Below are 109462 nucleotides of genomic sequence, written 5' to 3' on the forward strand. Positions count from 1 at the left end.
CGATCGCTGCGGTGACAGCCCTCTAGCCCCATGACATTTTTACGTCAACAGGGTGTGCATAGAAAATTTGAAAAAATTCCAGACGGTCGGCCGATCTATCGGGTTGAGTGATTGCCGATCGGGTCGCATGATCCATCCCATGAACCACCGTCCCTCCGGCCTGGGCGATCCCGATCAGGCGAACCATGCCTGGGCGCGATTCCGGGACTTGCTGGCCTGGATGACGATGGCCGGGATGTTGTGCGCGGCGGTGGTGATCGCGGTCATGGCGCATATCCAGGGGCCGTTGCATCTCGTGACGATGTTCGCGGTGATCGGCGGCGTCGGAGGGTCGGTGATACTGGCGGGAGCGCTGATGGGGCTGGCGTTCCTGAGTTCCGGGTCCGGCCATGACGAGGATGTCGAACGGATCGACTGATCGCGGATGCGACAAGCTGGTGAAACAACAAGGGGCCGGTACCCTTGCGGCACCGACCCCCTGTTCCTTCAATCAGCCACCATGTCGCTTAGCTGGCGGCGACGTCGTCCGTGACGGCGGCACGGACCCGGCGCCGACGTGGCTTGGGTGCGTCCTCCTCGGCCGGGGCATCGCCGGCCGAGATGTTCAGCGACGGTGGCAGACGATCCGCGTCGACGCCATTGTCGCCGGACGCAGCCTCGACCACCGGAGCCGGCTCCCGCCGGGGCCGACCGCGACGACGCGGGGCCAGCGGCGCATCGGCATCGAGGATCGCCTCCGCCCGCTGCTCCAGATTCTCCCCCGCCGCAATCGGTTCGGCGCGATGCTGGCCGGCGACTTCGGGCTGTGACTGGAAAGCCGCCTGCGGCTGATAGAGCGTGTCGTTGCGCTCCGCATCCCCTTCGGGGCGATCGGCGAGACGCGTATTGCGGTCGTCGCGATTGTCCTGACGACGGGGACGCTCGCCCCCCTCTCCACGCGGCTCGTTGCGACGCCCCTCGCGCGGGCGATCCTGTCGTTCCGGGCGCTCTTGCCGCTCAGGGCGATCCTGCCGCTCGGCCTGCCGTTCCGGGCGCTCCTGCCGCTCGGGACGCTCCGCCCGTTCGAAACGTTCCTGCCGCTCGGCCGGTCGGTCGCCACGGTCCTGCCGCTGGGCATCGCCCTGCTCGCCGGCACGGATCGGCTCACCCTCGTCGCCATATTCGTCGTCGCCATCGAAATCCTGCGAGGGGCGGCGCTGCTGCGGCTGATCCTCGAACCGGCCGCGCTGGTCGCTCAACACCCGGAAATAATGGTCGGCGAACTGGAGATAATATTCGGTATTTACCCGGTCGCCCTGACGCTGCGAATCCGCCGCGAGGTTCTTGTACTTCTCGTAAAGCTGGTTCGCATTGCCGCGCGCGCGATTGTCGATGCGATTGCCGTTGTCGGAACGACCCTGACCGCCCTGACGCGGGCCGCCACCGTTGTTGCCGCCGCCGCTACCGTTGCGACCGGACGGCGCCCAGCCTGCTGCTGCCGATTATTGATCAAGCCTGTCGTCCCTTGCCAGTAACACTGTTCCAACGGTGCAGCGGGTTGTCCGGGCGCAGCCCCTGCCCGACATAGCGTCGAGCCCGTCGATACCACCACCGGGCAGCACCATCACGATGAGGCCGGCCACCGCACGATCTCGCGGTCGTCGTTGCCGGGCATGAGCCATCCGGCCGATGACGCCTGACGATTGAAGATCATATGCCCCGATCCGCTCATAGCGGCGGAGCACGCTGCCCCACAAGCGAAATATGGGCGCCCCTGCCGCCGGGTCAAGCGGCGATCAACACCCGTGGACGCCCACCGAGATCGCGGCGCAGATCGACCGCGAAACCCTGCGCCCGCAGCAGGTCGCCGACCGCGTCCGCCTGCGTCCAGCCGATCTCGACGATCGCCGCCCCGCCCGGCGCGACGAGGCGGCGCAGTACGGGCGCGAGACGGCGGTAATCCGCCAGCCCGTCCACCCCCGCGAACAGCGCCTCGCCGGGTTCGTACTCCACCACTTCGGGCGACAACGCCTCGTCCAGCCCGATATAGGGCGGGTTGCAGACGACGAGATCGAACGATCCCGTCACCGCCGTGGCCCAGTCGCCCTGCACGAAGGCCGCGCGGGTCCCGAACGGGGCGGCATTGCGTCGCGCCCAGCCAAGCGCGGCCGCCGACCGGTCGACCCCGATTCCCCGCGCGTCCCGCCATTCGTCCAGCAATGCGAACAACAGGGTGCCGGGACCGGTGCCGAGATCGAGGATGGTCGCGGGCGCCGCCGCCGCGAACCGGGCCAGCGCCGCCTCGATCAGCGTCTCGCTGTCCGCGCGCGGCACCAGCGCCCCCGGCCCGACCGCGAGATCGAGCGTCCAGAACCCACGGCTGCCGGTGATATAGGCGATCGGCTCCTGCCCCGCGCGACGGTCGACCAGCGCGGCGAATCCGGCGGGAACCGGTCCGTCATGGCCCAGCAGCAGCGCCGATCGCTCGATCCCCATCGCATGTGCCATCAGCAGTTCGGCATCGAGCCGGGGCGTCGCGGAAAAGGCGAAGCGCGCCGCCGCCGCCCCGATCGCCGCGCGGATGCCGTCTTGTCCAGCCCCTGCGGGGTGGTCAGGCATCGAGCGTGGCGAGACGTTCGGCTTCGTCCTCGGCGATCAGCGCGCCGACCAGATCGCCGAGTTCACCCTGCATGATCTCCGGCAGGCGATGCAGCGTCAGGTTGATGCGATGATCGGTCACCCGCCCCTGCGGGAAATTATAGGTGCGGATACGCTCCGACCGGTCGCCCGAGCCGACCATCGCCTTGCGCGTGCCCGACCGTTCGGAGGCGAGGCGTTCGCGTTCCGCCTCGTACAGGCGGGTGCGCAGCACCTTGAGGGCCTTGGCCTTGTTCTTGTGCTGCGATTTCTCGTCCTGCTGGATCACGACGAGGCCGGTGGGCAGATGCGTGATCCGTACCGCCGAATCGGTGGTGTTGACCGACTGGCCGCCGGGGCCGGACGACCGGTAGACGTCGATGCGCAGGTCGCGCGCCTCGTCGATCTTCACATCGACCTCCTCCGCCTCGGGCAGCACCGCGACGGTGGCGGCGGAGGTATGGATGCGCCCGCCCGCCTCGGTCGCGGGCACCCGCTGTACGCGGTGGACGCCCGATTCGAACTTCATCCGCGCGAACACGCCCTGTCCGGTGACGGAGGCGACGACCTCCTTGAACCCGCCCGCGTCGGAGGCGCTGGCGGAGATCGTCTCGACCCGCCACCCCTGCCCGTCGGCATAACGCTGGTACATGCGGAACAGGTCGCCCGCGAACAACGCCGCCTCGTCCCCGCCGGTGCCGGCGCGAATTTCCAGCATCGCCGCGCGCTCGTCGGCGGCATCGCGCGGCAGCAGCGCAAGCGCGAGACGGCGGTTGGCCGCCTCCAGCGCGGCCTTGTTCTCGTGCAGTTCCTCGGCCGCCATCTGGCGGAGTTCGTCGTCGCCGGTATCCTCGGCCATGTACGCAAGGCTTTCCGCCTCCGCGCGCAGCCGCCGCACCTCGCCCGCCGCCTGCGCCACGGGTTCGAGTTCGGCATATTCCTTCGACACCGCGACGAAGCGGTCGCCGGGCAGATCGCCCCGCGCCATCTGCGCCGCCAGTTCGTCACGCCGCGCCTCGATCTGGGCGATGCGGTCGGGAGAGATGGGGTTCATGCCAGACCGTTTGTAATCGGGTCGATGATCGCCCGCAGTTCATCAGGATGGAATGTCACACGCCGGCCGCGTTCGCCGACATGGGGCAACCCATTCATCCGGGAGAGCGAGATCGTATAGGCAGGATCGGCCTTCAGCGCCTTTTCGTAACGCTTTTTCGGATTGCCCGTGACAAATCCTTCCGCGGAATAGCCGGACCGGCGCAATGCAGCCGTCAGCGCGACGACGGGCAAGTGAAATTCCTCCGCCTCTGCGATGACAGCGATATCCACGGCAACCGGCGAGGTTTTTGGGACCAGCATCGCCAGCCGCTCGACCCCCGCTGCCCAGCCGACCCCCGCCGTTGCCGGTCCGCCGAGCGACTCGATCAACCCGTCATAGCGGCCGCCGGCCAGCACCGTGCCCTGCGATCCCAGCCGGTCGGTGACGAACTCGAACGCGGTGTGCCGGTAATAGTCCAGCCCCCGCACCAGTCGCGGGTTGCGCGTCCACGCCACGCCCGCCGCATCCAGCCCCGCCGTCACCGCATCGAAGAACGCGCGAGCCGCCGGCGTCAGATACGCATCGATATCGGGTGCCGAATCCGCCGCCGGCCGATCGCGCGGGTCCTTCGAATCGAGGATGCGCAGCGGATTCTTCGCCAGCCGGGTCAGGCTGTCCTCGGACAGGTCGGCGCGGTGCGCCTCGAAATGATCGACCAGTGCCTGCCGCCACGCGTCGCGGGTCTCGGCATCGCCCAGCGTGTTGAGCTGGAGCGTCACGCCCTCCACGCCCAGTTCGCGCAGCAACTGGTCGGCCAGGACCAGCAGTTCCACGTCCGCCGCCGGCTCGGGCGCGCCGATCACCTCCGCGTCAATCTGGTGGAACTGGCGATACCGCCCCTTTTGCGGGCGTTCGTAGCGGAAGACGGGGCCGGAGGTCGCCAGTTTCAGCGGCGCATATTGCTGCCACCCCTCGGTCAGGAAGGCGCGCGCCAGCCCGGCGGTGAATTCGGGCCGCAGCGTCAGCGAATCGCCACCGCGATCGGGGAAGGAATACATCTCCTTCGACACCACGTCGGTGGTTTCGCCGATCGAGCGGGCGAACACCTCGGTCGCCTCAAAAATGGGGATATCGACACGCTGGAAACAATACAGCGCGCGTACCCGCTCGAACGTGGCGAGCACGTGGGCGAAGCGGCGCTGTTCGTCGCCGAAGATGTCCTGCGTGCCGCGCACGCGCTTGGGGGTTTCGATCCGGGCCATAAGAGCGCGGGTATCTAGGCGAGCCCGCGCCCCTGCGCTAGGCGTCGTCGCCATGGAACGCACGCCATGGTCGACGCGGGGAACGACATTGCGGGCGACATGGGGCCGGGGCCTTGGCCAGCGGGTGGCGCCGCCGCGCTTCGTGCTGTTCGCCGTGGTGTTCGCCGCCGCGCTGGCGGTCGCGATTCCCTGGGCAGGTCGCGGCCGGGGGATCATGGCGGCGTTCGATCTTGCCGCGCTGGTGTTCCTGATCGCGGTGTCCACGCTGCTGCGCCGCGACGAGGCGGCGGCGATGCGGCAGGCCGCCCGCGACAACGATGCCAACCGCACCGTCCTGCTGGGGTTCACCGGCCTGACGATGGCGGTGATCCTGATCGCGGTGGCAGGCGAACTGAAAGGCCGCAGCGACGGCGCGGCGACCGTGCTGGTAGTGGCGACGCTGGTGCTGACATGGCTGTTTTCCAACACCGTCTATGCGCTGCATTATGCTCATCTCTATTATCTGGACGACGGAGCGGGGCACGATGCCGGCGGGCTCGACTTTCCCGGCACCGACGATACCCCCGATTACTGGGACTTCCTCTATTTCAGCTTCACGCTCGGCATGACGTTCCAGACCTCCGACGTCACCATCCGCGCGGCGGGCATCCGCCGGGTCGTGCTGGGCCACAGCATGGCGGCATTCGTCTTCAATCTGGGCGTGCTGGCCTTCACCATCAACGTGCTGGGCAGCGGCGGCTAGGGCGAGGGGACGGGCGGAGGGGCTGGACGCAGGGCGGCGCGGGTGCCTACACTCGCATCAACTCCTTCCGCATCAAAGGTTCTCCATGCACGCCACGTTCGTCGTCGCCCTGTTCGCGTCCGCCGCGCTGTCCGGCCTCGCCCTTCCCGCCGCCGCGCAGGTGCCCGCCGGCAACAGCGCACCGCAACCGGTGCCCTTCGTCGATACGATCCCCGCCCCGCGCGACACGCCCTATCCGGGCACCATCCTGCTGGATGTCGACGCCACCGATACCGAACGCGGGATCTTTCGCGTGAAGGAGACGATCCCCGTCGCCGCCAGCGGCAAGATGGCGCTGCTCTATCCGAAATGGCTGCCCGGCAAGCACGGACCGCGCGGCGAGATCGAGAAGTTGGCCGGCCTCGTCGTCCGCGCGAACGGCCGGGTGTTGCCATGGACGCGCGATCCGGTCGATGTCTTCGCGTTCCACATCGACGTGCCGTCGGGGGCGAAGACGCTGGACGTGGAATTCCAGTTCATCTCCGCGACCAGGCCCGATCAGGGTCGCGTCGTGATGACGCCGACGATGATCAGCCTGCAGCCCAATGCGGTCAGCCTGTATCCGGCGGGCTATTTCACCCGCCAGATCCCGATCCGCATGACGGTGAAATACCCCACCGGCTGGACCGCGGCGGGGGCGGTGCCGGCGCGGGCGAGCGGCGCGACCTATGCCTATCAGGTGACGGATTACGATACGCTGGTCGATTCGCCGGTGCTGGCGGGCAAGTACGGCAAGACATGGCCCCTGTCGCCGCGCGTCGACCTGAACGTCTTCGCCGACGATCCGAAGGAACTGGCCGCCACGCCCGAACAGATCGACGCGCACAAGCGCCTGGTCGATCAGGCGGTGAAGACCTTCGGCGCGCAGCATTACGACAAATACGAATTCCTGCTGTCGATCACCGACCAGCTGGGCGGCATCGGGCTGGAACATCACCGGTCGTCGGAAAACGGCGTCGGCCCCGGTTATTTCATCGACTGGACCAACAGCGTCACCCGCCGCAACCTGCTGCCCCACGAGTTCACCCATAGCTGGGACGGCAAGTTCCGCCGCGGCGCCGACCTGTGGACCCCCGATTTCCGCACGACGATGCGCGATTCGCTGCTCTGGGTATATGAGGGGCAGACGCAGTTCTGGGGCTATGTGCTGCAGGCGCGTTCCGGCCTCGTCTCCAAGCAGGACACGCTCGACGCCTATGCCGCGACGCTCGCGATCTACGACGCGGCGAAGGGGCGGCAGTGGCGGCCGCTGGTCGACACCACCAACGATCCGGTCATCTCCGCCCGCGCGCCCAAGGGCTGGACCAGCTGGCAACGGTCGGAGGATTACTACAACGAAGGACTGATGGTCTGGATGGAGGTGGACGCGATGCTGCGCCGCCAGTCGCGCGGCACGAAGTCGATCGACGATTTCGCCCGCGCCTTCTTCGGGGTGCGCGACGGCGACTGGGGTGTGCTGACCTATGAATTCGACGACGTGGTCCGCACGCTGAACGGGGTCCAGCCCTATGACTGGGCGACCTTCCTGACCAGGCGCCTGACCGAGACCGGGCAACCCGCGCCGGTGCAGGGTTTCGTGATGAACGGCTATACCCTGGTCTACACGCCGGAGCCGACGAGTTATTTCACCAAGGCCGAGAAGGTGCGGGGCACCGATGTCAGCTATTCGCTGGGCATGGTCGTCAACAAGGACAATGTCGTCACCGCCTCGCTGTGGGATTCGCCCGCGTTCCGGGCATCGATCGATGTCGGCACGCAGATCACCGCGGTCGACGGTGTCGCCTATAGCGGCGACCGGCTGAAGGCGGCGATCGTCGCGGCGCGGGGAACCAAGGAACCGATCCGGCTGACCGTCCGGAATGGAGACCGGTTCCGCGATGTCGCCATCGACTATCACGACGGCCCCCGCTATCCGCGCCTGCAGAAGACCGGTGCGGGCGAGACGGGACTTGATCGCCTGCTGGCGCCACGCTGACATTTGTTAGGTAAAAGGGGAATATCATGCGTATCGATCTGATTCCGGTCGGCAGCAATCCGCCCGATGACCTGAACGTCATCATCGAAGTGCCGACCGGCGGCGAACCCGTGAAGTACGAGTTCGACAAGGCGTCGGGCGCGCTGTTCGTGGATCGCATCCTACACACGCCGATGCGCTATCCGGCGAATTATGGCTTCGTGCCGCACACGCTGTCGCCCGATGGCGATCCGCTCGACGCGCTGGTGATCGCGCGCTCGCCGTTCATCCCCGGCTGCGTCGTACGCGCCCGGCCGATCGCGGTGCTGAACCTGGAAGACGAGGCCGGCGGCGACGAGAAGCTGGTGTGCGTGCCCGTCGATGCGGTGTTCCCCTATTACTCGACCGTCGAGGGGCGCAGCGACGTGCCGGAGATCGTGTTCGAACAGATCGAACACTTCTTCACCCACTATAAGGACCTCGAAAAGAAGAAGTGGGTCCGCGTCGGTACCTGGGGCGACCGCGACGAGGCACGGCGCATCACGCTGGAGGCGATCGAACGCTACGAGGCCGCCAAGCATGACGGCCACGAGCCGATGAACGCCGACGAGGCCGCCGGCCGGGTGTAAGCTCAGCGACGCCGGGCGGTCTTTTTCGCCGCCGCCCGGCGTCCTGCTGCCAGCGCCAGTTCCGCCCAGTGCCGGAACACGTCGTCATCGTCGTAGCAATCGTCCGGTGCCCGGCGATAGTTCATCGTGGCTGTCTTGCCATCGCGTTCGTAGCTGAATCTCACGGCCCCGGCCGCGTCCCATTGCGCATCGCTTGCCGCATCCGCCTTGAACCACAGCAGGTCGTCGTCAACGATCGCATAGGGGATGCCGTCGCAATACAGCGTCACCCCGCCCATCATCCGCCGCGACGATGGCACGCCCAGTGGCGCGATCATGTCGGCGACCCGGTCGACCAGCCCCTGATCCACGCTCATCGGCTCATCCTCACTGGCCGGCCAGCCGCGTCAGCGCATCGCCGCTGACGCGCTGCACCGTCCATTCCTCCTGCCCCACCGCGCCCATCGCGCGGTAGAAGGCGATGGCGCCCTCGTTCCAGTCCAGCACCGACCATTCGAACCGCGCGCAATCGCGTGCCACCGCCAGCGCGGCGAGATGCCGGAGCAGTGCCGCCCCCGCCCCCTGCCCGCGGGCCGCCGGGGTGACGTAGAGATCCTCCAGATACAGGCCGCGCCGTCCTTCCCAGGTCGAAAAATTGTGGAAGAACAGGGCGAAACCCACCGGTTCGCCGGCCATTTCGGCCAGCACCGCCTCCGCCGCGGGCCGGTCGCCGAACAGGGCCGCCGCCAGCATCGCCTCGGTTGCCCGCACGGCCTCCGGCTCCCGCTCGAACACCGCCAGTTCGTGCACGAACCGGAGGATGACGGGCACGTCGGCGGGCATGGCGGGGCGGATCGCGATCATGTCGCGGCACCTACCACCGCGCTCTCGCCGATGTCACGCCGCCGGGCGGCATGGAGGCACGCCGCGACGATGATCGCCGCCCCCGCCAGCGTCCATCCCGACACGCGTTCGCCGAACACCGCCCAACCCAGCACAGCGGCATAGACGAACGAGGTATATTCGCTGGTTGCCAGAAACCCGGTGTCGCCATGCGCATAGGCCCAGGCGAGCAGCAGCAGCGAGGCGGTGGACAGGCAGGCGGCGATCACCAACTGCCCCCATGCCGCCTCCAACGGCATCGTCGCCAGCCACGGCGCGGCAAGCGCCAGCAGCAGCGCGGTGACGCCGGACTGAAAGAAGGTGATCTCACCGGGGCTGGCCGCCTGTGCCTGCACCCGCGCGATCACGAGGTTGATCGCGTACAGCACCGCCGAGGCGAGGATCGCCGCCACGCCCCAGCGATCGCCACCCGTCGCGGCGCCGCGCGACTGGCCGATCACCACCACGATCACCCCGCCGAACGCCGCCAGCGAGGCGAAGGCCACGCGCCGCCCCACCCGCTCACCCAGCGCGACCGCCGCCAGCAGCAGCGCGAGGATCGGCGCGATGTAGGTCAGCGCGATCGCCTGCGCCATCGGCACGCGCGCCAACCCCCAGAAGAACAGCAGCGCCATCAGCGTCGTGACGCCGCCGCGACACAGATGCAACCGGATCGCCCGCGCCGATGGCCGCCCGCTCCGCCCCAGCCGCCACGCCGCCGCCCCCAGCCCGACATTGAACAGCGACCGCCAGAACATCGCGTTGTACACGCCGATCGCCAGCACCAGCGCCTTCATCACCGCATCCATGATGGAGAACAGGCCGATGCCGATGGCGGCGACCCCGAAGGCCAGCGCAGGGGACAGGGAACGCCCGGTCATCGGATCAGGCGAACGTCAATGCCGAGGTCGAGCCGCGCCCAATCCCGATCCGAGGTCAGCACCGGCACACCGTGTCGCTGCCCCAAGGCGAGACATGCGCGATCACCAAGCGACAATCCGAGGTGCCGGGTGGGCTGACGAAGCCGGGCCGTCGCCATCGCATCATCCCTGTCATGCCCGACATGCTCGATCGGTAGCAGTCGCAGGGCACGGACCACATCGTCGGGGTTCATGCCCCGTTCGATCACCTTGGTCAGCACTTCCGTCAGATTGACCGTCGACAGCAGGAACGGTCCCCCATCACCGGCCAGTACATCGCCACCCTCTTCACCAAGGACATAGGCGAGAATGACCGAGGCATCGACGGCGTGCTTCACTCCCCCCAGTCCTGCCGCCGTTCGCGCAGGAACTGGTCGACACTGTAATCCCGCAGGCCTTCCCGCAAACGCAGCAAGGCCGCTTCGGGATCGTCCCGGACCAGTGAAATCCCCTCGGGAGTCCGTTCTAGCGCTACCGAGTCGCCATCCTTGATGCCAAGTTCACGACGCAAATCCGCAGGGATCACGATCTTACCGCCGGCGATCACCTTTGCATGATAGGTCATGTCGAACCCTCCAGGACCCGACTGGTACCATGGGACCTATTCCGCCGCCACCGCCTGCACCGCGCTTGCCGCCTCGATCTCCGCCGCCTTGGCCTCGACCAGCTTCACGATGTGGTTCACCATATCCGCATCCTGCACGTGATGGTCGGTGACGCCCGACAGATAGACCATGTGCTTGCCGTTGCCGCCGCCGGTGATGCCGATATCGGTTTCGCGCGCCTCGCCGGGGCCGTTGACGACGCAGCCCAGCACCGACAGCGACATCGGCGTGCGGATATGCTGCAACCGTTCCTCCAGCGCCTGCACGGTGCGGATCACGTCGAAGCCCTGTCGCGCGCAACTGGGGCACGACACCACGCGGACGCCGCGATTGCGGATGCCCAGCGCCTTCAGGATTTCGAAGCCGACTCGCACTTCCTCTTCGGGTTCGGCGGACAGGGAGACGCGGATCGTGTCGCCGATCCCGTACCACAGCAGCGATCCCATCCCGATCGCGCTCTTCACCGTGCCGCCGACGAAGCCGCCCGCTTCGGTGATGCCCAGATGCAGCGGGCAATCGACCTGTTCGGCCAGTTGCTGATAGGCCGCCACCGCGAGGAACAGGTCCGACGCCTTCACCGCGACCTTGAATTCATGGAAGTCATGGTCCTGCAATAGCTTGATATGGTCGAGCGCCGATTCGACCAGCGCATCGGGGCATGGCTCGCCATATTTTTCCAGCAGATGCTTTTCCAGCGACCCCCCGTTCACGCCGATACGGATCGCGCAGCCATTGGCCTTGGCCGCGTTCACGACCTCCTTCACCCGCGCCGACGAGCCGATATTGCCGGGGTTGATGCGCAGACACGCCGCGCCCGCATCGGCGGCTTCCAGCGCGCGCTTGTAGTGGAAATGGATGTCCGCGACGATCGGCACGCGCGACGCGCGTACGATCTGCTTCAGCGCGGCGGTGCTTTCCACATCGGGGCACGAGACGCGGATGATATCGACCCCGGCCTCCTCGCAGCGGCGGATCTGGTCGATCGTGGCGCGGACATCGTCGGTCGGCGTGTTGGTCATCGTCTGCACGGTGACGGGGGCGTCGCCGCCGACGGGGACGTTGCCGACCATGATCTGGCGGCTCTGACGGCGCACGATATCGCGCCACGGACGAATGGACATGGCTGATCATATAGGCCGGTTCGGTGACAACAGGAAGTCCGTGGCGGTCCGCGTCCGATCTGCTAACCGCACGGCTCACAAAGGACAGTGGAAGCGACACATGACCGATACCGCAGGCTGGACGCTGGTGATCCATGGCGGGTCCGGGATCATCGAGCGCGGCCGGCTGGCTCCGGAGGCGGATGCCGGCGCCCGCGCCGCGCTTCATGCCGCGCTGGATGCCGGGTCGGCGATCCTGTCGGCAGGCGGCGCGGCGATCGATGCGGTGCAGGCCGCGATCGAGGTGCTGGAGGACGATTCGCACTTCAACGCCGGGCGCGGCGCGGCGCTGACCTTCGAGGGCGGCGTGGAACTGGACGCCGCGATCATGGAGGGCACCGGCCGGCGCGCCGGCGCGGTCGCGGGCGTCACGACGGTACGCAACCCGGTGGTGCTGGCGCGCGCGGTGATGGAGCATAGCCCGCACGTCCTGCTCGCCGGGGCAGGCGCGGAACGGTTCGCCGACGAGCGCGAGGTCGCGCGGGCGGACGCGGACTGGTTCGTCCTTCCCGCCCGTCGTCGCCAGCTCGAATCGATGCGCGCGGATGCCGACTGGTTCGATGTCGACATGAAATACGGCACGGTCGGCGCGGTCGCGCGCGATGGCGGCGGGCATGTCGCCGCCGCGACCTCGACCGGCGGCGTCACCGGCAAGCGCTGGGGCCGGATCGGCGATTCGCCGCTCATCGGCGCGGGCACCTATGCCGACGACCGCTCGGTCGCGGTGTCGGCGACCGGATCGGGCGAGTTCTTCATCCGCGAGGCTGCCGGCCACGAGATCGGCGCGCGCGTGCGCCTGCTGGGCGAAACCGTGCAGCAGGCGGCCGATACGGTGATGGCCGGGGTGAAGGCGCTGGGCGGCACCGGCGGTGTCATCGTCGCGGGGGCGGACGGCAGCACGGGATGGAGCATCACCACCCCCGGCATGTACCGGGGCAAGACGAGCGGCGTCGGCAAGCAAGCCGGTGAACGGATCGTATCGATCTACGGAGACGAAGCATGATCGCCCGGATGCTGCGCGCCGCCCTGGCGCTGCTGGCCACGCTGACGCTGGCGTCGCCGGCCGCGGCCTATTGGGAATATGGGCACGAGACGGTCGCGGCGATCGCCTGGGCCAATGTCACGCCCGTCACCCGCACCGCGATCCGCGCGGTGCTGGCCAAGCAGGCGTCGCTGGACACCCCCGAATGCCCGGCACGGACGATCGAGGAGGCAAGCGTCTGGCCCGACTGCGTCAAGCCGCTGAAGGATGCCGCCGGTAAATCCCGCTTCGGCTATGCCTATAGCTGGCACTATCAGAACGTGAACATCTGCCAGCCCTTCACGCTGGAGCCGGCGTGCAAGGACGGGAACTGCGTCTCCACCCAGATCGCCCGCCAGCAGGCGATCCTGAAGAACCGGCGCACGCCTCCGCGCGAACGGGCGATGGCGCTGGCCTTCCTCGTCCATTTCGTCGGCGATCTTCATCAGCCGCTCCATGCCGGCGACAAGGCGGACAAGGGCGGCAACGATGCCAAGGCGGCCTACGGCATCTACGCGCCGGCGCGGCTGAACCTGCATTCGGTATGGGACGGGCTGCTCGCCGAAAGGGCCATCTCCAGCCCGCCGCCGCTGGTGAAGCGCTATCCGCGCGCGGTGCGGGCACGGCTGGCGGCGGGCGACGTGACCGATTGGAGCCGGGAAAGCTGGCAGGACGCCTACAAGGCCTATGCCGCCGGAATGGATGGCGATCCCTGCCGGCCGACCCCGGCGCTAATGACGCTGGACGAGGCGACGATCGCCCGGCTGGTGCCGCTGGCGCGCGACGAGGTGGTAAAGGGTGGCCTGCGTCTCGCCCGCCTGCTCGACGCGGCGCTGGGCGGACGGGGGTGACCGCCGCCGCCGGGGATGCGGAGCAATGAGCCGCTGGTCGTGGATTCTGACCCGGATCGTCCGCAAGGTCTGGTTCCGTGCGGTCGCGATCAGCCTGGCCAGCGTCGCGCTCGCCATCCTCGTCGGCGTCATCGCGCCGTGGCTGCCCTATGAATTCGGGGGCGAGATGGGCCAGGATTCGGTCGGCACGATCCTGCAGATCATGGCCTCCAGCATGCTGGCGGTGACGACCTTCTCGCTCAGTGCGATGGTCAGCGCCTATTCGTCCGCGACGCAGCTCGCCACGCCCCGCGCCACGCAGCTGCTGATGGACGACCCGACCTCGCAGAACGCGCTGTCCACCTTCCTGGGTGCGTTCGTGTTCTCGATCGTGGGGATCATCGGGCTGCAGACCGGCGTATACGGCCATGACGGCCGGATCATCCTGTTCGCCGCCACCGTCCTGATAGTGATTCTGGTGGTGGTGACGCTGCTGCGCTGGATCGCGCACCTGACCACGTTCGGCCGGATGGCGGACGTGATCGACCGCGTGGAGGACGCCGCCGCGAAGGCGATGGCCCGCTTCGCCGCCGATCCGCATCTGGGTGGCCGACCCGCCGTGCCGATCCCGCCGGGCGCGACGCCGGTGACGGGGAACAGGACCGGTTACGTCACGCACGTCGACGTGCCGGCGCTGGGGCGGATCGCGCTGCGGGCCAGCGCGACGATCCATGTCACGGTGCTGCCGGGATCGATGGTCCATCCGGCACGCGACCTGATCCGGATCGAGGGCAAGGTGGACGACGGGACGCGCGACGATCTGCTCGATGCCTTCACGATCGAGCGGCATCGCAGCTTCGATCAGGACCATCGGCTGGGGCTGATCGCGCTGTCGGAGATCGCCAGCCGGGCGCTGGCGCCGGCGACCAACGATCCCGGCACCGCGATCGAGGTGCTGAACGCGCTGTTGCGGGTGCTGCTGCACCTGCCCGCCACCGACCCCGACGCCCGCGACCATGCCGAGCGTCCGCCCGTCCATGTCGCCCGCACGACGATCGACGATCTGCTGACGGACGCGTTCCGCCCGATCCTGCGCGAGGGCGGCGGCCAGACGGAGGTGACGATGCGGCTGACCGGAACGCTGGCGGCGCTCCACGCCGCGCTGCCGGGGGCCCGCCCCTCGATCCGGAGGCTGGCGGATCAATCCGCGGCGCGGGCGCGGCGGACGATGGAGGATGCCGACGATCTCGCCGCCTTCGAGGCGAACCATGCCCGCGGCTGGCCGGCCTGAGGCGCCGCGCCCGTCAGAAGGGCCTTTCGCCGATATAATTGCCGGCTTCGCTGTAGCGGCACACCAGCACATCCTCCCGCGCGCCGCGGGCGATCGCACAACCGACCGAGTGAGTGTCGCGCCACATCATCTGCGTATAGTGATCGACATCGGCGACACGCCCGGTGACGCTGTTGTTGGGAAAGGCGCCGGGCTTGAAGTAGCGCCGCTCGCGCACCCAGGCATCGACCATCGATTCGACCGGAAAGGCACCGCGCGTGCCGGCCCACAGGTTCTCGCCCTGCGGCTGCACCATGTTTTCCGGCGCATGGTGGAACCCGCCGGTCACGGCCAGCCGGTTCGCCCAGTGCCGGGCACCGACCGCCAGTTGGGGGTCCCAGCGCAAGGGCGGGATGCCCAGTGCCGCGCGCTCGCGGTTATGGCTCGCGAGCAGGCGGAGCTCGGCGTTGGAGGTAAGGCCGGTGGCCCCCATGATGAACGGCACCAGGGCCAACCCGGCGATCCGCCCCAGCCATGATATTGATCGCCTGCCTGCCACCGCCTGCGCTCCCGCCAGTTCGGGGAACGGCATGGCACCGCACGGGTAAGCGCTGGCTTAAACGGAATGGTTAAGCCGCGGGCATGATCGATACCGGATCGCCCCGCCGGACCGCGGCATAGAGGTGCCGGGCGAATGCTTCCGGCACACCGATACAGCCATGGGTCGCCGCGCCGGCCCGGACCGCACTGGCGTGGATCGCCACGCCGTCGCCCGTCAGCCGCAGCATATAGGGCATCTCGGCGTCGTAGAGCGACGAGCGGTGGTGAACCGCGCGGGCGAGGATCGGGAAGGTGCCGGTCGGCGTCGGCGCGCCGTCGGTGCCGTACAGGATGACGGCGGTGCCGATCTCGTGTTCGCCACGGAACACCGACACGATCTGGTGCGCCAGATCGACCCGGACCCAGACCCTGCCGGGGGGTACGCCATCCTCGTTCCAGCGGAAGTCGCCGAAGCGCATCGTCCCCCGCGTCTCCAGCAGGCTGCGGACCGGACGGGTGCCGCCATCGGGCATGGCGAGGGGGCGCGAGGCGAAGCTGATCCGCGTCCCATCGGCGATGGTCGCCGCAGGACGGGGGCGCGGCATGGTCCGATCGCCCATACCGCTCACCGCCGCCCCCGCCGCGATCGCGGCGACGGCGACGACAGCGACCATCACGCCGCGCATCATCCCGGTCAGGCCGCCCGCTGCCGGCCGACAGGGGCCGGACGACGACGGCGCAGGCCGATACCCGCGGTGAGGAAACCGAAGATCGTCATCAGCCAGGTCGATGGTTCGGGAACGGCGCTGACCGGGGGGACGACCGGTGTCGTACCGCCATCCCCGCCACCGCCGCCGCCTACACCACCGCCACCGCCACCAATCCCGATGCCGGTGACCGGGGTACCCGCGAACCCGACCGCGCCTGGTCCGACCGGTGCCGGACCGTCACCGGCCACGTCGCCGAAAGCGCCCTGCGGAATGGCGAACGGCGTGCCGATCAGCGGATCGACCGCATCGCCCAGCGGCAAGGCATCGGTCGGCCGGGTGCGGGCCTGGCCCAGCACACGCTCGGTCGGTCCGGCCGGGCGCTTCACGCCCGATCGGGCATAGCGTCGCTTGGTCTGGATCAGCTTCGACTGGCTCAGGGCGCCGGGCGCGCGACCGCCGGGCGACCGCGCGGCAAGGATCGATGCCGGGTCGGCGATCGCGGCGGCAATGGCGCTTTCCACCGCGGCGCCATGCCCCAGCAGCAGGATCGTCGGCACCGACAGAAGCGCGACCGCACCGGCCACGCCGAGCCCGCGACGAACATATGACGGCTTTCCCGCCGAACGCCCGTCGTCTCTCGAAGATTTCGACCGCATAAACTTCTCCCTGATCGAAGCCCGCGCCTTCGACAACCGCCTCATCATATCCCGCCGCCCCCGTTCTCCTATCAACAACAAAGGGACCACATCGATCCAAGCGCAGTTAATGGTGTCGCAATCCGAGACAAAAGCGACTTCGGTGAAGATTCATACAGTTGGCGTGTATGTTTGATACATTTACCATAATCGGCAGCATTTGGCGATGGTGGACGCCACGGCCTGCCCAACGCATTCAGATCAGTCCCAATGTCCGCGCCGCCGCCAGCGACATCGCACCGCAGGACAGGACGACGACCGCGATCGCCAGACCGAAGACGAATTTGCGGACGGTCATCTCGTTTTCCCCGCTGGACCGGTCACCGTCGACGCGATCACCGTCACCACCGCCGGATCGACCGGCACGGAAGAATCGCGGTACAGCGCCATATTGGCTGTCCTGTCATCCGTCGCCACCCGTTTCAATACATGATTGACCCCCGGCAGGATCGCCAGCTTGGCGGATGATGCCCCCTCTGCCAGCCGCCGGGCATCGCCGACGCCGACCTGCAGATCGCGGTCGCCCTGCACGATCAGCAACGGCACCTTCAGCGATGCGGCGAGTCGCTGCGGATCATGCGCGAACAGGTCGATCAGATATCCCTGCACGGCGGCGGGAAACAGCATCGGCAGGGGCGGCGGCAGCGTGGCGGGATCGACGCGCCGTCCCGCCTCCAGCGCATCGATCGTCGCGAGCGCGGGGGCGAGGATAGGGGCATTGGCGGGGTTGGCGCGCAATTGCTCGCGCATCACCTGCCCCAGCGGCCGCCCGGCGGCGGCGACCAGCACCACGCCGCAGATACCGCGCGGGTCCTGCGCCGCCTGCAAGGCGACCAGCCCGCCCTCGCTATGCCCCAGCAGCCAGGCGCAACGACGCCCGGTACGGCGGGTCGCCTCCCTCGCCCAGTCGCGCGTGTCGGCGGCATAGGCGGCGATGGTGACGTCGTTCGGATCGGCGGCTGCCTTGCTGCCGAACATCCCGCGCTTGTCGATGCGCAGCGTCGAGACGCCCTGCGCCGCCAGCGCCTCCGCCAGCAGGCGATAGGGCGCGGCAGTGATCCCGAGGGGACTGTTGCCGTCGCGATCGGTGGGGCCGGAACCGGGGATCACCACCACCACCGGCGCGTCGGCCTTCGCGGTGAGCAGTGTGCCGGCGAGCGGACCGTTCGGCCCAGGAATCGTCACCTCTGCCGCCAGCGCCAAAGCCATCAATATCGTCATCGACCTCGCCTCCCCTTATCCATGACGTGCGGTACGGGTGGTAACGATGACGACGGCGATCGTCGCGATGACGATCAGCGCACCGCGCAGCACATCGAGGCGCGCCGGCAACCACGTCAGCAGCATCACCGTCGCCACATAACCCGCCATCAACAGCCATCCCGGCCAGCGCACCGGCCGGAAACTATAGCCGAACGGGCTGCGCACGAACCACGCATCGTCATTCCGCATCGCCATCCTCCTTCGCCGGCCGGCCGCGCTTCACCGCGACGGGCGCATCCAGTTTCACGCCGCGCCGGGCCAGCGCCTCGCGCAGCAGGCATTCGACCTCGGCATTCACGCTGCGCAGGTCGCCCGCCGCCGCGCGTTCGATCGCGGCGTAGAGCGCCGGATCGAGCCGGAGCGGGAACGACTTGCGCGACGGGGCCGGCATTACTGGTACAGCGATCCCGCATTGACCACGGGCTGGGTATCGCGCTCGCCGCACAGCACGACCATCAGGTTCGATACCATCGCCGCGCGCCGTTCGTCGTCCAGTTCGACGACGTTCTTTTCCGACAACAGCGTCAGCGCCAGTTCGACCATGCCGACCGCCCCCTCGACCAGAGTGGTGCGGGCCGCAACCACCGCCTGCGCCTGTTGCCGACGAAGCATCGCGCCGGCGATCTCCTGCGCATAGGCGAGATGCGTGAAGCCGCATTCGTCCACCGTGATGCCCGCCACCGCCAGCCGCGCGATCAGTTCGGTGCGTAGTTCGGCGCCGACGGAATCGTGGTTGCCGCGCAATGTGACCTCCTGATGCTCGTAATCGTCATAGGGGTAGCGCGAGCCGATAGTGCGGACCGCCGCCTCGATCTGGACGTTCACGAACGCCTTGTAGTCATCGACGTCGAACAGCGCCTGCGCGGTGTCCGTCACGCGCCACACCACCTGCGCCGCCATTTCGATCGGGTTGCCGCGCAGGTCGTTGACCTTGATCCGTTCGGAGATGACGTTGTTGGAGCGGACCGAGATCACCCGCCGAATCATCCATGGCAGCACCCAGCGCAACCCGGTGGCGCGGTCGGTGCCGCGATACGCGCCGAACAGCGTGATCGCCGCCGCCTGATTGGGTTGCAGCATATAGAAACCGCACCCGATGAAGATCGCCACCAGCATGCAGGCGATCGGCACGATCGACAGGATCGGCGGCCAGGCATCGCTGGCGAGGCTGTAGATGCCGAACACCCCGAACAGGATCGCCCCCGCCATCAGCGCCAGCATCGCCAGTCCACCGGTCGTCGTGGCCGGACGCTCCCGCGAATGGGTAAGTGACTGCTGCGAATCGGTAAACCCGACCATCATTGCCTCCCTGTTATTGTGATATCACTTATATATCACATTCGAGGGACCGACAAGAGGAGGCCGGATGCAAAACGCCGGCGAGGCGTGGCTCCGCCGGCGTTTCATGTCGTCGCTGTTATCGGATCAGCGGCATTTCACGTTGCCGCGATCCACCGACCGGCCGAGCAGGGCGCCACCACCGGCACCCGCCAGCGTGCCGAGCGTGCCGCCGCCGATCAGGTTGGCAAGGACGCCGCCACCGACCGCACCGATCACCAGACCGGTCGTGCCGTCGTTGCGCTTGCAATAGGCCCGGCCGTCCTTGCCCCGATAGATACGGTCGTTGCGACCCAGGCGGCGCTCGCGGTAATTGCCCTTGCGATAGCTGTTCTGCGGGTTCCAGTCGCCGTCGCGATCCCCCTGCCAGCGATTGTCGCGCGACTCGCGGCGCTGGGCATCGGCAGGAGCGATGGCCACGGGGGTGACCATGGCGGCCATGGCGAAGGCGGCGATCAGCTGTTTCATTGTAAGCTCCTTGCGGGGAACAAACATAACGCCGCTGCCACGTCGTGGTTCATTATCGGCGACGGGCGGCCCCCGCGGAACGGGGCCGCCCGTCTACCGGATCAGTTCAGCACCACCGTCACCGCACGGCGGTTCTGCGCCCAGGCGGCATCGTCGGAACCGGTGGCGGCGGGGCGTTCGCTGCCATAGCTGATCGTGGTGATGCGCGACGCCGCGACGCCGCGGGCGGCGAGATAGTTCTTGGCGGCGTTGGCTCGGCGATCGCCCAGCGCGAGATTGTATTCGCGGGTGCCGCGCTCGTCGCAATGCCCCTCGATCGTGATGCGGACATTGGGGTAACGGGCCAGCCACTGCGCCTGATTGTCGAGGATCGCGCGGGCGGCGGGATCGATGTCGTACTGGTCCAGCCCGAACAGCACCGTGTTCGACGTCACCGACCGCTGGAAATCGGCATTGGAGCCGGGGGTGATCGCGCCGTCGCCTGCACCGGTGACCGGGCCGGTGGCGGCCCCGGTGTCACCGGTGTTCTGGACGGGGGCGGGCGGCAGCACCTCCGGCCGCTTCTTGGCGCAGCCGGCGATGGCGAGCGCGGCGGTGGCGAGGATCAGCGTGGTTCTGGATAGGGCCATGTCATTCTCTCCCATGGAGTCGGATGGATCAGGGGCGAAGGGGTCCCCAGGCGGGGTCGGAGCCGTCGAGCGGGGTCGGGATGCGACGTTCGTTGACGCCGGTCAGGTCGACCATCCACAAGGTCGCCTTGCCCGACGATCCCCGACCCGACCGGTAGAAGGTGATGGCGCGGCCGTTGGGCGACCAGCTCGGCCCCTCGTCCGACCAGTCGTCGGTCAACAGCTTCTCGGCCCCGCCCGAGGGGGACATGGTGCCGATCCGGAAACTGCCGGCCAGCTTGGTGAAGGCGATCAGGTCGCCGCGCGGGCTCCAGACCGGGGTGGCATAACGCCCGCCGCCGAACGAGATGCGGTGCTGGTTCGATCCGTCCGCGTTCATCACATAGATCTGCTGGCCACCCGACCGGTCCGATTCGAACACGATGCGCGATCCGTCGGGCGAATAGCTGCCGCCGGTGTCGATGCCGGGCGATGTCGTCAGCCGCTGCGGCGTCCCCCCTTGCGCCGACACGCGATAGAGGTCGGTGTTGCCGCCCGTCGCCATCGAGAACAGGATGAACCGGCCATCGGGCGAGAAACGCGGCGCGAAGGTGGTGGCGGCGTTCTGCACCACCAGCCGCTGCTTGCCCGACCCGATGTCGTAGACGTAGATCGACGGGATACGCCCGACATAGCTCATATACACGATCGACTGCTGGTTCGGCGCGAAGCGCGGCGTCAGCACGATCGACTGGCCGTTGGTGAGGAAGCGGTGATTTGCCCCGTCCTGATCCATGATCGCCAGCCGCTTGATCCGGTTCGCCTTCGGCCCGGTTTCCGCGACATAGACGACGCGGCTGTCGAAATACGGCCCCTCGCCGGTCAGCCGCGCATAGACGGTGTCGGCGCATTTGTGCGCGGCGCGACGCCAGTCGGCCGGCGGCACGACGAAGCCCTGCCGCGCCAGTTCGCGTTGTGCCGACACGTCGAACAGGTAGCAGCCGACCGTCAGCGTGCCATCGCCATTGGCGCGGATATAGCCCTGCACCAGCGCCTGTGCCTGCGTGCTGCGCCAATGGTCGTAGGCGGGGGCCTGCACCTCCGGGAAGGTGACGGGGCGGAGCTGGCCAGGAGATAGCGGGGTGAACAGCCCGGAATTGCGCAGGTCGGTGGCGATGATATCGGACAACTGGCGGCCGAGCGCATCGGTGGCGCCGGCGGGCGTCTGCACCACCGCCGCGGTCGGCATGACCGGGATCGCGATCGGCGTGGGGGCGGAGATGCCGCCCTCGACATCGACGACGAGGCCGCCGTCACCCTGATCCGCAGGTACCGCAGCGGGTGGCGCAGTCTGTGCCGGCGGCGCGGCCACGGGCGCCTGCGCGACGGCGGACGTGCCGAGCAGCAGGGCGAGCGTAACCGGCAAACGGCGGATGAAGCGATCGATCATGGGCATCCTCAACCGGGCAATTTGTAACGAAGGGTGAAATTGCTCCACCCGTTCTGAACGTCGTACAACTCGTCGGGCAAACCGCGAAGCGGTGAGCAGCCGGTGAAGCTGGCGATGGCGAGATCGTCGACCCGGTCGACATAGCGCTGGTTGCCCTCGTCGACGCCGGTATGGCCGACGACGCGTGGCCGGGCGGCGAGGCTGCCGTCGCGGTTGAGGCGCAGGTTGATCGCGACGCGAATCCGCTCCGCCCCCGGCCCCGGCGTGACCTGACGATTGGCGCAGGGCTGGATCTGGCGGAGGATCGCGGAACCGATATTGGCGGCGGCCTGCGCCCCCATCTTCGCGGCCGGCGCGGCCTCCGCCTTCGCGGGCGAGGGGCGATCGGCCAGCCCCTTCAGGAAATCGTCACCCAGCCGCGATCCGCGCGCGCGCGCGGCAGTGGCGGTCGGGGAGCCGCCATTGCCCTTCGTCGCGGCGGGGGCCGCCGGTTTGGCGGGTGCGGGCTTGCCGGCGGCGGCACGCGCCGGCGCGGTGGATGCCTTGGCCGGTGCGGCACGGGCCGGGGCCGGCTTCGAGGGGGCGGGCTTCGATGGCGCAGGCTTCGCCGGCGCCTCGGCGGCGGGGGTCGGGCGTGGCGGCTGCGGCTTCGGCTTCGCCACCGGCCTGGGAGCCGGGGCAGGTTTGGCGCGCGGCGGCACCGGCTGCGGGGCCGGTTTGGGGGCAGGCTTCGGGGGCGCGGGTTTGGCCACGGGAGCCGGCTTGGGCGCAGGCTGCGGCGCAGGGGCCGGTTCGGGGGCGGGCGCGGGCGCGGGCGGCGCGGGTTCCGGCGGTGGCGCATCCTCGGGCGCGCCCTGCTCGGGGGCGACGGAGGGGGCGGCCTCGGTGGCCGGTGCGGGCGAGGTCTGTTCGATCGCCACGTCCTCGACCAGCGACACCTCGACCGGCGCGGGCGACAGCTTCAACGGATTGGGCGTGGCGAGGAAGCCGACCGAGAGCAGCCCGAACAGCACGGCATGACCCGCCGCCGCGCCGCCCAGCGCGTATTTCTCGCCCCGCTCCATCAGTCTTCGACGCTGACCAGCGCGACGCGGTTCAGCCCGGCGCGGTTGAGTTCGCCCATCACCCGCATCACGCGACCGTAATCGAGCGCGCGGTCGGCGCGCAGATAGATTTGCGGCGGCTGTGCTCCGCCCGCGCCGGCGACGATCGCCTCCAGCCGGCCGGGCAGCGCAGCCTCGGTGATCTCGTCTTCGCCCAGAAACAGCTTGCCCTGCCGGTCGAGCGACAATTGCACCGGCTCGGCATCCTGATCCAGTGCCTTGGCGCGGGCATCGGGCAGGTTCACGGGCACGCCCGCGGTCAACAGCGGCGCGGTGACCATGAAGATGATGAGCAGCACCAGCATCACATCGACCAGCGGCGTGACGTTGATGTCCGCCATCGGCGCGCGCCGGCCGCGGCGGCCGGAGGGGAGGTTCATCGCCATCGCCCGCCCCTCAGCGCTGGCCGTCAAGCTGGCGCGACAGGGTGGTGTGGAACCCGTCGGCGAAGCGGTTGAGCGCGGCCTCCACCTTGTTCACGCCGTGGCTGAGGCGGTTATAGGCGATGACGGCGGGGATCGCCGCGAACAGGCCGATCGCGGTGGCGAACAGCGCCTCCGCGATCCCCGGCGCGACCACCGCCAGCGACGAATTCTGCGCGGAGGCGATGCCGGTGAAGGCGCGCATGATCCCCCATACGGTGCCGAACAGCCCGACGAACGGCGCGACCGAGCCGACCGTGGCGAGGATGTTGAGCCGGTCGGACAGCTTGTCGACCTCCAGCGCGACGGCCGCGCCCATCGAGGTGGCGAGCCGGTCGCGCGTGCCCGACTTGTCGATCGTGCCGCTGGCGGTGGACCGGCGCCATTCCTGCACCCCGGCCGAAAAGACACGGGCCGAGGGCAGGTCGCTGCCCGATTCGACCTTGTGGAACGCGTCGATATCGTCCGCCTTCCAGAAATCGCGCTCGAACCGCGTCGTCTCGCGACGCAGCCGGCGCAGGCGGCCGGAAAAGGCGATGATGATCGCCCAGGTCCAGATGCTGGCGGCCAGCAGCCCGCCCATCACGAACTTCACGACCCAGTCCGCCTGGATGAACAGTGCGACGGGCGACATCGTCGCGGCGTCCAGATTGAAAACCGGATTCATTCAGCCCCCTTGAGCGACCAGCATGGCATAGATGTTCAGCCAGGCCCGCGGTTGCCGTAGCGGCCGGCCGGTGGGCGACACCAGTACCGCGACGACATCCGCTGCCGCCAGCACTCGGTCGGCGCACCTGACTGTCTGATGAATGAGCGTGCGCGCGGCACTGGCCGCCGTCACGCGGCTGACGACCAGCAGCGCATCGTCGAGCCGGGCCGGCGCGCGGTAGCGGATGTGGAGGTCGGCGATGGCATAGGCCCCCTCCCCCGCTTCGTGCACGGCGCGCTGGTCGATCCCGGCAAGGCGCAGCATGTCGGACCGGGCGCGCTCCATGTAGCGGAGATAGTTGGCGTGATAGACCACGCCCGACAGGTCGGTATCCTCGAAATAGACGCGCAGGGGGAAACGATGCTCGACCCCGTCGAAGCGCCCCTCCACCGGCTGGTCCACGCCATTCATATCCGTCGGTTAACCGATGCGGCTGGCCGAAGGAACCCGTTGCGCACGTCGTCGCGATCGGCCTAGCCTGTCCTGCGACGAAGGAGAGAGAAACGATGGGTGACAGACCCGGTGGCGGCGTGACGCCATTCCTGACGATCCGCGGACGGCGCGGGGCGGAGGCGCTGGCCTTTTACGAACGCGCGTTCGGCGCGGTGGTGACGGAGCGCAACGTGGCAGAAGACGGGCAGCGGCTGATGCAGGCGGGCCTGCGGATCAACGGCGGCTGGATCATGCTGTCCGACGAATTCCCCGAATGGCGCGGCCATGACGAACCGGCGCCGCAGGGGGTGATGCTGCACCTGCAGGTCGACGATGCCGATCGCTGGATGGAACGCGCAGCGGCGGCAGGGGCGGTGGTGACCATGCCGGTGGCGGACCAGTTCTGGGGCGATCGTTACGGACAGGTGACCGATCCGTTCGGGCATCGCTGGTCGATCGGATCGCCGATCCGGTAGCAGATCAGGGTTCGGCCGGCCCCATCCGCATCCGGGTGACGGCGGCGACCGCGACGATCGGGGCGCGGGTATGCCGGGCGGCCCAGCCGGCATGGGCGGTCCGCCAGCGGTCATAGTCGGCGAAGAAGGCGACCAGCGGCGCCTCGATCCGGGGCAGCGCGGTGGCGGCGAAGCCGGGCAACGCATCGGGGGCAAGCGTCGCAGCCTCGGCCAGCACCGCCTGCGCCGCCGCACAGAACGCCCCTTGCGCAGGGGGCAGCGCCCAGAAATTGTAGAGCCGCGTCATCGCATCGTCGTGCTGCGCCTGCCAGCCCTGCCCGAACCGCGCCTTGTACCGCATCGTCACCGCGTCGGCGGTGGCGGCCAGTGCCGTCTTGTGTGCGGTCAGCAGCGCGTTGTAGCCGTCGACCAGCGCGCCACGACAACCCAGCGCCGCGACGTTGAGCGCGACGCGCAGATGCCAGGTCGTCTCCTCGCCCGACAGACCGCGATTGGGGGTGAGATAGCCGCCCGCCCCGTCCGGCGCGGGCGGTTCGAAACCGGGGGAGCCGCCCTTGGGCAGGGCCGGTTCCGCATCATCGACCAGCGCGACGGTAACGGCACGGGCCGGTGCGGCGATCGCGGCGGGCGCCGCCAGCATATCTTGCGCCGCGACGGGAGCGGAACAGAGCGACGCGGCGACGGCAGCGACGCGGACGGATATGCGGATCATGACCAACCCCCTGAACAAGCAGGTGGTTTATCGCCGATCCGGCTCTATCCTCCGTTACCGGTCATGGTTGACGGGGCGTTGACGGCGGTCGGTCAGGCGGCGCGGCGATCAAGCGCGTGCGCCGCTTCCGCCATCAGTTCGGCGATGATGTCGGCGGCGGGTTCTTCCTTCGTGACCATGCCGACCGACTGGCCGGCCATGACCGAGCCGTGTTCGACATCGCCGTCGATCACCGCGCGGCGCAGCGCGCCCGCCCAGTAATGCTCGATCTGCAACTGCGCCTCCGCCATCGCCACGCGCCCTTCGTCGAGATGGCCCGCGACTTCGCGCTGCTTGGCGGTGAACAGCTCGCCGCCCGCGTTCTTCAGCGCGCGGACCGGGATGACCGGCAGCCGCGGATCGAGCTGGACCGAGGCGATCGCATCGCGTGCCGAGGCGCGGATGAACGCGCGCTTGAAATTGGCATGGGCGATCGATTCGGTCGCGCAGACGAACCGCGTGCCGAGCTGGACGCCGGCCGCGCCCATATCGAGATAGCCGGCGATCGCCTCCCCCCGGCCGATCCCGCCCGCCACGAACACGGGCAGCTTGTCGGCCAGATCGGGCAGCATCTCCTGCGCCAGCACGCTGGTGGACACCGGACCGATATGGCCGCCCGCCTCCATCCCCTCGATCACCAGCGCGTCGACGCCGGAGCGGACCAGCTTCTTGGCCAGTGCCAGCGTCGGGGCGAAGCAGATCACCTTGGCGCCCCCCGCCTTGATCGCCTCCAGCGAACCCTTGGGCGGCAGGCCGCCCGCCAGCACGACATGACCGACGCCGTGGCGCGCACAGACGTCGATCAGCGCCATCAGGTCGGGATGCATGGTGATCAGGTTCACGCCGAACGGCTTGTCCGTCAGCGCGGTGGTCGCGGCGATTTCGCGGTCGAGCAGTTCGACGGTCATCGCCCCGCAGGCGATCACCCCGAACCCGCCGGCGTTGGAGATGGCCGCGACGAGATGCCGTTCGGACACCCACGACATCGCCCCGGCCATGATCGCCACCTCCGTGCCCAGGAAAGCGGCGCCGCGCGCCATGCGGCGGGCAAGGCGCTGTTCACCGGTCGAGGTGGCGGCGGTGGTCTGCGGAGCTACGAGGGTATCGGTCATCACCCTGCCTAGCGCGGTGGACGGGGGGGCGGCAAGATGGCCCGGCCCCGATGCGAAAGGCCGGATGCGAAACGCCAGATACGAAAGGACCGCCGGTGTCGCCACCGACGGTCCCCGTCACGCTCGTCCTGTCCGGATGGATCAGGCGATGGCGAGCTTCGTCGACCGGCGACGGTAGCGCGCGGTCGCGCCGACCATGCCGAACCCAACGAACAGCATCGCCCAGGTCGCTGGCTCGGGCACGGCGGTGACCGAGAAGTTCGCGGTTTCGAACGCGTCGGCTGCCGGCAGGTTGGCGAACGACACGCTGCTGATCGTCTCGCCTGCTGTGGCGGCGAACTGCACATACTGCGAGAACGCCTGGTTGCCGTCCCGTACCGAGAAGTTCAGGCTGGCGACGTCGAACGCATAGGTTGCAATGTTGGTCGTCAGCGACAGACGGTTATAGGTATCCGGCGACCCCCAGAGGAAGCTGAGATACGTCACCGGATTGGTGAAGTTCAGCGAGGCGGGCTGGCCGGCCAGCGGGCCTGCCGCCAGGAACGTACCACCGGAGATGGTCCCGGCAGGATCGTCGGCGAACGGCTGATCCGACGTATAGACGGTGCCGCCCGACAGGGTCGCGACCGAACCACCGTTCAGGCCAGCGCTGCTGAGCGTAAGGAACGGACCGGTGCCGCCACCCAGACTGCCGACCAAGGCAGCGTCTGCCATCGTTGGCATGGCGCACATCGCGGCACCGAGCAAAGCAAGTTTCATTGAACGCATACTGATCTCCCCGACCCGATCGATAAACCTGTCGCTCGACAGCACGGGTCGTCCGGTAAAATCCCGGTTGAGGAGAAAGTTCATCGCAAAAACGCATACTTATCGCTTTGGTGCCCCGATCCGCCCCTAAATGGCACAGAAAATTAACAATTTTGTTTTTGACACCAGGGGCAACGGCGATTCGCCGGATGAGTACCGGAGCACGATATTCGCATCGGATCGGGCAACCCGGGCACCATATCCCTAGAGAATCCATAGCGGGTGCCGCTAATCCTGCCCGATCGGAACAAGCCCCTTGTCATCGACATGACAAAGTCATCCCGTATCAGAAGGATAAACCTGACACCGCCCCCCCGACGGCGACGGGTGATCCCGGTTTCTTCGATTGTCATGACCTATATATATACGATGGCAATCGTCGCATCTGGCTTATGGTGCGGTATCTATCCCCAAGACGGATTGCAGCGATGAACGTCATGAGACTGGTTACCGCCTGTCTGCTCTTCACCACGGTCGCCATTGCCCAAGAGCCGACGCAGGACGACTTCGCCGCCGTATCCGCGATGTGGGGGGAACTCGATGCGGGCCGCTACCTTGCGGCGGATGCCGCGGTCCACAGCAAGGCATTCGGACCGGACGGCAAACCGAAGCCGGGCTTCGTCTACGATGAATGGGCACAAATACAGGGGCTGCTGACCGGTGAGCCGGCACCGCCCGCGCCAGACGGGGATGCTCCGGCACCGGCTGCGGCGGATCTGGCGGCGCTGGCCGGCGCCACCACCCGCAACGCGATCGACGCGATCGTCGAACGGGCGAAGACGACCCGCCTGGTGATCCTCAACGAGGATCATGGCAGCCCCCGCGACCGCGCCTTCGCGCTGATGGTGGCACGGGCGCTGCGCCCGCTCGGCTATGACGTGCTCGGCATCGAAACGCTCCATAATGCGGCCGACGACGACGAAGCGGCGGCGATGATGGCGGCGCTGACCCGCAACGGCCATGCGGGCCGCAATACCGGGGCCTATCTGCGCGATCCCGTGTTCGCGGATTTCCTGCGGCAGTCGCTGGCGCTGGGCTATCGCCCCGTGGCGTATGAGATAACCGACCATAACCGGACGTCCGATGTCGAGGCCCGGATCGCGCAGCGGGAACAGGCACAGGCGGATCAGGTCGTGCGCCGCGCGCTGGACGCGCACCCCGCCTCCAAAGTGCTGCTCTATGTCGGCTTCCATCACGCCACCGAGCGTCCCCAGGGAGAAAGCAAACGACACTGGCTCGCCACCCGCCTGAAGCGGATGACGGGCATCGATCCGCTCACCATCGATCAGACGACGTTCAACGCCTATGGCGCCGGTGACCTCCCGCTGTACGAACGCATCGCGGATCGTGCCGGAAAGACGCCATCCGTCCTGATGGCAGGCGGCAAGCCATTGGTCGTGGGGCATTATGCCGGGCTGGTCGACCTTCAGGTCGTTCATCCCCGGACGACCCGTATCGCCGGCCGGCCGGACTGGCTCGCCGCCATGGGGCGGACGCCGGCGCCGATCCCGGCCGATCTCCTGCCGACGCAGGGCACCCGTCTGGTACAGGCTTTCATCGCCAGCGAAGGGGACGACACGATCCCGATCGACCAGATACTCGTCACCGCCGGAAAGACGCCGCCGGCACTGATGCTGCCATCGCCGGGGACCGGCGCCGTCCGCTATGCCGTGCAGGACCGGACCGGGCCGTGACCCCCGGTCCGGTCGCCCGTCAGGCCGCGACCTCCGCATCCAGTCCATAGGCGGTGTGGAGAACGCGAACGGCCAGTTCGGTGTAATCCTCCTCGATCAGCACCGACACCTTGATCTCCGACGTGGTGATCGCCTGGATGTTGATGCCGCGTGCGCCCAGCGTCTCGAACATCGTCGCGGCGACGCCGGCATGGCTGCGCATCCCCACCCCGACCACCGAAACCTTGGCGACGCGGGTATCGTGGACCAGCTTCTCGAACCCGATATCGGCGCCGTTCAGCACATCCAGACTGCGCGGCAGGTCCGCGGCCGGCACGGTGAAGGTGACGTCGGTCGAGCCGGCGGAATGCGCGACGTTCTGGACGATCATATCGACGTTGATGCCGGCGGCGGCGAGCGGCGTGAAGATCGAGCCGACCGAACCGGGCCGGTCGGGCACCGAGACCAGCGTGATCTTCGCCTCGTTCTTGTCGTGCGCGATACCGGTGATGAGCTGGCGTTCCACGGTGTCATTCTCCCCAATCTCGTCCTCGCCCACGATCATCGTCCCGGGCAGCGTATCCGCCATCGGCGCGTCGTCGCCGGTAAACGACGACAGCACCTGAACGCGGACCTTTTCCTTCATCGCCAGCCCAACCGAGCGGGTCTGGAGCACCTTGGCCCCGACGCTCGCCAGTTCCAGCATCTCCTCGTAAGTCACCCGGCCCAGCTTGCGGGCGCGCGGCACGATGCGCGGGTCGGTGGTGTAGACGCCGTCGACATCGGTGTAGATGTCGCACCGTTCCGCCTTCATCGCCGCCGCGACCGCGACCGCCGACGTGTCCGACCCGCCACGGCCCAGTGTCGTGACGCGGCCATCGGGGGCGACGCCCTGGAAGCCGGGGATCACCGCGACATGGCCGGCGGCCAGGCTGGCGTCGAGCGCGGCGGTGTCGATCTCGCCGATCCGGGCGCGGCTGTGCGCATCCGAGGTGGCGATCGGCAACTGCCAGCCGAGCCAGGAACGCGCCGGCACCCCGATCGCCTGCAACGCGATCGCCAGCAGGCCGCTGGTGATCTGCTCGCCCGCCGCGACGACCACGTCATATTCGGCCGGATCGTACAGCGGCGACGCCTCGCGGCAGAAACCGACCAGCCGGTCCGTCTCGCCGGCCATCGCCGACACGACGACCGCGACCTGATTGCCGGCCGCCACTTCGCGCTTCACGCGCTGCGCGACGCTGCGGATGCGCTCGATTCCGGCCATCGAGGTGCCGCCGAACTTCATCACGATACGGGCCATGCCGGCGATCGACCTCCTTGGGGAAAAGCGGCGGCCCTGATAGGTAGGGGGCATGACGATAGCAAGCGATGCCGCATCGGCCCCGATCGAAACTTTACCGCTGCCGGGCCACACGCCCGCGCATGATTCGGTCGTAGCGCGGGAGGCGGCGCATTTCGGCCGGCTCGCGGCGGACTGGTGGAACCCCCAGGGGTCGTCGGCGATGCTCCACCGGCTGAACCCGGTACGGCTGGCGTATCTGCGCGAGGCGATCGATACGCACTGGGGCGGGAGTGCGACGGACTTCGCGCCGCTGAAGGGGCGCAGCGCGCTGGATGTCGGGTGCGGCGCAGGGCTGCTGGCGGAACCGCTCGTGCGGCTGGGCGCGACGGTGACCGGGGTCGATGCCGCGCCGGAAAACATCGCGGCCGCCGCCGTCCATGCCACGGCGGGCGGGCTGTCGATCGATTACCGCGCCGGCGGGGTCGAGGCGGTGGCGGGCGAGACGTTCGATCTCGTCACCAGCATGGAGGTGATCGAGCATGTCGCCGATCCGGCCCGGTTCGTGCGCGGGCTGGCGGGCGCGCTGGCGCCGGGCGGGCTGATGGTGCTGTCCACCCCCAACCGCACGCCGCTGTCGCGGCTGGCGATGATTACCCTCGCCGAGGGCGTCGGCGCGATCCCGCGCGGAACGCACGACTGGGACCGGTTCCTGACCCCCGACGAGCTGACGGTGCTGTTGCAGAGCGAGGGGCTGACGGTGCGCGAGGTGCGCGGGCTGGTGTTCACGCCGTCGCGCGGCTTCGCGCTGGGGACGTCGACCGCGCTGGATTATCTGGTGACGGCGACATGGGGGTGAGGGTGCGAGAAGTACAGGGGTTCACGCGGAGACGCGGAGACGCGGAGGTGTTGCGCTCGGGGTAGGAGGATCGTCCGCCTCGGGCGCCATGGAAGGATAGCCATATCGGTTCACGGAAGCGCTGCGCCGGGCACAAACCCTCCGCGTCCCCGCGTCTCCGCGTGAACAATTTTTCCTTATTCTTCCTCGCCGCCCGCCTTTTCCTCGTTCCGCTCCGCGCTGCGCTCCAGCCCGGCCTTCAGCATCGCGGTGAAGGGGTCGGCCAGCGCCAGCCCCATGATGCCGAACAGCGCGCTCGCCATGATCTGCATGCCCAGCGTCAGCGCCGGCGGCAGGTCGACCGTCTTCTTCGCGACGATCGGCAACAGGACATACCCGTCGAAGGTCTGCACGATCAGATAAGTGCCGATCGCCCAGAAACCGACGCTGGTGCCCGCCGAAAATCCCACCGCGATCATCAGCGCACCGCTGATGAAGGCACCGATATTGGGAATGAAGGCGAGCAGCCCGGTCAGGATGCCGAGGATCATCGCCATCGGCACCCCGCCGGCCATCAGCGCCAGCCAGGTCAGCACCCCCTCCGCCACCATGCCGAGCAGGCGGCCGGCCAGCAGGCGGCGCAGCGTGCGCGCCATGCGCGCCAGCACGATCGCGAATTCGGGCCGGTTGGCGCGCGGCACCATCCATTCCAGCCCGCGCTGGTACACGCGCGGGTCCATCGCCACGAACAGCCCGATCACCATCATCATGAACAGGCTGGTCAACGCGCCGAATGCGGTGCCGACCCACGAAGTGATCCGCCCGACCGAGCCCAGCGCCTGCCGCACGATCCCGTTCACGTCCGACGCACCGGGCATCATCCCCTGTGCGCTCAGCCAGCCGGCGGCACGGTTCGCCTGCACCTCCAGCGTCGAACGGAGTTGCGAGAACTGCTCGGCGACCTGCACGCCGGTCAGGTAGAAGGTGCCGAACAGGAACGCGATCGTCAGCAGCACGACGATCAGCAGCCGCCAGCCGCGCCCGATCGGCAGCACCCGACCCAGCAGCCGCACGCCACCGTCGAGCAGCGCGGCGAAGACCAGCCCGGCGAAGATGATGAGCAACGGCTGCACCAGCAGCACGACCAGCGCGACCGCCGCGATGCAGCCGAGCCAGATCGAGGCGCGGCGAAATTCCCGCCGCACGAAATCGTCGTGGATCTCGATCGGGGCGGCCCCCTCGACCGGTGGCGCGGTCGCGGGAGCGCCCCCGGTCACGGCCGGGTTTCCTGCGGGTGGAGCGAGGTGCCAGCCCGGCCCGAGCGGAGCGATCCCCACCAGGTCAGCGGGTTGAGCGAAGCGTCGCCATCGAGGCTGAAGGTGACGAACTCGGCCCGTCCGCCCAGATTCTCATAGGGCACCGGCCCGCCCAGCCCCTGTTCGACGAGCGAATAGCGGCTGTCGGCGGAGCGATCGCGGTTATCGCCCATCAGGAAGACGTGGTTGGCGGGAATGGTGACGGGGCCATAATTGTCGCCGGGGCTCCACCCCAGTTCGATCGTGTCGTAGCGGCGACCGTTCGGCAGCGTCTCGGTCACGGTCGGCAGGCGGCAGACGATTTTCCCCGATCCCAGCGTCTCGCGGGCGCCGGGATAATCGGCTTCCGAACAGGGGGTGTTGGTGTCGACCGGAATCAGCGTGTCGTGGACGGGTCCGCGCCCGACCTGCCTGCCGTTCAGGGTGACGACGCCGTCCTTCACCTGCAACCGGTCGCCGGGCAGGCCGATCACGCGCTTGATGTAATCGGTGCGGGTGCCCGGCGGGGTGACGATCACCACGTCGCCGCGCGTCGGCAGCGAGCCGAGCAGGCGGCCATGGATGAAGGGCAGCTGCGCGCTCCAGCTGTCGACCGGCTGGCGCAGCACCAGCCCGCGCACGATCGCGACCGGATTGGGGATCGTCGGCGAGACGAACGACCAGCCATAGGCGAACTTCGACACCACCAGCCGATCACCGACCTGCAGCCCCGGCAGCATCGATTCCGACGGGATGTAGAACGGCTTGGCGATGAAGCTGTGGAACCCCAGCACGATCAGGATCAGCCGGAAGATACCCTTGACCTCGGCCCACCAGTCGGTGCCCGGCCGGGCCTTCGCGGGCGGCGGGGCCGGGGTGGCGGGCGTGGCCGGAGCGTCCGGGATATTGTTGCCGTCCAACAGCGCGTCCTTCATGTGGCCCATCATATGACGGTGTCCGGTATCGCCTCGATCACCACCAGCGCCTGTGCCCAGGGGTGATCGTCGGTCATGGTCAGGTGTATCCGTGCGGCCATGCCATGCGGGACCATCGCGTCAAGCCTTGCCTTCGCGCCACCGCTCAGGGCTAGGGTCGGCGCGCCGGAGGGCGCGTTGACGACGCCGATGTCCTTCATGAACACGCCATCGCGGAATCCGGTGCCGACCGCCTTGGAGAACGCCTCCTTCGCGGCGAACCGCTTGGCAAGCGTGCCGGCGCGGGTGAAGGGGCGGCGCGCGGCGCGGGCCAGTTCCGTATCGGTGAAGACGCGCTGCTCGAACCGGGCGCCGAACCGGTCGAGCGACGCCTGGATCCGTTCGATATTGCACAGGTCGGAACCGAGGCCGAGGATCATGACCGCGCCCCCGGGTGCCACGATCCACGTTCAGCCACGCGCCGCATCCATCGCCGCCCGCATCCGCCGCACGCTCTCGTCCAGCCCCAGGAACAGCGCCTCGCCGATCAGGAAATGGCCGATGTTGAGTTCGCGCACCTGCGGGATCGCCGCGACGGGGCCGACATTGTCATAGGTCAGGCCGTGGCCGGCATGGACCTCGATCCCGTTCTTCGCGGCCAGCGCGGCGGCATCGGACAGGCGACGCAGTTCCTCGGTGCGCGCCTCTCCGTCCAGTTCGGCCCCGTCCAGTTCGGCATATTGGCCGGTATGGAGTTCGACGACGGGCGCGCGCAGGCGGATCGCCGCCTCGATCTGCCGCGGATCGGGTTCGATGAACAGCGAGACGCGGATGCCCGCCTCCCGCAAGGCATCGACCAGTGGGGCGAGACGATCATATTGGCCGGCGGCATCGATCCCGCCCTCGGTCGTGCGCTCCTCGCGCTTTTCGGGGACGATGCAGGCGGCGTGGGGGCGGTGGCGGAGCGCGATCGCCAGCATCTCGTCGGTCGCCGCCATTTCGAGATTGAGCGGGATCGTCAGTTCGGCGGCAAGGCGGGCGATGTCGTCGTCGGTGATGTGGCGGCGATCCTCGCGCAGGTGCGCGGTGATGCCGTCCGCCCCCGCCGCCGCCGCCATCAGCGCGGCACGGACCGGATCGGGATAGCCCGCCCCCCGCGCGTTGCGGACGGTGGCGACGTGATCGATGTTGACGCCAAGGCGTAGGGGATGGGTCATGCACAGGCTCCTGCCGACAGCAGATCATGGGTCAGGCCGCGCCGGACATCGCCCAGACCGGCGCCCAGACCGGCGTCGCCGCGATTGGTGAACAGCACCATCGACAGGCCGAGATCGGGCGCGATGACGTTGCGCACCGCGAACCGGCCGATCGCGCCGCGTCGCTCGACGAGGCGGACGGGGGCGGCGCAACCCGTTAGCCGCACCGCGAGCGACGACTGGCCGAACCCCGGATCGCCACGCCACATCTCCGCCCGCGCCGTCGCCGACAGCATCGAACCCGTCAGCAACGCACGGTCGAACGTGGCGAGATCGGCGGCGGTGCCTTCGATCCCGCCGGCCGCACCGAACCGCGCCATCGCCTGCCGCTCGCCCGCATCGGGGCCGCCTGCCCAGACGGTATCCGGTCCCCCCGGCACGGCAGGATCGATGAACCGGGCGCCGAGACCGAGCGGTCCGGCGATCCGGCGCTGGAACAGCACCGGCAGCGGCGTAAGCGTAGTCCGCGCCAGCAGCGCGCCCAGCACGATGTAATCGCAATTATTGTAGCGCGGGACGCCCCCCGCCACGCCACGCCCGGCGATGCACCAATCGGCACCACCGGGGCCGGTGGTGTAGGAACCGGGGAAACCGTTCGCGTCCGCCGCCGAATCGTCCGGGTTGCGCAAGCCGGCACGATGCTGGAGCAGTTGCCGGATGGTCGGCGAGGACGCACCGAGGGCGGGCAGATAGCGCCCCGCCGGCACGTCGAGTGACAGCCGCCCCGCCTCCACCTCCTGCATCACCAGCGTCGCCACGACCTGCTTTGTCACCGATGCCCAGGGCCAGACCTGTTCGGCGGTGAAGCCCCCCGGAGCACCTGCCACCGCCGCCCCGGCGCTGCCACCCGCGATCCGGTTCGTCCCCCGATAGAACAGATAGGTGCCGACGAATCCGCTCGCCTCGACCGCCCGTACGAAGCGGTCGCGCGCCGCGGCATCGGCACGGGCGATCGCGGCGGCCTGTCGCTCGCCATCCTGCGCCACACCCTGCGCAGCAGCAGGCGCGGCGACCGACAGGGCCAGCAGGGCGAACAGACGCCTCACCCGGCGGCCCGGCTGCCCGGCTTGATCGCCGGGATCGCCGCGAGTTCGGGCGGCAACGCATCGGCGGCATAGCTCGGCACGTCGAGGCGGATCAGCGGGAAGAACGGCACGCCGAGGTCGGCGGCGCCGTTCGAGCGATCGACCAGCGACGCGGCCGCCACCGTCTCGCCGCCCGCGCGCGATATCGCGGCGATCGCCTCGCGCGAGGAAAGGCCGGTGGTCACCACGTCCTCCATCATCAGCACCCGCTGGCCGGGGTCGAGGCGGAAGCCGCGGCGTAGCTCGAAGGTTCCCTCCGGCCGTTCGAGGAACATCGCCTCCACCCCCAGCGCGCGCGCCATCTCGTGCCCGGCGATCACCCCGCCCATCGCCGGCGCGACGACGGCGGTGATGGTATCGCGCACGTCGGCGGGCAGGCGTGCGGCCAGCGCCTCGCACAGGCGGGCGCCGCGCTTCGGGTCCATCAGCACCCGCGCGCATTGCAGGTAACGGGACGACCGCAGACCCGACGACAGGATGAAATGTCCCTCCAGCAAGGCACCGGCCGCACGGAATTCGGCGAGGACGTCGTCGTCCGACATCGGGGGGACGATCGGGAGGGGCGATGCGGTCATGACGGCTCCGGTTGTCTGGATTGCCGCCCGATACGCGCCCCATCGGCGGGGGGCAATCATGCGCCGGAGAAGCCTGCATCAACGCCCCATGCGGGAAGCCGCTTGAGGGACGGCATCCCGCCGCGTATAGCTTGTCCCCAAACGGAGATGGAACGCCATAACCGAGGGTCCGTCCGGCTCGCGGGCGCCCATAGAACAACGGGGTGACGACGAGAGATGTCCAGCAAGGGGTTGAAACGAATCGCGATGGCGGCAGGGCTCGTGCTGACGAGCCTGGGCCCGGTCGCCGTCCATGCGACGGCACCCGCCGTTGCCCCCGCCCCGCAGGCGGCCGCCGCCCCGGCAGGCGTCTCCAACATCGCGCCGACCACCGCCGATGCGACACCCCCCGCCGCCCCGGCCAGCCCGCTGCTGGCGCGCGACGGCGCCCCCGGCGGCGCGATCCTGCCCGGCATCGGCCAGCCGGTGAATGGCGTCTACGGCCTCCAGCCGCAGGTCACGCGCAACGGCGAATTCGCGCACTGGATGCACGATGTCGTGCTGCTGCCCACGATCACCGCGATCTCGCTGTTTGTGCTGGCGCTGCTCGCCTGGGTGGTCTTCCGCTATCGCCGCGCGGCGAACCCGGTGCCGTCCAAGACCAGCCACAACACCACGATCGAGGTGCTCTGGACGCTGCTCCCCGTGCTGGCGCTGGTGCTGATCGCAGTGCCCTCGATCGGCCTGTTGCAGGCGCAGTTCAAGCCGGCGCCCGCCGGGGCCGTCACGCTGAAGGCGATCGGCAACCAGTGGTACTGGACCTATCAATATCCCGATCATGGCGGGTTCGAGATCACCGCCAACCTGCTGAAGGAAAAGGGCGAGGCCGCCGCTGGCGAACGTACCCGCACCGATGCCGATGGCCCCCGCCTGCTGGCGACGGACAACCGCATCGTGCTGCCGGTGGGCGTGCCGATCCGGCTCATCACCACCTCCAACGACGTGATCCACAGCTGGGCGGTGCCCGCCTTCTGGATCAAGCTGGACGCGATCCCCGGCCGCCTGAACGAGACGAGCTTCACGATCGACAAGCCGGGCGTGTATTTCGGCCAGTGTTCCGAACTGTGCGGCGCGCGCCACGCCTATATGCCGATCGCGGTCGAGGCGGTGACCCCGGCGCAGTTCGCGGCGTGGATCGCGGCCAAGGGCGGCACGATGCCCGCACGCGGCCAGGCCTCCGACAAGGTGATCCCGCAGCCGGGGGCGGAGGGTTCCGCCGCCAAGGTCGCCGAGGGCAACACCGTCGATGCTTCGACCGGCCCGACCGAAAACGTCACCGTCGCCGCGCCGACCGCGCCGCAGGGTGCCACCAACAACCCCGCCACGGGCAACGCTGGACAGTAAGATGACCGACACCGCTCTCCATCCGTCCGCGTTCCAGGCGCACGACCACGGCCATGAGGCGCATCACGATGCGGATCACAAGCCGGGGTTCTTCGCGCGCTGGTTCATGTCCACCAACCACAAGGACATCGGCACGCTGTACCTGATCTTCGCGATCGTCGCGGGGATCATCGGCGGCTCCATCTCGGGCCTGATGCGCGCCGAGCTGGCGCATCCCGGCATCCAGTATCTGGGCGCCTGGGCCTCGCTGCTCCATGGCGGGCCGCAGAGCCTCGACCAGTCGCTCCACCTGTGGAACGTGCTCATCACCGCGCACGGCCTGATCATGGTGTTCTTCATGGTGATGCCGGCGATGGTCGGCGGGTTCGGCAACTGGTTCGTCCCGATCATGATCGGCGCGCCCGACATGGCGTTCCCGCGCATGAACAACGTGTCGTTCTGGCTGCTGATCCCCAGCTTCACGCTGCTGCTCGCCTCGCCCTTCTTCGGCGGCGCGGGTAATGGCTGGACGCTGTACGCCCCGCTGTCGACTTACGGCGAGCCGGGGCCGTCGACCGACATGGCGATCCTGTCGCTGCACCTCGCGGGCGCGTCGTCGATCCTCGGCGCGATCAACTTCATCACCACCATCTTCAACATGCGCGCGCCGGGCATGACGCTGCACAAGATGCCGCTGTTCGTCTGGTCGATGCTGGTCACCGCGTTCCTGCTGCTGCTGGCGCTGCCGGTGCTGGCGGCGGCGATCACGATGCTGCTGACCGACCGCAATTTCGGCACGACGTTCTTCGATCCGGCCGGCGGCGGCGATCCGGTGCTGTATCAGCATCTGTTCTGGTTCTTCGGCCACCCCGAAGTGTACATCATGATCCTGCCGGGCTTCGGCATCGTCAGCCAGATCATCGCGACGTTCAGCCGCAAGCCCGTGTTCGGCTATCTCGGCATGGCCTATGCCATGGTCGCGATCGGCGTGGTCGGGTTCGTGGTGTGGGCGCACCACATGTTCACGACCGGCCTGTCGGTGAACACCAAGATGTACTTCACCGCCGCCACCATGGTGATCGCGGTGCCGACCGGCATCAAGATCTTCTCGTGGATCGCGACGATGTGGGGCGGATCGATGCGCTTCCCGACCCCGATGGTCTGGGCGATCGGCTTCATCTTCATGTTCACGGTCGGCGGCGTCACCGGCGTCGTGCTCGCCAATGGCGGCATCGACGATTACATGCAGGACACCTATTACGTCGTCGCCCACTTCCACTACGTGCTGTCGCTGGGCGCGGTGTTCTCGCTATTCGCGGGCTTCTACTACTGGTTCCCCAAGATGTCGGGAAAGATGTACAACGAGCTGCTCGGCCAGCTGCACTTCTGGGTGTTCTTCATCGGCGTGAACGTGATGTTCTTCCCGATGCACTTCCTGGGCCTGCAGGGGATGCCGCGCCGCTATCCCGACTATCCCGATGCCTATGCGCACTGGAACACGGTGGCGAGCGTCGGCTACATGATCATGGCGGCGGGCATGGCGATCTTCTTCGTCAACCTGATCTGGTCGCTGATCGCGGGCAAGAAGGCGGGCGACAATCCATGGGGCGAAGGCGCCACGACGCTGGAGTGGACCATCTCCTCGCCGCCGCCCTATCACCAGTTCGAGACGCTGCCGGTGATCGACGCGGGCAAGGGTCACTGATCCCGACCGCACCGATCCCTACCGACCGACCAAAGACGCCCCGGACCACAAGTCCGGGGCGTTTTTCGTTGGCGGGATCATGGATCAACGCACCATCCGCCGCCTGATGCGTTCAGGCACGATGGCCGATACCGAATTTTCCACCCGCCCCCGCCTGCTCGTCGCCGAAAGCGAAACTCCCGAAGAACGCGAGGCCCGCCGCGAAAGCGCAGGTCGCAGCGCCGGCGAAAGCTATGCCGCGACGCTGGAGCAACTGATCCCACACTGCACCGTCGACCGGGTGACGCCAGCCGACGACGATCATCCCACGATGGGCGCGGCGGCGATCGCGGATTATGACGGCGTCTTCCTGTCGGGCTCCCCGCTCCACGTCTGGGAGGATACGCCGGAGACGCGGCGGCAACTGGATTTCATGCGCGCGGTCTTCGCCAGCGGCACGCCCAGCTTCGGCTCCTGCGCGGGATTGCAGGTCGCGGTGGCGGCGGCGGGCGGCACGGTGCGGTCGATGCCCGGCCGGCAGGAGGCCGGCCTCGCCCGGCGCATCGTCGCAACCGACGAAGGGCGCGACCATCCGATGGTGCGCGACCGCCCCGCTACCTGGGACGCGCCCGCGATTCACGGCGACGAGGTGGAGACGCTGCCCGCCGACGCGACACTGCTGGCGGGCAATGCGGCGGTATCGGTGCAGGCGGTGGAGATCAGGCACGATGGCGGTGTGTTCTGGGGCGTGCAGTATCACCCCGAACTCGCCCCCGGCGAAATCGGCGCGGCGCTGCGCCGGCAGGTCGACGATCTGGTCGAGGCGGGGCTGGCGCGCGACGGCGACGATGTCGAGGCGCAGGCGGCGCTGTTCGACGCGCTGCACGACCGGCCGGATTGCCCGGCGCTGCGCTGGCGGCTGGGCATCGACCGCGAGGTGGCGGAGGAACCCCGCCGCCGCACCGAACTGATCGCCTTCATCGAGCATCTGGTGATGCCCCGCGTCGCCGCGCGGCGCGAATCGGTGCCGGCATAACCAAGGCTGTCCCTGCCGCGCGGGTACGCGTATAGGCTGGGGTTGACCATGACGACCGCCACTCCCCTGCTGCCCCCCGCCGACTGGCGCGATTTCCTCGCGCTGACCAAGCCGCGCGTGATGACATTGGTGGTGTTCACCGGCCTGTGCGGGATGCTGGCCGCGCCGGTGCATGTCCATCCGGTGATCGGCTTCACCGCGATCCTGTGCATCGCGCTGGGCGCAGGCGCGGCGGGGGCGCTGAACCAGTGGTACGAGGCGGATATCGATGCGGTGATGCGCCGCACCCAGAAACGCCCCCTGCCCGCCGGCCGGATGGACCGGCAGGCTGCGCTGCATTTCGGAGTCGGGCTGTCGGCCTTTTCCGTGCTCCTGATGGGGCTGGCGGTGAACATCGCCGCCGCCGCGATCCTGCTCGTCTCGATCCTGTTCTACGTCCTGATCTATACCGTGTGGCTGAAGCGGCGCACGCCGCAGAACATCGTCATCGGCGGTGCGGCGGGCGCATTCCCGCCATTGATCGGCTGGGCGGCGGCGACGGGGGAGATCGCTTTGCTGCCGTTCCTGCTGTTCATGCTGGTGTTCCTGTGGACCCCGCCGCATTTCTGGGCGCTCGCGCTGTTCGTGAAGACCGATTACGCCAATGCCGGCGTGCCGATGCTGCCGGTGGTGGCGGGCGAGCGAGTGACGCGGGTGCAGATCGGCCTTTACACCATCCCGATGGCGATCGCCGCCGTGCTGCCGTGGCCGCTGGGGTTGGCAGGTGCGATCTACGGCGTGGTGTCCGTCTCGATGACCGCGGGGTTCGCGGCACTGGCGGCGCTGGTCGCGCTTCGGCGGCAGCGCCTCGACGATCCGATGAAGCCGGAAAAGCGGCTGTTCAGCTATTCGATCCTCTATCTCTTCGTGATCTTCGGCGCGCTGGTCGCCGATCGGTGGATACTGGCATGACCCCTGACGAACTTGATCTGATCCGCCGCCGCCAGAAGGCGCGCGCACGCGTGATGGCACTGTTGCTGGGTGGACTGGTGCTGCTGATCTTCGCGATCTCGATCGCCAAGATCCAGTTGGGGATGCACCTGTGACACGCCAGAACCGCACGGCGTTGCTGGCGGTGATCGGCATCTGCTTCATGACCGGCCTCGCCTTCGCCAGCGTGCCGCTCTACCGCCTGTTCTGCCAGGTGACCGGGCTGAATGGCACCACGCAGCGCGGGTTGCAGGCGCCGGGGGCGACCGACCGGGAGGTGCGGGTCGATTTCGACGCCAATGTCAGCCCCAAGCTGCCGTGGAAATTCCGGCCCGAACGGCCATCGGATACGGTGGCGGTCGGCGCGCGCGACATGGCGTTCTTCACCGCGACCAACACGTCGAACCGGCCGATCACCGGCACCGCGACGTTCAACGTCACGCCGGCGCAGGCGGGCAAATATTTCACGAAGATCCAGTGCTTCTGCTTCACCGAGCAGACGCTGCAACCCGGCGAGACCGCGCGGATGCCGGTGATCTTCTATGTCGATCCGAAGATACTCGCCGATCCCGATGCGGCGGACGTGGAAACGATCACGCTGTCCTATACGTTTTACCCGGTGGATTCCGGCAAGACCGCAGGCTAGGATCGTCAAAATATAAGAACAGGGATGCGACGATGGCCGGCGCCAAGAACCACGATTATCATATCCTGCCCCCCAGCCCGTGGCCGCTGGTCGGATCGATGTCCGCCTTCGTGATGGCGGTGGGCGGCGTGATGTACATGCACGAATATGGCGGCGGCGGCTGGATCTTCCTGATCGGCCTCGCCGCAGTGTTGTTCACCATGTATTCGTGGTGGGCGGACGTGGTGCGCGAGGCGCATCGCGGCGACCATACCCCCGTCGTCCAGTTGCACTTCCGCTACGGCATGATCCTGTTCATCGCGTCGGAGGTAATGTTCTTCGTCGGCTGGTTCTGGGCGTTCTTCGACTTCTCGCTGTTCCCCACCGCGATGCAGATTGTCGATGGCCAGGTGGAACGCGCCGCCGAGGGTGCGACCGCGATCGTCGCGAGCTGGCCGCCCAAGGGGCTGGAGGTCATCAACGCCTTCGAGCTGCCGCTGCTCAACACGCTGATCCTGCTGACGTCGGGCACCACGGTCACCTGGGCGCACCACGCACTGATCCACAACCAGCGCGGTGGCGAGAAGACCGGCGCCTGGGGCCTGCTGGGCGTCGGCAACCGTGACAGCGTGCTGAAGGGCCTGTGGCTGACGGTGGTGCTGGGCGCGGTGTTCAGCGCGATCCAGGCGTATGAATACGCGCACGCGCCGTTCCCGTTCAAGGGCATCAACTATGGCGCCGCCTTCTTCATGGCGACCGGCTTCCATGGTTTCCATGTCCTGATCGGCACGATCTTCCTGATCGTCTGCCTGATCCGCGCCTATAAGGGCGACTTCACCCCCCGCCAGCATTTCGGGTTCGAGGCGGCAGCCTGGTACTGGCACTTTGTCGATGTGGTGTGGCTGTTCCTGTTCGTCACCGTCTATGTCTGGGGTGGCTGGGGCGCGCCGGTCCATGGTGGGTGAGCGACACGCCTGATCCCGCCCCGGCGGATGGCGTGACCGCCGCCACGACGACCGGCGCCACCACCATCGCACCGACGCTGGTGCAGGCCGGGCTGCGGGGGCTGTGCCCCCGGTGCGGGCAGCCGACGCTGTTCGCGGGGTGGGCACGCTTCGCCGATCGGTGCGCGGCCTGCGGACTGGATTTCGCCGGGTTCAACGTCGGCGACGGGCCGGCGGCGTTCCTGACCCTGATCCTGGGTGCGATCGTCGTCGGGCTGGCGATCTGGCTGGAACTGGCGGTCGGCCCGCCGCTGTGGGTGCATATGCTGATCTGGATACCGTTCACCGCCGCCGGGGTGATCGGGTCGCTCCGCATCGCCAAGGGGGCGATGATGGCGCTGGAATATCATAACGCCGCGCGCGAAGGGCGGATCGCCCCGCCCGCCCCCAACCTGCCGTGAGGCGACTGCCGTTCCTGCCGACCTTGCTGGTCGGCCTCGCGGTGGCGGCGATGATCGCACTGGGTCTGTGGCAGTTGCTCGACCGGCGACCGCGCAAGCTGGCGTTCCTCGAACAACTGGCGGGCAACCCGTCGCTGCCGCCGGTCGCCTTTCCCCGCATCCCCGACGAGCGGCTGCTGTTTCGCCGCACCATCGCGACGTGCCGGCCGCCGGTGGCGATCCGGCTGGCGGGGGCGGGCGCGGCGGGTTTTCGCGCGATCGCGACCTGTAACGATCCGGGCCTGACCGTACAGCTGGGCACGACGCGCGATCCCAAGGCGCGGGTGACATGGGGCGGTGGCACCGTGGCGGGCTATATCGGCCATGCCCCCGATGGCCGTTCGCTGATCGGTGCCGCGCTGCATCCGCAACCCCCGCGCCCGATGCTGATCGCGACGACGCCGCTGGCCGGACTCAGCGCCAACGCGCCGCCCAACATCGATTCGGTGCCGAACAACCACCTCGCCTACGGGGTGCAGTGGTTCTTCTTCGCGGGCGTGGCGACGGTGATCTACCTGCTGGCGGTGGGGCGACGGCCGAACGGCTGACACACGGGGACGCGACGAGGAAGGTGTTGGGTCGCGCGGAGGCGCGGAGGACGCGGAGGGGTTGCGTGCCGGGTTATTGCAGGGCCGATCATCGGCCGATTCGAATGATCGACGTGCGACGACGGTAGGCGCCACTCTCCGCGTCCTCCGCGCCTCCGCGCGAACCCCCTCTTCTTCGCGTCATCGCGCGGGCATTCGTTCCGTCATGTCACCTCCCGGGTTGCAGCAAGCGACCGGCACCGTTAGCGCACCACCCATGCGTTATGTCAGCACGCGCGGGGCCGCGCCCATTCTCGATTTCCGTGGGGCGACGCTCGCCGGGCTTGCCAGCGACGGCGGGCTGTACGTGCCGGAGACGTGGCCGACGCTGTCGACTGACGAGATCGCCGCGCTGGCGGGCCTGTCCTATGCCGATACCGCGGTGCGGATCATGTTGCCGTTCGTCGGCGACTGCCTGGGCGAGGACGAACTGCGCGGGCTGTGCCACGCCGCCTATGGCCGGTTCAGCCATGTCGCCGTCACCCCGCTGGTGCAGCTCGATCACGACCAGTGGCTGCTGGAACTGTTCCATGGGCCGACGCTGGCGTTCAAGGACGTGGCGCTGCAACTGCTGGGGCTGCTGTTCGAACGCTTCCTGACCGGCACGGACAAGCGGCTGACGATCATCGGCGCGACCAGCGGCGATACCGGATCGGCGGCGATCGACGCGGTGGCGGGGCGCGAGGGCGTCGATATCTTCATGCTCCATCCGGTCGGCCGGGTGTCGGAGGTGCAGCGCCGCCAGATGACGACGGTGCTGGCCCCCAACGTCCACAACATCGCGATCGAGGGCGACTTCGACACCGCACAGGCGCTGGTGAAGACGATGTTCGCGACGCCGGCGCTGGCGGACACCTTCGCGCTGTCGGCGGTCAACTCGATCAACTGGGCGCGGCTGATGGCGCAGGTGGTCTATTATTTCTATGCCGCGGTGCGCCTCGGCGGACCGGGGAAGCCGGTCGCGTTCTCGGTGCCGACGGGGAATTTTGGCGACGTGTTCGCCGGCTATGTCGCATCGCGCATGGGCCTGCCGATCGCGAAGCTGGTGGTGGCGACCAACGTCAACGACATCCTGCACCGTGCGCTGACCAACGGCGATTATTCGCGTGGGGTGGTGGCGCAGACCGCGACCCCCTCGATGGATATCCAGGTATCCTCGAATTTCGAGCGGCTGCTGTTCGATCTGGGCGGGCGCGACGGCAAGGCGCAGGCGGCGCAGATGGCGGGCTTCGACGCGGATGGCGCGATGCGGCTGACCAACGCGCAGCAACAAGGTGCGGCCGGGCTGTTCGGCAGTGAGCGGGTCGATGGCGACGACATGGCGATGGCGATGCGCTGGGCCCATGAGAAGGCGGGCGAGATCGTCGATCCCCACACCGCGATCGGGCTGGCGGCGGCCCGGCGGCAGTCGTTGCCGGATGTGCCGATGGTGACGCTGGCGACCGCGCATCCGGCCAAGTTCGTCGATGCGGTGGAACGCGCGACCGGGGCGCGGCCGGCGCTGCCCGCCCGCGTCGGCGACCTGTTCGAGCGTGAGGAACGCTATGTCACCCTGCCCGCCACGCTGGCGGCGGTGGGCGATTACGTGGCCGCCCATGCCCGGCCGTCGCGGTGACATGACACCGGGGACGCTGATCGGGGAGCCATGGGCGGATTACGGGCTGGTCGATTCGGGCCATGGCCGCAAGCTGGAACGTTATGGCCGGTTCCGCTTCATCCGCCCGGAGCCGCAGGCGATGTGGGCACCCGCGCATGACGACTGGCGCGCGGCGGCGGAATTCGTGCCGGGATCGGACGAGGATGGCGGCGGCCAGTGGCGATACGCCGATCAGGTGCCGCGCGACGGCTGGACGTTGCGCTGGAACGAGGTGGCGTTCAACGCGCAATGCACGCCTTTTCGCCATCTCGGCTTCTTTCCCGACATGGCGCCGGTGTGGGACTGGATGCGCGGGCGGATCGACGGGGTGGCGACGCCCGATTGCATGAACCTGTTCGGTTATACCGGAGTCGGCACGCTGGCGCTGGCGGCGGCGGGCGCGAAGATGGTGCACGTAGACGCCTCCAAGAAATCGGTCGAAGCGGCGAAGGGCAATGCCGCGCTGTCGGGGATGAAGGATGCCCCCGTCCGCTGGATCGTCGACGATGCCGCCAAGTTCGTCGCGCGCGAGGTGCGGCGCGGGCGGCGGTATGACGGCATCCTGCTCGATCCCCCCAAATATGGCCGCGGGCCGGAGGGCGAGGTATGGCGGCTGGAGGAGGACCTGCCCGCGCTGGTCGCCAATTGCCGGCAGTTGCTGGATGCCGACTCGCGGTTCCTGTTCCTGACCGTCTATGCGGTGCGGATGTCGGCGCTGGCGATCGGGGAACTGGTGCGGCAATTGTTCGCCGACCTGCCCGGCACGGTGGAATGCGGCGAACTGGGCGTGCGCGAGGAAGCGCGCGGGCTGGTGCTGCCCACCGCGATCTGGGCGCGGTGGAGCCGCTGAGAGGCGGGCGATGGCGCGGCTGATCCTGTTCAACAAGCCATATGGCGTGCTGACCCAGTTCACCGATCGCGGCAGCGTGTCGCCGCGCCCGACGCTGTCGGATTTCATCGATCTGCCGGGCGTCTATCCGGCGGGGCGGCTCGATCTGGACAGCGAGGGGCTGTTGCTGCTGACCGACGACGGCCGGATGCAGGCGCGGATCGCCGATCCCCGGTTCAAGACGACCAAGACCTATCTGGTGCAGGTGGAGGGCGAGCCGGACGAGGCGCAGCTTGCCGCCCTGCGGCACGGCGTGAAGCTGAAGGACGGCATGACCCTGCCGGCGGAGGCGGAGGCGATCGAGGCGCCCGACCTGTGGCCGCGCGATCCGCCGGTGCGGTTCCGCAAGACGGTGCCCGATCGCTGGCTGCGGCTGACGATCGGCGAGGGGCGCAACCGGCAGGTGCGGCGGATGACGGCGGCGGTCGGGCTGCCGACGCTGCGGCTGGTGCGGTGGCGGATCGGCGACTGGACGCTGGACGATATCGCGCCGGGCAGCTGGCGCGAGGCGGCTATTCCATCGCCGCGCGGGGCGGCTATTCCATCGCCGCGCGGATCGCCGCCCCCGCCACGAACGGCGCGCCCGCGACCAGCACGAGGCTGACCGCCGCGAGCAGCTTCAGCGCGCTGGCCCCGCCCGACAGCGCGCCCGCGCCGAAGATCAGCAGCGGCACCGCGAGCGGCAACATCACCAGCCCCGCCACCGCCCCGGCGCTGCGCAACGAGGCGGTGAGCGCGGCGGTGGCGACCGCCAGCGCGGCGAGGCCGGGGGTGCCGATCGCCAGCCCCGCCTCGACCAGCAGCAATTGCTGCGCCGGGATGCCGAGCAGCCCGGCCGCGATCACCGCCGCCGCCATCAGCGGCGGGGCGAAGGCGATCCAGTGGGCCAGCGCCGCGACCGCCGCGACGGCGGCGAGCGACTGGCCCCGCACCGCCAGCTGATCGTACACCCCCGCTTCCAGATCGGGGGCAACCAGCCGGTCGACCGGCAGCAGCGCGGCGAGCAGCGCCGCCGCCCACACCACGCCGCCGCCGATCCGCGCCAGCAACGGCGCATCGGGGCCGATCGCGAACGGGAACAGCGTCGCCGCCAGCAGGAAGAACACCACCACCAGCGTGGCGCCGCCGCCGGCATAGCCGCGCCGCACGCCGCGCCACAGCAGCACCGCCAACGGACCGGTCATGGTCGCGTCCCAAAGGCGAGCGTCCGCATCGCGGGCAGGCGCAGCGGCAGATGGGTGGCGACGATCGCCATCCCGCCCGCCTCCAGATGGCGTTCGACCAGCACCTCCAGCCGCGCCGAGGCGGCGGCGTCGAGGCCGTTGGTCGGCTCGTCGAGCAGCCACAGGAACGCGCGCCCCGCGATCACCCGCGCGAAGGCGGCACGGCGGCGCTGCCCGGTCGACAGCATCCGCACCGGCACCGTGGCGAGATCGGCGAGCGCGACATCCGCCAGCGCCGCCGCGACGCGCGCATCCGGGTGGGGCAACCCGTCCATCCGCGCCCAGAAACCCAGCGCCTGCGCCAGCGGCCGCTCGCCATCCAGCGCCGCCGCCTCCGCCAGATAACCGAGCGGTGGGCGACCGGGCGGCAGATCGAAGGCGATGGTGCCGGCGGCGGGCGCGAGCAGGCCGGCGCACAGCCGCAGCAGCGTCGATTTGCCGACGCCGTTGGGGCCGGTGATGCGCAGCGCGCCGCCCGGGTGAAGCGAGAAGGACAGGTCGGCAAAGACGATCCGGCCGCCCCGGCGGGCGGCGAGGCCGGCGACCTCGATCCCCCCGACCTGCCCCCCCGCGCTCAATCCGCCACCGAATCTTCCAGTGCGTGCATGTCGGCATCGGACAGGCCGAAGTGATGGCCGATCTCGTGAATCGTGACATGCGCGACCAGATCGTCGAGCCGTACCCCCGTCTCCACCCATTCCTCCAGGATCGCGCGGCGATAGAGGTGGATGCGATCGGGCATCGCCACCGCCTCGCTCCCCGCCTTCTGCCCGACCGGCAGGCCGCTGTAGAGACCGGTCAGGTCGAGCGGATGCTCGATACCGAGCGCGGCGAGCGTTTCGTCGTCGGCGAATTCCTCGACCAGCAGCACGATCGCGCCCAGATGCTGCGCGAAGGCGGGGGGCAGGCGATCGATCGTCGCGCGGGCGATCGATTCGATCGTGGCGGCGTCGGGCGCGGGGCCGAGGGGGTCTTGCCGATCCATCGCCCCAGCCATAGGCGGAGGCGACCGATACGGGCAAGATGGAGGGGCGAATGATCGAGGCGCTGAACGAGACGGAACGGGCCGAGGCGCTCGACGGCCTGCCCGAATGGGATCACGACGAGGCCCGCGACGCGATCGTGCGCCGGATCGTGTTCGCCGATTTCATCGAGGCGTTCGGCTTCATGACGCAGGTCGCGCTGGTCGCGGAACGGATGAACCATCATCCCGAATGGTCGAACGTGTACAACCGGGTCGACATCCTGCTGACCACGCACGATGCCGGTGGCCTGTCGTCGCGCGATATCGAGATGGCGCAGGCGATCGACGCGATCGTGGGCGAGGATTGACGCCCCCGCCGCGACGGAAAGTCACGGTGGAAAGTCACGAAAGTCCCATCCTACAGCCCTTCGTGGGCACACCGGGCGATGGCCGGAATCAGGCTGGGCTGAGCTGGGCCGGGACGGGCATCGACGAAGAGAAAGAGCGGTCGTCGGCCGGGATAACCGGTCGTCGCGGTGTAGCACACCCCCGGCCGGGCGATCGCGGCGGCTCCCGGTTCAGTCCCGGCCGGCGCGATACCCGTCATAGGCGCGGCAATCGTCGGGATGCCTGCGGCATTCCCGTTCCCAGTCCCGCCGCTCCTTGCCCTCGCGCGCCTCCGCCTTGCGCATCTTGCGGCCGTAGTTGCGGTCGGACTCTTCCTGACTGGTCGTCGTCCAGTCGACCGCCTTGCCGGCGACCTGGAACGGCGCCTTCACGATCGAGGCGGCGGTGCTGACACAGCCGCCCATCGTGAGGGCCAGCGGCAGGAGGAACAGGGCACGGCGCATGGCAAACTCCGGTTGACCGGGGGATCATAGCCGCGATCGATGAACATTGCGTGGACATACCGAGTGATAACCACTCGCAACGGGAGCCGGTCGCGACGCATCGCGTTGTGGGATCAGGACTTTACGGGGATGCCGGCATGCAGTGGACGATCAACGGGCGCACCTACGAAGCGGATGTGGACGTGCGCACCTCGCTGCTCGATCTGGCGCGCGAGCATCTGGGGCTGACCGGCTCCAAGAAGGGCTGCGACCATGGCCAGTGCGGCGCCTGCACGATGCTGGTCAACGGCCGCCGCGTGAACAGCTGCCTGAGCCTGGCGGTGATGCACGAGGGCGACGAGATCACCACGATCGAGGGGCTGGGCCAGGTCGGCAACCTCCACCCGATGCAGGACGCGTTCGTACGGCATGACGGCTATCAGTGCGGATACTGCACGCCGGGCCAGATCTGCTCGGCGGTCGGGATGCTGGACGAGGTGGCGAAGGGCTGGCCCAGCCATGTATCGGCCGACCTGACCAGCGCCGACCTGAACGACGACGAGATTTCGGAGCGGATGAGCGGCAATCTGTGCCGCTGCGCCGCCTATCCCAACATCGTCGATGCGATCCGCGAGGTGGCGGGGATCGATAACCGCCAGCCGGTGCTCGGGACCGCGAAGGAGATCGGGGCATGAAGCAGTTCACCTACGAACGCGCCGCCAGCACCGAATCGGCGGTGGCCGAAGGGCGCGGTGCCGGCACCAAGTTCATCGCGGGCGGCACCAACCTGCTCGACCTGATGAAGTTGCAGATCGAGACGCCGGACAAGCTGGTCGACATCACCCGCCTGCCGCTGGGCGAGATCACCGCGCGCGACGAGGGCGGGGTGTCGATCGGGGCGCTGGTGCCCAACAGCGATCTGGCCGCCGACCCCCGCATCATCGCCGATTACGAGGTGTTGAGCCGGGCGCTGCTGGCCGGCGCATCGGGGCAGTTGCGCAACAAGGCGACGACCGGGGGCAACCTGCTCCAGCGGACGCGCTGCTATTATTTCTACGACACCGCGATGCCGTGCAACAAGCGCGAGCCGGGCACCGGCTGCGCGGCGATCGGCGGGGTCAATCGCATCCTCGCGGTACTGGGGACGAGCGAGAAGTGCATCGCGACGCATCCGTCCGACATGGCGGTGGCGATGCGTGCGCTGGACGCGACGGTGGTGACGCAGAAGGCGGACGGCGACCGGCGGCGGATCGCGATCGGCGATTTCTATCGCCTGCCGGGCGAGACGCCGGAGATCGAGACGGTGCTGGAGCCGGGCGAACTCATCACCGCGGTGGAACTGCCCGCCCCGGTGGAGGGTGCGCGGCATCTGTACCGCAAGGTGCGCGACCGGGCGTCCTATGCCTTCGCACTGGTGTCGGTGGCGGGCGTGGTGACGATGGACGGCAACACCGTGAAGACGGCGGCGCTGGCGTTCGGCGGGCTTGGCCCGATGCCGTGGCGCGACCCGGCGGTGGAGGCGGCGATCGTCGGCAAGGCAGCCACGACCGCGAATTTCGAGGCGGCGGCGGATGCGCTGCTGGCCGATGCCAAGGGCTTCGGCACCAACGATTTCAAGATTCCGCTCGCCAGACGCACGCTGATCGCGAGCCTGCGCGAGCTGACGGGAGCATAGAGCGATGTTCGGTTTCGGCGGCAACACCAACTCCCTGACGATGAACGAGCCACGGCCGGTCAGCCTGCTCGACACCGGCGTGCAGGGCGTGATCTCGCGCCCGCTCGACCGGGTGGACGGGCCGGCCAAGGTGTCGGGCGTCGCCACCTATGCGGCGGAATATGCGATCCCCAACCTGGCGCACGGCGTGCTGGTCGGCGCGAAGATCGGCTGCGGCAAGGTGGTGTCGATCGATGTCGAGGCGGCGAAGCGCATCCCTGGCGTGATCGACGTGGTGATCGATTTCGACACCTTCATCCGCAATTCCCAGCAGGGCGGCGAGACGAAGGCGCCGACGCAGGGCGTGAAGGACATCGCCTATTTCGGCCAGATCGTCGCGATCGTGCTGGCCGAGACGTTCGAGGCGGCGCGCGAGGCGGCGCTGAGCATCCCGATCGAATATGAATACAAGGCGGGCACCTATAATTTCGAGGCGCACCGGGACGAGGCGAAGACGCCCCCGCCCAGCATGCTCCAGCCGCATTTCAGCCAGGGCAATCCCGACAAGGAATATGACAAGGCGGCGGTGAAGCTGGACGTGACCTATGTCACCCCCAGCCAGAATTCGGCGGCGATGGAGCCACATGCGTCGATCGCGGTGTGGGAGGACGATGCGCTGACGCTGTACGGCGCCTACCAGATGCCGACTTCCGACGCGTCGCAACTGGCGCAGTCGCTGGGGATGCCGAAGAACAAGGTGCGGATCATCTCGCGCTTCATCGGCGGCGGGTTCGGATCGAAGCTGGGCATCGCGCCCGAAAGCGTCGCGGCGGCGATCGCGGCGAAGCAACTGGGCCGCCCGGTCAAGGCGGTGATGGCGCGCCAGCAGGTGTTCGACGCCACCGTGCGCCGTTCCAACACCGAGCAGCGACTGCGCTTCGGCTGCGACACGGATGGCCGGATCGTATCGTTCGTGCATGATTCGCTGACGTCGAACCTGCCGGACGAAGATTATTTCGAACCGGTGGGGATCGGCAGCCACTCGCTGTACGGCGGCGCGCACCGGCGGATCAACCACGATCAGGTCACGCTGAACCTGACGCTGTCGGGATCGATGCGCGCACCGGGCGAGGCGGTCGGCATGGTCGGGCTGGAATGCGCGATGGACGAACTGGCGGAGACGCTGGGGATGGACCCGATCGAGCTGCGCAAGATCAACGACCCGGCGGTCGACCCCGAAAAGGATGTGCCCTATTCGTCGCGGATGCTGACCCGGTCGCTGGAGGAAGGCGCGAAGCATTTCGGCTGGGACGCGCGTAACACGACCCCCGGCACCCGGCGCGAGGGCGAATGGCTGGTCGGGATGGGCGTGGCGGCGGCGACGCGCAACAACCAGTTGATGCAGTCCGCCGCCAAGGTGGAAATCCATCCGGACGGCAGCGCGACGGTATCGTCGTCGATGACCGATATCGGCACCGGCAGCTACACGATCATGGCGCAGATCGCGTCCGAAATCCTAGGTATCCCGGTCGACCGGATCGTGATGAAGCTGGGCGACACCAACGATGCCCCCGCCGCCGGATCGGGCGGATCATGGGGCGCGGCCTCGGCCGGGTCGGCGGTGTATCTGGCGTGCGAGGCGCTGCGCGACAAGCTGGCCAAGGCGATGGACGTGGAGCCCGACGGGCTGACCCTGAAGGACGGGCAGGCGATCGGCGCCAACCGGCAGACCGCGATCGGCGATCTGGTGGGCGAGGGGATCGAGGCGACCGGCGAGATCAAGCCCGGCAAGCAGGAGAAGCAGTTCACGCAGGCCTCCTACGGCGCGCATTTCGCCGAAGTGGCGGTGAATGCGGTGACGGGCGAGGTGCGGGTGCGGCGGATGCTCGGCATCTTCGCGGCGGGGCGCGTGCTGAACGCCAAGACCGCGCGGTCGCAATGCCTGGGCGGCATGACCTTCGGGATCGGCACCGCGCTGCACGAGGATCTGATCCACGACCAGCGCAACGGCAAGCTGGTGAACCGCGACCTGGCGGAATATCACGTGCCCGCCAATGCCGACGTGCCGCAGCTGGAGGTACATTTCCTGGACGAGCGCGACATCCACGCCAACCCGATCCACGCCAAGGGGATCGGCGAACTCGGCATCTCCGGCGCGGCGCCGGCGGTGGTGAACGCGATCTACAACGCCACCGGCGTGCGGGTGCGCGATCTGCCGCTGACCTGCGATAAGCTGCTGGCCGGGTTGCCGCCGCTTTGATCGGGGTGGCGTAGGCGATGGCCGAGAACGACAGCGTGCTGGCGGCGGCGCGCGACTGGCGGGGCGACCGGCTGGCGCTGGCGACGGTGGTGTCGACCTGGGGATCGGCTCCCCGCCCGCGCGGCAGCCACATGCTGATCCATGCGGACGGGCGGTTCGAAGGATCGGTATCGGGCGGCTGCGTCGAGACCGACATCCTCCAGACCGCCGCCGAGGTAATCGCGGGCGCGCCGTTCCAGGTGAAGAACTACGGCGTCGCCGATGCGGCGGCATGGGAAGTCGGCCTGCCGTGCGGCGGCGAGATCGCGGTGATGGTGCAGCCGGTGTCGGCGGAGGGCTTCGATCCCGAACTGTTCGACCGCATCGTCGAGGCGCGCGAGCGGGGCGACGCGCTGGCGGTGACGACCGATCTGGCGACGGGCCATTCGGACCTGCGCCCGGTCGAGACGGGTCAGGTGTTCGTCAACCGCTACGACCCGCCCCGGCGGTTGCTGATCGTCGGCGCGGTGCAGATCGCGCAGGCGCTGACCGGGCTGGCGCACCAGCTGGGGATCGACACGGTGGTGATCGATCCGCGCGCCCGCTTCCTGACGGCGGAGCGGTTCCCCGGCACCACGCTGGACGATCGCTGGCCGGACGAGGCGATCGAGGCGTACCGGCCGGGGCCATCGACCGCCGTCGTCACGCTGAGCCACGACATCAAGATCGACGACCCCGCGCTGATCGCCGCGCTGGCGAGCGAGGCCGCCTATGTCGGTGCGCTGGGCAGCCGGCGGAGCCACGCGGCGCGGCGGGAGCGGCTGGCCGCCGCCGGGGTCGCCCCGGCAGCGATCGACCGGATCGATGCGCCGGTGGGTATCGATATCGGTGCGATCGGGCCGTCGGAGATCGCGTTGTCGATCGCGGCGGCGGTGATCGGCGCCTTTCATGATCGCCGCTGAGGAGGTCGTCCTCGTCCTGCTGGCGGCGGGTCGGTCGGAACGGTTCGGGGCCGAGGACAAGCTGGCGGCGGACCTGCTCGGTCGGCCGGTCGGTCTCCATATCGTCAGCACGCTGGCGGCCTTGCCGTTCCGCGCGCGGCTGGCGGTGCGCAGCGGATGCCGGCTCGATTTTGCCGCCCATGGCTATACCGACATCCATAACGGACGGCCCGAACGCGGGATGTCGGAATCGGTCGGGCTGGGCGTCGCGGCGGCGACGCGGATCGGCGCCGCGGCGGTCCTGATCGTGCTGGCCGACATGCCGCGGGTGACCGACGCGCATGTCCGGCGCCTACTGGACGCGGGTGGTTCGGCCGATGCGGTGATCGCGTCGAGCGACGGCAGGAAACCCGGACCACCGGCGCTGTTCGGGCGCGACCGGTTCGATGCGCTGCTCGGGCTGACCGGCGATGCCGGCGCGCGCGACCTGATAAGGGCGGGGCGGCATATCCTCGCCGACCCGGCGGAACTGGTCGATATCGACACGCCCGACGATCTGCGCGCCCTGCGCTGAAGGCGAATCGCCCGGGAAAAGGTGGTTCGCGCAGCGGACATGGAAGCCTCGGGCGGACGGATCTGGAACGGAGTGAGGTTAGATCCATCCCGGCCGTCATTGCGAGCGTAGCGAAGCAATCCAGAGTCGGAGCGCGACGCCCTGGATTGCTTCGCTACGCTCGCAATGACGGATGGGTGGGCTTCACGTCATCGACGTTGCGCGCCGCGCCTTCCGCGCGACCTTCCTTCGTCCGCCCCGCCCCTATTCGTGGCGGAGCGCGTCGATCGGGTTGAGCGCGGCGGCGCGGCGGGCGGGGAAATAGCCGAAGACGACGCCGATCACCGCCGAGATGGCGAAGGCGATGAAGTTGATCTGCGGATCGAACGTCCATGGCACCTGCATCAGCGGGGCGAGCAACAGGATCACGAGCTGGGCCAGCGCCAGCCCGATCAGCCCGCCGAGGCACGACAGCGCCACCGCCTCGACCAGGAACTGCATCAGCACCTCGCGCGCGACCGCGCCGATCGCCAGCCGGATGCCGATCTCGCGCGTGCGCTCCGTCACCGACACCAACATGATGTTCATGATGCCGATGCCGCCGACGACCAGGCTGATCCCGGCGACGGCGGCGACGATGCGGGTCAGCAGCGTGGTGGTGCCGGTCAGCGTGTCCGAAATCTGCTTGGTGTCGAAGATGTTGAAATCGTCTTCCTTGCCGCCGGCGATGTTGCGGCGTTCGCGCAGCAGATCGGTGATGCCGGCCTGCACGGTTTGGGTCGAATAGGCCTGATCGACGCCGACCAGCATCAGGCGGATGTCGCGACTGCCGGTGAAGCGGCGCTGCACCGCCTTGATCGGCATGACGACGACATCGTCCTGATCGCCGAACCCGCCCTGCCCGCGCGTGTTGAGCGTGCCGATCACGTCGCAGCTGATGTTGCCCAGCCGCATCCGCGTACCGACCGCCTCACCGCCGCGATACAGGTTCTGGCGGACGGTGTTGCCGATCAGGCAGACCGCCTTGCCCGCCTCCTCCTCCGCCGGGGTCCAGTAGCGGCCGCCGGTCAGCGGCCATGGCTGCACGGTCAGGAAGCCGGAGGTGGTGCCGTTGATCGTGGTCGACCAGTTGGCGCCTTCGTAGATCGCGGTGGCGGTACTGCTGGCCTGCGGGGCGACGGCGGTGACGCCGGCGACCTGATGGGCGATCGCGGTCACGTCCTCCGGCTTGAAATCGGGCGGACGCGGGCCGCCGCCGCCACGCCCGAAGCCCTGCCCGGGGCGGACCTGCAACACGTTGGTGCCGAGCGAGGAGATCTGCTGCTGGACCGCGGCGGTGGTCGCCTTGCCCAGCGTGACCATCGTCACCACCGCACCGACGCCGATGACGATGCCGAGGATGGTCAGGAACGACCGCAGCAGATGCCGCCGAATCGAGCGCAGCGCGAGGACGAGCGTGGTGCCGAACATCAGGCCTCCACCGCCTCGCCCTGCCGGTGGCGGCTCTCGACCCGCTCCACCAGTCCGTCCTTGAAATGCACCACGGTGCGCGCGAACGCCGCCATGTCGGGTTCGTGGGTGACCATCAGCACGGTGATGCCGCTGTCGCGGTTGAGCGCGGTGAGCAACTGCATGATCTCGACCGAGCGTTCCGAATCGAGATTGCCGGTCGGCTCGTCGGCGAGCAACACATCGGGGCTGGTCACGATCGCGCGGGCGATCGCCACGCGCTGCTGCTGGCCGCCGGACAGTTCGGCGGGGGTGTGATCCCACCACCGGTCCAGCCCGACCTTCTCCAGCGCCGCCATGCCGAGATCGCGCCGCGTCTTGCGATCCTCGCCCCGGTAAAGGAGCGGCAGCTCGACATTCTCCAGCGCGGAGGTGCGCGACAACAGGTTGAAGCCCTGGAACACGAAACCGAGATAGCGGCGGCGGAGCAGCGCGCGCTGGTCGCGGTCGAGCGTCTCGATATGATGGCCGCGAAAGGTGAAGGCGCCCGCCGTCGGCATGTCGAGACAGCCGAGGATGTTCATCGTCGTCGACTTGCCCGATCCCGACGGCCCCATCACCGCGACGAAATCGCCGCCCGCGATATCCAGATCGACGCCTTTCAGCGCCTGGAACTGCGTCGCGCCGCTGCCATAGACCTTGGTCACGCCGCGCAGCGAGATGATGGGGTCGGCCGTCGCCGTTCCCTCTGCCGCGGGGGCGGCGGCGCGGGTGGGGTTACCGGGCACCCGCACCCCCCGGACGACGCGGGGCGGCGGCGGTATCGGTGCCGTTCGCCAACTGGCCGGTGATGACCTCCGCCCCCGGTTTCAGCGCGCCGCCGATCACCTCGGTCATGCTGCCGTTGCTGTCGCCGGTGACGATCTGGACCGGCTGCGGCGTGCCGTCCGCGCCCTTGACGTACACCGTCTGCGTCGCGCCGCGGCCGAGCGTGGCGGTGCGTTCAGGCCGATCGCGACGCGGGCGGAAGGTGAGCGAGCCGGCGATGCCGCCCTGCCCGCCAGCACCGGCCGCCGCCGGCTTGAACCGCAGCGCGGCGTTGGGGACGAGCAGCACGCCCTTCCGGTCGGAGGTGACGATATCGGCGGTCGCGGTCATGCCGGGGCGCAACTGGCCGTCGGGATTGGCGACGGTCAGGTCGGCGGCATAGCTGACCACCTGCCCCGTCGTCGCGGTGGTGCTGGTCGAGGTGGAGGCGGTGGCGGCGCTGACCGTCAGGTTCGAGCCGAGATCGACGCGGGTGATCGTGGCCGGGAAGGTGCGCCCGGGAAAGGCATCGACGGTGAAATTCGCCTTCTGCCCCAGCTTCACCGCGCCCACGTCCGCCTCGTCGATCGCGACCTCCAGCTTCATCTTGGTCAGGTCTTCGGCGATGACGAACAGTGTCGGGGTGTTGAACGAGGCGGCGACGGTCTGGCCGGGATCGACCTGTCGGGCCAGCACCACGCCGGAGACGGGGCTGCGGATGATCGCGCGGCTGCGCTGCGTCTGCGACTGCGCCAACTGGGCGGCGGCGGCGGCGACGTTGGCCTGCGCGGTCTTCAGCCCCGCGACCCCGCGCTGCGCATTGGCGCGCCCGGTCTGGAGTTCGGTGGCGGAGGGGACGCGGCCGTTCGACAGGCGGTACACCTCGTTCAGGCGGGCCAGCTGCGCGTTCGCCTCCGCGACGGTGGCCTGCGCCTGCCCGACCTGCGCCTGATTGGCGGCGAGCGTCGCCTGCGCGGCGCGAATCTGGTCGTCGATCTGTTCGGGATCGATCAGCGCCAGCGGCTGCCCCGCCGTGACGCGGTCGTTGACGTCGACAACGACGCGGGTGACGAGGCCCGACAATTGCGAGCCGACCGTCACCTGATTGGTCGGCGCCAGCTTGCCCGTGGCGGAGACGCTGACGGTCAGGTTGCCCTGCCGCACCGCCTGCGTCGAATATTGCACCGCGTCCTTGCCGCCGAAACAGCGGCTGAGCAGCAGCGCCAGCCCGGCCAGCACGAGGACGATCACCACCCATTTGACGTAGCGACGCCAGGCCGGCACCGCCTTCACGCCCAGAAATTCGTCGGTGCTCTGGTCGGCCATCAACGGGTCTCGCTTGCGGGGGTGGTCGTCGTGACGGGAACGGGTCGCGCATTGGTGCCGGCGGGCAGCACGCGCGGCGGCGCCTGCGGCACCGTCGTCGCATCCCAGCCGCCGCCCAGCGCCACGAACAGCGCGACCTGCGCGGCGGCGGCATCGGCGCGCGCCTGGGTCAGGCCGTTGCGCGCGGACAGCAGCGCCGTTTCCTGCTGGTTCAGCGTGGTGAAGTCGGTCAGGCCCGAGCGATACTGGCTGCGGCTGAGGATCGCGCTGTTGTTCGCGGCATCGAGCGCGACGGTGAACTCCCGCGTCCGCGCCTGCGCGGTCGTGAGCGCGACGATCGCGTTCTCGATATCCTCCAGCGCGAGCAGCACGGTGCCCTTGTACGCGGCGAGCGCGGCGTCGGCGGCGGCCTCCTGCGTGCGGACCGCGCTGCGCAGCCGGCCGCCGTTGAAGATCGCCTGCGTCAGCCCGGCGAACAGCCCGCCGGTGATCGCATCGCCGATATTGCCGATCGAGGTGGCGTTGGTGTTGATGTTGCCGGTGATCGCCAGCGCCGGATAGAGCCGCGCCTTCGCCACGCCGATCTGCGCGGTGGCGGCGGCCAGCGCGCGTTCCGCCGAGCGCACGTCGGGCCGGCGGCGCAGGATATCGGCGGGGATGCCGATCCCGACCGTGGCGGGGGCGAGCGGGATCGGCCGCGTCGCCGCCAGTTCTGGCTTGAGCGCGCCGGGCGCCTGCCCGGTCAGCACGCCGAGGCGCGAGACGGCGGCGTTGTACTGTTGTTCCAGCGAGGGGATCGTCGCGGCGGTCTGCGCGCGCTGCGACCGGGCCTGCTCGCTGTCGAGCGACGAGACGAGGCCGGCCTGCACGCGGAAGCCCGCGATATCCAGATTGTCGTCCTGGATCGCCAGCGAGGCGCGGGCATTGGCGAGCTGTGCCTGAAGGCCCCGCGCGATCACATAGTTGCGGGCGACCTCGCTCTGCACCGACAGCAGCACGGCGGCATAGTCGAAGCCCGCCGCCTCATACTGTGCGCGCGTCGCCTCGACGGTGCGGCGCAGTTCGCCGAAGATGCCGACCTGCCAGCTGGCCGACAGCCCGAGCGAGAAACTGTTGGTGCCGCCGCCGCCGGTGTCGACGACGGTGCCGTCGGGCAGGGTGAACGAGCGGCCGCCGCCGCGCAGATTCTCGTTCCGTTGATAACCGGTCGATCCGGACACGGTGGGCAGGAGTTGCGACCGGCTTTGCAGCAGCGATTCGCGCGCCTGCCGCAACCGCGCCACCGACTGCGCCAGATCGGTGTTCGCGCCCGCCGCCTGTTCGACGAGACGGCCGAGCACCGGATCGTCGAACCGGTTCCACCAGCGGGTCAGGTCCGCCGCGTCGGGGGCGGCGGGAACCGAAAAACCGGCGGGCACGCCCAGTTCGGCGGGCGATTGCGGGCGATAGTCCGGGCCGACCGAACAACCGGCGAGCGCGGTGGCGAGAAAGAGGGCACGGGCGCGCTGCATGGCCCCATAGGTGCCGGGCGACCGGGCCAGCGTCCAGCGCTTTTCTGTCGCAGTTTGTCGCGATCCATAGCGGGGAAAGCCGGTTCCCTGCCTACCCCATTGGCAAACCGTCCCATTCCGATCGCCGTCATGCCGGACATATCCCGGCATCCACCGTGCCGCACACCGGATGGCCGGCGGGTCTGCGGAACCGCGGCCCCCGGGACGGGCCCGGGGGGACGACGAGGGACGGGTTCGGGGCCAGGGCCGGCGACCTTCCCCGACCGGGCGGCCCGGCGCTATTCCAGTTCGAGGATGACCTGATCGACCGACAGGCTGTCGCCCGTCCGCGCGCCGATCGTCTTCACGACGCCCGATTTGCCGGCGCGCAGGATGTTCTCCATCTTCATCGCCTCGACCACCGCCAGCGCCTGCCCCGCCTCGACCCGGTCGCCCTCGTCCACGTCGAGCCGGACGAGCAGGCCCGGCATCGGTGCGAGCAGGAAGCGCGACAGGTCCGGCGGCACCTTCTCGATCAGGTGGCGGGCATAGGGGGCGACATGCGCGGGCAGCACCCGGACCTTGTGGACCGCGCCGCGGGTGGCGAGCCGGAACCCGCCGGGCACCGGGGCGATGCGGATCGCCACGCCCTCGCCCCCGTGCCCGACGTCGCTCTCCACCTCCACCAAACGGTCGCCGGGGGTGTATTCGGCGGCGAAATCGAGCGGTTCGCCATCGACGGTGATGCCGTCGACCGAAACGTGGACGTCGTGATCGGCCCCGTCGATCCGCACCGTCCAGTCCGCCGGCGGCGACAGGCGGTGGCCAAGCTGGCCGTCGATCCGCCGCGCGCGATCGGCATGGGCGGTGGCGGCGAAGGCGGCGGTGGCGGCCAATGTGCGGCGCAGCGCCGGGCCGGCGGGCGCGCCGGTGAAGCCGTCGGGATATTCCTCCGCGATGAAGCCTGTCGTGATCGTGCCGGCGCGGAACCGCGGATGCTGCATCAGCGCCGACAGGAAATCGAGATTGGTGCCCGGCCCCTCGATCTCGAACGCGTCGATCGCGCCGATCTGCGCATCGACCGCCGCCTCGCGCGTCGGCGCCCAGGTGACCAGCTTGGCGATCATCGGGTCGTAGAACATCGACACCTCGCCCCCCTCGACGACGCCGTCGTCGACGCGGACGCGCACCGTGGCATCCGCGCCCGCCGCCGGCGGGGTGTAGCGCGCGAGCCGACCGATGCTGGGCAGGAAACCGCGATACGGGTCCTCGGCATAAACGCGGGTCTCGATCGCCCAGCCGTCCAGCCGCACCTCGTCCTGCGTGAAGGCGAGCGGTTCGCCCGCCGCGACGCGGATCATCTGTTCGACCAGATCGAGCCCGGTGATCTCCTCGGTCACGGGATGCTCGACCTGCAACCGCGTGTTCATTTCGAGGAAGTAGAAACCGGTGCCGCTGGTATCCGCGCCCGACACGATCAGTTCGACCGTGCCCGCGCTGAAATAGCCGACCGCGCGGGCGAGGGCGACCGCCTGCTCCCCCATCGCACGGCGCATCGCGGGGGTGACGAAGGGCGACGGCGCCTCCTCCACCACCTTCTGGTGGCGGCGCTGGATCGAACATTCGCGCTCGCCGAGATAGACGATGTTGCCATGTTGGTCGCCGAGCAGCTGGATCTCGATGTGGCGCGGGCTTTCGATGAACTTCTCGATGAAGACGCGGTCGTCGCCGAACGAGGCGAGCCCCTCGCGCTTGGTCGCCTCGAACCCGTCGCGCACATCCTGTTCGGACCAGGCGAGGCGCATCCCCTTGCCGCCGCCACCGGCCGATGCCTTCATCATCACCGGATAGCCGATCTCGCCCGCGATCCGCACCGCATGGTCGGTATCGTCGATCTCGCCGAGGAAACCGGGGACGACGTTGACCCCGGCGGCGCGCGCCAGCTTCTTCGATTCGATCTTGTCGCCCATCGCCGCGATCGCCTCCGGCGGCGGGCCGATGAAGGCGATGCCGGCATCGGCGCAGGCGCGCGCGAAGGATTCACGTTCCGACAGGAAACCGTAGCCGGGATGGATCGCATCCGCGCCGGTCTCCTTCGCGGCGAGCAGGATCAGCTCCGCCTTCAGATAGCTGTCGGCGGCGGGTGCCGGCCCCAGCCGCACGGATTCGTCGGCGAGCAGCACATGCGGGCTGCGCACATCGGCATCCGAATAGACCGCGACCGTCGCGATCCCCATCGCCCGCGCGGTGCGGATGACCCGGCACGCGATCTCGCCGCGATTGGCGATCAGGATTTTCTTGAACAACGACCTCTCCCGGTTCTTATTATGTGCTTCAGGCGACGGCGGGCCTGTCGTTCACCGTGAACTGACGGCCGGTGCGCCGCGCAGCAATCCATCGGTACTCAGGTCCTCGTCGATCTCCGGCCAGTGGATGCCGTATCCACCGCCGGCCTTCTCCCAGACCGCGCGGGCTTCGGGCGTCGCCCGGGCCAGCCGGGGATACCAGGCGAGCGGTGCGGAGATGGTGCGACCATCCATCAGATCGACGATCAGGCTCGCTGCGTCGAACCGCACGTCCAGCACCCGTTCGTCGGTGATCCTAGCCGAAATATTCATGCCATGCCTCCAGAAGCATCGGACGGTGTTCGACGACCATGGCAAGGATGCCATTGATCTCGTGCGCACGGAAGCCGCGGCTCTTCGCGACGTCGACCGGCTCCAGCCAGACCTTTGCCGTCGCCTCGCCGCGATCGATATGGACATGCGGCGGTTCATTGGGTTCGTGACTGTAGAAATACAGGCGGAACGGCCCGATCCGCAGGATGGTGGGCATTACGTCGTTGCCACCCGCATCGGCTCCGCGCCCGTCATCGGCCGGACGCCCAGCTTCGCCAGCAGGGCGGCGTCGGCGCTGTCGCCGGCGTTGCCGGCGGTCAGCAGCTTGTCGCCGGTGAAGATCGAGTTCGCGCCGGCCATGAAGCACAGCGCCTGCGTCGCTTCCGACATGCTCTCGCGCCCGGCGGACAGGCGTACCATGCTGCGCGGCATCGCGATCCGCGCCACCGCCACCGTCCGCACGAATTCGATGTCGTCGATCTTCGCCATCGGCGTGCCCGCCAGCATATCGCCCAGCGGCGTACCCTTCACCGGCACCAGCGCGTTGACCGGCACGCTTTCGGGATGGCGCGGCAGGGTGGCGAGCGCGTGGACGAAGCCGACCCGGTCGCCGCGTGTCTCGCCCATCCCGACGATGCCGCCGCAGCACACCGAAATGCCCGCATCCCGGACATGGCCCAGCGTCTCCAACCGGTCCGCGAAGGTGCGGGTGGTGATGACGTTGCCGTAATTCTCCGGCGAGGTATCGATATTGTGGTTGTAGTAATCGAGCCCGGCCTCGGCCAGCGCGCGGGCCTGCCCGGCCTCCAGCATCCCCAGCGTCATGCAGGTTTCCAACCCCATCGCCTTCACCCCCTCGACCATCGCGACCACTTTCGCCATGTCGCGGTCCTTGGGGTTGCGCCACGCCGCGCCCATGCAGAAACGCTGCGAGCCGGCGGCCTTCGCCTCGGCGGCGCTGGCGAGGACTGCGTCGACCTCCATCAGCTTTTCCGCCTTCAGCCCGCTGTCGGCGGTGGCGGATTGCGAGCAGTAGCCGCAATCCTCCGGACAGCCGCCGGTCTTGATCGACAGCAGCGTGCACAGCTGCACCTCGTCCGCCGCGTGATGCGCACGGTGGACGGTCTGCGCGCGGAACATCAGCTCGGCGAAGGGCAGGTCGAACAATGCGGCGATTTCCGCGCGGGTCCAGTCGGTGCGCGGATCGCCGGCATGGGGAGCGGCGGTGGCGGCGGACGGGCGGGTAAGCGTATCGACGGTCATTCTGCGGCCTCGGTCTGGGGGGGCATGTTATGGCCGAGCAGCCTCAACACCTCTTCGGCCGCCTGCACAAGATTGGTGCCGGGGCCGAAGATCGCCTGCACGCCCGCATCGCGGAGCGCCTGATAGTCCTGGGCGGGGATCACGCCGCCGGCGATCACCTTGATATCCGGGCGTCCGGCGTCGCGCAGATGGCCGATCAGTTCGGGGATCAGCGTCTTGTGCCCCGCCGCCAGCGACGAGGCGCCGACCACGTCGACCTGACGCTCCAGTGCCAGTGCCGCCACTTCCTGCGGGGTCTGGAACAGCGCCCCCGGCACGATCTCGAACCCCAGATCGGCGAACATGCTGCTGACCAGATTGGCGCCGCGATCATGCCCGTCCTGCCCCATCTTGGCGACGAGCATCCGGGGCTTGCGACCCAGCCGGCGCTCGGTGGCGTCGACCCCGTCGGTCAGCCGCGCCCAGCGGGGATCGTCGGCATAGGCGCCACCATAGATGCCGCTGACCGGGGTCGGCTGCGTCCCGTAGCGCCCGAACGACACCTCCATCGCGGCGGAAATCTCGCCGAGCGAGGCGCGCGCGCGCGCCGCCTCGACCGCCAGCGCCAGCAGGTTGCCGGTGCCCGCCGCCCCTTCGCGCAGCGCCGTCAGCGTCGCCTGGCACGCGGCCTCGTCCCGCGTCGCGCGCATCGTCTGCAACCGCGCGACCTGCGCCTCGCGCACCGCGACATTGTCGACATCGAGGATGTCGATCGGGTCCTCGTCCTTCAGCCGGTATTTGTTGACGCCGACGATCACGTCCTCGCCCCGGTCGACGCGGGCCTGCCGCGCGGCGGCGGCTTCCTCGATCATCGCCTTGGGCCAGCCGGCCGCGACCGCCGCCGCCATGCCGCCTTCCGCCTCGACCCGCTCGATGATCGTCCACGCCTGATCGACCAGCGATTGCGTCAACGCCTCGACATAATAGCTGCCGCCGAGCGGATCGACGACCTTCGTCATCCCCGTCTCCTCCTGCAACACGATCTGGGTGTTGCGGGCAATGCGGGCGGAGAAATCGGTCGGCAGCGCGATCGCTTCGTCCAGCGCGTTGGTGTGCAGGCTCTGGGTGCCGCCGCACATCGCGGCCATCGCCTCGACCGTGGTGCGGATGACGTTGTTGTAGGGGTCCTGTTCCTGCAACGACACGCCGCTGGTCTGGCAATGCGTGCGCAGCATCTTCGACCGTTCGTCCTTCGCGCCCAGATCGGTCATCACCCGGTGCCACAGGGTCCGCGCGGCGCGCAGTTTCGCGACCTCCATGAAGAAGTTCATGCCGATCGCGAAGAAGAACGACAGGCGGCCGGCGAACTTGTCGATATCCAACCCGGCATCCACGCCCGCGCGGACGTATTCGCGACCGTCGGCGATGGTGAAGGCCAGTTCCTGCACCTGCGTCGCGCCGGCTTCCTGCATGTGATAGCCGCTGATCGAGATGCTGTTGAACTTGGGCATCTCGGCCGCGGTATAGGCGATGATATCGGAGATGATCCGCATCGAGGGGCCGGGCGGGTAGATATAGGTGTTGCGGACCATGAACTCCTTCAGGATGTCGTTCTGGATGGTCCCGTCGAGCAATTTGCGATCGACGCCCTGTTCCTCCCCCGCGACGATGAAGAAGGCGAGGATCGGGATCACCGCGCCGTTCATCGTCATGCTGACCGACATCTGGTCGAGCGGGATGCCGTCGAACAGGATCTTCATGTCCTCGACCGAATCGATCGCGACCCCCGCCTTGCCGACATCGCCGGTCACGCGCGGATGGTCGCTGTCGTAGCCGCGGTGGGTGGCGAGATCGAACGCGACCGACAGCCCCTTCTGCCCGGCGGCGAGGTTGCGGCGGTAGAAGGCGTTCGATTCCTCGGCGGTGGAGAAGCCGGCATATTGCCGGATCGTCCATGGCCGCCCCGCATACATCGACGCGCGCACGCCGCGCGTGAACGGCGCGAAACCGGGCAGGCCGGGATCGGTCGTGACGTCGGCGGCGGTGTAGAGCGGCTTCACGTCGATGCCCTCGGGCGTCGGCCAGGTCAGGTCGCGGCCCTTCACCTCGCGCGCGGCGGCGGCCTGCCAGTCGGCCAGCGTCGGCTGCGGCGTAGGTTCGGGCTGGGGCGGTGCGGATGGGGCGGCGCCCGCATCCTCGCCGGTGTTGATCTCGATATCGGCCATGTCAGCTACCCCGGAATGCCGGTTGGCGTTTTTCGAGGAACGCACGACCGCCCTCGGCGGCGTCGGCGGTGCCGCGCATCGCCCGCTGGTTGTCCGCCTCCCGCGCCATCGCGGCGGCATAGTCGCCGTCCTGCGCGGCGTGGAGCTGGCGACGGATCGCACCCAGCGCCAGCGTCGGCCCGGCGGCAAGCCGATCGGCCAGCGCGAACGCCGCGTCGTTCAGTTCGGCGTCGGGCACGACCGCGTGAATCATGCCCCAGTCGAGCGCGGTCGCGGCCGGCACCCGCTCGCCGAGCATCATCATCCGCAGGGCGCGCGGCCGGCCGATCAGGCGCGGCAGCATCCACGACGCACCGCCATCGGGGACGAGGCCGATATTGACGAACGCTTGCAGGAAATAGGCGGTGTCGCCCGCCACGCAGAAATCGGCGGCGAGCGCCAACGAACAGCCGATCCCCGCCGCCGGCCCGCGCACCGCACTGACCACCGGCACGGGCAGGTCCGCGATCATCGCCAACGTAGGGTTGTAGCTGTCGGTCAGCGCGCGGTGCGTCGCCGCCCCCGGATCATCGGCCGACAGCGCACCGCCCGCCACGTCCGCCCCCGAGCAGAAGGCACGGCCCGCCCCCTGCACCAGCACGGCGCGCGCGCCGTCCCGTTCGCGCAGGGCCGCCGCGATCTCCTCGAACATCGCCGGCGGGGCGGCGTTCAGCCGATCAGGGCGGTCGAGCGTGATGACCAGCACGTCGCCACGCCGGTCGGTGCGGATGTTCACGGGCGCCATCAATGGTCCTTCGGTTGTTCCATCAGCTCGACCAGCAACCCGCCCATGTCGCGCGGGTGGACGAAGACGATCGGGGTGCCATGCGCGCCAATCCGCGGCTGGCCGAGCACGGTCGCGCCCTTCGCGGTCAGGTCGGCGATCGCGGCATGGATATCAGGCACCTCGAAGCACAGGTGATGCTGCCCGCCCGCCGGATTCCGGCGCAGGAAGCCCGCGATCGGCGAGGCATCGTCCAGCGGCTCGATCAGTTCGATCTGGGTGTTGGGCGCATCGACGAAACACACCCGCACGCCCTGCGCGGGCAGATCGAACGGCACCCCGATCGCGGTCGCGCCGAGCAGGGTGCGGTAGGTTTCGACAGACCGCTCGATCGACGGGGTCGCGACGCCGACATGGTTGAGGCGGCCGAGGGTCATGGCTGCATGGCTCCTTCCGTCGACAAACGCCGCTTCGTCATTGCGAGCGTAGCGAAGCAATCCAGTGTTCCGCGCGGGACCCTGGATTGCTTCGCTGCGCTCGCAATGACGGAAGGATAGTGTGATTCAGTCATGCATGATCTGCTCGTACAAGTCGTGCCATCCGGGATTGATCGCCTCGATCAGCGCCAGCTTTTTCGCACGCGAACCGCTCTTGATCTGCTTTTCGCGCATGATCGCCGCTTCCATCATGTCGGCGGCTTCGAACCAGACCAGCGACTTGCATCCGTACCGTTTGGTGAAACCTTCGACCAAGCCTTCGCGATGCTGCCATGCGCGTTGCGGCAGGTTTGATGTCACGCCGACGTACAACGTCCCATTGCGCCTATTCGTCATGATATAAACCGCCGGCCGCATCGATCATCCCGCCGTCACAACGGGATGTTGTCATGCTTCTTCCACGGGTTCTCCAGCTGCTTGCCGCGCAGCTTGCGCAGGCCCAGCGCGATGCGGCGGCGGGTGGAGTGGGGCTGGATCACCTCGTCGATGAAGCCCTTGGCCGCCGCGACGAAGGGGTTGGCGAAGCGCGCCTCGTATTCCGCCGTCCGCTCGGCGATCTCCTCGGGCGTGCGGCCGCGGAAGATGATCTCGACTGCGCCCTTGGCGCCCATCACCGCGATCTCGGCGGTCGGCCACGCATAGTTCAGGTCGCCGCGCAGATGCTTCGACGCCATCACGTCGTAGGCGCCGCCATACGCCTTGCGGGTGATGACGGTGATCTTGGGCACGGTCGCCTCCGCATAGGCGAACAGCAGCTTCGCGCCGTGCTTGATGATGCCGCTATGCTCCTGCGCCGTCCCCGGCAGGAAGCCCGGCACGTCGACGAAGGTGACGATCGGAATCTCGAACGCGTCGCAGAAGCGCACGAACCGCGCCGCCTTTTTCGACGAATTGATGTCGAGCACACCCGCCAGCACCATCGGCTGGTTGGCGACGAAGCCGACGGTGCGCCCCTCGATCCGGCCGAAGCCGGTGATAATGTTGGCGGCGTGCGCCGGCTGCGTCTCGAAGAAATCGCCCTCGTCGACGACCTTCCGGATCAGCTCGTGCATGTCGTAGGGCTGGTTGGCCGAGGCGGGGATCAGCGTATCCAGCCCCGGTTCCGCCCGGTCCCACGCATCGGCGGTGGGGCGCTCCGGCACCGCCTCCCGGTTCGACAGCGGCAGGAAATCGATGAAGTCGCGCGCCGCCAGCAGCGCCTCGATATCGTTTTCGAACGCGTTGTCGGCGACGCTGGTGCGGGTGGTGTGCGTCACCGCGCCGCCCAGCGCCTCCTGCGTCACCACCTCGTTCGTCACCGTCTTGACCACATCAGGGCCGGTGACGAACATGTAGCTGGAATCCTTCACCATGAAGATGAAGTCGGTCATCGCCGGCGAATAGACCGCCCCGCCCGCGCACGGCCCCATGATGAGCGACAGCTGCGGCACCACGCCGGAGGCCAGCACGTTGCGCTGGAACACCTCCGCATAGCCGCCGAGCGAGGCGACCCCCTCCTGGATGCGGGCGCCGCCCGAATCGTTCAGGCCGATCACCGGCGCGCCGACGCGCAGCGCGGTGTCCATCACCTTGCAGATCTTGGCGGCATGGCGTTCGGACAGCGAGCCGCCGAACACCGTGAAATCCTGGCTGAAAACATAGACGAGCCGGCCGTTGATCGTACCCGATCCGGTGACCACGCCGTCGCCGGGGATCACCTGATCCGCCATGCCGAAATCGACGCAGTTATGCTCGACATACATGTCGATCTCTTCGAACGATCCCTCGTCCAGCAGCACGTCCAGCCGCTCACGCGCGGTCAGCTTGCCCTTGCCATGCTGGGCGGCGATGCGTTTTTCGCCGCCGCCCAGCTTCGCGCCTGCGCGTTTCGCCTCCAACATTGCGATGGTCGACGACAAAGACATCCTCCTGCAAACGCGCCGTCACTTCCTGCCCGCGTCGCCGCTCCCGCGCAAATGTGAATTTGCGAAGTTGCGAATGAACCAGTTGCGAACTAAGCCGGGGCATGGCCCCGCCCCGTCTCTATGCCGGCGAACGGCTGCGCGCGCTGCGCCGGGCGGCCGGGCTGAACCAGCGGGCGATGGCGGCGCGGCTCGGCCTGTCGGTCAGCTACCTGTCGCAGCTGGAGGGGGACGAACGGCCGCTGACCGCCGCCGTGATCGCCGCGCTGGCCCGCCATCACCCGCAGGAACTGGCCGCGATCGCCGACGAGGCACCGGCGCGGCGGGTCGCGGCGCTGGCGGCGGCGCTGGCCGATCCGGCGCTGGCGCCGCTGCCGCCCGAGGCGACCGTGCGGCTGGCGGAGGAGCGCCCCGACATCGCCGACCGGCTGATCGCGCTCCACGCCGCCAAGCGCGATGCCGAGGAACGGCTGGCGGTGGCGGAGGAGACGCTGGTCGCGGGCGGCGACGCGCGCCTGCCCTGGGAGGCGGTGCGCGACTGGTTCCACGCGGCCGGCAACTACATCGATCCCCTCGATCGCGCGGGCGAGGCGCTGGCCACCACCCTGGCGACCGGCGGCGGCGGGCTGGGGGAGGCGGCGCTGGTCGCTACGCTGCACGGCCACGGCATCGCGGTGGTCACCGACGACGATGGCGATGCGCCGCTGGCCCGCGACCGGCCGGGCCTGCTGGTGCTGGCCGGGGCGCTGCCGCCCGAAAGCCGGCGGTTCCAGATCGCGCACCGGCTGGCGACGCTGGCCTTCGCGGATCAGGTCGCGACGATCGTCGCGGGATCGGGGCTGGCCAGCGTGGAGGCGCGGCACCTGCTGGAACTGGGCCTGGCCAATTATGCCGCCGCCGCGCTGCTGATGCCGTATGAACGCTATCGCGGCGAGGCGCGGCGGGTGCGCCACGATATCGACCGGCTGTCGCGGGTGTTCGGCATCAGTTTCGAACAGGCGTGCCACCGCCTGTCGACGCTGCAACGGCCGGGAGCGGCGGGCGTGCCCTTCTATTTCTGCCGCGTCGACATGGCGGGCAACATCACCAAGCGGCACAGCGCGACCCGGCTGCAATTCGCGCGGTTCGGGGGCGCCTGCCCGTTATGGCATGTCCACGAGGCGGTCGCGATCCCGGACCGTATCCTGGTGCAGCAGGCGGAGACGCCGGACGGCGTCCGCTACATCTCGATGGCGAAGGGGCTGGTGAAGCCGTCGGGCCGGTTCACGCGCGCGCCGCGCCGCTTCGCGGTGGTGCTGGGCTGCGAGGCGAGCCACGCCGCCGACTTCGTCTATGCCGATGCGGTCGACCGGCGGGGCGCGGCGACGCCGATCGGCATATCGTGCCGACTGTGTCCGCGCGCGGATTGCGACCAGCGGGCCTTTCCCCCCGCCGATCGTGCGATCGCCGTGGAGCCGGAGACGCGGCGGATCGTTCCCTATCGCGTTGTCTGATCGAGGAATGGCCGATGACCGATGCGATAGACCGGCGCCTGATGCTGATGGGCGGTGCCGTGGCGGGACTGGCACTGGGCGGCAAGGCGGTGGCGCAGCGCCTGCCGCCCCCCAGCGCGGTCGATACCGGCCGGGTCGAGGGCGGCAAGGTGGCCTTTCCCGAATGGCGGGGCGAGGCCGATCCCAAGAGCGCACCGCCGCCCGCGCCGCTGCCCCCGGAACGGCGGGTGGGCTTCGCGGTGGTGGCGCTGGGCCGGCTGACGCTGGAGGAACTGCTGCCCGCCTTTGCGGAATGCAAGAACGCGAAGCTGGTCGCGTTGGTATCGGGATCGCCGGACAAGTTGCGGACGGTGGCGGCGCAATACGGCATCGCGCCGGACCAGTGCTACGATTATGCGGGGTTCGACCGGCTGCGCGACAATCCGGCGGTGCAGGCGGTGTATATCGTGCTGCCCAACGGGATGCACCGCGAGTATGTCGAACGCGCGGCGCGCGCGGGCAAGCATGTGCTGTGCGAGAAGCCGATGGCGAATTCGTCGGCGGAGGCGCGGTCGATGATCGCGGCGTGCGCGAAGGCGAACGTCAAGCTGATGATCGCGTACCGCATCCAGTACGAACCCTATAACCAGCGTGCCCGCCGCTTCGTGCAGGAGGGGACGTTCGGCCGGCTGGTCGGCGCGACGATGACCAACACGCAGACCGTCGCCCCCGACGGCGCGCAGCAGTGGCGGCACAAGAAGGCGCTGGCGGGCGGGGGCACGCTGCCCGATATCGGGCTGTACCTGGTCAACACCGCGCGCTTCCTCACCGGGCAGGAGCCGGTCGAGGTGTTCGCGCGGCAATACAGCCCGCCCGGCGATCCACGCTATGCCGAGGTGGAGGAGACGGTGGCGTTCACGATGCGCTTCCCGTCCGAATTCATGGCGCAGTGCCTGACCAGCTACGGCGCGCGGGACGACAAGGCGCAGGTGCTGAATTTCGCGCGGGCCACCGTGCAGATGCCCTCCGCCTATCGCTATCGCGGGCAGGAGCTGTACGTCGCGCAGAATGTGGGCGGGGCGGACGTGCGCCAGCAGGTCAACATCCCGCCGAAGAACCAGTTCGCCGCCGAGATCGACCATATGGCCGACTGCATCATCGCCGACCGCCGCCCGCGCACACCCGGCGAGGAGGGGTTGCAGGATCATGTCGTGATGGAGGCGATCTACGAAAGCGCCCAGACCGGCCGGCCGGTGGCGCTGAAACGGTATGACGGGATCGACGTGTTCCGGGGACCGATGCCGACGACCTGACGCACCGACCACAGGAGAACGACCATGTTCCTCGATACCCGCGATCCCTGGCCCCCCGCCGAACCATGGCGCCCCGCCCCGCCCGCCCCCCGGCTGACGAAGCGGGGCGAACGGGTGGTGGGCTGGGTGATCGGCTTCAACCTGTTGATGTTGCTGGTCGGCCCGCTCGCCGGATCGTCGGTGATCGATGCGGTGATGGCGATCATGCGCAGCTGACCGGCCGGCCGACCGGGTGAACGGGTGGGCCGGTTTTGTATCGGCGGCGCAACGGATGCGGGAGCGGGCCGTTATCGGGGGCATGGATGCACCCGACCTGATCGCCCCGCCCCTGCCCGATCCCGCCACGACCGCGCTGTTCCTCGATTTCGACGGGACGCTGGTCGAACTCGCCGCCCGGCCCGAGGCGGTGGTGGTGGAGGATGCGCTGCTCGCGCTGATCGACCGGCTGGCGGCGGCGATGCCGGGGCGGGTGGCGATCGTCAGCGGGCGGTCGGTCGCGCAGCTCGACGGCTTCCTCGGCACGCGCGGGCCGCTGCTGGCGATCGCGGCCAGCCACGGCGCGGAACTGCGGACGCCGGCGAACGGCCATAGCCTGCCCGGCCGCTCGCCCGCGCTGGACGCGGCGGCGGCGGAGATGGCGGCGTTCGCGACGCGCAACGACATCGTGTTCGAGACCAAGAGCCTGGGCGCCGCGCTGCATTACCGCGCCCGCCCCGAACTGGAGGCCGAGGCCAGCGCGGCGGCGGCTCAGGTCGCCGCGACGCACGGGCTGACCTTCCAGCCCGGCAAGATGATGGCCGAGGTGCGCCTGCCCGGCGACAAGGGCGCCGGCCTGCGCGCGCTGTTCGCGGACGAGGCGATGGCGGGCGCGACGCCGTGGTTCTTCGGCGACGACGTGACCGACGAGGACGGCTTCGCCGCCGCCGCCGCGCTGGGCGGGGCCGGGGTGCTGATCGGCCCGGCGCGCGTGACGCAGGCCCGTTACCGGCTGGACGGGGTGACCGCGCTGCGCGACTGGCTGGCGGCGCTGCTGGAGCAGGCACGCTGACCCAGGACATGAACCTGTGGCCGATCGGCAATTGCCAGGTATCCGCCCTGATCGACCGCACCGGCCGCTTCGTGTGGGGATGCGTGCCGCGCGTCGACGGCGACCCCGCCTTTTCCGCCCTGCTGGACCGCGAGGATACCGAGACGGGGTTCTGGACGATCGAACTCGACGGCGCGGTGAAGACCGAACAGCATTACCTGCGCAACACCCCGATTCTGGTCACCCGGCACGAGGATGCCGGCGGCAATGCGGTGGAGGTTATCGATTTCTGCCCGCGCTTCGTACGCAACGACCGCGATTACCGCCCGACCGCCTTCGTCCGCATCGTGCGGCCGGTGGCGGGCAGCCCGCGCATCCGCGTGGTGCTGCGCGTCGCGACCGACTGGGGCCACCCGACCAGCATCACCGCCGGGTCCAACCACATCCGCTACCTGATGCGCGACCAGACGTTGCGGCTGACCACCAACGCGGCGATCGACCGGTTGCGCAACGAACAATATTTCCGGCTGGAACGCCCGCTGCACTTCTTCCTCGGCCCTGACGAGAGTTTCGCGGGCAAGCTGGAATATGAGGTCGGCATGATGTTCGACCGGACCCGCGACGAATGGCGCCACTGGGTCCGCGGCCTCGCCATTCCGCTGGAATGGCAGGAGGTGGTGATCCGCGCCGCGATCACGCTGAAGCTGTGCCAGCACGAGGAAACCGGCGCGATCGTCGCGGCGATGACCACCAGCCTGCCCGAACATGCCGGCAGCGAGCGCAACTGGGACTATCGCTACTGCTGGATCCGCGATGCCTATTACACGGTGCAGGCGCTCAACCGGCTGGGCGCGCTCGACGTGCTGGAATCCTATCTCGAATATCTGCGCAACATCGTCGATCAGGAGGGCGGCGACCATATCCGGCCGCTCTACGGCGTCGCGGGCGAGGCGCCGCTGCCCGAACGGTTCGCCGAGCGACTGGCCGGCTATCGCGGCATGGGGCCGGTGCGGGTCGGCAATCAGGCATACGAACAGGTGCAGCACGACGCCTATGGCCAGATCGTCCTGTCCAACGTGCAGGCGTTCCACGACACCCGCCTGTACCGCGTCGCGGGCGAGGACGATTTCCGCGCGCTGGAACGGGTCGGCGAGCTGGCATGGCAGGTGTACGACCAGCCCGATGCCGGACTGTGGGAATTGCGCACCCGCACCGCGGTCCACACCTATTCGGCGGCGATGTGCTGGGCGGCGTGCGACCGGCTGGCGGGCGCGGCGCGTGCGCTCAAACTGGACGACCGCTGCCGCTTCTGGAACGAGCGCGCCACCGCGATGCGCGCGCGGATCGAGGCGGCGGCATGGCGCCCCGACACCGACCGCATGTCCGCGACGTTCGAGGGCGACGATCTCGACGCCAGCCTGATCGAACTGCTCGACCTGCGGTTCTTCGCGCCGGACGATCCCCGGTTCCAGTCGACGCTGGCGGCGGTGGAGCGGGGGTTGCGGCGCGGCAGCTACATGCTGCGCTATGACAGCGAGGATGATTTCGGCCTGCCCGCCACCGCGTTCAACGTCTGCACCTTCTGGCTGATCGAGGCGCTGCACGCGACCGGCCGGCGCGACGATGCCCGCGCGCTGTTCGAGGAAATGGTGGCGCGGCGCACCCCCGCCGGGCTGCTGTCGGAGGATATCGATCCGGCCACCGGCGAACTGTGGGGCAACTATCCGCAGACCTATTCGCTTGTGGGACTGATCAACTGCGCGGTTTTGTTGAGCGAACCCTGGAGTAAAGTACGTTGAGCCGCCTCGTCGTGATATCCAACCGGGTCGCCGTGCCGACCGCCGATGCCGCCGGCAATCAGGGCGGCCTCGCCGTCGCCCTGCTGTCCGCACTGCGCGAGAATGGCGGCATCTGGTTCGGCTGGTCGGGGGAGACCACGCCCGAATTCACCGGCGATATCCAGACGACCGAAGGGGGCGGCGTAACGACCGCCACGATCGACCTCGAAGAACAGGACATCGACGAATATTATAACGGCTATGCCAACCGCACGCTGTGGCCGCTGTTCCATTACCGCATCGACCTGACCGAGTTCGAGCGCGATTTCGAGGGCGGATATCGCCGCGTCAACGAGCGCTTCGCCGATACGGTGATGCCGCTGGTCGAGGATGACGATCTGGTCTGGGTCCACGACTATCACCTGATCCCGCTGGGCCGCGAACTGCGGCGGCGGGGGATGAGAAACCGGCTCGGCTTCTTCCTGCATACGCCGTGGCCGCCGGCGCGGCTGCTCACCTCGCTGCCCAGCCATCACAAGCTGGTCGAATCGATGTTCGCCTATGACGTGGTCGGTTTCCATACCGAGGACTGGCTGGACAGTTTCCGCCGTTACGTCGTCGATATCATGGGCGGCACCATCGACGAGGACGGGTGCGCCACCGTCGGCGACCGCACCGTCCGCACCATCGTCGCGCCGATCGGGATCGACACCGCCGAGTTCGAGGCGGCCGCCGCGTCGCCCGAGGCACGGTTCGCGCACGACCGGATGCACATGTCGTCCACCGGGCGCAGCCTGATCGTGGGGGTCGATCGGCTCGATTATTCGAAGGGCCTGCGCGAACGGTTGCTGGGATACGAACGGTTCCTGGCGAACAACCCGGATCGCCGCGCGCTGGTCTATCTGCTCCAGATCGCGCCGCCCAGCCGCGCCGACGTGGACACCTATCAGGAGATCAGGAGCGATCTCGACGCGCTGTCGGGCCGGATCAACGGCGAATATGCCGATATCGACTGGGTGCCGATCCGCTACGTCAACCGCGGCTATCCCCGCTCCGAACTGGCGGGCATCTACCGCGCCGCGCGCATCGCGCTGGTCACGCCGCTTCGCGACGGCATGAACCTCGTCGCCAAGGAATATGTCGCGGCACAGGACCCGGAGGACCCCGGCGTCCTGATCCTGTCGAGCTTCGCGGGCGCGGCGGCGCAGCTGAAGGAGGCCGTCCTCATCAACCCCTACAGCGCCGAGGACATGGCCGACGCGATCACCGCCGCGCTGGAAATGCCCCGCGCCGAACGCATCCGCCGCTGGCAGGCCATGATCGAGAACGTGCGGGCGGAGGACGTGTTCTGGTGGTGCCGGCTGTTCCTCGACGCGCTGGAGGGGCGTGAGGTGGTGGCGGGCGACCCGGCACAGGTCGTGTAAGAGCCACGAAATCGCCGATCGAGGAAACCCGGCCTTGGTGAAGGCAGATGGTCGTTCGTCCTTCAAATACGGGTGGATGACTTCAGCCGATCCGGTTAGCTGACATGATGCGACGCGACGATGATATCCTGCCGCTCAACCTCCGCGACCATGGCGCGCAACTGTACCGCAGCGCTGCCATCAACGATCTGGCTGGTCTGCTTGCCGTCATCAGCTCTCTGCCTGGTGAACGGGCGGGAGTACGCCTGAATGGTCTTGGCGGATTGGATTCCTTTCTGACGCCAAAAGGGTCGATCGGATCGATTGCGGCGGGCGCCCTCGGTTCTACAAGCCGCCCGGTACGGGCCATCCTGTTCGACAAGACGGCGACGACGAACTGGTCGCTGGCGTGGCATCAGGATCGTACGATCGCCGTGCGGGAAAAGATCGCCGTTGATGGCTTCGGGCCATGGACGGTCAAGGGAGGTATGCTGCATGTCGCCCCTCCCTTCGATCTGCTGAAGCGCATGGTCACGTTGCGGGTACATCTGGATGACGTTCCCGCCACGAACGCGCCCCTCCTGATCGCACCCGGATCGCATCGGGATGGGCGCATTCCGGTGGATGCAATCAACGACACGGTCCGCCAGCGCGGCATTCTCCGCTGTGTCGCGAAGGCCGGCGACATATGGCTTTACGCAACGCCGATCCTCCATGCATCCGAGATCGCAGCCGTTCCGGCCCGTCGACGTGTTCTCCAACTGGATTTCGCGGCGGAAGACCTTCCCGGCGGGCTGGAGTGGCTGGGTATCTGACGCCCCTCTGCGTAGCTGACGGTCACCTCGTTCGCGGCATGTTCACCCATCCGATCAAAAATCCGCGTCGGATGACGCCTCGAACGCGTCGAACACGCGCCATGCCCCTGTCGCCTGGCGAAAGCGGACGATGAAATTGCAGCCCGCGCGTTGCCAGACGACCTGGCGCACCGGCGTGCGGGCATTGCGTTCCGCGCCGCCGGGCAGCTGGCTGGCGACCCCGCCGCTATAGGTGCCGACCCCCTCACCCGCGCGGAACCGGGTGTCGGCATAGGGTTTGCCGTAGGCGGCGAGCAGATCGTCCGCCGCGCGGCCCATCAGATCGGGGTGCCGCTCCATGCGCGCGTTGCGATACTCGTCGTCGCCGCACCGTGTCGCATCCCATGCCGGAACCGGGCGCGGCGCGGCGCGATCAGCGGTTGCCGCCGGCGGGCTGGGCGATGGCGGTTGCGATGGCGGTGTGACCGGACCACCGGCATCGTCGCCCGCCGCATCGCACCCGGTCAGCAGGCCGATGACGAGCAGGGAGAGGGCGAGGCCGTTCATCGCGGCAAGGTCGCAGAGAAACGGACGCCGTCGATCATCTGGTTCATCTCTTCGAGCATGGTCCGGAAGTGGCGGGTGCGCAATTCACGGCCGACATTGATGACGCTGGCCTTGTCGGCATGATGCGGCGAGGTCGGTCTATACTCGTCGCCCCGGCCCAGCACCCCGGTATTGCCCATCGAATGACCGAATTCGTGCGCGACGATGCCGCCGGCATGGCGGGTCTTCTCGAAATCCTCGGTACACAGGAAGATGCGACGAGCATTCCATTCGACGCGAGTCGGATGCCCCATATACCCGTCCGGCACCTTGCGGACCTCCACCGTCCAATGTCCGTCCCGCAGCGCCCATTCGATATCGAAGCTGACGGGAATAAGCCTGCCAGCCAGCGAGCGGGCACCCTCCGCCGTGCCCGTGGCGGTCACGAAGGCCCGGTTGCTCCACACGCCCCAGATCATCCGGTCCGCCGCCGTGTGGAACCGGCGCTTTTCCCGGTACGTCCACGCGGGCTGCCCCGGCGCCGCGATCCAGACATAGTGCCAGCGTTGCCGGAAAAACAACCGCGGCAGGCGGGTATCGAGGGTCAACGTACAGCGATCGGTTTCTCGAACGAAGTTCATCCGCCATGTTCCTCCGAAACCCGTGTCGCAGAGCATGACGATGGCGTGCCGGGATGGCAACCGCATGACGATAGGCCAGGCAGCCCCGATCCGCCGGCCCGGCGGATCGCCTATTCCGCCGCCCCCGGCATCTCCACCCGCCGCCGCGGCATCGCCTCCGGCATCTCCGCCCGCACGAAGGCCAGTACCGCCTCGCGTACCTCGCAGCGCAGGTCGAAGGCGGTGGAGGCGTCCTTAGCGGTCATCAGGCCGCGCACCTCGATCGCATCGGTCTTCACGTCCGTCACCTGACAGTTCCAGAAGCGGCCGTCCCACAGCGCGCTCGCCTGTACCGCCCGGCCCACCGCCTCGCGCAGGCGGGCGATGTCGGTGGCGGGGTCGAGATACCAGAAGACCGAGCCGAGCAGCTGGCTCGTCTCGCGCGTCCAGTTCTGGAAGCTGGCTTCGAGGAACTTGGAGACGGGCACCACCAGCCGCCGCTCGTCCCAGATGCGGATGACGACGAAGGTCAGGCGAATCTCTTCCACCCGACCCCATTCGCCGTCCATGATGACGACATCGTCGAGGCGGATCGGTTCGGTGAAGGCCATCTGAATGCCGGCGATCACGTTCTTGAGCGCGGGCTGCGCCGCCGCACCGACGACGAGGCCGGCCAGACCGGCGGAGGCCATCAGCGTGACGCCGATCGTGCGGATGCCCGGCACGCTCAGCAGCATCAGGCAGATCGTCAGGAACACGATGAAGAAGGTGCCGATCCGCCCCAGGATCGTGGCGCGCGTCCGCTGCCGCCGGGCGGCGAGATTGTCGGCGACGGTGATGTCGGCGCGCAATTCCACGATGCGTTGCAGCGCATGGAGCATCGCGACGGCCAGCCAGCCCATCAGCGCCGGCACCGCGAACCCCTGTATCTGCTGCCAGAGCTCGCGCATTTCCCGGTCCATCGACAGGAACTTCGTCGCGAAGCTGAGGCCGATCGAGATGACGAACCAGCGCGACGGCGTGCGGATTTCCGCCAGCACCGTCTCGCGCGCATCGCGGGTGCGGCGGCGGCCGGTGCGCAGCAGGATGCGCATCGCCAGCGCGTGCGCCAGCACCGCCACCAGCACCGCGACCGCGACGATCGCGATATCCTGCACCCAGACCCATTCGGTCGGCACCCGCCAGTCGCGCACTTTCATCACCGGTCAACCGGGCGCGGACAAGGTTGTTCCGCAGTGCAGCATAAACCCGCCGGCACGTCTGTCTTGCGCGCGGCCCCGTGGCGCTGCTAGCGTCGATAGATAGTATAAGTCGGACGGGGACGGGATGCAGCTGGCCACTATCGATATCGCGGTCGTCGCGATCTATTTCGTCTGCATCTTCGGGCTCGCCCAATATGTCTCGCGCGACAAGGCGGGGGCCGGGCCGAAGAACAGCACCGATTATTTCCTCGCGTCGAAGAACCTGCCCTGGTGGGCAATCGGCGCCTCGCTGATCGCGGCCAACATCTCCGCCGAACAGATCGTCGGCATGTCCGGCTCGGGCTATGCCATCGGCCTGGCCATCGCGTCATACGAATGGATGGCGGCGCTGACGCTGCTGATCGTCGGCAAGTTCTTCCTGCCGATCTTCCTGAAGAACGAGATCTACACGATGCCGCAGTTCCTGGAACGGCGGTACGGCCCGTCAATCCGGACGCTGATGGCACTGTTCTGGCTGGCGCTGTACGTCTTCGTCAACCTGACCTCGATCATCTGGCTGGGTTCGATCGCGGTGACCAAGGTGGCGGGGATCGACCAGAACGTCGCGCTCGTCATCCTCGGCGTCTTCGCGCTGGTCTATCAGCTGAAGGGCGGGCTGAAGGCGGTGGCGCTGACCGACATCGTGCAGGTGACGCTGCTGGTGCTGGGCGGGCTGGTCGTGGCGTATCTGACGCTGGACGAGATCGGCGCGGGCGCGGGCGTGTTCGCCGGCTGGAGCAAGCTGACCGCGGCGGTGCCCGATCATTTCCACATGATCCTGGAACGCGGCGACCCGCATTACATGGACCTGCCGGGCCTGTCGGTGCTGATCGGCGGGATGTGGATCGCCAACCTCAGCTACTGGGGGTTCAATCAGTATATCATCCAGCGCGCGCTGGCCGCCAAGTCGCTGAACGAGGCGCAGAAGGGCGTGCTGTTCGCCGCCTTCCTGAAACTGGTCATGCCGCTGGTCATCGTGCTGCCCGGCATCGCCGCCGTCGTGCTGGCGCCGACGCTGGGCAAGCCGGACGAAGCCTATCCGACGATGATGCGGCTGTTGCCGTCGGGGCTGCTCGGGCTGGTCTTCGCGGCGCTGATCGCGGCGATCGTCGCGTCGACCGCGTCGAAGATCAATTCGATCGCGACGATCTTCACGCTCGACCTGTATGCCAAGCGCAAGAACAACGTCGATCGCGGCGCGGGGCAGGAACAGCATCTGGTGCTGGTCGGCCGCATCGCCGCCAGCGTCGCGATCCTGATCGCGATCCTGACCGCGCGGCCGCTGCTCGGCGCATCGGATCAGGCGTTCCAGTTCATCCAGGAGTTCACCGGCTTCTTCACGCCGGGCATCACCGTGATCTTCCTGCTCGGCCTGTTCTGGAAGCGCGCGAACGAGGCGGGGGCGCTGGCCGCCGCCGCCGGGTCGGTGCTGCTGTCCTGGGGGTTCAAGGTGGCGATGCCGGGGGTGCCGTTCATGGACCGGATGGGCATCGTGTTCCTACTGTCACTGGCGCTGGCCGTCATCGTCTCGCTGGTCGCGAAACGGGCGCGGGCGGGCACCGACACGATCGATACCGTCAACGTCAGCTATCGCACCGGCACCGGCTTCAACGTCGGCGCGATCGCGGTCGTGCTGATCCTGGTGGCCCTGTACGCCACCTGGTGGTGACCGGGTGACTGGCGGGGTGGTGACCGGACCGCCGCCCGGCGGCGCGTTCATCGCGATCGACTGGGGCACGACCAACCGCCGCTGCCATGTGATCGCCGCCGACGGCACGGTGATCGCGGGCGAGCGGGACGGGCGCGGCATCCTGTCGGTGCCGCCCGGCGGGTTCGCGGGCGAGGTGGCGGGCATCCGCGCCCGGCTGGGCGACCTGCCCATGCTGTGCGCGGGGATGGTCGGATCGAACCGCGGCTGGGCGGTCGCCCCCTATGTCCCGTGCCCCGCGACGATCGGGGCGCTAGCGGAGCATCTGATCTGGATCGAGCCGGGGCACACCGCGATCGTCCCCGGCGTCGCCACCGCCGCGGACGTCGCGCCCGACGTGATGCGGGGCGAGGAGGTGCAGTTGCTGGGGGCGGTCGCCGCCGGGCTGGCACCGCCCGACGCGCTGCTCTGCCAGCCGGGCACGCACAGCAAATGGGCGACGATCGCGGGCGGCGCGATCACCGGTTTCGCCACCGCGATGACGGGCGAGCTGTTCGCGCTGCTGCGCGGGCACAGCCTGCTCGCCGACTTCATGACCGGCGCGGTGGCGGATGGCCCCGCCTTTCGCGACGGCCTCGCCCTCGCCGCCACGGCTGCGCCGCTGACCGCGCTGTTCGGCGAGCGGGCGGGCGCGGTGCTCGGTCGCATCCCGGCGGACGATGTGGCGGCGCGGGTCAGCGGGCTGCTGATCGGGCAGGACGTCGCCGAACGCCGGCTGGCCCCCGGCACCCCGGTCCATATCCTCGCCGAACCGGGGCTGGGCGATCTCTATGCCGCCGCCGTCACCCTGGCGGGCGGCGTGCCGGTCGCGGTCGACAGCCATGCCGCCTTCGTCGCCGGCATCACCGCCATCCGGAGCCTTGCCGCATGAACACCCGCATCGAACTGCGCGACGCGCTGACGCGCTGCCCGCTGGTCGCGATCCTGCGCGGCATCACGCCCCCCGAGGTCGAGGCGGTCGGCGAGGCGCTGGTCGAGGCGGGCTTCTCGATGATCGAGGTGCCGCTCAACTCCCCCGATCCGTTCGACAGCATCGCGCGGCTGGTGACGCGGCTGGGCCACCGCGCGCTGGTGGGGGCGGGAACGGTGCTGACCACCGGCAACGTGGCGCGGCTGGCGGCGACGGGGGCGCGGCTGGCGATCTCCCCCAACACCGACCCCGTGGTGATCGCGGCGAGCGCGGCGGCGGGGCTGATCACGCTGCCCGGCTATTTCACCCCGAGCGAGGCGTTCGCCGCGCTGGCCGCCGGCGCGACCGGCCTGAAGCTGTTCCCGGCCGAGGCGGGATCGCCCGCCGTCATCAGGGCGCACCGCGCCGTGCTGCCCCGCGATGTGCCGATCCTGGCGGTGGGCGGGATGACGCCGGATACGATCCCGGCGTGGCGGGATGCGTGTGACGGCTTCGGGCTCGGCTCCGCGCTCTACCGGCCGGGCCAGTCCGCCGGAACGGTGGGCGAGCAGGCACGGCGGTTCGTGGCGGCGCTCGCCTAGAGCGCTGCTGCCGTCGATTCGCGCACGATCAGCGTCAGTGCGACCGGGGCGAGTTCGTCCTGCGGCTTGCCCCCGATCAGCGCGAGCAGCCGGCCGGTCGCCTCCGCCGCCATCGTCTCCAGCGGCCGGCGGATGGTGGTGAGCGCGGGGGTGAGCATCGTCGCCAGATCGCTGTCGTCGAACCCGGCAACCGACAGGTCGCGCGGCACCGCCAGCCCCGCCTCCCCCGCCGCCTTCAGCACCGCGGCGGCCATGATATCGTTGGCGGCGAAGATCGCGGTCGGCCGATCGGGCAGCGCCAGCAGCGCCCGCGCCGCCGCAAGGCCCCCGGCGAACCCGTAATCCCCCTCGTACAGCAAATCGTCCGGCAGGTCCTGTCCGTGCCGGGCGAGCGCGTCGCGAAAGCCGCCCTCGCGTTCGCTGGACGAGCGGAACCGGCGGGGGCCGGTAATCATCGCGATCCGCCGATGGCCCAGCGCGACGAGATGATCCGCCAGCATCGCCGTCGCCCCGCGTTCGTCGCTGACCAGCATCGACCGGTGGCCGGGCACCGCCGCCGCCGCCAGAGCGACCGCCGGCACGCCCAGCGCCGCCAATGCGGCCGCGACATCGGCCAGTTCGGACACCGGCGGCAACAGCAACACCCCGTCCACGCGCGACCGGCGCACGAAATCGCGGACGTTGCCGACCAGATTGGGATCGTCGTAGCGCGCCGGGTGAACGACCAGCTCATACCCCTCCTGCGCGCACAGCCCGGCGATCCCGCGCTGGAGGACGCCGATGACATGGGCGTTGGGATCGTCCTGGATCACCCCGATCAGATAGGACCGGCCGGTCGCCATGCCCCGTGCCCGGCTGCTGGGATGAAAACCGAGTTGCGCGATCACCGCCTTGATCGCGACGCGGGTTTCCTCACCCACCTTGGGCGAATCGTTGAGCACGCGCGATACGGTGCGGATCGACACGCCGGCGGCGGCGGCGACATCGGTGATGGTGGCGGGAGGACGGAACATTCAGGCCAGCCGGCCGATGACGCCGGATGCGTCGCACAGCCCGACCCACGCCTGGGCCAGCGCCGCCCGGAACGTCGGGTCGCCCACCAGTTCGGCCGGGAAGACGCCGCTGTCCTGCACCACCGCATCGGGATCGTGCGCCAGCGCCGTCAGCCTTGCCGCCAGCGGATCGACCAGCGGCGCCATCGGCGGCCGCGGCAGCGCGAGGAAGCGCAGCCATGCGGCGACGGGCACGACCAGCCGGTCGACCGGGCGACCGGCGCGGCGGGCATCGACGATCGTCGCGAGCAGCCGGAACGGCAGTTTCTGCGATCCGTCCCAGGCGATCTGCGCCAGCAGATGCCGGATCGCAGGGTTGCGGAACCGGTCGAGGATCGCACCGATATACGCGCCCGTATCCAGCCCGGCCGTGACGCCGAGGCTAGGCGCGATATCCTGCCGCATCAGCCGTTCGACGAAACCCGCCAGTCGTGTGTCCGCCATCGCGTCGCCGACCGTCTCGTGGCCCAGCAGCAGCCCGAGATAGGCGAGCGAGGAATGCGCGCCGTTGAGCAGGCGCAGCTTCGCCTCCTCGAACCCGGTCACGTCGGCGACGAACTGCGCGCCGGCCAGATCGAAGGGCGGGCGCTCACCGGCGAAATCGTCCTCGATCACCCATTGCGTGAACGCCTCGCGCTGGATCGGCCACGCGTCCTCGATCCCCGCCGCCGCCACCGTCGCACGCAACGCATTGTCGGTCGCCGGGGTGATCGAATCGACCATCGAGCTGGGGAAGCGGACCTCGCCGGCGATCCATGCTGCCAGATCGGGATCGATCGCGGCGGCATAATCGCCGACCGCGCGGGACAGGCGGCGGCCATTGCCCGCCAGATTGTCGCAGGACAGCACCGTCAGCCCGCCGGCGCCGCCCGCGCGCCGCCGCCCGAGGCCATCGACCAGCCGTCCGACGAAACTCGTCGGCCGCGCCGGATCGGTCAGGTCGCGCCGGATTGCGGGATGATCGCGGTCGAGCCCGCCGTCGGCGGTCAGGCAATATCCCTTCTCGGTCACGGTCGCAGTGACGAGGCGGGTGGTGGGCGCGGCGATCCGCGCGGCGAAGGCGTCGCCCTCCGCCCTGGTCAGCAGTTCGACGATCGATCCGATCACCCGCCACTTCGTCTCCGCCCCCAGCAGCGCCAGCGTGTACAGCCCGTCCTGCGGGCGCAGCGCATCGGCGACGTCGGTGGAATTGAGCGCCATCGCGCTGATCGCCCAGCGCGGATCGTGCGCCAGCACCGCATCGGCATAGGCGGCCTGATGCGCGCGGTGGAACGCGCCGGGGCCGACATGGACGATGCCGGGAACCAGCGCGGTGCGATCATAGCCCGGCCGGGCGACATCGGCGGGCAGATCGGCGAGGGTGGCGTTCGATAATCGGGTCACAACGTCACTCCACGCTTCCACAAGGCGATCTCCCGTTCCTCGTTGATCTCGTTACGCGCCGGCTCGCCGGACGCAACCGCGCAGATGCGATCCAGCAGCGCCGCCGCCGTCACGTCCAGCCCGTCCTCCAGCACCGCGCCCGCATCGAAATCGATCCAGCCGGGCTTGCGCGTGGCGAGGCCGTGGTTGGTCGCCAGCTTCATCGTCGGCACCGGGCTGCCCAGCGGGGTGCCGCGGCCGGTGGAGAACAGGGTCAGCGTCGCCCCCGCCGCCGCCAGCGCGGTGGTGGAGACGGCGTCGTTGCCCGGCGCCTCCAGCACGACCAGCCCGGGACGGCGCACCCGCTCGCCGTACCCCAGCACGTCGGTGACGGTCGCGCGGCCGCCCTTCTGCACCGCGCCCAGCGATTTCTCCTCCAGCGTGGTGATCCCGCCCTCGACATTGCCGGGGCTGGGATTCTCCGAGATCGGCTCGCCATGATCGAGGAAGTAGCGTTTGAAATCGTTGACCAGGGTCACGAGGCGGTCGAACGTCGCCTCGTCCCGCGCGCGCGCCATCAACAGGCGTTCGGCGCCGAACATCTCGGGTATCTCGGTCAGGATCGCGGTGCCGCCCGCCGCCGTCACCGCATCGGCGGCGCGGCCGATCAGCGGGTTCGCGGTCAGCCCGCTGAACCCGTCCGACCCGCCGCATTTCAGCCCGAGGCGCAGCGCATCCAGCCCCACCTCGCTGCGGCGATCGGCGCCGGCGATCTCCCCCAGTTCGGCGATGGCGCGCGCGGCATCGCCATATTCGTCGGCGCTCAACTGCGCCCCGACGCTGCGTACCCGGTCGCGCCGCTCGGGCGGCAGGCGCTCCAGCAGGGCGGACAACTGGTTCTCCTCGCACCCCAGCCCCAGCAGCAGCACGCCGCCGGCATTGGGATGACACGCCAGCGCCGCCAGCACGCGCGCGGTGCCGTCGAGATCGTCGCCCAGCTGCGAACAGCCGAAGGGATGCGCGAAGGCCAGCACGTCGTCCACGCCGGACGCCTTCGCCGCCGCCATCGCCACGCGCTGCGCGGTGCGGCCGACGCAGCCGACGGTGGGGATCACCCAGATCTGGTTGCGCGTCCCGACCGACCCGTCGCTGCGGACATAGCCCTGGAAGCCCCTCGTCCGTCCCGCGACCGGCGCGATCACCGGCGCGATCGCCGGCGCGGGATCGTAGCGATAGGGCTCCTCCCCCGACAGCTTCGTCGCCAGATTGTGGCTGTGGACGTGGCGGCCGGCGTCGATCGCCTGCGTCGCGCGGCCGATCGGCCAGCCATAGCGGCGCACGTCGTCGCCGATGGCGATCGGCGCAAGCGCGATCTTGTGGCCGATCGCGATCGGGTCGATGACCGCCAAGGCGCCGCCGTCCACCGTCAGCACCTCCCCCGGCACCAGCGGGCGGAGCGCGACGCCGACCTGATCGGCGGGATCGACCCGTACGATCGGCGGCAGGCCGGGGGCGGCGGACGGGACGGATGGCGGAAACGGGGCGACGGATGACATTGCCTGTTCCTAGCATCCGTGCCATCGCTGGCACAAGCCAACAGGATGTTCATGATGACGCCGCTGCACCTCGATCCGGACCGCCTCTTCCCCGCCGACCCGACTACGCGGGGGATCGCCCGTACACTCTATGCGGCGGTCGCGGCGTTGCCGATCGTCAGCCCGCACGGCCATACCGATCCGGCATGGTTCGCCACCGATGCGCCATGGCAGAACGCGACCGACCTGCTGCTGGCGCCCGACCATTATCTCTACCGGATGCTCTACAGCCAGGGCATCCCGCTGGAAACGCTGGCGGTGCCCGCGCATGGCCGGCCGGCGGCGGCGGACCGGCGCGCGGCGTGGAGTGTCTTCGCGGCGCACCAGCACCTGTTCCGGGGTACGCCGTCGCGGCTGTGGCTGGACCATGTCTTCGCCGAGGTGTTCGGGTTCGACGTCGCGCTCTCCGCCGCCACCGCCGACCTGTATTTCGACCGGATCGGCGAGTTGCTGGCCACCCCCGCCTTTCGCCCGCGCGCGCTCTACGACCGCTTCAACATCGAACTGATCGCCACCACCGAGGGCGCGCACGACACGCTGGCGCATCACGAGGCGATCCGGCAATCGGGCTGGCAGGGCAAGGTGGTCACCGCCTATCGCCCCGATGCGGTGATCGATGCCGATCACGAGGATTTCCGTGCCGCCCTGGCCCGCTTCGCCGAACTGACCGGCGAGGATGTCGGCAGCTGGACCGGCTATCTCGCCGCGCACCGTGCGCGGCGGCAGGCCTTCATCGCGATGGGCGCCACCTCCAGCGACCATGGCCACCCCACCGCCGCGACCGCCGACCTGTCGGCGGCCGAGACGGAGGCGCTGTTCGCCACCGTGATGCACGGCACGCCGACCGCGGCGGAGGCGGAACTGTTCCGCGCGCAGATGCTGACCGAGATGGCGCGGATGAGCCTGGACGACGGGCTGGTCATGCAGATCCATCCCGGTTCGTCGCGCAATCACAATCGCTGGCTGCACACCGCCTATGGCCGCGACAAGGGGGCCGACATCCCGACCCGCACCGATTACGTCGCCGCGCTGAAGCCGCTGCTCGGCCGGTTCGGCAACGAACGCGACCTGTCGATCATCCTCTTCACGCTGGACGAAACCGCCTATGCCCGCGAACTGGCGCCGCTGGCGGGGCATTATCCCTGCCTGAAGCTGGGGCCGGCCTGGTGGTTCCACGATTCGCCGGAGGGGATGCGCCGTTTCCGCGAGATGACGACGGAGACCGCCGGCTTCTACAACACGGTCGGCTTCAACGACGATACCCGCGCGTTCCTGTCGATCCCGGCGCGGCACGACATGGCGCGGCGGGTGGATTGCGGCTTCCTCGCCCGGCTGGTGGCGGAAGGCCGGATGAGCGAGGCGGACGCGCATGAAACCGCGATCGACCTCGCCTACAACCTCGTCCGCCGCGCCTACAAGCTGGACGGCACGCCGCTGCGGGCGAAGGCGGCGTAACGCGGCGGGGGCGGCGGGGTGACCTACCCCGCCGGCGCCACCCGCGCCTCGCGGCCCTGCGCGATCAGGTCGCCGATCGCACCTGCCGGGCTGGCGGACGGCAGCGCGGCCATCGCCCCGGCCATCGCCGCCGGGTCGACCGTGCCCGCCTTCGCGGTAAGCAGCCCGAACGCCGCCGCCGTCGGCAATTTGGCGAACGAGGCGGTATAGCGGTCGCGCAGGCGGGTCAGCGCCGCCTCGCGTTGCAGCATCGCCAGCGCGATCGCATGGCGCAACACCACCGCCTGACCGACCTCGCTCAGCTTGCCGGGGGCCGGCAGGGCCGGCTCGCCGACCTCGACCAGATGCGCCCAGTCGCGCGCCTGCCAGTGGATTTCGGCGGCGATGCCGGCGGCGTCGGGCACGTCCTGCAACGCGGCCAGCGCTTCCGCCCGGCGACCCATGATGTCGAGCGCGGCAGCCTCCACCCGGCGGCGGTCGGCGAACATCGCGGCGGGATAGCTGACATCGTCGGTCGCGCGCAGCATCCGGATCGCGGCATCGGGATACCCGGCCAGGATGCGCAGCGTCGCCACCCGCACCGACAGCGGCCCCTGTTCGATATCGCGCGGCCCCGCGTTCATGCGGTGGTCGAGCAGATCGGCCGCGCGGGTATAGAGGCCCGCCGCCTGCAACCGGTCGATCAGCCCGTCCGCCAGCCGGTTGCCCGCCACCCCGGCGGGGGCGAGATCGCGATAATCCCAGAACAGCCCCGCCGCCTGCGGCAGCGGCAGTTTCGATTCGGGTGCCAGCGCGGCGGCGAGCAGGCCGCGCAACTGTGTCGCGATCGTGCCCGCATCCGCCCCCGCGCCGCCATAGCGGAACAGCGCTGCCCCCGATCGCAGCGCCGCGGGCGTATCGTGCATCCGCAGCGCCAGCGCCAGCGCGACGCGCAACGCCCGCTGCTCCACCGCATCGCCGCGCCAGTTCAGCAACAGCCGGTCGAGCCGCTGTGCCGCCTCCTTGGGTGGCAGGTCGTGCGCGTCCAGCGCCGCCTCGATCGTCGACAGTTCGGCATCGGCGCGCTGTTCGGGATCGCCGCTAATCGCGACGCGGGCCAGCCGCAGCCGGCCCTCCTTCCCCTCGCCCACGCCCAGCATCGCCTTGCCGCGCAGCAGGTTGGCGGCGGGATCGCCGTCCGGCAGCGTCGCCAGCCAATCGAGCGCGGCCTGGTCGCGGTGCAGCGCCACCGCCGCCTCGCCCGCCGCCAGGATGAAGGGGCGGCGCGCACGGCCATGCCGCGCGTTGAGCGCGGGCAGCGCGCACGCCAGTTGTTCCAGCGCCGGGCGCCAGCGTTCGGTCGCGGCCAGCGCGCGCAGCCGCCACAGGCATGATTCGGCATCGCCGACCAGCATCGGATCGGCCAGCATCGCCAGCGCATCGTCGGCATGACCCGCTTGGGCGGCGGCGGCACCGTTCGCGCGCCGCCAGCCCGGCACCATCGCCAGATCGGGATCGTCGCTGCGCATCACCTCCAGCACGCCCATCGCATCGGGACCGCGCCCGGCCGCGATCAGGCTGCCCGCATAGTCCCAGCGTACCGCCTGCCGGCTGCCGGGCGTGGCCGCGGCGATCCGTGCCCAGGCATCCTCCTCCGTCATCGCCACCCAAGCGGCGGGACCGGCGGGCAGCGGCCGTTCCGCCAGCACCGCCGCAAACCCGGCGGTCGGGGGCGCGACCGCCGGGGCATGACCGGCGGCGGGCGCCGCGCCGTGCGAGGGCGATTCGTGCGCGGGGGGATCGTTGGCCAGCGCGGCGGCGGCGAGGCCCCCGATCAGCAGCGTCGCCAGCAGCGGGCGGGCGATCATGGCACCAGCCGCGCGATCGCGACGCCGCCACCGATGCAGCCGATCAGGAACAGCGCGCCGGGCAGCAGCGCCGCCTTCATGCCGCCCTTCGCCTTGCCCGATGGCGTCGCGGGGGTGACGACGACCACGGGTGCCCCCGCCACGGTTGCTTCCGTGACGGTCCGGCCGCCCGAACCCGAGACCAGCCGCACCCGGCCTGGTTTACGATCGTCGCTCATGCCCTACCTTGAATCCTCTGTCTTTTAACCCTCTGCCGAAACCGAATTATAGGATGTGGATGCGATAGATGGTCACGGGTGCCGCCGATGGCGCCCGCCACCCGAAGGATCATGATGCCCGCCAACCGCCTGATGTCGCTGCTCGCCGTACCGATCGCGATCGGTCTGGCGCCCGCGACCGCGCTGGCGAACGGCGGCGGCGGTGGCGCGGCCGGCGGCGTCGACCTGATCCCGATGGCAGCGCTCGACGTGCCGATCGTGGAGGGCAACCGGTCCAGCGCCCGGCTGCGGCTGAAACTGGTGCTGCGCGCGGGCGATCCCGTCGCGGCGGCGAAGATCACCGCGGAGATGCCCGCCCTGCGCGAGGCGGCACTGGCCGGCGCGAGCGAGTTCGCCCGCCTCTACGCCTCGCCGTTCGTCCCGGTCGATGCGGAAAAGCTGGCGCACGACATGACGGCGGTCCTGCATGGCCGCGACAGCACCATCACCGCCGTGCTGCTGGTCAACGTGGTCGCCAGCCCGGCATAAACCCCCGGCGCGGCCGCTGGCCGACCCGATCCGCCACCGCCCGCATCCCATCCGAACCCACATCCGGATCGTAACCGCCCCCTGCGGGATCGCCGGCACGGACTGGCCTTCGCGATCGCAGGCACAAGGGGGCCGCGATGCCGAAGCATCGTGACCGACCAGCCACGCGTCGTCACGGCAAGAGCGGCGCGCCGCGGCAAGGCATCCGTCAGAATATCGCTTTGGCGGGGACCGGAAGCGGGCATCCACAGGCGATGACGATGATTCGGGGCGGTCCGGCCACGCTGTGGCCATGCGATGCATCACACAGGCGGGCTGGCAGCATCCGGCCCCCGCGTCGTCCGGAAACCAAAAAAGCCGGGGCGGATCGCTCCGCCCCGGTATGCCGGATCGTATCGCCTCCGAAGAGGCGGCCGCCCCGTGTTCCTTAACGGAACAGCGAGGTGACGGTCTGCGGCGCCTGGTTGGCGATCGACAGGGCCTGCACGCCAAGCTGCTGCTTGACCTGCAATGCCTGCAGCTTCGCCGACTCCTTGGCCAGATCGGCATCGACGAGGTTGCCGATACCGCCCTCGATCGCGTCCGACAGCTTGCTGGCGAACGCGCTCTGCGCGTCGATCTTGCGCGAGGCCGAACCCAGATCGCTGAGCTTGCCGTTGATGTCCTTGCTCAGCGCATCCAGCGCACCGACCATCTTCGTGGCGGCATCCGCAGTGTCGATCTTCGAGTCCTTGCCCACCACGGTAGCCGTACCGGTCGTCGCCAGATCCATCTCCTGGTTTTCGACCTTCAACGTGTCGGCGGTGTAGCTGCCGCTCGACACGCTGCCCAGCGACTGCAGGGCGGAGACTTCGCCGCCACTGGTCTTGAGCAGGTTGGTGCCGTTGAACTCGGACGAGTTGACGATCGTGGTGATCTGGTCGCGAAGGGCCGTGAAGTCCTTGTTGTACGCATCGCGGCTCGCCTGGTCGACGCCCGAATCCGATGCCTGCTTGGCAAGCGTCTTCATCTGGTTGACGACGTCGGAGATCTGCTCTGCGCCTGCGACCGCAACATCGGTCACGCTCTTCGCCCGGCTGAGCGACGAGGTGACCGCCTTCAGCCCACCCAGATCACCGCGAAGCTTTTCCGCGATGGTGAAGGCAGCCGAATCGTCCTTGGTCGAGCTGACGTTCAGGCCGCTGTTGATGCGGCTCTGGACGGTGGCCAGACCCTTGCTGGTGGAGTTCAGCGCCTGCAGCGCAGCCATCGCACCGGTGTTCGTGTTGACGGACATTGCCATGTGAAATCTTCCTTCTGGAAAGAACGGCTGCTTCTGCGGCCGTGGACCAAAACGGCGGTCCCCCGGCGCGTCGCCTCAAAGGCAACCCGCCCTCCCTTCATGGCGCCATTTCCCTAACAACGGGCAAACACCGGCAGTTTATTGATGATTAACAACAGGTTAACTATTATCGCCTGTCCCGGATCAGGATGATTTCCCATGATCCCAAGCCGATACGCCCGCCGGCGCCGACCGACGCCGCGCATGAAAAAACCGGGGCGGATGATGATCCGCCCCGGTCTGGTCGCTGGAAGGAAGCCGCCCGGCGGGCGGCCCCGGCCCTTAGTTCTGGAACAGCGAGGTGATCGACTGCGGCGCCTGGTTGGCGATCGACAATGCCTGCACGCCCAGCTGCTGCTTGACCTGGAGCGCCTGCAACCGCGCCGATTCCTTGGCGAGATCGGCGTCGACCAGATTGCCGATGCCACCCTCGATCGTGTCGCTCAGCTTGCTGGCGAAGGTGATCTGGCTGTCGATCTTGCGCGATGCCGAGCCGAGGTCGCTCAGCTTGGTGGCCATCTTGGCGGTCATCGTGTCGAGCGTGTCGACCATCTTCAATGCCTTGGCCGTGTCGTCGATCTCAGAATTGGTGCCGAGCACGCCGGTGCCCTTGCCGGTCGATGCCGTCTCGGTTGCGGCAAGGTCGAGACCCTGATTGGTGACGGTCAACGTATCGGGGGCATAGGTGCCGCTGCCGGTCGCGGTGTTGGTCAGCGACTGGAGCGCGCTGACCTCGCCGCCGCTGGTCTTGAGCAGGTTGGTGCCGTTGAATTCCGACGAGTTGACGATCGTCGTGATCTGGTCGCGCAGCGCCTTGAAGTCCTTGTTGTACGCCGCGCGGCTGCTGGCATCAATGCCGCTGTCCGACGCCTGCTTGGCCAGCGTCTTCATCTGGTTGAGCACGTCGGAAATCTGTTCCGCGCCGGCTACAGCCACGTCGGTCACGCTCTTGGCGCGGTTGAGCGACGAGGTCACCGCCTTCAGCCCGCCGAGATCGCCGCGCAGGTTCTGCGCGATGGTGAACGACGCGGAGTCGTCCTTGGTGGAACTGACGTTCAGGCCGCTGTTGATCCGGCTCTGCACGGTGGCCAGCCCCTTGCTGGTCGCGTTCAGTGCCTGCAGCGCGGCCATTGCGCCGGTATTGGTATTCACGGTCATCGCCACGGTGTGTCTTCCTTCTCGCAAACCGGCCGTCCGACGGCGCCGCCGCCCGAGGGGCCTTCCCCACAATCCAGCCCTTGCGGGCTACCCTTCCCTTATAGGCGGCAGAAATTGCCGGGTGGTCGCGATGACCGGAAAAATTAAGAGGACTGGTTAGCGAAACCTTCCGACCAGACGAATTCGCCCCGGAACCCGATAGAAACGGGGTCCGGGGCGGCACGACGCGTCGGGGACAATAGTTAGAACGGGAACAGCGCGTCGTAGATCTGCTGGCCCCAGCGCGCCTGCTGCGCCTGGGTCAACTGGCCACGCCCCCCGTAACTGATCCGCGCCTCCGCGATCTGCGAATGGCGGATGCTGTTGTCGCGGCCGATATCCTGCGGGCGGACGATGCCCGTCACGATCAGTTCGCGCAGTTCGTAATTGACGCGGATCTCCTGCCGGCCGCGGATCACCAGATTGCCGTTGGGCAACACGTTGGTGACGATCGCCGACATCGTCATGTTGATCGTCTCGCTGCGGCTGATCGAGCCGGCACCGTTGAACTGCGAGTTGGAATTGCCCGCGATCAGCCTCGACGGATCGCTGCCCGGCAGCTTCGTCTCCAGCCCGAGCAGCGACGACAGGCCCGCCGATTCCGATCCCCCGCGCGAGCGCGCGGTGGTGTTGCCGACCTCTGCCTTGTCGGCGACGTTGATCCGCACCGTCAGGATGTCGCCGGTGCGCGAGGCGCGCTGGTCGCCCAGGAACGCCCCCGCCCCGGCCCGGAACAGCGAGGCGCCGTGTGGCTGCGGTGCCGCCGTCTCCTGCGGGCGGATGCGGCCGGCGCGACCGAGCGATTCCTCGATCGACGGGGCGTCGGCGATATCGACCTCGCTCATGTTCGGTGCGCGGCCGACCTCCTTCAGGCGGCCGGTGACGCCGCAGCCCGACAGCGCGACGGCGCCGATCAGCACGAGGGAAAGCGATGACTTCACTGGGAATATCTCCGGCATCTGGCGGATGAAAGGCTCATCAGGGCCAAGTTCAGGGGGCGACCGCGATGCGGACCGCGCCCGACCCCTCGACCACGGCGTCGAGCGTGCGGTTGGTGGCGCTGGTGACGACGCGGACGAGATCGCCCATGCCGCCGCTGCCCAGCGCGCGGGCCGAGGTGGCGATGGTCAGCCCGCCACTGCGCAGGTTGACCGTCACCGGCTCGCCACGCCGGACGAGGCGGGGGGTGACGACATCGCCCGCCCGCACCACCGCGCCGGCGGACAGGTTGCGCACCGCCTCCCGCCCCGCCGCGTCGCGGGGGGCGAGCGCGCCGGTGGCGAGGCCGGGGCTGCGCGGCTGCGATTCGAAATCGCCCGCCGCCAGCAATTCGCCGCGCCCGATCGCGCGGACCAGCACGGGGACCGCCGGCGGTGCGGACGGCGTGGCACCGGGCACGGCGGCGGCGAGCGCGAGGAGGATCGACAACATCGCGGTCAGCGCAGCTGGCTGGAGGTGGCGAGCATCTCGTCGGCGGTCTTCACGACGCGGCTGTTCATCTCGTAGGCGCGCTGCGCGGTGATGAGCGCGGTGATCTCGGCGACGGGATTGACGTTCGATGCCTCGACGAAGCCCTGCATCGTCGTGCCGAGGCCGGGATCGCCCGGCGATCCGATCGTCGCCTCGCCCGAGGCCGGGCTGGTCAGGAACATGTTGCCGCCCAGCGCCTCCAGCCCCGCCTCGTTGACGAAGGTGGCGAGCTGGAGCTGCCCTACCGTCTGCATCTCGGTCTGGCCGGCCAGCTTCACCTGCACCTGCCCCGTCTTGGAGATGGCGACATCGACCGCATCGGGGGGCACATTGATGCCGGGCTGGACCGGATAACCGTCCGCCGTCACCAGTTCGCCCTGATCCGACAGCTGGAACGTGCCATCGCGGGTATAACCGGTCTGGCCGTCGGGCATCGTCACCTGGAAATAGCCGCGACCCTGGATCGCCATGTCATAGCGGTTGCCGGTCTGGTTGGGCGCGCCCTGTTCGGTGATGCGATAAACGCCGCCGGTGCGCACGCCCGCGCCGATCTGGATGCCGGTCGGCACCTTCGCCTCGGTGGCGCCGCCGGCCGAGGTGCCGGGCCGCGTCTCCTGCTGGTAGAGCAGGTCCTGGAACGCCGCGCGCTGCCGCTTGAACCCGGTGGTGTTCATGTTGGCGATATTGTTCGAGATGACGTCGACGTTGGTCTGCTGGGCCAGCATCCCGGTGCTGGCGATCGAAAGGGTCCGCATCGCGATAATCCTTAGCTAGAAGAAATGGGGGTCAGCCGAGCTTGCCGAGGCGATCGATCGCGCGGCGGCGGAGGTCGTCGATGTCCTGCGACATCTTCATGCTGGACTGGTAGGCGCGCAGGATCTCGACCATCTGCGTCGTCTCGACGATCGGCTCGACGTTCGATGCCTCGATCCCGCCGGTTTTCAGCTTGGTCTCGGCGGCGGTCAGTTCGCGCCCGCCGGTCGCCGCCATCAGGCCGTCGCCACGCGGCGTCACCATGCGTTCGTCGGCGAACACGGTCACGGTCAGGCGACCGATGGGGCCATCCTTGCCCATCACCGATCCGTCGCCGCCGATCGACAGCGTCGCCAGCTGGTCCGCCGCCACCGCGATCGGGCGACCGCCCTCCCCCAGCAGCCGCTGGCCGCCGGCGGTGATCAGTTCGCCGGCCTCGTTCAGCTTGACGAAGCCGGCGCGGGTGAAGGCGGTGCCGCCGCCCGGCGCCTCGACCGACAGATAGCCGGGGCCGTCGATCATCACGTCCATCGGGTTGCCGGTGGACTGGAACGATCCCGCCGCGGTGTCGTGCATCGCGCCGTAATCGAGCACGAACGACGTCTTGCGCGCGTCCTTGACCGCGGCCTCGGTCTGCTGCTCGACATATTCGCGGAACACCGGGCGTTCGCGCTTGAAGCCCGCCGTGCTCATGTTGGCCATATTGTTCGCCGCCACGTCGAGCCGACGCCTGAGCGCCTGCTCCTGGCTGAGCAGGACGTAGGAGGAGATGTCCATCCGGGCTTTCCGTTTCCTGACTGCGCTTTTCCGTGTCGCTAGGCAAAAACTGCCTGCCGACCATCCTATAATAGGCGGGATAGCGGGCGGCCGGTCGGCCACCCCCCACGTTTCGGAAAGGTTGCCCCCACCCGTGTCCAACGACGCCGAGAAGCCGGAAGCGGAGGGTGCGCCCCCCGCAGCCAAGAACAAGAAGAAGAAGCTGATCGTGATCGGCGCGGCCGCCGCGGCGGTGCTGCTGGGTGGCGGCGGCGGCGCCTATATGATGTTCGGCGGCGAGCCTGCGAAGGCGGAGGCCGGCGCCGGCCATGGCGACAAGGCCGAGGCGGCGGACGACGAAGCCGCCGACGAGGGCGAGGGCGAAGGCGGCGAGGGCGGCCATGGCGGCGGTGAGAAGGAGGCACCGCTCGACGTGCCGCCGCTGCTGGTCAACCTGCGCACCGCCGATGGCGCGCCGCATTTCCTGAAGGTCCATGTGATGCTGGTGCCCGGCGCGAAAACGACGGCGGCGTCGCTGAAGGACAGTCTGCCCGCGCTGCTCGACGCCTATCAGCCCTTCCTGCGCGAATTGCGGCCGGAGGACCTGTCGGGATCCGCCGCCGTCTTCCGCATCAAGGAGGAGCTGCTGATCCGGTCGCGCGCCACGCTGGGTGACGGCAAGGTCAAGGAAATCCTCGTGCAGGACCTGATTCAACAGTGAGCAACGATTTCGACGATTTCGCGCTTCCCGAACCACCGGTGGGGATGATGGGCGACGGCGCGCTGGACCAGGCGGGGATCGACGCGCTGTTCGGCGACGTCGGCGGTCCGTCCCGGGCGCGCAGCGGGCTGAAGGCGGTCATCGAATCCGACGTCATCAGCTACGAACGGCTGCCGATGCTGGAAGTGGTGTACGACCGGATGATCCGGGCATTCGCCACCTCGATGCGCAACCTGACCTCGGACGCGATCGACGTCAGCCTGGAGGAGATCACCTCGATCCGATTCGGCGATTTCGTGAACCGCATCGCGCTGCCGGCGATGATCGGCGTGTTCCGGGTCGAGGAATGGTGCAATTACGGCCTCATCACCGTCGAGCCGAGCCTGATCTATTCGGTGGTCGATGCGCTGCTGGGCGGCCGCAAGAGCGGCGGCAAGCCGATGATCGACGGCCGCGCCTTCACGGGAATCGAGGTCGGGCTGGTCGGGCGGATGCTGGAACTGGTGCTGGCCGATCTGGGTCAGTCGATGGCGCCGATCACCCCGGCGACGATGGCGCTGGAGCGGATCGAGACCAGCCCGCGCTTCGCCTCGATCGCCGGGCCGACCAATATCTGCGCGGTGGCGACGCTGCGCGTCGACATGGAAGGGCGCGGCGGCTGCTTCAGCGTGCTGCTGCCCTATGCCACGATCGAGCCGGTCCGCCGCGTCCTCGGCCAGCGCTTCATGGGTGAGAAGCACGGGCCGGAGAACATCTGGGGCGCGCACATGGCCGCCGAGATCGCGCGCACCGAAGTGGCGGTCGAGGTGGTGCTGGGCGAGACGCGGATGGGTCTGGGCGCGGTGCGCGACTTCGCCGTCGGCCGCACACTGACGCTGGGCAAGCGTCCCGACGATCCCCTGGAAGTGCATGTCGGCGGGGTGCCGCTGGGCCTCGCGCAGATCGGGCAGCGCAACGCAAAGGTGGCCGTCCGATTGACGACCGACATTGCCAAGGGGCCGCTGGCGTGATTGGTCTGCGATCATGCTGAGAAGAATGCCATGCTGAGCTTCGCCACGATCGCCAACCTGGCGACGATCATCCTGTGTGCCGCCGTGCTGATCCAGAGCGTGCGGATGATGCGGTCGCTGAAGGTCGTCCAGCCCAGCGCGCTGGCCGAGATGGTCGCCGCGCTGGATAATTCCACGCGCGAGGCGCAGACGGTGCTCGCCGACCTGCGCCGCACGCTGGCGGAATGTTCCGGCACCGCCCGCGTCCTGACCGAGGGCAAGGCGATCAGCGACGAGCTGACCGTGATGATCGGCATCGCCAACGCCTCCGCCGACCGGATGGCCGACACCGCCGAGGCGGCCAGGCGCCGCCAGATCGACGAACAACACGGCGACCCGTACGGCGCCGGCCGCACCGGCGGCCATGATGGAGACAATTGGTCGTGAGCCGTCCCTCCCTGCTTTTGCTGACCGCCTTCTCGGCGGCGGTCGCCGTCGTCGGCAACACCGTCGGCCTCGCCGCCACCGTCACCGAAGGGGCGGCGGCCGAGGCGCCGACCTCGCGCCTCGGCGCGGCGATCGCCTCCGACATCAGCGAACGCGACAAGGCGGCGGCGCGGCGCAACCGCGCGCTCGACCTGCGCGAACAGGCGGCGCAGGCCGCCGAATCGCGCCTGCGCGCCACGCCCCAGCCGTCCGCCGCCACCCCGGCGGGCGAGGCGCCGGCGGCCGGCCCCGACCAGTATGACGATCTGGCCCGCATCTATCAGGTGATGAAGCCCGCCGCCGCCGCGGTGGTGCTGGAACAGCTCGACCTCGACGTGCAGATGCGCGTCGCCCAGAAGATGCGCGAACGATCGACCGCGATGATCCTGGCCGCGATGACGCCCAAGGGCGCCGCCGCGCTCACCATGGCGATGGCGCGTCGCCGCGCGGCCACGCCCGCACCGTCGCCCGCGCTGGCCGCCGCCACGCCGCCGCGCCGGTAGGGCACGGATCGTCGCCACCGCCCGGCACGATGGCGGGGTGACGGCGGGAAAGACGGGATCGGCACAGGCCGCCGCCGCATCGCACGGAGAACGTCACGGCAACGATCGACACAGGGGGAAGGACGATGATCCGGTTCAGGGACGTTTCGACACGCGTCAAGCTGACCCTGGCATTCGGCATCCTGCTAGCCGCGGCGGTCGCGATGATCGTGCTGGTCGCATTCCAGCTTCAGGCGATCGGTTCGGCCGCCCGGCAGAACAGCCAGAGCGAACAGATCATCCGCCTGTCCCATGTCGCCGAAAAGGGGCTGATCCGCGTCAATTCCCAGATGCGCGGCGTCCTGCTGACCCGCAACTTCAACTATCTCGACACCTATCGCGAGGGCGTGATCCAGTTCGACGGATCGATGGCGTCCCTGTCCACGCTGGTCGACCGGCCCGAACAACATGCCCTGATCCGCCAGGCGGTGACCGCCAATCGCGACTGGCGGCGCGATTACGGCGATCACCTGATCGCCATGGCCAGGACGGACAGCGGGCGGCTGGCGGCGATCCGCATCCTGACCGACGCCGGCGAGAAGCCGCGCATCACCTACATCACCCGCATGGTCCAGGCGTTGCGCGACATCGAGGAGCGCCGCATGGCGTCGCGGCAGCGCGAGCTGAACGAGGCGCTGGGCAATTCGTCCCTCGTCTTGGCGACCGGCGGCATCTGCCTGCTCACCATCGCGCTGCTGATGGCGTGGCTGCTGACCGCGGTGATCGCCCGGCCGGTCGAACGCCTCACCGGGATCGTCGACCGGCTGACGCGGCAGGATTTCGCCGCCGTCGTTCCCGCCGACCAGCGCGACCGGGGTGACGAGGTCGGCCGCATCGCGCGCGCGCTGGATATCTTCCGGCTCGCCGGGCTGGAGAACCGCCGGCTGGAACAGGAAGCGGCGGCGCTGCGCGATATCCGCACGCGCGAGGCGGACGACGCCGCGCGCCGCGCGCGCGACGACGCCGGACGCGACCGTGCCACCATCCGGATCATCGGCGAAGGGCTGGCCGCCATCGCGCGCGGCGACCTGACCTTCCGCCTCGCCGATGGCCTGTCGAGCGACGCGGCGGTGCTGAAGGACGATTACGATGCCACCGTCGTGCAATTGTCCGGGCTGCTGCGGCGGGTGCAGGCGACGGTCGCCGCGGTCGATCGCGACGCGAACGGCATCGCCGCCGCCTCCGGACAACTGGCCGAGCGGACGGTGCAGCAGGCGGGCGCGATCGGCGTCGTGGGTGAACGCCTTGCCCAGCTGACCGAGACGATCAGGCAGAACACGTCGGGCGCCCGCCGGGTCGAGGAGGTCGCCCGGTCGACGCGCGACCATGCGGAACGGTCGCGCGACACCGTCGCCGCGGCGGTGACGGCGATGGCCCGGATCGACACCAGTTCGGCACAGATCGGCACGATCACCGGCCTCGTCCGGTCGATCGCCGAACAGACCCGCCTGCTCGCGCTCAACGCACAGATGGAGGCGGCGCGCGCCGGCAGCGCGGGCGCCGGCTTCGCGGTCGTGGCCAAGGAGGTGAGCGTGCTGGCCGGGCGGCTGCGCGAGGCCACCGAACAGATCGGCGAATCGCTGGCCCTGGCGCGGGCCTGCGCGGTCGAGGGGGTCGATCTGGTCGGGGCCGCCAGCACCAAGCTGGGCGTCATCCTGCGCGATGTCGGCGAGGTGTCGATGCTGGTGGGCGAGATGGCCGTCGCCGCCGACCGGCAGGCACGCGATGTCCGCGACGTCGACGACCGGATGCGCGACATCGCCCGCTTCACGGAACGGAATGCGGCGATGGCGGGCGACGCGACGGCGATCTGCGCCACCCTGGTCACCGGCGCGCACGACCTGGCCCGTTCGCTGGTCCAGTTCCGGATCGACGACGCCGCCGTCCCGGCCTAGCCGCGTTCCCCGAACCGGGTGGCGAGGTCCGCCTGCCATGTCGACAATTCGCTGAACGACAGGATCTCGCGAAAGGCGAAGCCCGCCTCGCCGTCGTGTGCCCAGCGCAGCGTGGCATGGCGCGGGGGCAGGCCGGGGATGGTGATCCGCACCGGCCAGTCGACCGGCGGCGGATGCGCGATGGCGAGGCGACAGCCCGTTTGCGACAGGTCGACCAGTGTCTGCGCGCTCGTCTGTCCCTGATACCAGAACAGGACGGAACAGGTGGCGGTCAGCCGCGGCGCGCGCGGGCGGCGCGCCTGGCCGCCGCCGGTGCGCAGCAATTCGGTGACGTCGACGGGGGCGTCGAAGCGTACCCCGGCGCGCGGGGGCCGTGTCCACACGATCTCGCCACTTACCACGGCCAGATTGCGCAGTTCGATGCGCACCGGCGTGCCCACCGCCAGCGCCGCGTCGCATTCGGCCATCAGCCCGCCCGACGACAGGTTGCGCACCCGGCACACCCAGTCGCGATCATCGGTGACGAGGCGGCCGACGAGCAGGATCGTCGTCAGCCGCGCCTCGCGCGCGGGCAGACCTTGCGGCAGGGAAGCGGACCGGGCCGTCATAGCGTTCGCATCGCCGGCCATGTCCACGCCCGTCATATCGGCTTCCGCCCTGCCCGCCCCGGTCATGCCGGCTCGGCACGGGTGATCGCCACCCGCCGCACCACGCCCTTGCCCAGTGCCTCCGGCGCCGCGGCCAGCACGACCCGGCGCAGGCCCTCGATATCGGGCAACATGCCGTCCGGCCCGGTGGCCAGCGGGGTGCGATAGGTGCGCATGTTGATCGCATGGAGCAGCAGCGGCAGCTTCGCCGTCACCGTCGCGACCTCTTCCTCGGGCACCTGCACGTCGAAATCGAACGAGACGTATCCGGACAGCCGTCCGTCGCCCAGCACCATCGGCGCGCTGACCTTCTGCGCGGAGACGAAGACGAGCGTGGGTTCGACCGGCTTGGCCGGCGCGGGCGGCCCCAGCAGCCGCAGCGTCGCATAGGCCGCGCCGCCGCCGACGCCACCGCCCAGGATCAGCACGATCAGCAGGGTGATGATCTTCTTCATGTGCTCAGAACCGGAAGCTGGCGTCGCTGGGCAGCGACGGCGCCTCGCCCTTGGCGACGATGGTGATGCGGCGGTTCTCCGGCCGGTCGGGCTGGTCGGGATAGACCGGGCGCGTATCCGCGAGCGCGACCATCTCCGCGAACCGGTCCGCCGGCAGGCCGGCGGCGATCATCGCCGCACGCGCCGCGATCGCACGCTCGCCCGACAGGCGCCAGTTGGTGTCGTTGCCGCCGGTGCCGTCGCCATCGGTATGGCCCTCGATCGCGATCTGCGCGTCCGATTTCACCAGCTTGCCCGCGACCCGCGCCAGCATCTCGCGCGCGAAGGGGTTGAGCACGGCGGTGCCCGCCTTGAACATCGACCGCGCGGCGGTGTCGGTCAGGCTGATGCGCAGCCCGTCGCGATCCTCCTCGATCCGCATCTCGCGGCGGCCCGGCGCCTCGGGCGGCAGGCTGTCGATCGCGACGCGCATTTCCTGCGCGATCACGCGGAGCGACGGATCGGGAATGCGGGCGGTGCCGCCGACGGTGGTGCCGGAGGTGCCCGCCTTGCTCGACGGCTGGCCGCGCGGCGGCTGCACCTGTTCGGACTGGGCGCGGCGGCCGTGCCCGCCGGCGCCCGGCATCCCGCCGATGCCGCTGGCCGAGGACTGGGCATCGGCGGTCTGCGACAGCGTGGAGGCCGACGCCGGCGAGAAATACTCCGCCAGCCCCTTCTGCCGCTGCTTGTCGGGATTGCTGATGAGCCAGAGCAGCAGGAAGAACGCCATCATCGCCGTCACGAAATCGGCGTAGGCGACCTTCCAGGCGCCGCCGTGATGACCGCCCGCGATCTTCTTGACCCTGCGGATAACGATGGGACGGGTGTTGGCGCCGGACATGGCTCAGACCGCTCCCGCCATGGCGGTGCGCAGCCGTTCCTGCACCATGCCCAGCCGCACGCCGGCGACCGCCTCGTGCGGGTCATGGCCGATCGCCAGCCGGTCGAGCAGCGACGCGCTTTCGTCGGCATATTGCGCCAGCAGGTCGAACGTCTGGAACTGTTCCAGATAATGCGTCGTGAAATGCTCGTCGACGACCAGCGTCTCCGCCAGCTGCTCGATCGAGGCGCGGACGTGGCGCAGCTCGACGGCGAGCGCGGCGTGGAGGGGGCCGATCGGCAGGGAAGGATGAGGCTGGGCCATGGGATGCGGAACCGTTCGGAAAAAGGGTCAGAAGAGTTCGAGTTCGCCGCCGTGGACCGGCACGACCGGCGCGCGCGGGAGCGGTACGGATTCGGCGACGAACGACGAACGCGCCTTGCCCTCGAAGGGCATGAATTCGATCTTGCGCGCGCGGGTGCCGCCGACGTCGACATGGCCGATGGCGATCCCCTCGGTCTCGACGAAGCGGCGTGCGAACACCGCGTTGTCGTGGCCGATCCCGCCCAGCCCGGCGATGATGTTGGCACCGCCATAGATGTGCGCGCGCAATCGTGAACGAATCGCCCCCTTCTGCATCATCGCGTTGATGAGCAGCTCCATCGCATGGACGCCGTAACGCTGCATCTCGTGCGCGCCCACCGTCTGCCCGGCGTCGGGGCGGCCGAGCAGGAAGTGGTTCATGCCCCCGACATGCGCGACGCCGTCGTGCAGGCACACCGCGATGCACGATCCGAGCAGCGTCGACAGGATGCTGCCGGGCCGGTCGGTCGCCAGATGCTCGCCCTGCACCAGATTGATGCGCCGCGCGACCGTCACGTCAGCTCGCCGAACACGCGCTCGATCTTCTCCTTCAACGCCGCCGGCGCGAAGGGTTTGACGAGGTAGTTGTTGACGCCCAGCGACGCGGCTTTCTGCACCACCTCGCGGTCCGACGATCCGGTCAGCATGATGAACACGGTCTTCCCGATCACCGGGTCGCCGCGCACCTCCTCCAGGAATTGCAGGCCGTCCATGAACGGCATGTTGTAGTCCGAGACGATCAGGTGGACCCGGTCGCTCTTGATCGCCGCCAGCGCCTCGGGCGCGGTGCCCTTGTCGCGCACGTCCTTGAAACCCAGGTCCTGCAGCGACCGGCGAATCATCGCCCGCATGCTCGCCTGGTCGTCGACGACCATCACCTTGATCTGCGCCGCAGCCGGCATGTCGTTATGCTCCCACTTTCGCTTGACGCATGCCGCACGCCGCGAGGATCGCCTCGGGCATCGCGGACAGGCTCGTTTCCTTTTCGACCGCACCCAGCTCCATCGCTGCACGCGGCATCCCGTAGACCACGCAGCTTTCGCGCGACTGGCCGAGCGTGCGGGCCCCCGCCTGACGCATCGCCAGCAGCCCTTCGGCCCCGTCGCTGCCCATCCCGGTCAGGATCGCCCCCACCGCCGCCGCGCCGCGACGCGACGCGACGGAGTGGAACAGCACATCGACCGATGGGCGATGGCCGCTCACCAGATCGCCGGTGCGCAGGCGGATGACGCTGCCGGTGGTGCCGGCCAGTTCCATGTGCCGCTCGCCACCCGGCGCGATGTACGCGGTGCCGGCGACGATCGGCGCCCCGTCGCGCGCCTCCTCCACGTTGATCCGGCAATCGCGGTTCAGCCGTTCGGCGAAGCTGCCGGTGAAGGCGCCGGGCATGTGCTGGACGATCAGGATCGGCGGGCAATCCGCCGGCATCGCGCCCAGCAGCGAGAACAGCGCCTCGACTCCGCCGGTGGACGATCCGATCGCGATCAGCGCATCCTCGCGCGCCCGGCCGCCGGTGATCGGCGTGGCGGTGCGGACCGGGCCGCCGGGGCGGACCGCGGACCGCGCCGCCGCCTTCACCTTGGCCCGCAGCAGCGCACCGTCGCGCGCCAGTTCCTCGGCGCTGCCCGACGGCTTGGCGATGCAGTCGACCGCGCCCAGGCGCAGCGCCTCGATCGTCACCGCCGCGCCGCGCGCGGTCAGCGTCGAACACATCACCACCGGCATCGGCCGCAGCCGCATGATCCGCTCCAGGAAGGACAGCCCGTCCATCCCCGGCATCTCCACGTCGAGCGTGATGACGTCCGGCCGCAGCGTCTTGATCATCTCGCGCGCGGTGTTGGGTTCGGGCGCCTGGCCGACCACCTCGATCTCGGGGTCGGCAGACAGGATGCGGGTCAGCACCGCGCGGATCGCCGCGCTGTCGTCGACCACCAGGGCACGGATCGTCATCGCGCTGGCCCGTCCTGCCTGACGTAGATGGTCTGGCCGCACGCCTTCATCTTCGCCGCCGCCGGCCCGATCAGCCGTTCGGAATGCCCGATGTACAGGTGGCCGCCGGGTGCCAGCTGGTCGACCAGCCGGGCCTCCAGTTCCGCCTTCGCGGCATCGTCGAAATAGATCATGACGTTGCGGCAGAAGATCGCGTCGTATTTCTGGCGCATCGGCCACGGCGCGAACAGGTTCAGCACCCGCGCGGTCACCATCGCCCGCGCCTCCTCGGCGATGGCGAAGTCGCCGCCGGGGCCGGGCTTCACCCACGCCGCCCGGTAATCGGCCGGGATCGCGGACACGATGTTGTCGGCATAGGTCGCCCGCTGCACGTTCTCCACCATCGGCGGCGACAGGTCGGTCGCCAGCAGCTTCACGTCGGCGTTGCGCAGCCATCCCGCCTGCCCGCGGTCACGCCCCAGCAGGCAGAGCGCGATCGTGTAGACCTCCTCGCCGCTGGAACAGCCCGCCGACCAGATGCGGACGGGCCGATGGCGCGCCGCCTCCTTCAGCGTCGGGATCACCTCGGCCTTGAAGTGCTCGAAATGATGGTTCTCGCGAAAGAAATGCGTGTGGTTGGTGGTCAGCGACACCACCATCGCCGCCCGTTCCTGCGCATCAGACTGCACCAGCCGGACATAGTCGCGGAAGGTGGACAGCCCGTGCATCCGCAGCCGCCGCGACAGTCGTCCGTGGACCAGCGTCTTCTTGATATCGGTCAAGTGGATGCGGGCATCGCTCTGCATGATCGCGGCGATCGCCGCGAACTCGGCATTGCCGAGCGGCGGACCGTTCGTGCCGTGCTCGGGCGCCGTCGCGCTGCCAAGGGAAAGGGCGGCGTCGGTCACGCGGCGAGATCCAGCTGGCGCGTCAGCGCCAGCGCGTCGAGATCGAGCAGCAGCACCATGATGCCGTCGGTGCTGCCCTGCGCGGCCTCGATCGTGCGCGACGTGGTCTTGACCAGCCCGGCGATCACGCTCGGCTCGCCGACCTCGACATCGGGGGCGGGACGAATTTCCGAATCCTTGATGAGGACGATGTCCGCCACCTCGTCCACCAGGAAGCCGGCCTGCTTGCCGTCGACGTTGACGACCAGGATGCACGACCGCGCGTGGATCACGCTCGGCGTCCAGCCCAGCCGTTCGGCGAGGCCGACGACGGGCACCACGGTGCCGCGCAGGTTGGTCACGCCCTTGATGTACGACGGCACGCCCGGCAGCGGGGTCGGCTCGTCCCATTCGCGGATCTCGATCAGCGAGGCCATGTCGATCCCGAAGATCTGCTCGCCGAGGGAGAAGGTGACGATCTTGCGCTCGTCGGATGCTTGCGTGCTGCTCATGCGGCCAGTCCTTTCTGGGGGTAGCGGTTCAGGGGGGCGGACGGGCCGACCAGTGCCTCGATATCGAGGATCAGGGCGATCGAACCGTCGCCGAGGATGGTGGCGCCGCCCAGGCCGCGGATCGGGTGGAGATTCTGGTCGAGGCTCTTGATGACGACCTCGCGGCGGTCGTCGATCGTGTCGACCATCAGACCGACATGGCCCGCGGTCTCGCTCTCGACGATGATGACCAGCGATTCCTCCGGCGTGCGCGCATCGTTGTCCGCGAAGCCGAAGGTGCGGGTCAGGCGGCGGACGGGCAGGTAGTTGCCACGCAGCTCGATCACCTCGCCGGTCGTCGTGGTCGGGCGGACCTGGCCCGGTTCGGGCTGTACCGTCTCGATCACGTTGGCCAGCGGCAGCACGAAGCGCTGCCCCGCCAGCCGCACGATCATCCCTTCGAGGATGGCGAGCGTCAGCGGCAGCACCATCGTGAAGGTCGTGCCCTTGCCGGGGGTCGAGGCGATCTCGACCCGCCCGCCCAGCGCCTCGACGTTCGATCGCACCACATCCATGCCGACGCCGCGACCGGAGATGTTCGAGATCGTCTCCGCCGTCGAGAAGCCCGGCGCGCAGATCAGCTGGTCGATCTCCTCGTCGGTCAGCACCGCGTCGGGGGCGACGATGCCCTTCTCGACCGCCTTGGCACGCACCCGCGCGCGGTCGATGCCGCCGCCGTCGTCGGCGACCCGCACGAAAATGCGCGCGCCCTTCTGTTCGGCGGACAGCTTGATCGTGCCCTGCGCGGGCTTGCCGGCGGCCAGCCGCTTCTCCGGGCTTTCGATACCGTGGTCGACGGCGTTGCGGATCATGTGGGTCAGCGGGTCGCCGATCTTTTCGATCACGCCCTTGTCGACCTCGGTCGTCTCGCCCGTCGTCTCCAGCGTCACCTGCTTGCCGGTTTCGGCGGACAGGTCGCGCAGCATCCGGGGCACGCGGCTGAACGCCTGCTTGATCGGCTGCGCGCGCAGCGACATCACCGTGTCTTGGATCTCGCGCGTCAGGCGCGACAGTTGCGGCAGTTCGACGCGTTCCTGATCCTTGGGGCTGAGCCGATCCGCCAGGATCGAGCCGCGGATCACCAGTTCGCCGACCAGGTTGAGCAGCATGTCGAGCTTGGTCAGATCGACGCGGATCGTCTGCGCCGCGACCTCGTGCGTGCGCTGCACCTCCGCCTCGTCGACGCGCACCGGTGCGGGGCGCACCGGCGGCGGGGCGACCGGCGCCACGGCGGCCGGCACCGGCGGCACGGGCGCGGCGGCGATCGGGGTCGCGATCAGCGTCGGCACCTCGGCCAAGGCGACTGGCGCGGGCACCGGCGCCGGTACCGGTGCCGGCACGGGGGCCACCGCGAGCGGCGCCGCGATCGCGGTCGACACGATGTCCGGCGATATCTCGCGGACGATGTCGACGATCGATTCAGGCGCGACGAAATCGAAACAGTCGCCGATCGCCGATTCCTCGACCGTACCGGGCACGCTGATCGTCCAGCCGAGATAGGCGTGTTCGGGTTCCAGGTCGCGCAGCGACGGCAGGCGCGACAGGTCGACGCCGGTGATGGTGCCGCCGAGCATCTCCAGCTCGCGCACGATCAGCATCGGCTCGCCGCCATTGGCGAGCGCCGCGTCGGAGGGGACGAAGGTGACCGTCCAGGGCAGCGGTGCATCCGCGACCACCGGCTGGGCATCGTCGAGCAGGTCGAGCGTCACCGTGACCGGCTCGAACCCGAACGGATCGAACGGCTCGACCGAGGCGGTGACGGGCTCGAACCCGAACGGATCGTCCTCGACCACCGCGACGGGCGCGGGGGCGGGCGCGGCGGCCACAGGCGCGGGCGCCGCCTCCGCCACGCCGCGATCGGCCAGCACCTGGTCAAGCGCGGCGGCGACGGCGGCATCGGCGGGCAGCGGGCTCGTCCCCTGCGCGGCGGCGACATGGTCGGCCAGCACGTCGAACGCGGTCAGCATCACGCGGGTGACGCCCGGCGTCGGGGCGATCCGGCCGGCGCGCACCTCGTCCAGCACGTTCTCGAACCGGTGCGAGAAGGCGGTCAGCGCGGCATGGCCGAACGCGCCCGCGCCGCCCTTGATCGAATGGACCGCGCGGAACACGCCGGCGATCACCCCGGCGGAAACGTCGCCGTCCGCCATGGCCGACAGGCCCGCTTCCGCGGTGGCCAGACCCTCGGCGCATTCCTCGAAGAAGATCGCCTGGATATCGTCGAGATCGTCGCTCACGGGCAGACGCGGCGGATCGCCGTTCCCAGCTTGGTGGCGTCGAACGGCTTGGTGATCCAGCCGGTCGCCCCGGCCTGACGCGCGCGCGCCTTCTTCTCGTCGGAGAATTCGGTGGACAGGACCAGGATCGGCACGCCGCGGAATTCCGGCTTGGCGCGCACCGCCTCGATCAGCTCGAACCCGTCCATCTCGGGCATGTTGATGTCGGTGATGAGCAGATCGGGCTTCACCTCGATCATGCGCTCCAGCCCGT

General features: G+C 69.0%; 119 protein-coding genes and 3 pseudogenes (1 of these 122 cut by a window edge). 45 read left to right on the forward strand and 77 right to left on the reverse strand.

The window, feature by feature from the left end; genetic code table 11:
* The first annotated feature begins 139 nt into the window (after positions 1-139).
* Positions 140-418: a hypothetical protein gene (locus tag IFT82_RS12150; RefSeq protein WP_192127081.1), complete on the forward strand. Its 279-nt coding sequence runs from the start codon at positions 140-142 to the stop codon at positions 416-418.
* A gap of 88 nt (positions 419-506) precedes the next feature.
* Here IFT82_RS12150 and IFT82_RS12155 read toward each other — a convergent pair whose 3' ends face one another.
* The 5 genes and pseudogenes from IFT82_RS12155 to hisS form a co-directional block, all read right to left on the reverse strand.
* The gene (locus IFT82_RS12155; protein ID WP_244646721.1) at positions 507-1238 is read right to left on the reverse strand and encodes a DUF4167 domain-containing protein; all 732 of its coding nucleotides are present in this window, start codon (positions 1236-1238) and stop codon (positions 507-509) included.
* Positions 1239-1283: 45 nt separating this feature from the next.
* Positions 1284-1373: pseudogene (locus tag IFT82_RS20935) on the reverse strand (DUF4167 domain-containing protein); the annotation flags it as partial.
* A 391-nt stretch (positions 1374-1764) separates the two neighbouring features.
* On the reverse strand, positions 1765-2598 hold the full coding sequence (prmC, locus tag IFT82_RS12160) for a peptide chain release factor N(5)-glutamine methyltransferase (RefSeq protein WP_192127083.1): 834 nt from the start codon (positions 2596-2598) through the stop codon (positions 1765-1767).
* On the reverse strand, positions 2591-3670 hold the full coding sequence (gene prfA / locus IFT82_RS12165) for a peptide chain release factor 1 (RefSeq protein ID WP_192127085.1): 1080 nt from the start codon (positions 3668-3670) through the stop codon (positions 2591-2593). The genes prmC and prfA overlap by 8 nt, the downstream gene beginning before the upstream one ends.
* Entirely contained in the window at positions 3667-4914 is a 1248-nt protein-coding gene (hisS, locus tag IFT82_RS12170; RefSeq protein ID WP_192127401.1) for a histidine--tRNA ligase, read from the reverse strand. Before hisS ends, prfA begins: the two co-directional genes overlap by 4 nt.
* Before the next feature lie 52 nt (positions 4915-4966).
* Here hisS and IFT82_RS12175 point away from each other — a divergent pair, with 52 nt between their 5' ends.
* From IFT82_RS12175 to ppa, 3 genes are all read left to right on the forward strand, one after another.
* Positions 4967-5656 carry a DUF1345 domain-containing protein gene (locus IFT82_RS12175; RefSeq protein WP_192127087.1) on the forward strand — a complete coding sequence of 230 codons (690 nt, stop codon included), beginning with the start codon at positions 4967-4969 and terminating at the stop codon, positions 5654-5656.
* An 85-nt stretch (positions 5657-5741) separates the two neighbouring features.
* Positions 5742-7670 carry a M61 family metallopeptidase gene (locus IFT82_RS12180; RefSeq protein ID WP_192127089.1) on the forward strand — a complete coding sequence of 643 codons (1929 nt, stop codon included), beginning with the start codon at positions 5742-5744 and terminating at the stop codon, positions 7668-7670.
* A gap of 26 nt (positions 7671-7696) precedes the next feature.
* Entirely contained in the window at positions 7697-8278 is a 582-nt protein-coding gene (ppa, locus tag IFT82_RS12185) for an inorganic diphosphatase (RefSeq protein ID WP_192127091.1), read from the forward strand.
* 2 nt (positions 8279-8280) lie between these two features.
* Here ppa and IFT82_RS12190 read toward each other — a convergent pair whose 3' ends face one another.
* From IFT82_RS12190 to ispG, 6 genes are read right to left on the reverse strand one after another with little or no spacing between them, the layout of a single operon-like run.
* Entirely contained in the window at positions 8281-8634 is a 354-nt protein-coding gene (locus IFT82_RS12190) for a TfoX/Sxy family protein (RefSeq protein ID WP_192127092.1), read from the reverse strand.
* A gap of 10 nt (positions 8635-8644) precedes the next feature.
* Positions 8645-9121 (reverse strand): GNAT family N-acetyltransferase, encoded by a 477-nt coding sequence (locus IFT82_RS12195; RefSeq protein WP_192127094.1) that lies wholly within the window; start codon positions 9119-9121, stop codon positions 8645-8647.
* Positions 9118-10020: a DMT family transporter gene (locus tag IFT82_RS12200; RefSeq protein ID WP_192127096.1), complete on the reverse strand. Its 903-nt coding sequence runs from the start codon at positions 10018-10020 to the stop codon at positions 9118-9120. The genes IFT82_RS12195 and IFT82_RS12200 overlap by 4 nt, the downstream gene beginning before the upstream one ends.
* A complete protein-coding gene (locus IFT82_RS12205; RefSeq protein WP_192127098.1) occupies positions 10017-10397 on the reverse strand; it encodes a PIN domain-containing protein in 381 nt (126 codons plus the stop codon). The genes IFT82_RS12200 and IFT82_RS12205 overlap by 4 nt, the downstream gene beginning before the upstream one ends.
* Complete coding sequence (locus IFT82_RS12210) at positions 10394-10624, reverse strand: AbrB/MazE/SpoVT family DNA-binding domain-containing protein (protein ID WP_192127100.1); 231 nt, start codon at positions 10622-10624, stop codon at positions 10394-10396. The genes IFT82_RS12205 and IFT82_RS12210 overlap by 4 nt, the downstream gene beginning before the upstream one ends.
* A 36-nt stretch (positions 10625-10660) precedes the next feature.
* Positions 10661-11785: a flavodoxin-dependent (E)-4-hydroxy-3-methylbut-2-enyl-diphosphate synthase gene (gene ispG, locus IFT82_RS12215; RefSeq protein ID WP_192127102.1), complete on the reverse strand. Its 1125-nt coding sequence runs from the start codon at positions 11783-11785 to the stop codon at positions 10661-10663.
* Between the two features lie 100 nt (positions 11786-11885).
* On the opposite strand from ispG, the gene IFT82_RS12220 reads away from it, so the two are divergent.
* The 3 genes from IFT82_RS12220 to IFT82_RS12230 are packed head-to-tail and all read left to right on the forward strand — an operon-like array spanning position 11886 to position 14966.
* Positions 11886-12827 (forward strand): isoaspartyl peptidase/L-asparaginase family protein, encoded by a 942-nt coding sequence (locus IFT82_RS12220; protein WP_192127104.1) that lies wholly within the window; start codon positions 11886-11888, stop codon positions 12825-12827.
* Positions 12824-13696 carry a S1/P1 nuclease gene (locus IFT82_RS12225; RefSeq protein WP_192127106.1) on the forward strand — a complete coding sequence of 291 codons (873 nt, stop codon included), beginning with the start codon at positions 12824-12826 and terminating at the stop codon, positions 13694-13696. The genes IFT82_RS12220 and IFT82_RS12225 overlap by 4 nt, the downstream gene beginning before the upstream one ends.
* Positions 13697-13721: 25 nt before the next feature.
* Complete coding sequence (locus IFT82_RS12230) at positions 13722-14966, forward strand: DUF2254 domain-containing protein (RefSeq protein ID WP_192127108.1); 1245 nt, start codon at positions 13722-13724, stop codon at positions 14964-14966.
* Between the two features lie 13 nt (positions 14967-14979).
* Here IFT82_RS12230 and IFT82_RS12235 read toward each other — a convergent pair whose 3' ends face one another.
* The 14 genes from IFT82_RS12235 to IFT82_RS12300 form a co-directional block, all read right to left on the reverse strand.
* The gene (locus tag IFT82_RS12235; protein WP_192127110.1) at positions 14980-15537 is read right to left on the reverse strand and encodes a CAP domain-containing protein; all 558 of its coding nucleotides are present in this window, start codon (positions 15535-15537) and stop codon (positions 14980-14982) included.
* 37 nt (positions 15538-15574) lie between these two features.
* Positions 15575-16159, reverse strand: a complete 585-nt coding sequence (locus IFT82_RS12240) for a L,D-transpeptidase family protein (RefSeq protein ID WP_192127403.1) — start codon at positions 16157-16159, stop codon at positions 15575-15577.
* A gap of 20 nt (positions 16160-16179) precedes the next feature.
* Positions 16180-16779 (reverse strand): PEP-CTERM sorting domain-containing protein, encoded by a 600-nt coding sequence (locus IFT82_RS21200; protein ID WP_207105785.1) that lies wholly within the window; start codon positions 16777-16779, stop codon positions 16180-16182.
* A gap of 405 nt (positions 16780-17184) precedes the next feature.
* On the reverse strand, positions 17185-18111 hold the full coding sequence (locus IFT82_RS12250; RefSeq protein ID WP_192127114.1) for an alpha/beta hydrolase: 927 nt from the start codon (positions 18109-18111) through the stop codon (positions 17185-17187).
* A gap of 15 nt (positions 18112-18126) precedes the next feature.
* On the reverse strand, positions 18127-18342 hold the full coding sequence (locus tag IFT82_RS12255; RefSeq protein ID WP_192127116.1) for a hypothetical protein: 216 nt from the start codon (positions 18340-18342) through the stop codon (positions 18127-18129).
* Complete coding sequence (locus IFT82_RS12260; protein ID WP_192127118.1) at positions 18332-18544, reverse strand: toxin-antitoxin system HicB family antitoxin; 213 nt, start codon at positions 18542-18544, stop codon at positions 18332-18334. The genes IFT82_RS12255 and IFT82_RS12260 overlap by 11 nt, the downstream gene beginning before the upstream one ends.
* Positions 18544-19455 (reverse strand): SPFH domain-containing protein, encoded by a 912-nt coding sequence (locus IFT82_RS12265; RefSeq protein ID WP_446740969.1) that lies wholly within the window; start codon positions 19453-19455, stop codon positions 18544-18546. Before IFT82_RS12265 ends, IFT82_RS12260 begins: the two co-directional genes overlap by 1 nt.
* Positions 19456-19578: 123 nt before the next feature.
* On the reverse strand, positions 19579-19959 hold the full coding sequence (locus tag IFT82_RS12270) for a glycine zipper 2TM domain-containing protein (protein ID WP_192127120.1): 381 nt from the start codon (positions 19957-19959) through the stop codon (positions 19579-19581).
* 101 nt (positions 19960-20060) lie between these two features.
* Positions 20061-20588, reverse strand: coding sequence for a peptidoglycan-associated lipoprotein Pal (gene pal / locus IFT82_RS12275; protein ID WP_192127122.1), 528 nt, complete (start codon positions 20586-20588; stop codon positions 20061-20063).
* 28 nt (positions 20589-20616) lie between these two features.
* Positions 20617-22023 carry a Tol-Pal system beta propeller repeat protein TolB gene (gene tolB, locus IFT82_RS12280; protein ID WP_192127124.1) on the reverse strand — a complete coding sequence of 469 codons (1407 nt, stop codon included), beginning with the start codon at positions 22021-22023 and terminating at the stop codon, positions 20617-20619.
* Between the two features lie 2 nt (positions 22024-22025).
* Complete coding sequence (locus IFT82_RS12285) at positions 22026-23081, reverse strand: cell envelope biogenesis protein TolA (RefSeq protein WP_192127126.1); 1056 nt, start codon at positions 23079-23081, stop codon at positions 22026-22028.
* On the reverse strand, positions 23081-23506 hold the full coding sequence (locus tag IFT82_RS12290; RefSeq protein ID WP_192127128.1) for an ExbD/TolR family protein: 426 nt from the start codon (positions 23504-23506) through the stop codon (positions 23081-23083). The genes IFT82_RS12285 and IFT82_RS12290 overlap by 1 nt, the downstream gene beginning before the upstream one ends.
* Before the next feature lie 10 nt (positions 23507-23516).
* Positions 23517-24209, reverse strand: coding sequence for a protein TolQ (gene tolQ, locus IFT82_RS12295; RefSeq protein ID WP_192127130.1), 693 nt, complete (start codon positions 24207-24209; stop codon positions 23517-23519).
* A complete protein-coding gene (locus IFT82_RS12300; RefSeq protein ID WP_192127132.1) occupies positions 24210-24662 on the reverse strand; it encodes a YbgC/FadM family acyl-CoA thioesterase in 453 nt (150 codons plus the stop codon).
* A 95-nt stretch (positions 24663-24757) separates the two neighbouring features.
* On the opposite strand from IFT82_RS12300, the gene IFT82_RS12305 reads away from it, so the two are divergent.
* A complete protein-coding gene (locus IFT82_RS12305; protein ID WP_192127133.1) occupies positions 24758-25159 on the forward strand; it encodes a VOC family protein in 402 nt (133 codons plus the stop codon).
* 4 nt (positions 25160-25163) lie between these two features.
* Here the strand turns inward: IFT82_RS12305 and IFT82_RS12310 are convergent, their stop codons facing one another.
* From IFT82_RS12310 to IFT82_RS12320, 3 genes and pseudogenes are all read right to left on the reverse strand, one after another.
* Positions 25164-25871 (reverse strand): hypothetical protein, encoded by a 708-nt coding sequence (locus tag IFT82_RS12310; RefSeq protein ID WP_192127135.1) that lies wholly within the window; start codon positions 25869-25871, stop codon positions 25164-25166.
* Between the two features lie 92 nt (positions 25872-25963).
* A complete protein-coding gene (locus IFT82_RS12315) occupies positions 25964-27022 on the reverse strand; it encodes an NAD(P)H-dependent flavin oxidoreductase (RefSeq protein ID WP_192127137.1) in 1059 nt (352 codons plus the stop codon).
* Positions 27023-27163: 141 nt separating this feature from the next.
* Positions 27164-27625, reverse strand: a pseudogene (locus IFT82_RS12320) (Npun_F0296 family exosortase-dependent surface protein); the annotation flags it as partial.
* A 641-nt stretch (positions 27626-28266) separates the two neighbouring features.
* Between IFT82_RS12320 and IFT82_RS12325 the strand changes: the two are divergent.
* The gene (locus tag IFT82_RS12325) at positions 28267-29523 is read left to right on the forward strand and encodes a hypothetical protein (protein WP_192127141.1); all 1257 of its coding nucleotides are present in this window, start codon (positions 28267-28269) and stop codon (positions 29521-29523) included.
* A 19-nt stretch (positions 29524-29542) separates the two neighbouring features.
* On the opposite strand, the gene IFT82_RS12330 is transcribed toward IFT82_RS12325, so the two are convergent.
* On the reverse strand, positions 29543-30805 hold the full coding sequence (locus IFT82_RS12330; protein WP_192127143.1) for an aspartate kinase: 1263 nt from the start codon (positions 30803-30805) through the stop codon (positions 29543-29545).
* A 52-nt stretch (positions 30806-30857) separates the two neighbouring features.
* Here IFT82_RS12330 and ubiG point away from each other — a divergent pair, with 52 nt between their 5' ends.
* Positions 30858-31643 carry a bifunctional 2-polyprenyl-6-hydroxyphenol methylase/3-demethylubiquinol 3-O-methyltransferase UbiG gene (gene ubiG / locus IFT82_RS12335; RefSeq protein ID WP_192127145.1) on the forward strand — a complete coding sequence of 262 codons (786 nt, stop codon included), beginning with the start codon at positions 30858-30860 and terminating at the stop codon, positions 31641-31643.
* Positions 31644-31819: 176 nt separating this feature from the next.
* On the opposite strand, the gene IFT82_RS12340 is transcribed toward ubiG, so the two are convergent.
* The 6 genes from IFT82_RS12340 to pyrE are packed head-to-tail and all read right to left on the reverse strand — an operon-like array spanning position 31820 to position 36714.
* Entirely contained in the window at positions 31820-32899 is a 1080-nt protein-coding gene (locus IFT82_RS12340; protein WP_192127147.1) for an AI-2E family transporter, read from the reverse strand.
* Positions 32896-33852: a signal peptidase I gene (gene lepB, locus IFT82_RS12345; RefSeq protein WP_192127149.1), complete on the reverse strand. Its 957-nt coding sequence runs from the start codon at positions 33850-33852 to the stop codon at positions 32896-32898. The genes IFT82_RS12340 and lepB overlap by 4 nt, the downstream gene beginning before the upstream one ends.
* Positions 33853-33860: 8 nt before the next feature.
* Positions 33861-34271, reverse strand: coding sequence for a holo-ACP synthase (gene acpS / locus IFT82_RS12350; RefSeq protein WP_192127151.1), 411 nt, complete (start codon positions 34269-34271; stop codon positions 33861-33863).
* 30 nt (positions 34272-34301) lie between these two features.
* On the reverse strand, positions 34302-35048 hold the full coding sequence (locus tag IFT82_RS12355) for a pyridoxine 5'-phosphate synthase (protein ID WP_192127153.1): 747 nt from the start codon (positions 35046-35048) through the stop codon (positions 34302-34304).
* The gene (locus tag IFT82_RS12360; RefSeq protein ID WP_192127155.1) at positions 35045-36133 is read right to left on the reverse strand and encodes a serine hydrolase; all 1089 of its coding nucleotides are present in this window, start codon (positions 36131-36133) and stop codon (positions 35045-35047) included. The genes IFT82_RS12355 and IFT82_RS12360 overlap by 4 nt, the downstream gene beginning before the upstream one ends.
* Positions 36130-36714 carry an orotate phosphoribosyltransferase gene (pyrE, locus tag IFT82_RS12365; RefSeq protein ID WP_192127407.1) on the reverse strand — a complete coding sequence of 195 codons (585 nt, stop codon included), beginning with the start codon at positions 36712-36714 and terminating at the stop codon, positions 36130-36132. Before pyrE ends, IFT82_RS12360 begins: the two co-directional genes overlap by 4 nt.
* A gap of 279 nt (positions 36715-36993) precedes the next feature.
* On the opposite strand from pyrE, the gene coxB reads away from it, so the two are divergent.
* The 12 genes and pseudogenes from coxB to IFT82_RS12425 form a co-directional block, all read left to right on the forward strand.
* Positions 36994-38130: a cytochrome c oxidase subunit II gene (coxB, locus tag IFT82_RS12370; protein ID WP_244646723.1), complete on the forward strand. Its 1137-nt coding sequence runs from the start codon at positions 36994-36996 to the stop codon at positions 38128-38130.
* A gap of 1 nt (position 38131) precedes the next feature.
* Positions 38132-39814, forward strand: coding sequence for a cytochrome c oxidase subunit I (ctaD, locus tag IFT82_RS12375; protein WP_192127159.1), 1683 nt, complete (start codon positions 38132-38134; stop codon positions 39812-39814).
* Between the two features lie 79 nt (positions 39815-39893).
* Positions 39894-40829: a type 1 glutamine amidotransferase gene (locus tag IFT82_RS12380; protein ID WP_244646724.1), complete on the forward strand. Its 936-nt coding sequence runs from the start codon at positions 39894-39896 to the stop codon at positions 40827-40829.
* A 48-nt stretch (positions 40830-40877) separates the two neighbouring features.
* Positions 40878-41780: a heme o synthase gene (locus IFT82_RS12385; protein WP_192127162.1), complete on the forward strand. Its 903-nt coding sequence runs from the start codon at positions 40878-40880 to the stop codon at positions 41778-41780.
* Positions 41777-41914, forward strand: coding sequence for a hypothetical protein (locus IFT82_RS12390; RefSeq protein ID WP_192127164.1), 138 nt, complete (start codon positions 41777-41779; stop codon positions 41912-41914). The genes IFT82_RS12385 and IFT82_RS12390 overlap by 4 nt, the downstream gene beginning before the upstream one ends.
* On the forward strand, positions 41911-42444 hold the full coding sequence (locus IFT82_RS12395; protein WP_192127166.1) for a cytochrome c oxidase assembly protein: 534 nt from the start codon (positions 41911-41913) through the stop codon (positions 42442-42444). Before IFT82_RS12390 ends, IFT82_RS12395 begins: the two co-directional genes overlap by 4 nt.
* Positions 42445-42476: 32 nt before the next feature.
* The gene (locus IFT82_RS12400) at positions 42477-43388 is read left to right on the forward strand and encodes a cytochrome c oxidase subunit 3 (protein ID WP_192127168.1); all 912 of its coding nucleotides are present in this window, start codon (positions 42477-42479) and stop codon (positions 43386-43388) included.
* A 65-nt stretch (positions 43389-43453) separates the two neighbouring features.
* Positions 43454-43828, forward strand: a complete 375-nt coding sequence (locus IFT82_RS12405) for a DUF983 domain-containing protein (RefSeq protein ID WP_192127411.1) — start codon at positions 43454-43456, stop codon at positions 43826-43828.
* Complete coding sequence (locus IFT82_RS12410; protein ID WP_192127171.1) at positions 43825-44415, forward strand: SURF1 family cytochrome oxidase biogenesis protein; 591 nt, start codon at positions 43825-43827, stop codon at positions 44413-44415. Before IFT82_RS12405 ends, IFT82_RS12410 begins: the two co-directional genes overlap by 4 nt.
* Positions 44416-44671: 256 nt before the next feature.
* On the forward strand, positions 44672-46069 hold the full coding sequence (gene thrC, locus IFT82_RS12415; RefSeq protein WP_192127173.1) for a threonine synthase: 1398 nt from the start codon (positions 44672-44674) through the stop codon (positions 46067-46069).
* Between the two features lies 1 nt (position 46070).
* On the forward strand, positions 46071-46940 hold the full coding sequence (locus IFT82_RS12420) for a class I SAM-dependent methyltransferase (RefSeq protein WP_192127413.1): 870 nt from the start codon (positions 46071-46073) through the stop codon (positions 46938-46940).
* A 10-nt stretch (positions 46941-46950) separates the two neighbouring features.
* Positions 46951-47490, forward strand: a pseudogene (locus tag IFT82_RS12425) (pseudouridine synthase); the annotation flags it as partial.
* A 25-nt stretch (positions 47491-47515) separates the two neighbouring features.
* Here IFT82_RS12425 and IFT82_RS12430 read toward each other — a convergent pair.
* Genes IFT82_RS12430 through IFT82_RS12440 form a run of 3 tightly spaced genes read right to left on the reverse strand, consistent with a single transcriptional unit; the run spans position 47516 to position 49187 of the window.
* Positions 47516-48163 (reverse strand): heme exporter protein CcmB, encoded by a 648-nt coding sequence (locus tag IFT82_RS12430; RefSeq protein ID WP_192127177.1) that lies wholly within the window; start codon positions 48161-48163, stop codon positions 47516-47518.
* Positions 48160-48780: a heme ABC exporter ATP-binding protein CcmA gene (gene ccmA / locus IFT82_RS12435; protein ID WP_192127434.1), complete on the reverse strand. Its 621-nt coding sequence runs from the start codon at positions 48778-48780 to the stop codon at positions 48160-48162. The genes IFT82_RS12430 and ccmA overlap by 4 nt, the downstream gene beginning before the upstream one ends.
* Positions 48777-49187 (reverse strand): metallopeptidase family protein, encoded by a 411-nt coding sequence (locus tag IFT82_RS12440; protein ID WP_244646725.1) that lies wholly within the window; start codon positions 49185-49187, stop codon positions 48777-48779. Before IFT82_RS12440 ends, ccmA begins: the two co-directional genes overlap by 4 nt.
* A gap of 50 nt (positions 49188-49237) precedes the next feature.
* Here IFT82_RS12440 and IFT82_RS12445 point away from each other — a divergent pair, with 50 nt between their 5' ends.
* Positions 49238-49534: a 4a-hydroxytetrahydrobiopterin dehydratase gene (locus tag IFT82_RS12445; protein ID WP_192127181.1), complete on the forward strand. Its 297-nt coding sequence runs from the start codon at positions 49238-49240 to the stop codon at positions 49532-49534.
* 210 nt (positions 49535-49744) lie between these two features.
* Here the strand turns inward: IFT82_RS12445 and IFT82_RS12450 are convergent, their stop codons facing one another.
* Complete coding sequence (locus tag IFT82_RS12450; protein ID WP_192127184.1) at positions 49745-50017, reverse strand: hypothetical protein; 273 nt, start codon at positions 50015-50017, stop codon at positions 49745-49747.
* A 137-nt stretch (positions 50018-50154) separates the two neighbouring features.
* On the opposite strand from IFT82_RS12450, the gene IFT82_RS12455 reads away from it, so the two are divergent.
* From IFT82_RS12455 to IFT82_RS12475, 5 genes are read left to right on the forward strand one after another with little or no spacing between them, the layout of a single operon-like run.
* Entirely contained in the window at positions 50155-50691 is a 537-nt protein-coding gene (locus IFT82_RS12455) for a 2Fe-2S iron-sulfur cluster-binding protein (RefSeq protein ID WP_192127185.1), read from the forward strand.
* Complete coding sequence (locus tag IFT82_RS12460) at positions 50688-51671, forward strand: FAD binding domain-containing protein (RefSeq protein WP_192127187.1); 984 nt, start codon at positions 50688-50690, stop codon at positions 51669-51671. The genes IFT82_RS12455 and IFT82_RS12460 overlap by 4 nt, the downstream gene beginning before the upstream one ends.
* 4 nt (positions 51672-51675) lie before the next feature.
* On the forward strand, positions 51676-53910 hold the full coding sequence (locus IFT82_RS12465; protein WP_192127189.1) for a xanthine dehydrogenase family protein molybdopterin-binding subunit: 2235 nt from the start codon (positions 51676-51678) through the stop codon (positions 53908-53910).
* A gap of 17 nt (positions 53911-53927) precedes the next feature.
* Positions 53928-54851: an XdhC family protein gene (locus IFT82_RS12470; RefSeq protein ID WP_192127191.1), complete on the forward strand. Its 924-nt coding sequence runs from the start codon at positions 53928-53930 to the stop codon at positions 54849-54851.
* Entirely contained in the window at positions 54838-55404 is a 567-nt protein-coding gene (locus IFT82_RS12475; protein WP_192127192.1) for a nucleotidyltransferase family protein, read from the forward strand. Before IFT82_RS12470 ends, IFT82_RS12475 begins: the two co-directional genes overlap by 14 nt.
* Positions 55405-55647: 243 nt before the next feature.
* Here IFT82_RS12475 and IFT82_RS12480 read toward each other — a convergent pair whose 3' ends face one another.
* From IFT82_RS12480 to IFT82_RS12540, 13 genes are all read right to left on the reverse strand, one after another.
* The gene (locus IFT82_RS12480; protein ID WP_192127194.1) at positions 55648-56853 is read right to left on the reverse strand and encodes an ABC transporter permease; all 1206 of its coding nucleotides are present in this window, start codon (positions 56851-56853) and stop codon (positions 55648-55650) included.
* Positions 56853-57620, reverse strand: coding sequence for an ATP-binding cassette domain-containing protein (locus IFT82_RS12485; RefSeq protein ID WP_192127196.1), 768 nt, complete (start codon positions 57618-57620; stop codon positions 56853-56855). The genes IFT82_RS12480 and IFT82_RS12485 overlap by 1 nt, the downstream gene beginning before the upstream one ends.
* A complete protein-coding gene (locus IFT82_RS12490) occupies positions 57610-58965 on the reverse strand; it encodes an efflux RND transporter periplasmic adaptor subunit (RefSeq protein ID WP_192127198.1) in 1356 nt (451 codons plus the stop codon). The genes IFT82_RS12485 and IFT82_RS12490 overlap by 11 nt, the downstream gene beginning before the upstream one ends.
* Complete coding sequence (locus IFT82_RS12495) at positions 58965-60476, reverse strand: efflux transporter outer membrane subunit (RefSeq protein WP_192127200.1); 1512 nt, start codon at positions 60474-60476, stop codon at positions 58965-58967. The genes IFT82_RS12490 and IFT82_RS12495 overlap by 1 nt, the downstream gene beginning before the upstream one ends.
* A gap of 278 nt (positions 60477-60754) precedes the next feature.
* Complete coding sequence (locus tag IFT82_RS12500) at positions 60755-62761, reverse strand: acetyl-CoA carboxylase biotin carboxylase subunit (protein WP_192127202.1); 2007 nt, start codon at positions 62759-62761, stop codon at positions 60755-60757.
* A 51-nt stretch (positions 62762-62812) separates the two neighbouring features.
* Positions 62813-63073 (reverse strand): DUF2442 domain-containing protein, encoded by a 261-nt coding sequence (locus IFT82_RS12505; protein WP_192127204.1) that lies wholly within the window; start codon positions 63071-63073, stop codon positions 62813-62815.
* Positions 63057-63290 (reverse strand): DUF4160 domain-containing protein, encoded by a 234-nt coding sequence (locus IFT82_RS12510; protein ID WP_192127206.1) that lies wholly within the window; start codon positions 63288-63290, stop codon positions 63057-63059. The genes IFT82_RS12505 and IFT82_RS12510 overlap by 17 nt, the downstream gene beginning before the upstream one ends.
* Positions 63290-64336: a biotin synthase BioB gene (gene bioB, locus IFT82_RS12515; RefSeq protein ID WP_192127208.1), complete on the reverse strand. Its 1047-nt coding sequence runs from the start codon at positions 64334-64336 to the stop codon at positions 63290-63292. Before bioB ends, IFT82_RS12510 begins: the two co-directional genes overlap by 1 nt.
* Positions 64333-66540 (reverse strand): methylmalonyl-CoA mutase, encoded by a 2208-nt coding sequence (gene scpA, locus IFT82_RS12520; RefSeq protein ID WP_192127210.1) that lies wholly within the window; start codon positions 66538-66540, stop codon positions 64333-64335. The genes bioB and scpA overlap by 4 nt, the downstream gene beginning before the upstream one ends.
* A 1-nt stretch (position 66541) precedes the next feature.
* On the reverse strand, positions 66542-67324 hold the full coding sequence (locus IFT82_RS12525; protein ID WP_192127212.1) for an enoyl-CoA hydratase-related protein: 783 nt from the start codon (positions 67322-67324) through the stop codon (positions 66542-66544).
* A complete protein-coding gene (gene mce, locus IFT82_RS12530) occupies positions 67324-67740 on the reverse strand; it encodes a methylmalonyl-CoA epimerase (protein WP_192127214.1) in 417 nt (138 codons plus the stop codon). Before mce ends, IFT82_RS12525 begins: the two co-directional genes overlap by 1 nt.
* Positions 67741-67866: 126 nt before the next feature.
* Positions 67867-68157 carry a GIY-YIG nuclease family protein gene (locus tag IFT82_RS12535; protein WP_192127216.1) on the reverse strand — a complete coding sequence of 97 codons (291 nt, stop codon included), beginning with the start codon at positions 68155-68157 and terminating at the stop codon, positions 67867-67869.
* 14 nt (positions 68158-68171) lie between these two features.
* Positions 68172-69698, reverse strand: a complete 1527-nt coding sequence (locus IFT82_RS12540; protein WP_192127217.1) for an acyl-CoA carboxylase subunit beta — start codon at positions 69696-69698, stop codon at positions 68172-68174.
* Between the two features lie 107 nt (positions 69699-69805).
* Here IFT82_RS12540 and IFT82_RS12545 point away from each other — a divergent pair, with 107 nt between their 5' ends.
* From IFT82_RS12545 to IFT82_RS12575, 7 genes are all read left to right on the forward strand, one after another.
* Complete coding sequence (locus tag IFT82_RS12545; RefSeq protein ID WP_192127219.1) at positions 69806-71194, forward strand: helix-turn-helix domain-containing protein; 1389 nt, start codon at positions 69806-69808, stop codon at positions 71192-71194.
* Positions 71195-71208: 14 nt separating this feature from the next.
* Positions 71209-72486 carry a Gfo/Idh/MocA family protein gene (locus tag IFT82_RS12550; protein ID WP_192127221.1) on the forward strand — a complete coding sequence of 426 codons (1278 nt, stop codon included), beginning with the start codon at positions 71209-71211 and terminating at the stop codon, positions 72484-72486.
* A 24-nt stretch (positions 72487-72510) separates the two neighbouring features.
* Positions 72511-72702 (forward strand): hypothetical protein, encoded by a 192-nt coding sequence (locus IFT82_RS12555; protein ID WP_192127223.1) that lies wholly within the window; start codon positions 72511-72513, stop codon positions 72700-72702.
* Between the two features lie 82 nt (positions 72703-72784).
* The gene (gene otsB, locus IFT82_RS12560) at positions 72785-73534 is read left to right on the forward strand and encodes a trehalose-phosphatase (RefSeq protein ID WP_192127225.1); all 750 of its coding nucleotides are present in this window, start codon (positions 72785-72787) and stop codon (positions 73532-73534) included.
* Between the two features lie 8 nt (positions 73535-73542).
* Complete coding sequence (locus IFT82_RS12565) at positions 73543-75312, forward strand: glycoside hydrolase family 15 protein (RefSeq protein WP_244646726.1); 1770 nt, start codon at positions 73543-73545, stop codon at positions 75310-75312.
* Positions 75309-76715: an alpha,alpha-trehalose-phosphate synthase (UDP-forming) gene (locus IFT82_RS12570; protein WP_192127227.1), complete on the forward strand. Its 1407-nt coding sequence runs from the start codon at positions 75309-75311 to the stop codon at positions 76713-76715. The genes IFT82_RS12565 and IFT82_RS12570 overlap by 4 nt, the downstream gene beginning before the upstream one ends.
* 104 nt (positions 76716-76819) lie before the next feature.
* A complete protein-coding gene (locus IFT82_RS12575) occupies positions 76820-77509 on the forward strand; it encodes a phytanoyl-CoA dioxygenase family protein (RefSeq protein ID WP_244646727.1) in 690 nt (229 codons plus the stop codon).
* 54 nt (positions 77510-77563) lie between these two features.
* On the opposite strand, the gene IFT82_RS12580 is transcribed toward IFT82_RS12575, so the two are convergent.
* The 3 genes from IFT82_RS12580 to IFT82_RS12590 all read right to left on the reverse strand — a co-directional run bounded on the left by IFT82_RS12580 (position 77564) and on the right by IFT82_RS12590 (position 79853).
* On the reverse strand, positions 77564-78055 hold the full coding sequence (locus IFT82_RS12580) for a hypothetical protein (protein ID WP_192127230.1): 492 nt from the start codon (positions 78053-78055) through the stop codon (positions 77564-77566).
* Positions 78052-78675 carry a hypothetical protein gene (locus IFT82_RS12585; protein WP_192127232.1) on the reverse strand — a complete coding sequence of 208 codons (624 nt, stop codon included), beginning with the start codon at positions 78673-78675 and terminating at the stop codon, positions 78052-78054. Before IFT82_RS12585 ends, IFT82_RS12580 begins: the two co-directional genes overlap by 4 nt.
* Before the next feature lie 110 nt (positions 78676-78785).
* Positions 78786-79853 (reverse strand): mechanosensitive ion channel family protein, encoded by a 1068-nt coding sequence (locus tag IFT82_RS12590; RefSeq protein ID WP_192127234.1) that lies wholly within the window; start codon positions 79851-79853, stop codon positions 78786-78788.
* 127 nt (positions 79854-79980) lie between these two features.
* Between IFT82_RS12590 and IFT82_RS12595 the strand changes: the two genes are divergently transcribed.
* Genes IFT82_RS12595 through IFT82_RS12605 form a run of 3 tightly spaced genes read left to right on the forward strand, consistent with a single transcriptional unit; the run spans position 79981 to position 83094 of the window.
* The gene (locus tag IFT82_RS12595; protein ID WP_192127236.1) at positions 79981-81564 is read left to right on the forward strand and encodes a sodium/sugar symporter; all 1584 of its coding nucleotides are present in this window, start codon (positions 79981-79983) and stop codon (positions 81562-81564) included.
* A gap of 4 nt (positions 81565-81568) precedes the next feature.
* On the forward strand, positions 81569-82474 hold the full coding sequence (locus IFT82_RS12600; RefSeq protein ID WP_342355106.1) for a 2-dehydro-3-deoxygalactonokinase: 906 nt from the start codon (positions 81569-81571) through the stop codon (positions 82472-82474).
* On the forward strand, positions 82471-83094 hold the full coding sequence (locus tag IFT82_RS12605) for a 2-dehydro-3-deoxy-6-phosphogalactonate aldolase (protein WP_192127240.1): 624 nt from the start codon (positions 82471-82473) through the stop codon (positions 83092-83094). The genes IFT82_RS12600 and IFT82_RS12605 overlap by 4 nt, the downstream gene beginning before the upstream one ends.
* On the opposite strand, the gene IFT82_RS12610 is transcribed toward IFT82_RS12605, so the two are convergent.
* Genes IFT82_RS12610 through IFT82_RS12620 form a run of 3 tightly spaced genes read right to left on the reverse strand, consistent with a single transcriptional unit; the run spans position 83091 to position 87064 of the window.
* Entirely contained in the window at positions 83091-84107 is a 1017-nt protein-coding gene (locus IFT82_RS12610; protein ID WP_192127241.1) for a LacI family DNA-binding transcriptional regulator, read from the reverse strand. The two genes, IFT82_RS12605 and IFT82_RS12610, sit on opposite strands and share 4 nt — an antisense overlap.
* Positions 84108-85529, reverse strand: coding sequence for a mannitol dehydrogenase family protein (locus IFT82_RS12615; protein ID WP_192127243.1), 1422 nt, complete (start codon positions 85527-85529; stop codon positions 84108-84110).
* On the reverse strand, positions 85526-87064 hold the full coding sequence (locus IFT82_RS12620; RefSeq protein ID WP_192127245.1) for a UxaA family hydrolase: 1539 nt from the start codon (positions 87062-87064) through the stop codon (positions 85526-85528). The genes IFT82_RS12615 and IFT82_RS12620 overlap by 4 nt, the downstream gene beginning before the upstream one ends.
* A gap of 54 nt (positions 87065-87118) precedes the next feature.
* Here IFT82_RS12620 and uxaC point away from each other — a divergent pair, with 54 nt between their 5' ends.
* A complete protein-coding gene (uxaC, locus tag IFT82_RS12625) occupies positions 87119-88558 on the forward strand; it encodes a glucuronate isomerase (RefSeq protein WP_199860483.1) in 1440 nt (479 codons plus the stop codon).
* A gap of 23 nt (positions 88559-88581) precedes the next feature.
* Here the strand turns inward: uxaC and IFT82_RS12630 are convergent, their stop codons facing one another.
* Entirely contained in the window at positions 88582-90405 is a 1824-nt protein-coding gene (locus tag IFT82_RS12630; protein ID WP_192127250.1) for a hypothetical protein, read from the reverse strand.
* Positions 90402-90623, reverse strand: a complete 222-nt coding sequence (locus tag IFT82_RS12635) for a hypothetical protein (protein WP_192127252.1) — start codon at positions 90621-90623, stop codon at positions 90402-90404. Before IFT82_RS12635 ends, IFT82_RS12630 begins: the two co-directional genes overlap by 4 nt.
* Before the next feature lie 111 nt (positions 90624-90734).
* On the opposite strand from IFT82_RS12635, the gene IFT82_RS12640 reads away from it, so the two are divergent.
* Complete coding sequence (locus IFT82_RS12640; protein ID WP_192127254.1) at positions 90735-91151, forward strand: hypothetical protein; 417 nt, start codon at positions 90735-90737, stop codon at positions 91149-91151.
* Between the two features lie 427 nt (positions 91152-91578).
* Here the strand turns inward: IFT82_RS12640 and IFT82_RS12645 are convergent, their stop codons facing one another.
* The 6 genes from IFT82_RS12645 to IFT82_RS12670 all read right to left on the reverse strand — a co-directional run bounded on the left by IFT82_RS12645 (position 91579) and on the right by IFT82_RS12670 (position 96669).
* Positions 91579-92433 carry a flagellin gene (locus IFT82_RS12645; protein ID WP_192127256.1) on the reverse strand — a complete coding sequence of 285 codons (855 nt, stop codon included), beginning with the start codon at positions 92431-92433 and terminating at the stop codon, positions 91579-91581.
* 321 nt (positions 92434-92754) lie between these two features.
* The gene (locus IFT82_RS12650; RefSeq protein ID WP_192127258.1) at positions 92755-93636 is read right to left on the reverse strand and encodes a flagellin N-terminal helical domain-containing protein; all 882 of its coding nucleotides are present in this window, start codon (positions 93634-93636) and stop codon (positions 92755-92757) included.
* Between the two features lie 236 nt (positions 93637-93872).
* On the reverse strand, positions 93873-94610 hold the full coding sequence (gene flgH, locus IFT82_RS12655) for a flagellar basal body L-ring protein FlgH (RefSeq protein WP_342355107.1): 738 nt from the start codon (positions 94608-94610) through the stop codon (positions 93873-93875).
* 49 nt (positions 94611-94659) lie between these two features.
* Positions 94660-95100, reverse strand: a complete 441-nt coding sequence (gene flgA / locus IFT82_RS12660) for a flagellar basal body P-ring formation chaperone FlgA (protein WP_192127261.1) — start codon at positions 95098-95100, stop codon at positions 94660-94662.
* 5 nt (positions 95101-95105) lie between these two features.
* On the reverse strand, positions 95106-95894 hold the full coding sequence (gene flgG / locus IFT82_RS12665) for a flagellar basal-body rod protein FlgG (protein WP_192127263.1): 789 nt from the start codon (positions 95892-95894) through the stop codon (positions 95106-95108).
* Positions 95895-95925: 31 nt separating this feature from the next.
* The gene (locus IFT82_RS12670) at positions 95926-96669 is read right to left on the reverse strand and encodes a flagellar hook-basal body complex protein (protein WP_192127265.1); all 744 of its coding nucleotides are present in this window, start codon (positions 96667-96669) and stop codon (positions 95926-95928) included.
* Between the two features lie 133 nt (positions 96670-96802).
* Here IFT82_RS12670 and IFT82_RS12675 point away from each other — a divergent pair, with 133 nt between their 5' ends.
* The 5 genes from IFT82_RS12675 (at position 96803) to IFT82_RS12695 (ending at position 101281) form a co-directional block, all read left to right on the forward strand.
* Positions 96803-97369, forward strand: a complete 567-nt coding sequence (locus tag IFT82_RS12675) for a flagellar basal body-associated FliL family protein (RefSeq protein ID WP_342355108.1) — start codon at positions 96803-96805, stop codon at positions 97367-97369.
* The gene (fliM, locus tag IFT82_RS12680) at positions 97366-98379 is read left to right on the forward strand and encodes a flagellar motor switch protein FliM (RefSeq protein ID WP_342355109.1); all 1014 of its coding nucleotides are present in this window, start codon (positions 97366-97368) and stop codon (positions 98377-98379) included. The genes IFT82_RS12675 and fliM overlap by 4 nt, the downstream gene beginning before the upstream one ends.
* A gap of 30 nt (positions 98380-98409) precedes the next feature.
* A complete protein-coding gene (locus IFT82_RS12685) occupies positions 98410-98805 on the forward strand; it encodes a DUF6468 domain-containing protein (RefSeq protein ID WP_192127268.1) in 396 nt (131 codons plus the stop codon).
* Positions 98802-99347, forward strand: coding sequence for a magnesium transporter MgtE N-terminal domain-containing protein (locus IFT82_RS12690; protein WP_192127270.1), 546 nt, complete (start codon positions 98802-98804; stop codon positions 99345-99347). The genes IFT82_RS12685 and IFT82_RS12690 overlap by 4 nt, the downstream gene beginning before the upstream one ends.
* A gap of 125 nt (positions 99348-99472) precedes the next feature.
* Complete coding sequence (locus tag IFT82_RS12695) at positions 99473-101281, forward strand: methyl-accepting chemotaxis protein (protein WP_192127272.1); 1809 nt, start codon at positions 99473-99475, stop codon at positions 101279-101281.
* On the opposite strand, the gene IFT82_RS12700 is transcribed toward IFT82_RS12695, so the two are convergent.
* The 11 genes from IFT82_RS12700 to IFT82_RS12750 all read right to left on the reverse strand — a co-directional run.
* Complete coding sequence (locus tag IFT82_RS12700; RefSeq protein ID WP_207105786.1) at positions 101278-101889, reverse strand: PilZ domain-containing protein; 612 nt, start codon at positions 101887-101889, stop codon at positions 101278-101280. The genes IFT82_RS12695 and IFT82_RS12700 overlap by 4 nt on opposite strands.
* A 62-nt stretch (positions 101890-101951) precedes the next feature.
* A complete protein-coding gene (locus tag IFT82_RS12705; protein WP_192127276.1) occupies positions 101952-102383 on the reverse strand; it encodes a hypothetical protein in 432 nt (143 codons plus the stop codon).
* Between the two features lie 4 nt (positions 102384-102387).
* Positions 102388-103263, reverse strand: a complete 876-nt coding sequence (locus tag IFT82_RS12710) for a flagellar motor protein MotB (RefSeq protein ID WP_192127278.1) — start codon at positions 103261-103263, stop codon at positions 102388-102390.
* A gap of 3 nt (positions 103264-103266) precedes the next feature.
* The gene (locus tag IFT82_RS12715) at positions 103267-103566 is read right to left on the reverse strand and encodes a hypothetical protein (RefSeq protein WP_192127280.1); all 300 of its coding nucleotides are present in this window, start codon (positions 103564-103566) and stop codon (positions 103267-103269) included.
* Between the two features lie 27 nt (positions 103567-103593).
* Positions 103594-104121: a chemotaxis protein CheD gene (locus IFT82_RS12720; RefSeq protein WP_192127282.1), complete on the reverse strand. Its 528-nt coding sequence runs from the start codon at positions 104119-104121 to the stop codon at positions 103594-103596.
* The gene (locus IFT82_RS12725; protein ID WP_192127284.1) at positions 104118-104507 is read right to left on the reverse strand and encodes a response regulator; all 390 of its coding nucleotides are present in this window, start codon (positions 104505-104507) and stop codon (positions 104118-104120) included. The genes IFT82_RS12720 and IFT82_RS12725 overlap by 4 nt, the downstream gene beginning before the upstream one ends.
* Before the next feature lie 4 nt (positions 104508-104511).
* On the reverse strand, positions 104512-105555 hold the full coding sequence (locus IFT82_RS12730; RefSeq protein ID WP_192127286.1) for a protein-glutamate methylesterase/protein-glutamine glutaminase: 1044 nt from the start codon (positions 105553-105555) through the stop codon (positions 104512-104514).
* Positions 105552-106442 (reverse strand): protein-glutamate O-methyltransferase CheR, encoded by an 891-nt coding sequence (locus IFT82_RS12735; protein ID WP_192127288.1) that lies wholly within the window; start codon positions 106440-106442, stop codon positions 105552-105554. Before IFT82_RS12735 ends, IFT82_RS12730 begins: the two co-directional genes overlap by 4 nt.
* Positions 106439-106933 (reverse strand): chemotaxis protein CheW, encoded by a 495-nt coding sequence (locus IFT82_RS12740; RefSeq protein WP_192127290.1) that lies wholly within the window; start codon positions 106931-106933, stop codon positions 106439-106441. The genes IFT82_RS12735 and IFT82_RS12740 overlap by 4 nt, the downstream gene beginning before the upstream one ends.
* Entirely contained in the window at positions 106930-109209 is a 2280-nt protein-coding gene (locus IFT82_RS12745; RefSeq protein ID WP_192127292.1) for a chemotaxis protein CheW, read from the reverse strand. The genes IFT82_RS12740 and IFT82_RS12745 overlap by 4 nt, the downstream gene beginning before the upstream one ends.
* Positions 109206-109462, reverse strand: partial view of a response regulator gene (locus IFT82_RS12750; RefSeq protein WP_192127294.1) — the 3' portion only. It continues 109 nt past the right edge of the window; the window shows 257 of its 366 coding nt (coding positions 110-366); the start codon falls outside the window, past its right edge — the gene reads right to left on this strand; its stop codon occupies positions 109206-109208. The genes IFT82_RS12745 and IFT82_RS12750 overlap by 4 nt, the downstream gene beginning before the upstream one ends.

The organism is Sphingomonas sp. CFBP 8760 (assembly GCF_014841615.1).
Classification (GTDB): domain Bacteria; phylum Pseudomonadota; class Alphaproteobacteria; order Sphingomonadales; family Sphingomonadaceae; genus Sphingomonas.

Excerpts from the sequence above, each read along its gene's own strand:
- IFT82_RS12150 (WP_192127081.1), top strand. The coding sequence starts at position 140 with ATGAACCACCGTCCCTCCGGCCTGGGCGATCCCGATCAGGCGAACCAT.
- prmC (WP_192127083.1), bottom strand. The coding sequence starts at position 2,598 with ATGCCTGACCACCCCGCAGGGGCTGGACAAGACGGCATCCGCGCGGCG.
- prfA (WP_192127085.1), bottom strand. The coding sequence starts at position 3,670 with ATGAACCCCATCTCTCCCGACCGCATCGCCCAGATCGAGGCGCGGCGT.
- hisS (WP_192127401.1), bottom strand. The coding sequence starts at position 4,914 with ATGGCCCGGATCGAAACCCCCAAGCGCGTGCGCGGCACGCAGGACATC.
- IFT82_RS12175 (WP_192127087.1), top strand. The coding sequence starts at position 4,967 with ATGGAACGCACGCCATGGTCGACGCGGGGAACGACATTGCGGGCGACA.
- IFT82_RS12180 (WP_192127089.1), top strand. The coding sequence starts at position 5,742 with ATGCACGCCACGTTCGTCGTCGCCCTGTTCGCGTCCGCCGCGCTGTCC.
- ppa (WP_192127091.1), top strand. The coding sequence starts at position 7,697 with ATGCGTATCGATCTGATTCCGGTCGGCAGCAATCCGCCCGATGACCTG.
- IFT82_RS12190 (WP_192127092.1), bottom strand. The coding sequence starts at position 8,634 with ATGAGCGTGGATCAGGGGCTGGTCGACCGGGTCGCCGACATGATCGCG.
- IFT82_RS12195 (WP_192127094.1), bottom strand. The coding sequence starts at position 9,121 with ATGATCGCGATCCGCCCCGCCATGCCCGCCGACGTGCCCGTCATCCTC.
- IFT82_RS12200 (WP_192127096.1), bottom strand. The coding sequence starts at position 10,020 with ATGACCGGGCGTTCCCTGTCCCCTGCGCTGGCCTTCGGGGTCGCCGCC.
- IFT82_RS12210 (WP_192127100.1), bottom strand. The coding sequence starts at position 10,624 with ATGACCTATCATGCAAAGGTGATCGCCGGCGGTAAGATCGTGATCCCT.
- ispG (WP_192127102.1), bottom strand. The coding sequence starts at position 11,785 with ATGTCCATTCGTCCGTGGCGCGATATCGTGCGCCGTCAGAGCCGCCAG.
- IFT82_RS12220 (WP_192127104.1), top strand. The coding sequence starts at position 11,886 with ATGACCGATACCGCAGGCTGGACGCTGGTGATCCATGGCGGGTCCGGG.
- IFT82_RS12225 (WP_192127106.1), top strand. The coding sequence starts at position 12,824 with ATGATCGCCCGGATGCTGCGCGCCGCCCTGGCGCTGCTGGCCACGCTG.
- IFT82_RS12230 (WP_192127108.1), top strand. The coding sequence starts at position 13,722 with ATGAGCCGCTGGTCGTGGATTCTGACCCGGATCGTCCGCAAGGTCTGG.
- IFT82_RS12235 (WP_192127110.1), bottom strand. The coding sequence starts at position 15,537 with ATGCCGTTCCCCGAACTGGCGGGAGCGCAGGCGGTGGCAGGCAGGCGA.
- IFT82_RS12240 (WP_192127403.1), bottom strand. The coding sequence starts at position 16,159 with ATGGTCGCTGTCGTCGCCGTCGCCGCGATCGCGGCGGGGGCGGCGGTG.
- IFT82_RS12250 (WP_192127114.1), bottom strand. The coding sequence starts at position 18,111 with ATGACGATATTGATGGCTTTGGCGCTGGCGGCAGAGGTGACGATTCCT.
- IFT82_RS12255 (WP_192127116.1), bottom strand. The coding sequence starts at position 18,342 with ATGCGGAATGACGATGCGTGGTTCGTGCGCAGCCCGTTCGGCTATAGT.
- IFT82_RS12260 (WP_192127118.1), bottom strand. The coding sequence starts at position 18,544 with ATGCCGGCCCCGTCGCGCAAGTCGTTCCCGCTCCGGCTCGATCCGGCG.
- IFT82_RS12265 (WP_446740969.1), bottom strand. The coding sequence starts at position 19,455 with ATGATGGTCGGGTTTACCGATTCGCAGCAGTCACTTACCCATTCGCGG.
- IFT82_RS12270 (WP_192127120.1), bottom strand. The coding sequence starts at position 19,959 with ATGAAACAGCTGATCGCCGCCTTCGCCATGGCCGCCATGGTCACCCCC.
- pal (WP_192127122.1), bottom strand. The coding sequence starts at position 20,588 with ATGGCCCTATCCAGAACCACGCTGATCCTCGCCACCGCCGCGCTCGCC.
- tolB (WP_192127124.1), bottom strand. The coding sequence starts at position 22,023 with ATGCCCATGATCGATCGCTTCATCCGCCGTTTGCCGGTTACGCTCGCC.
- IFT82_RS12285 (WP_192127126.1), bottom strand. The coding sequence starts at position 23,081 with ATGGAGCGGGGCGAGAAATACGCGCTGGGCGGCGCGGCGGCGGGTCAT.
- IFT82_RS12290 (WP_192127128.1), bottom strand. The coding sequence starts at position 23,506 with ATGGCGATGAACCTCCCCTCCGGCCGCCGCGGCCGGCGCGCGCCGATG.
- tolQ (WP_192127130.1), bottom strand. The coding sequence starts at position 24,209 with ATGAATCCGGTTTTCAATCTGGACGCCGCGACGATGTCGCCCGTCGCA.
- IFT82_RS12300 (WP_192127132.1), bottom strand. The coding sequence starts at position 24,662 with ATGAATGGCGTGGACCAGCCGGTGGAGGGGCGCTTCGACGGGGTCGAG.
- IFT82_RS12305 (WP_192127133.1), top strand. The coding sequence starts at position 24,758 with ATGGGTGACAGACCCGGTGGCGGCGTGACGCCATTCCTGACGATCCGC.
- IFT82_RS12310 (WP_192127135.1), bottom strand. The coding sequence starts at position 25,871 with ATGATCCGCATATCCGTCCGCGTCGCTGCCGTCGCCGCGTCGCTCTGT.
- IFT82_RS12315 (WP_192127137.1), bottom strand. The coding sequence starts at position 27,022 with ATGACCGATACCCTCGTAGCTCCGCAGACCACCGCCGCCACCTCGACC.
- IFT82_RS12325 (WP_192127141.1), top strand. The coding sequence starts at position 28,267 with ATGAGACTGGTTACCGCCTGTCTGCTCTTCACCACGGTCGCCATTGCC.
- IFT82_RS12330 (WP_192127143.1), bottom strand. The coding sequence starts at position 30,805 with ATGGCCCGTATCGTGATGAAGTTCGGCGGCACCTCGATGGCCGGAATC.
- ubiG (WP_192127145.1), top strand. The coding sequence starts at position 30,858 with ATGACGATAGCAAGCGATGCCGCATCGGCCCCGATCGAAACTTTACCG.
- lepB (WP_192127149.1), bottom strand. The coding sequence starts at position 33,852 with ATGAAGGACGCGCTGTTGGACGGCAACAATATCCCGGACGCTCCGGCC.
- acpS (WP_192127151.1), bottom strand. The coding sequence starts at position 34,271 with ATGATCCTCGGCCTCGGTTCCGACCTGTGCAATATCGAACGGATCCAG.
- IFT82_RS12355 (WP_192127153.1), bottom strand. The coding sequence starts at position 35,048 with ATGACCCATCCCCTACGCCTTGGCGTCAACATCGATCACGTCGCCACC.
- pyrE (WP_192127407.1), bottom strand. The coding sequence starts at position 36,714 with ATGTCGGACGACGACGTCCTCGCCGAATTCCGTGCGGCCGGTGCCTTG.
- coxB (WP_244646723.1), top strand. The coding sequence starts at position 36,994 with ATGGCGGCAGGGCTCGTGCTGACGAGCCTGGGCCCGGTCGCCGTCCAT.
- ctaD (WP_192127159.1), top strand. The coding sequence starts at position 38,132 with ATGACCGACACCGCTCTCCATCCGTCCGCGTTCCAGGCGCACGACCAC.
- IFT82_RS12380 (WP_244646724.1), top strand. The coding sequence starts at position 39,894 with ATGGATCAACGCACCATCCGCCGCCTGATGCGTTCAGGCACGATGGCC.
- IFT82_RS12385 (WP_192127162.1), top strand. The coding sequence starts at position 40,878 with ATGACGACCGCCACTCCCCTGCTGCCCCCCGCCGACTGGCGCGATTTC.
- IFT82_RS12390 (WP_192127164.1), top strand. The coding sequence starts at position 41,777 with ATGACCCCTGACGAACTTGATCTGATCCGCCGCCGCCAGAAGGCGCGC.
- IFT82_RS12400 (WP_192127168.1), top strand. The coding sequence starts at position 42,477 with ATGGCCGGCGCCAAGAACCACGATTATCATATCCTGCCCCCCAGCCCG.
- thrC (WP_192127173.1), top strand. The coding sequence starts at position 44,672 with ATGCGTTATGTCAGCACGCGCGGGGCCGCGCCCATTCTCGATTTCCGT.
- IFT82_RS12420 (WP_192127413.1), top strand. The coding sequence starts at position 46,071 with ATGACACCGGGGACGCTGATCGGGGAGCCATGGGCGGATTACGGGCTG.
- IFT82_RS12430 (WP_192127177.1), bottom strand. The coding sequence starts at position 48,163 with ATGACCGGTCCGTTGGCGGTGCTGCTGTGGCGCGGCGTGCGGCGCGGC.
- IFT82_RS12440 (WP_244646725.1), bottom strand. The coding sequence starts at position 49,187 with ATGGATCGGCAAGACCCCCTCGGCCCCGCGCCCGACGCCGCCACGATC.
- IFT82_RS12445 (WP_192127181.1), top strand. The coding sequence starts at position 49,238 with ATGATCGAGGCGCTGAACGAGACGGAACGGGCCGAGGCGCTCGACGGC.
- IFT82_RS12450 (WP_192127184.1), bottom strand. The coding sequence starts at position 50,017 with ATGCGCCGTGCCCTGTTCCTCCTGCCGCTGGCCCTCACGATGGGCGGC.
- IFT82_RS12455 (WP_192127185.1), top strand. The coding sequence starts at position 50,155 with ATGCAGTGGACGATCAACGGGCGCACCTACGAAGCGGATGTGGACGTG.
- IFT82_RS12460 (WP_192127187.1), top strand. The coding sequence starts at position 50,688 with ATGAAGCAGTTCACCTACGAACGCGCCGCCAGCACCGAATCGGCGGTG.
- IFT82_RS12465 (WP_192127189.1), top strand. The coding sequence starts at position 51,676 with ATGTTCGGTTTCGGCGGCAACACCAACTCCCTGACGATGAACGAGCCA.
- IFT82_RS12470 (WP_192127191.1), top strand. The coding sequence starts at position 53,928 with ATGGCCGAGAACGACAGCGTGCTGGCGGCGGCGCGCGACTGGCGGGGC.
- IFT82_RS12475 (WP_192127192.1), top strand. The coding sequence starts at position 54,838 with ATGATCGCCGCTGAGGAGGTCGTCCTCGTCCTGCTGGCGGCGGGTCGG.
- IFT82_RS12480 (WP_192127194.1), bottom strand. The coding sequence starts at position 56,853 with ATGTTCGGCACCACGCTCGTCCTCGCGCTGCGCTCGATTCGGCGGCAT.
- IFT82_RS12490 (WP_192127198.1), bottom strand. The coding sequence starts at position 58,965 with ATGGCCGACCAGAGCACCGACGAATTTCTGGGCGTGAAGGCGGTGCCG.
- IFT82_RS12495 (WP_192127200.1), bottom strand. The coding sequence starts at position 60,476 with ATGCAGCGCGCCCGTGCCCTCTTTCTCGCCACCGCGCTCGCCGGTTGT.
- IFT82_RS12505 (WP_192127204.1), bottom strand. The coding sequence starts at position 63,073 with ATGAATATTTCGGCTAGGATCACCGACGAACGGGTGCTGGACGTGCGG.
- IFT82_RS12510 (WP_192127206.1), bottom strand. The coding sequence starts at position 63,290 with ATGCCCACCATCCTGCGGATCGGGCCGTTCCGCCTGTATTTCTACAGT.
- bioB (WP_192127208.1), bottom strand. The coding sequence starts at position 64,336 with ATGACCGTCGATACGCTTACCCGCCCGTCCGCCGCCACCGCCGCTCCC.
- scpA (WP_192127210.1), bottom strand. The coding sequence starts at position 66,540 with ATGGCCGATATCGAGATCAACACCGGCGAGGATGCGGGCGCCGCCCCA.
- IFT82_RS12525 (WP_192127212.1), bottom strand. The coding sequence starts at position 67,324 with ATGGCGCCCGTGAACATCCGCACCGACCGGCGTGGCGACGTGCTGGTC.
- mce (WP_192127214.1), bottom strand. The coding sequence starts at position 67,740 with ATGACCCTCGGCCGCCTCAACCATGTCGGCGTCGCGACCCCGTCGATC.
- IFT82_RS12535 (WP_192127216.1), bottom strand. The coding sequence starts at position 68,157 with ATGCGGCCGGCGGTTTATATCATGACGAATAGGCGCAATGGGACGTTG.
- IFT82_RS12545 (WP_192127219.1), top strand. The coding sequence starts at position 69,806 with ATGGCCCCGCCCCGTCTCTATGCCGGCGAACGGCTGCGCGCGCTGCGC.
- IFT82_RS12550 (WP_192127221.1), top strand. The coding sequence starts at position 71,209 with ATGACCGATGCGATAGACCGGCGCCTGATGCTGATGGGCGGTGCCGTG.
- IFT82_RS12555 (WP_192127223.1), top strand. The coding sequence starts at position 72,511 with ATGTTCCTCGATACCCGCGATCCCTGGCCCCCCGCCGAACCATGGCGC.
- otsB (WP_192127225.1), top strand. The coding sequence starts at position 72,785 with ATGGATGCACCCGACCTGATCGCCCCGCCCCTGCCCGATCCCGCCACG.
- IFT82_RS12565 (WP_244646726.1), top strand. The coding sequence starts at position 73,543 with ATGAACCTGTGGCCGATCGGCAATTGCCAGGTATCCGCCCTGATCGAC.
- IFT82_RS12575 (WP_244646727.1), top strand. The coding sequence starts at position 76,820 with ATGATGCGACGCGACGATGATATCCTGCCGCTCAACCTCCGCGACCAT.
- IFT82_RS12580 (WP_192127230.1), bottom strand. The coding sequence starts at position 78,055 with ATGAACGGCCTCGCCCTCTCCCTGCTCGTCATCGGCCTGCTGACCGGG.
- IFT82_RS12585 (WP_192127232.1), bottom strand. The coding sequence starts at position 78,675 with ATGAACTTCGTTCGAGAAACCGATCGCTGTACGTTGACCCTCGATACC.
- IFT82_RS12590 (WP_192127234.1), bottom strand. The coding sequence starts at position 79,853 with ATGAAAGTGCGCGACTGGCGGGTGCCGACCGAATGGGTCTGGGTGCAG.
- IFT82_RS12595 (WP_192127236.1), top strand. The coding sequence starts at position 79,981 with ATGCAGCTGGCCACTATCGATATCGCGGTCGTCGCGATCTATTTCGTC.
- IFT82_RS12605 (WP_192127240.1), top strand. The coding sequence starts at position 82,471 with ATGAACACCCGCATCGAACTGCGCGACGCGCTGACGCGCTGCCCGCTG.
- IFT82_RS12610 (WP_192127241.1), bottom strand. The coding sequence starts at position 84,107 with ATGTTCCGTCCTCCCGCCACCATCACCGATGTCGCCGCCGCCGCCGGC.
- IFT82_RS12620 (WP_192127245.1), bottom strand. The coding sequence starts at position 87,064 with ATGTCATCCGTCGCCCCGTTTCCGCCATCCGTCCCGTCCGCCGCCCCC.
- uxaC (WP_199860483.1), top strand. The coding sequence starts at position 87,119 with ATGACGCCGCTGCACCTCGATCCGGACCGCCTCTTCCCCGCCGACCCG.
- IFT82_RS12630 (WP_192127250.1), bottom strand. The coding sequence starts at position 90,405 with ATGATCGCCCGCCCGCTGCTGGCGACGCTGCTGATCGGGGGCCTCGCC.
- IFT82_RS12635 (WP_192127252.1), bottom strand. The coding sequence starts at position 90,623 with ATGAGCGACGATCGTAAACCAGGCCGGGTGCGGCTGGTCTCGGGTTCG.
- IFT82_RS12640 (WP_192127254.1), top strand. The coding sequence starts at position 90,735 with ATGATGCCCGCCAACCGCCTGATGTCGCTGCTCGCCGTACCGATCGCG.
- IFT82_RS12645 (WP_192127256.1), bottom strand. The coding sequence starts at position 92,433 with ATGGCAATGTCCGTCAACACGAACACCGGTGCGATGGCTGCGCTGCAG.
- flgA (WP_192127261.1), bottom strand. The coding sequence starts at position 95,100 with ATGTTGTCGATCCTCCTCGCGCTCGCCGCCGCCGTGCCCGGTGCCACG.
- flgG (WP_192127263.1), bottom strand. The coding sequence starts at position 95,894 with ATGCGGACCCTTTCGATCGCCAGCACCGGGATGCTGGCCCAGCAGACC.
- IFT82_RS12670 (WP_192127265.1), bottom strand. The coding sequence starts at position 96,669 with ATGGACATCTCCTCCTACGTCCTGCTCAGCCAGGAGCAGGCGCTCAGG.
- IFT82_RS12685 (WP_192127268.1), top strand. The coding sequence starts at position 98,410 with ATGCTGAGCTTCGCCACGATCGCCAACCTGGCGACGATCATCCTGTGT.
- IFT82_RS12695 (WP_192127272.1), top strand. The coding sequence starts at position 99,473 with ATGATCCGGTTCAGGGACGTTTCGACACGCGTCAAGCTGACCCTGGCA.
- IFT82_RS12700 (WP_207105786.1), bottom strand. The coding sequence starts at position 101,889 with ATGACGGCCCGGTCCGCTTCCCTGCCGCAAGGTCTGCCCGCGCGCGAG.
- IFT82_RS12705 (WP_192127276.1), bottom strand. The coding sequence starts at position 102,383 with ATGAAGAAGATCATCACCCTGCTGATCGTGCTGATCCTGGGCGGTGGC.
- IFT82_RS12710 (WP_192127278.1), bottom strand. The coding sequence starts at position 103,263 with ATGTCCGGCGCCAACACCCGTCCCATCGTTATCCGCAGGGTCAAGAAG.
- IFT82_RS12715 (WP_192127280.1), bottom strand. The coding sequence starts at position 103,566 with ATGGCCCAGCCTCATCCTTCCCTGCCGATCGGCCCCCTCCACGCCGCG.
- IFT82_RS12725 (WP_192127284.1), bottom strand. The coding sequence starts at position 104,507 with ATGCCGGCTGCGGCGCAGATCAAGGTGATGGTCGTCGACGACCAGGCG.
- IFT82_RS12730 (WP_192127286.1), bottom strand. The coding sequence starts at position 105,555 with ATGACGATCCGTGCCCTGGTGGTCGACGACAGCGCGGCGATCCGCGCG.
- IFT82_RS12740 (WP_192127290.1), bottom strand. The coding sequence starts at position 106,933 with ATGAGCAGCACGCAAGCATCCGACGAGCGCAAGATCGTCACCTTCTCC.